This window comes from Methylobacterium sp. UNC300MFChir4.1, assembly GCF_900110155.1.
GTDB lineage: Bacteria > Pseudomonadota > Alphaproteobacteria > Rhizobiales > Beijerinckiaceae > Methylobacterium.
On the sequence record NZ_FOCS01000020.1, the window covers coordinates 1 to 108,345 of the forward strand.

Annotated in this window: 123 protein-coding genes, 1 tRNA gene and 3 pseudogenes (1 of these 127 only partly in view); 71 read left to right on the plus strand and 56 right to left on the minus strand. The window is 66.8% G+C overall.

Going from position 1 to position 108,345, the window contains the following annotated elements:
- A partial coding sequence (locus BMY19_RS22600; RefSeq protein ID WP_139215668.1) for a transposase domain-containing protein occupies positions 1-286 on the plus strand: 286 nt, incomplete at its 5' end.
- Positions 287-299: 13 nt separating this feature from the next.
- Positions 300-815, plus strand: a pseudogene (locus BMY19_RS22605) (transposase); the annotation flags it as partial.
- Between the two features lie 27 nt (positions 816-842).
- Here BMY19_RS22605 and galE read toward each other — a convergent pair.
- From galE to BMY19_RS22625, 4 genes are all read right to left on the minus strand, one after another.
- Positions 843-1,835 (minus strand): UDP-glucose 4-epimerase GalE, encoded by a 993-nt coding sequence (gene galE, locus BMY19_RS22610; RefSeq protein ID WP_100253004.1) that lies wholly within the window; start codon positions 1,833-1,835, stop codon positions 843-845.
- A gap of 542 nt (positions 1,836-2,377) precedes the next feature.
- Positions 2,378-3,304 (minus strand): NAD-dependent epimerase/dehydratase family protein, encoded by a 927-nt coding sequence (locus tag BMY19_RS22615; protein ID WP_100253005.1) that lies wholly within the window; start codon positions 3,302-3,304, stop codon positions 2,378-2,380.
- Positions 3,291-4,244 carry an NAD-dependent epimerase/dehydratase family protein gene (locus tag BMY19_RS22620; RefSeq protein ID WP_244534983.1) on the minus strand — a complete coding sequence of 318 codons (954 nt, stop codon included), beginning with the start codon at positions 4,242-4,244 and terminating at the stop codon, positions 3,291-3,293. Before BMY19_RS22620 ends, BMY19_RS22615 begins: the two co-directional genes overlap by 14 nt.
- A gap of 26 nt (positions 4,245-4,270) precedes the next feature.
- A complete protein-coding gene (locus BMY19_RS22625) occupies positions 4,271-5,530 on the minus strand; it encodes a class I SAM-dependent methyltransferase (protein ID WP_244534984.1) in 1,260 nt (419 codons plus the stop codon).
- A 256-nt stretch (positions 5,531-5,786) separates the two neighbouring features.
- Here BMY19_RS22625 and BMY19_RS22630 point away from each other — a divergent pair, with 256 nt between their 5' ends.
- Positions 5,787-6,287 (plus strand): NUDIX hydrolase, encoded by a 501-nt coding sequence (locus tag BMY19_RS22630; protein WP_100253008.1) that lies wholly within the window; start codon positions 5,787-5,789, stop codon positions 6,285-6,287.
- Between the two features lie 98 nt (positions 6,288-6,385).
- Positions 6,386-6,535, plus strand: a complete 150-nt coding sequence (locus BMY19_RS31010; protein WP_020094679.1) for a hypothetical protein — start codon at positions 6,386-6,388, stop codon at positions 6,533-6,535.
- Positions 6,536-6,590: 55 nt separating this feature from the next.
- On the opposite strand, the gene BMY19_RS22635 is transcribed toward BMY19_RS31010, so the two are convergent.
- The 5 genes from BMY19_RS22635 to BMY19_RS22655 all read right to left on the minus strand — a co-directional run bounded on the left by BMY19_RS22635 (position 6,591) and on the right by BMY19_RS22655 (position 11,186).
- Positions 6,591-7,829, minus strand: coding sequence for an HAD-IIIA family hydrolase (locus BMY19_RS22635; RefSeq protein WP_244534985.1), 1,239 nt, complete (start codon positions 7,827-7,829; stop codon positions 6,591-6,593).
- Positions 7,830-7,839: 10 nt separating this feature from the next.
- Positions 7,840-8,427: a D-sedoheptulose 7-phosphate isomerase gene (locus BMY19_RS22640; protein ID WP_100253095.1), complete on the minus strand. Its 588-nt coding sequence runs from the start codon at positions 8,425-8,427 to the stop codon at positions 7,840-7,842.
- Between the two features lie 77 nt (positions 8,428-8,504).
- Positions 8,505-9,437, minus strand: a complete 933-nt coding sequence (locus tag BMY19_RS22645; RefSeq protein WP_100253010.1) for an NAD-dependent epimerase/dehydratase family protein — start codon at positions 9,435-9,437, stop codon at positions 8,505-8,507.
- A 61-nt stretch (positions 9,438-9,498) separates the two neighbouring features.
- A complete protein-coding gene (locus tag BMY19_RS22650) occupies positions 9,499-10,500 on the minus strand; it encodes a GHMP family kinase ATP-binding protein (RefSeq protein WP_100253011.1) in 1,002 nt (333 codons plus the stop codon).
- A 233-nt stretch (positions 10,501-10,733) separates the two neighbouring features.
- Positions 10,734-11,186 carry a DUF4214 domain-containing protein gene (locus tag BMY19_RS22655; RefSeq protein ID WP_041372277.1) on the minus strand — a complete coding sequence of 151 codons (453 nt, stop codon included), beginning with the start codon at positions 11,184-11,186 and terminating at the stop codon, positions 10,734-10,736.
- 211 nt (positions 11,187-11,397) lie between these two features.
- Between BMY19_RS22655 and BMY19_RS22660 the strand changes: the two genes are divergently transcribed.
- The 4 genes from BMY19_RS22660 to BMY19_RS22675 all read left to right on the plus strand — a co-directional run bounded on the left by BMY19_RS22660 (position 11,398) and on the right by BMY19_RS22675 (position 14,426).
- Positions 11,398-12,813, plus strand: a complete 1,416-nt coding sequence (locus BMY19_RS22660) for a phosphomannomutase (protein ID WP_026605184.1) — start codon at positions 11,398-11,400, stop codon at positions 12,811-12,813.
- A 138-nt stretch (positions 12,814-12,951) separates the two neighbouring features.
- Positions 12,952-13,305 carry a hypothetical protein gene (locus BMY19_RS22665; protein ID WP_100253012.1) on the plus strand — a complete coding sequence of 118 codons (354 nt, stop codon included), beginning with the start codon at positions 12,952-12,954 and terminating at the stop codon, positions 13,303-13,305.
- A gap of 28 nt (positions 13,306-13,333) precedes the next feature.
- Entirely contained in the window at positions 13,334-14,086 is a 753-nt protein-coding gene (locus tag BMY19_RS22670; RefSeq protein ID WP_100253013.1) for an FkbM family methyltransferase, read from the plus strand.
- Between the two features lie 10 nt (positions 14,087-14,096).
- Complete coding sequence (locus BMY19_RS22675) at positions 14,097-14,426, plus strand: hypothetical protein (RefSeq protein WP_056526576.1); 330 nt, start codon at positions 14,097-14,099, stop codon at positions 14,424-14,426.
- 745 nt (positions 14,427-15,171) lie between these two features.
- Here BMY19_RS22675 and BMY19_RS30545 read toward each other — a convergent pair.
- Together BMY19_RS30545 and BMY19_RS31405 are read right to left on the minus strand one after the other, a co-directional pair.
- A complete protein-coding gene (locus tag BMY19_RS30545; protein ID WP_139215669.1) occupies positions 15,172-16,296 on the minus strand; it encodes a hypothetical protein in 1,125 nt (374 codons plus the stop codon).
- Positions 16,297-17,377: 1,081 nt separating this feature from the next.
- Complete coding sequence (locus BMY19_RS31405; RefSeq protein ID WP_244534986.1) at positions 17,378-19,102, minus strand: AAA family ATPase; 1,725 nt, start codon at positions 19,100-19,102, stop codon at positions 17,378-17,380.
- 68 nt (positions 19,103-19,170) lie between these two features.
- On the opposite strand from BMY19_RS31405, the gene BMY19_RS30550 reads away from it, so the two are divergent.
- Entirely contained in the window at positions 19,171-19,563 is a 393-nt protein-coding gene (locus BMY19_RS30550) for a hypothetical protein (RefSeq protein ID WP_139215670.1), read from the plus strand.
- A gap of 107 nt (positions 19,564-19,670) precedes the next feature.
- Here BMY19_RS30550 and BMY19_RS22690 read toward each other — a convergent pair whose 3' ends face one another.
- The gene (locus BMY19_RS22690; protein ID WP_100253014.1) at positions 19,671-20,558 is read right to left on the minus strand and encodes a hypothetical protein; all 888 of its coding nucleotides are present in this window, start codon (positions 20,556-20,558) and stop codon (positions 19,671-19,673) included.
- 688 nt (positions 20,559-21,246) lie between these two features.
- On the opposite strand from BMY19_RS22690, the gene BMY19_RS22695 reads away from it, so the two are divergent.
- Positions 21,247-22,497 carry a type II toxin-antitoxin system HipA family toxin gene (locus BMY19_RS22695; protein WP_100253015.1) on the plus strand — a complete coding sequence of 417 codons (1,251 nt, stop codon included), beginning with the start codon at positions 21,247-21,249 and terminating at the stop codon, positions 22,495-22,497.
- Between the two features lie 453 nt (positions 22,498-22,950).
- On the opposite strand, the gene BMY19_RS22700 is transcribed toward BMY19_RS22695, so the two are convergent.
- Positions 22,951-23,241: a hypothetical protein gene (locus BMY19_RS22700; RefSeq protein WP_100253016.1), complete on the minus strand. Its 291-nt coding sequence runs from the start codon at positions 23,239-23,241 to the stop codon at positions 22,951-22,953.
- Between the two features lie 205 nt (positions 23,242-23,446).
- Here BMY19_RS22700 and BMY19_RS22705 point away from each other — a divergent pair, with 205 nt between their 5' ends.
- Positions 23,447-23,722 (plus strand): hypothetical protein, encoded by a 276-nt coding sequence (locus BMY19_RS22705; protein WP_100253017.1) that lies wholly within the window; start codon positions 23,447-23,449, stop codon positions 23,720-23,722.
- A 20-nt stretch (positions 23,723-23,742) separates the two neighbouring features.
- On the opposite strand, the gene BMY19_RS22710 is transcribed toward BMY19_RS22705, so the two are convergent.
- Both BMY19_RS22710 and BMY19_RS31410 read right to left on the minus strand, forming a co-directional pair.
- Positions 23,743-23,970 carry a hypothetical protein gene (locus BMY19_RS22710; protein WP_042675635.1) on the minus strand — a complete coding sequence of 76 codons (228 nt, stop codon included), beginning with the start codon at positions 23,968-23,970 and terminating at the stop codon, positions 23,743-23,745.
- Between the two features lie 256 nt (positions 23,971-24,226).
- Positions 24,227-24,595 carry an efflux RND transporter permease subunit gene (locus BMY19_RS31410; RefSeq protein WP_244534987.1) on the minus strand — a complete coding sequence of 123 codons (369 nt, stop codon included), beginning with the start codon at positions 24,593-24,595 and terminating at the stop codon, positions 24,227-24,229.
- Positions 24,596-24,806: 211 nt separating this feature from the next.
- Here BMY19_RS31410 and BMY19_RS22720 point away from each other — a divergent pair, with 211 nt between their 5' ends.
- Positions 24,807-26,339: a sensor domain-containing diguanylate cyclase gene (locus tag BMY19_RS22720; RefSeq protein ID WP_100253019.1), complete on the plus strand. Its 1,533-nt coding sequence runs from the start codon at positions 24,807-24,809 to the stop codon at positions 26,337-26,339.
- 205 nt (positions 26,340-26,544) lie between these two features.
- Entirely contained in the window at positions 26,545-26,793 is a 249-nt protein-coding gene (locus BMY19_RS22725) for a PilZ domain-containing protein (protein WP_020094697.1), read from the plus strand.
- Between the two features lie 114 nt (positions 26,794-26,907).
- On the opposite strand, the gene BMY19_RS22730 is transcribed toward BMY19_RS22725, so the two are convergent.
- Positions 26,908-27,636 carry a GntR family transcriptional regulator gene (locus tag BMY19_RS22730; RefSeq protein ID WP_100253020.1) on the minus strand — a complete coding sequence of 243 codons (729 nt, stop codon included), beginning with the start codon at positions 27,634-27,636 and terminating at the stop codon, positions 26,908-26,910.
- A 167-nt stretch (positions 27,637-27,803) separates the two neighbouring features.
- On the opposite strand from BMY19_RS22730, the gene BMY19_RS22735 reads away from it, so the two are divergent.
- From BMY19_RS22735 to BMY19_RS22775, 9 genes are all read left to right on the plus strand, one after another.
- The gene (locus BMY19_RS22735) at positions 27,804-28,562 is read left to right on the plus strand and encodes a maleate cis-trans isomerase family protein (protein WP_100253021.1); all 759 of its coding nucleotides are present in this window, start codon (positions 27,804-27,806) and stop codon (positions 28,560-28,562) included.
- Entirely contained in the window at positions 28,559-29,659 is a 1,101-nt protein-coding gene (locus BMY19_RS22740) for an ABC transporter ATP-binding protein (RefSeq protein WP_100253022.1), read from the plus strand. The genes BMY19_RS22735 and BMY19_RS22740 overlap by 4 nt, the downstream gene beginning before the upstream one ends.
- A gap of 37 nt (positions 29,660-29,696) precedes the next feature.
- Positions 29,697-30,740 (plus strand): ABC transporter substrate-binding protein, encoded by a 1,044-nt coding sequence (locus tag BMY19_RS22745; RefSeq protein WP_100253023.1) that lies wholly within the window; start codon positions 29,697-29,699, stop codon positions 30,738-30,740.
- On the plus strand, positions 30,737-31,636 hold the full coding sequence (locus BMY19_RS22750; RefSeq protein WP_100253024.1) for an ABC transporter permease: 900 nt from the start codon (positions 30,737-30,739) through the stop codon (positions 31,634-31,636). The genes BMY19_RS22745 and BMY19_RS22750 overlap by 4 nt, the downstream gene beginning before the upstream one ends.
- A 17-nt stretch (positions 31,637-31,653) precedes the next feature.
- Positions 31,654-32,472 carry an ABC transporter permease gene (locus BMY19_RS22755; protein ID WP_100253025.1) on the plus strand — a complete coding sequence of 273 codons (819 nt, stop codon included), beginning with the start codon at positions 31,654-31,656 and terminating at the stop codon, positions 32,470-32,472.
- An 18-nt stretch (positions 32,473-32,490) separates the two neighbouring features.
- A complete protein-coding gene (locus BMY19_RS22760; RefSeq protein ID WP_100253026.1) occupies positions 32,491-33,243 on the plus strand; it encodes an aspartate/glutamate racemase family protein in 753 nt (250 codons plus the stop codon).
- The gene (locus BMY19_RS22765) at positions 33,240-34,673 is read left to right on the plus strand and encodes an amidase (protein WP_100253027.1); all 1,434 of its coding nucleotides are present in this window, start codon (positions 33,240-33,242) and stop codon (positions 34,671-34,673) included. The genes BMY19_RS22760 and BMY19_RS22765 overlap by 4 nt, the downstream gene beginning before the upstream one ends.
- Entirely contained in the window at positions 34,670-35,002 is a 333-nt protein-coding gene (locus tag BMY19_RS22770; protein ID WP_100253028.1) for a hydroxyisourate hydrolase, read from the plus strand. Before BMY19_RS22765 ends, BMY19_RS22770 begins: the two co-directional genes overlap by 4 nt.
- Positions 35,003-35,128: 126 nt before the next feature.
- A complete protein-coding gene (locus BMY19_RS22775; protein ID WP_100253029.1) occupies positions 35,129-35,575 on the plus strand; it encodes a hypothetical protein in 447 nt (148 codons plus the stop codon).
- Here the strand turns inward: BMY19_RS22775 and BMY19_RS22780 are convergent.
- Entirely contained in the window at positions 35,560-35,892 is a 333-nt protein-coding gene (locus BMY19_RS22780) for a hypothetical protein (protein ID WP_100253030.1), read from the minus strand. The genes BMY19_RS22775 and BMY19_RS22780 overlap by 16 nt on opposite strands.
- 64 nt (positions 35,893-35,956) lie before the next feature.
- Here BMY19_RS22780 and BMY19_RS22785 point away from each other — a divergent pair, with 64 nt between their 5' ends.
- The 3 genes from BMY19_RS22785 to BMY19_RS22795 all read left to right on the plus strand — a co-directional run bounded on the left by BMY19_RS22785 (position 35,957) and on the right by BMY19_RS22795 (position 37,610).
- Complete coding sequence (locus tag BMY19_RS22785; RefSeq protein ID WP_100253031.1) at positions 35,957-36,298, plus strand: hypothetical protein; 342 nt, start codon at positions 35,957-35,959, stop codon at positions 36,296-36,298.
- A 185-nt stretch (positions 36,299-36,483) separates the two neighbouring features.
- Entirely contained in the window at positions 36,484-37,332 is an 849-nt protein-coding gene (locus tag BMY19_RS22790) for a methyltransferase domain-containing protein (RefSeq protein WP_100253032.1), read from the plus strand.
- 65 nt (positions 37,333-37,397) lie between these two features.
- The gene (locus BMY19_RS22795; RefSeq protein WP_100253033.1) at positions 37,398-37,610 is read left to right on the plus strand and encodes a hypothetical protein; all 213 of its coding nucleotides are present in this window, start codon (positions 37,398-37,400) and stop codon (positions 37,608-37,610) included.
- 24 nt (positions 37,611-37,634) lie between these two features.
- Here the strand turns inward: BMY19_RS22795 and BMY19_RS22800 are convergent, their stop codons facing one another.
- From BMY19_RS22800 to BMY19_RS22820, 5 genes are all read right to left on the minus strand, one after another.
- Entirely contained in the window at positions 37,635-37,910 is a 276-nt protein-coding gene (locus BMY19_RS22800; RefSeq protein WP_053621787.1) for a hypothetical protein, read from the minus strand.
- 71 nt (positions 37,911-37,981) lie between these two features.
- Complete coding sequence (locus tag BMY19_RS22805) at positions 37,982-38,275, minus strand: hypothetical protein (protein WP_020094713.1); 294 nt, start codon at positions 38,273-38,275, stop codon at positions 37,982-37,984.
- A gap of 246 nt (positions 38,276-38,521) precedes the next feature.
- Entirely contained in the window at positions 38,522-39,259 is a 738-nt protein-coding gene (locus tag BMY19_RS22810; protein WP_100253034.1) for a sensor histidine kinase, read from the minus strand.
- Positions 39,260-39,483: 224 nt separating this feature from the next.
- A complete protein-coding gene (locus BMY19_RS22815) occupies positions 39,484-39,855 on the minus strand; it encodes a response regulator transcription factor (protein ID WP_056526640.1) in 372 nt (123 codons plus the stop codon).
- 331 nt (positions 39,856-40,186) lie between these two features.
- Positions 40,187-40,849 (minus strand): response regulator transcription factor, encoded by a 663-nt coding sequence (locus tag BMY19_RS22820; protein ID WP_056526642.1) that lies wholly within the window; start codon positions 40,847-40,849, stop codon positions 40,187-40,189.
- A gap of 329 nt (positions 40,850-41,178) precedes the next feature.
- Between BMY19_RS22820 and BMY19_RS22825 the strand changes: the two genes are divergently transcribed.
- Positions 41,179-43,725, plus strand: a complete 2,547-nt coding sequence (locus BMY19_RS22825) for an MFS transporter (protein WP_100253035.1) — start codon at positions 41,179-41,181, stop codon at positions 43,723-43,725.
- 3 nt (positions 43,726-43,728) lie between these two features.
- Here the strand turns inward: BMY19_RS22825 and BMY19_RS22830 are convergent, their stop codons facing one another.
- Positions 43,729-45,111: a mercuric reductase gene (locus tag BMY19_RS22830; RefSeq protein WP_100253036.1), complete on the minus strand. Its 1,383-nt coding sequence runs from the start codon at positions 45,109-45,111 to the stop codon at positions 43,729-43,731.
- A gap of 600 nt (positions 45,112-45,711) precedes the next feature.
- Between BMY19_RS22830 and BMY19_RS22835 the strand changes: the two genes are divergently transcribed.
- The 3 genes from BMY19_RS22835 (at position 45,712) to BMY19_RS22845 (ending at position 49,819) form a co-directional block, all read left to right on the plus strand.
- On the plus strand, positions 45,712-46,158 hold the full coding sequence (locus BMY19_RS22835; protein WP_020094719.1) for a (2Fe-2S)-binding protein: 447 nt from the start codon (positions 45,712-45,714) through the stop codon (positions 46,156-46,158).
- 11 nt (positions 46,159-46,169) lie between these two features.
- Positions 46,170-48,416, plus strand: coding sequence for a xanthine dehydrogenase family protein molybdopterin-binding subunit (locus BMY19_RS22840; protein ID WP_100253037.1), 2,247 nt, complete (start codon positions 46,170-46,172; stop codon positions 48,414-48,416).
- 152 nt (positions 48,417-48,568) lie between these two features.
- Positions 48,569-49,819 carry a sensor histidine kinase gene (locus tag BMY19_RS22845; protein ID WP_100253038.1) on the plus strand — a complete coding sequence of 417 codons (1,251 nt, stop codon included), beginning with the start codon at positions 48,569-48,571 and terminating at the stop codon, positions 49,817-49,819.
- Between the two features lie 68 nt (positions 49,820-49,887).
- Here the strand turns inward: BMY19_RS22845 and BMY19_RS22850 are convergent, their stop codons facing one another.
- On the minus strand, positions 49,888-50,703 hold the full coding sequence (locus BMY19_RS22850) for an SDR family NAD(P)-dependent oxidoreductase (protein WP_100253039.1): 816 nt from the start codon (positions 50,701-50,703) through the stop codon (positions 49,888-49,890).
- Positions 50,704-51,111: 408 nt separating this feature from the next.
- Here BMY19_RS22850 and BMY19_RS22855 point away from each other — a divergent pair, with 408 nt between their 5' ends.
- Together BMY19_RS22855 and BMY19_RS22860 are read left to right on the plus strand one after the other, a co-directional pair.
- Positions 51,112-51,366 carry a hypothetical protein gene (locus BMY19_RS22855; protein WP_020094723.1) on the plus strand — a complete coding sequence of 85 codons (255 nt, stop codon included), beginning with the start codon at positions 51,112-51,114 and terminating at the stop codon, positions 51,364-51,366.
- 32 nt (positions 51,367-51,398) lie between these two features.
- Positions 51,399-51,641 carry a hypothetical protein gene (locus tag BMY19_RS22860; protein WP_020094724.1) on the plus strand — a complete coding sequence of 81 codons (243 nt, stop codon included), beginning with the start codon at positions 51,399-51,401 and terminating at the stop codon, positions 51,639-51,641.
- On the opposite strand, the gene BMY19_RS22865 is transcribed toward BMY19_RS22860, so the two are convergent.
- Together BMY19_RS22865 and BMY19_RS22870 are read right to left on the minus strand one after the other, a co-directional pair.
- Complete coding sequence (locus BMY19_RS22865) at positions 51,638-51,868, minus strand: helix-turn-helix domain-containing protein (RefSeq protein WP_056526661.1); 231 nt, start codon at positions 51,866-51,868, stop codon at positions 51,638-51,640. The genes BMY19_RS22860 and BMY19_RS22865 overlap by 4 nt on opposite strands.
- Before the next feature lie 400 nt (positions 51,869-52,268).
- Positions 52,269-52,586 carry a hypothetical protein gene (locus BMY19_RS22870; protein ID WP_091928387.1) on the minus strand — a complete coding sequence of 106 codons (318 nt, stop codon included), beginning with the start codon at positions 52,584-52,586 and terminating at the stop codon, positions 52,269-52,271.
- Positions 52,587-53,104: 518 nt separating this feature from the next.
- Between BMY19_RS22870 and BMY19_RS22875 the strand changes: the two genes are divergently transcribed.
- The 6 genes from BMY19_RS22875 to BMY19_RS22900 all read left to right on the plus strand — a co-directional run bounded on the left by BMY19_RS22875 (position 53,105) and on the right by BMY19_RS22900 (position 56,410).
- Entirely contained in the window at positions 53,105-53,335 is a 231-nt protein-coding gene (locus BMY19_RS22875) for a hypothetical protein (protein ID WP_020094727.1), read from the plus strand.
- Positions 53,336-53,420: 85 nt separating this feature from the next.
- On the plus strand, positions 53,421-53,732 hold the full coding sequence (locus tag BMY19_RS22880; RefSeq protein ID WP_100253040.1) for a hypothetical protein: 312 nt from the start codon (positions 53,421-53,423) through the stop codon (positions 53,730-53,732).
- Positions 53,733-53,831: 99 nt separating this feature from the next.
- Positions 53,832-54,152 (plus strand): polyhydroxyalkanoic acid system family protein, encoded by a 321-nt coding sequence (locus BMY19_RS22885; protein ID WP_100253041.1) that lies wholly within the window; start codon positions 53,832-53,834, stop codon positions 54,150-54,152.
- Between the two features lie 106 nt (positions 54,153-54,258).
- On the plus strand, positions 54,259-54,468 hold the full coding sequence (locus BMY19_RS22890; protein ID WP_026605187.1) for a hypothetical protein: 210 nt from the start codon (positions 54,259-54,261) through the stop codon (positions 54,466-54,468).
- Positions 54,469-54,901: 433 nt separating this feature from the next.
- Complete coding sequence (locus BMY19_RS22895; protein ID WP_020094731.1) at positions 54,902-55,096, plus strand: hypothetical protein; 195 nt, start codon at positions 54,902-54,904, stop codon at positions 55,094-55,096.
- Between the two features lie 447 nt (positions 55,097-55,543).
- Positions 55,544-56,410, plus strand: a complete 867-nt coding sequence (locus BMY19_RS22900) for an outer membrane protein (protein WP_100253042.1) — start codon at positions 55,544-55,546, stop codon at positions 56,408-56,410.
- Positions 56,411-56,654: 244 nt separating this feature from the next.
- Here the strand turns inward: BMY19_RS22900 and BMY19_RS22905 are convergent, their stop codons facing one another.
- Positions 56,655-56,924: a GCG_CRPN prefix-to-repeats domain-containing protein gene (locus tag BMY19_RS22905; RefSeq protein ID WP_020094732.1), complete on the minus strand. Its 270-nt coding sequence runs from the start codon at positions 56,922-56,924 to the stop codon at positions 56,655-56,657.
- 854 nt (positions 56,925-57,778) lie between these two features.
- Here BMY19_RS22905 and BMY19_RS31015 point away from each other — a divergent pair.
- Positions 57,779-57,916: a hypothetical protein gene (locus BMY19_RS31015; protein ID WP_170863024.1), complete on the plus strand. Its 138-nt coding sequence runs from the start codon at positions 57,779-57,781 to the stop codon at positions 57,914-57,916.
- Positions 57,917-58,313: 397 nt separating this feature from the next.
- Here BMY19_RS31015 and BMY19_RS22910 read toward each other — a convergent pair whose 3' ends face one another.
- Entirely contained in the window at positions 58,314-58,826 is a 513-nt protein-coding gene (locus BMY19_RS22910) for a hypothetical protein (RefSeq protein ID WP_020094734.1), read from the minus strand.
- Between the two features lie 146 nt (positions 58,827-58,972).
- On the opposite strand from BMY19_RS22910, the gene BMY19_RS22915 reads away from it, so the two are divergent.
- Positions 58,973-59,485: a hypothetical protein gene (locus BMY19_RS22915; protein WP_244534988.1), complete on the plus strand. Its 513-nt coding sequence runs from the start codon at positions 58,973-58,975 to the stop codon at positions 59,483-59,485.
- A 414-nt stretch (positions 59,486-59,899) separates the two neighbouring features.
- Positions 59,900-60,112, plus strand: coding sequence for a hypothetical protein (locus tag BMY19_RS22920; protein WP_020094736.1), 213 nt, complete (start codon positions 59,900-59,902; stop codon positions 60,110-60,112).
- Between the two features lie 469 nt (positions 60,113-60,581).
- Here BMY19_RS22920 and BMY19_RS22930 read toward each other — a convergent pair whose 3' ends face one another.
- Positions 60,582-60,824: a DUF6522 family protein gene (locus tag BMY19_RS22930; RefSeq protein ID WP_042669454.1), complete on the minus strand. Its 243-nt coding sequence runs from the start codon at positions 60,822-60,824 to the stop codon at positions 60,582-60,584.
- Positions 60,825-60,840: 16 nt separating this feature from the next.
- Positions 60,841-61,026, minus strand: coding sequence for a hypothetical protein (locus BMY19_RS22935; RefSeq protein ID WP_081636512.1), 186 nt, complete (start codon positions 61,024-61,026; stop codon positions 60,841-60,843).
- Positions 61,027-61,444: 418 nt separating this feature from the next.
- On the opposite strand from BMY19_RS22935, the pseudogene BMY19_RS22945 reads away from it, so the two are divergent.
- The 3 genes and pseudogenes from BMY19_RS22945 to BMY19_RS30555 all read left to right on the plus strand — a co-directional run.
- A pseudogene (locus BMY19_RS22945) lies at positions 61,445-61,708 on the plus strand (transposase); the annotation flags it as partial.
- 126 nt (positions 61,709-61,834) lie between these two features.
- Positions 61,835-62,515 carry an adenylyl-sulfate kinase gene (cysC, locus tag BMY19_RS22950; RefSeq protein ID WP_100253045.1) on the plus strand — a complete coding sequence of 227 codons (681 nt, stop codon included), beginning with the start codon at positions 61,835-61,837 and terminating at the stop codon, positions 62,513-62,515.
- Between the two features lie 59 nt (positions 62,516-62,574).
- Positions 62,575-63,792: a hypothetical protein gene (locus BMY19_RS30555; protein ID WP_139215671.1), complete on the plus strand. Its 1,218-nt coding sequence runs from the start codon at positions 62,575-62,577 to the stop codon at positions 63,790-63,792.
- A 153-nt stretch (positions 63,793-63,945) separates the two neighbouring features.
- Here the strand turns inward: BMY19_RS30555 and BMY19_RS22955 are convergent, their stop codons facing one another.
- On the minus strand, positions 63,946-64,098 hold the full coding sequence (locus BMY19_RS22955) for a hypothetical protein (RefSeq protein WP_244534989.1): 153 nt from the start codon (positions 64,096-64,098) through the stop codon (positions 63,946-63,948).
- Positions 64,099-64,248: 150 nt separating this feature from the next.
- On the opposite strand from BMY19_RS22955, the pseudogene BMY19_RS22960 reads away from it, so the two are divergent.
- Positions 64,249-64,546, plus strand: a pseudogene (locus BMY19_RS22960) (transposase family protein); the annotation flags it as partial.
- Positions 64,547-65,201: 655 nt separating this feature from the next.
- A complete protein-coding gene (locus tag BMY19_RS22965) occupies positions 65,202-65,690 on the plus strand; it encodes a hypothetical protein (protein ID WP_244534990.1) in 489 nt (162 codons plus the stop codon).
- On the opposite strand, the gene BMY19_RS22970 is transcribed toward BMY19_RS22965, so the two are convergent.
- From BMY19_RS22970 to BMY19_RS23000, 7 genes are all read right to left on the minus strand, one after another.
- On the minus strand, positions 65,585-67,786 hold the full coding sequence (locus tag BMY19_RS22970) for an O-linked N-acetylglucosamine transferase family protein (RefSeq protein ID WP_100253046.1): 2,202 nt from the start codon (positions 67,784-67,786) through the stop codon (positions 65,585-65,587). The two genes, BMY19_RS22965 and BMY19_RS22970, sit on opposite strands and share 106 nt — an antisense overlap.
- Before the next feature lie 233 nt (positions 67,787-68,019).
- Positions 68,020-68,337, minus strand: coding sequence for an SH3 domain-containing protein (locus BMY19_RS22975; protein ID WP_100253047.1), 318 nt, complete (start codon positions 68,335-68,337; stop codon positions 68,020-68,022).
- A 19-nt stretch (positions 68,338-68,356) separates the two neighbouring features.
- Positions 68,357-68,536: a hypothetical protein gene (locus BMY19_RS30560; protein ID WP_139215672.1), complete on the minus strand. Its 180-nt coding sequence runs from the start codon at positions 68,534-68,536 to the stop codon at positions 68,357-68,359.
- A 157-nt stretch (positions 68,537-68,693) separates the two neighbouring features.
- Positions 68,694-68,769: transfer RNA gene (locus tag BMY19_RS22980), tRNA-Ile, on the minus strand.
- Between the two features lie 68 nt (positions 68,770-68,837).
- Positions 68,838-69,104 (minus strand): hypothetical protein, encoded by a 267-nt coding sequence (locus tag BMY19_RS22985; RefSeq protein ID WP_020094746.1) that lies wholly within the window; start codon positions 69,102-69,104, stop codon positions 68,838-68,840.
- Positions 69,105-69,385: 281 nt separating this feature from the next.
- Positions 69,386-69,568, minus strand: coding sequence for a hypothetical protein (locus BMY19_RS22995; RefSeq protein ID WP_100253048.1), 183 nt, complete (start codon positions 69,566-69,568; stop codon positions 69,386-69,388).
- A gap of 67 nt (positions 69,569-69,635) precedes the next feature.
- A complete protein-coding gene (locus BMY19_RS23000; RefSeq protein ID WP_170863025.1) occupies positions 69,636-70,382 on the minus strand; it encodes a transporter substrate-binding domain-containing protein in 747 nt (248 codons plus the stop codon).
- A 334-nt stretch (positions 70,383-70,716) separates the two neighbouring features.
- Here BMY19_RS23000 and BMY19_RS23005 point away from each other — a divergent pair, with 334 nt between their 5' ends.
- A complete protein-coding gene (locus BMY19_RS23005) occupies positions 70,717-71,985 on the plus strand; it encodes a tyrosine-type recombinase/integrase (RefSeq protein WP_100253050.1) in 1,269 nt (422 codons plus the stop codon).
- A gap of 313 nt (positions 71,986-72,298) precedes the next feature.
- Here BMY19_RS23005 and BMY19_RS30565 read toward each other — a convergent pair whose 3' ends face one another.
- Positions 72,299-73,759, minus strand: coding sequence for a hypothetical protein (locus BMY19_RS30565; RefSeq protein ID WP_139215673.1), 1,461 nt, complete (start codon positions 73,757-73,759; stop codon positions 72,299-72,301).
- A 375-nt stretch (positions 73,760-74,134) separates the two neighbouring features.
- On the opposite strand from BMY19_RS30565, the gene BMY19_RS23010 reads away from it, so the two are divergent.
- Together BMY19_RS23010 and BMY19_RS23015 are read left to right on the plus strand one after the other, a co-directional pair.
- Entirely contained in the window at positions 74,135-74,377 is a 243-nt protein-coding gene (locus BMY19_RS23010) for a hypothetical protein (protein WP_100253051.1), read from the plus strand.
- On the plus strand, positions 74,374-74,664 hold the full coding sequence (locus BMY19_RS23015; RefSeq protein WP_100253052.1) for a hypothetical protein: 291 nt from the start codon (positions 74,374-74,376) through the stop codon (positions 74,662-74,664). Before BMY19_RS23010 ends, BMY19_RS23015 begins: the two co-directional genes overlap by 4 nt.
- Before the next feature lie 98 nt (positions 74,665-74,762).
- On the opposite strand, the gene BMY19_RS23020 is transcribed toward BMY19_RS23015, so the two are convergent.
- On the minus strand, positions 74,763-74,966 hold the full coding sequence (locus BMY19_RS23020; RefSeq protein ID WP_139215674.1) for a hypothetical protein: 204 nt from the start codon (positions 74,964-74,966) through the stop codon (positions 74,763-74,765).
- A gap of 220 nt (positions 74,967-75,186) precedes the next feature.
- Between BMY19_RS23020 and BMY19_RS30570 the strand changes: the two genes are divergently transcribed.
- The 3 genes from BMY19_RS30570 (at position 75,187) to BMY19_RS23030 (ending at position 76,568) form a co-directional block, all read left to right on the plus strand.
- Entirely contained in the window at positions 75,187-75,393 is a 207-nt protein-coding gene (locus BMY19_RS30570; RefSeq protein ID WP_139215675.1) for a hypothetical protein, read from the plus strand.
- A gap of 352 nt (positions 75,394-75,745) precedes the next feature.
- Positions 75,746-75,958: a helix-turn-helix transcriptional regulator gene (locus BMY19_RS23025; RefSeq protein WP_100253054.1), complete on the plus strand. Its 213-nt coding sequence runs from the start codon at positions 75,746-75,748 to the stop codon at positions 75,956-75,958.
- A gap of 259 nt (positions 75,959-76,217) precedes the next feature.
- Positions 76,218-76,568 (plus strand): hypothetical protein, encoded by a 351-nt coding sequence (locus BMY19_RS23030; protein ID WP_091928497.1) that lies wholly within the window; start codon positions 76,218-76,220, stop codon positions 76,566-76,568.
- A gap of 184 nt (positions 76,569-76,752) precedes the next feature.
- On the opposite strand, the gene BMY19_RS23035 is transcribed toward BMY19_RS23030, so the two are convergent.
- Complete coding sequence (locus BMY19_RS23035; RefSeq protein WP_100253055.1) at positions 76,753-78,954, minus strand: SF1B family DNA helicase RecD2; 2,202 nt, start codon at positions 78,952-78,954, stop codon at positions 76,753-76,755.
- A 341-nt stretch (positions 78,955-79,295) separates the two neighbouring features.
- On the opposite strand from BMY19_RS23035, the gene BMY19_RS30575 reads away from it, so the two are divergent.
- The gene (locus BMY19_RS30575) at positions 79,296-79,880 is read left to right on the plus strand and encodes a hypothetical protein (RefSeq protein ID WP_139215676.1); all 585 of its coding nucleotides are present in this window, start codon (positions 79,296-79,298) and stop codon (positions 79,878-79,880) included.
- A gap of 86 nt (positions 79,881-79,966) precedes the next feature.
- Here the strand turns inward: BMY19_RS30575 and BMY19_RS23045 are convergent, their stop codons facing one another.
- Positions 79,967-80,443 (minus strand): hypothetical protein, encoded by a 477-nt coding sequence (locus BMY19_RS23045; RefSeq protein ID WP_100253057.1) that lies wholly within the window; start codon positions 80,441-80,443, stop codon positions 79,967-79,969.
- 98 nt (positions 80,444-80,541) lie between these two features.
- Here BMY19_RS23045 and BMY19_RS23050 point away from each other — a divergent pair, with 98 nt between their 5' ends.
- The gene (locus BMY19_RS23050; protein WP_139215677.1) at positions 80,542-80,886 is read left to right on the plus strand and encodes a hypothetical protein; all 345 of its coding nucleotides are present in this window, start codon (positions 80,542-80,544) and stop codon (positions 80,884-80,886) included.
- A 97-nt stretch (positions 80,887-80,983) separates the two neighbouring features.
- Here BMY19_RS23050 and BMY19_RS30580 read toward each other — a convergent pair whose 3' ends face one another.
- On the minus strand, positions 80,984-81,622 hold the full coding sequence (locus BMY19_RS30580; protein WP_139215678.1) for a hypothetical protein: 639 nt from the start codon (positions 81,620-81,622) through the stop codon (positions 80,984-80,986).
- A gap of 64 nt (positions 81,623-81,686) precedes the next feature.
- Positions 81,687-81,878, minus strand: a complete 192-nt coding sequence (locus BMY19_RS23055) for a hypothetical protein (protein ID WP_348529860.1) — start codon at positions 81,876-81,878, stop codon at positions 81,687-81,689.
- 156 nt (positions 81,879-82,034) lie between these two features.
- Here BMY19_RS23055 and BMY19_RS23060 point away from each other — a divergent pair, with 156 nt between their 5' ends.
- The 4 genes from BMY19_RS23060 (at position 82,035) to BMY19_RS23075 (ending at position 84,520) form a co-directional block, all read left to right on the plus strand.
- Positions 82,035-82,325 (plus strand): hypothetical protein, encoded by a 291-nt coding sequence (locus tag BMY19_RS23060; protein ID WP_100253060.1) that lies wholly within the window; start codon positions 82,035-82,037, stop codon positions 82,323-82,325.
- An 86-nt stretch (positions 82,326-82,411) separates the two neighbouring features.
- Positions 82,412-82,693, plus strand: a complete 282-nt coding sequence (locus BMY19_RS23065; RefSeq protein WP_100253061.1) for a hypothetical protein — start codon at positions 82,412-82,414, stop codon at positions 82,691-82,693.
- Positions 82,694-82,751: 58 nt separating this feature from the next.
- Complete coding sequence (locus BMY19_RS23070) at positions 82,752-84,035, plus strand: hypothetical protein (protein WP_100253062.1); 1,284 nt, start codon at positions 82,752-82,754, stop codon at positions 84,033-84,035.
- 77 nt (positions 84,036-84,112) lie between these two features.
- The gene (locus BMY19_RS23075; protein ID WP_100253063.1) at positions 84,113-84,520 is read left to right on the plus strand and encodes a hypothetical protein; all 408 of its coding nucleotides are present in this window, start codon (positions 84,113-84,115) and stop codon (positions 84,518-84,520) included.
- A gap of 264 nt (positions 84,521-84,784) precedes the next feature.
- On the opposite strand, the gene BMY19_RS30585 is transcribed toward BMY19_RS23075, so the two are convergent.
- A complete protein-coding gene (locus tag BMY19_RS30585; RefSeq protein ID WP_139215679.1) occupies positions 84,785-84,982 on the minus strand; it encodes a hypothetical protein in 198 nt (65 codons plus the stop codon).
- A 991-nt stretch (positions 84,983-85,973) separates the two neighbouring features.
- On the opposite strand from BMY19_RS30585, the gene BMY19_RS23095 reads away from it, so the two are divergent.
- Positions 85,974-86,336 carry a hypothetical protein gene (locus tag BMY19_RS23095; protein ID WP_210186928.1) on the plus strand — a complete coding sequence of 121 codons (363 nt, stop codon included), beginning with the start codon at positions 85,974-85,976 and terminating at the stop codon, positions 86,334-86,336.
- 250 nt (positions 86,337-86,586) lie between these two features.
- Here BMY19_RS23095 and BMY19_RS23100 read toward each other — a convergent pair whose 3' ends face one another.
- Together BMY19_RS23100 and BMY19_RS23105 are read right to left on the minus strand one after the other, a co-directional pair.
- Positions 86,587-86,817 carry a hypothetical protein gene (locus BMY19_RS23100; protein ID WP_100253067.1) on the minus strand — a complete coding sequence of 77 codons (231 nt, stop codon included), beginning with the start codon at positions 86,815-86,817 and terminating at the stop codon, positions 86,587-86,589.
- A 158-nt stretch (positions 86,818-86,975) separates the two neighbouring features.
- Positions 86,976-87,401, minus strand: coding sequence for a hypothetical protein (locus tag BMY19_RS23105; protein ID WP_100253068.1), 426 nt, complete (start codon positions 87,399-87,401; stop codon positions 86,976-86,978).
- A gap of 65 nt (positions 87,402-87,466) precedes the next feature.
- Between BMY19_RS23105 and BMY19_RS23110 the strand changes: the two genes are divergently transcribed.
- From BMY19_RS23110 to BMY19_RS23120, 3 genes are all read left to right on the plus strand, one after another.
- Positions 87,467-87,670: a hypothetical protein gene (locus tag BMY19_RS23110; RefSeq protein WP_100253069.1), complete on the plus strand. Its 204-nt coding sequence runs from the start codon at positions 87,467-87,469 to the stop codon at positions 87,668-87,670.
- Between the two features lie 433 nt (positions 87,671-88,103).
- A complete protein-coding gene (locus tag BMY19_RS23115) occupies positions 88,104-88,520 on the plus strand; it encodes a GlcG/HbpS family heme-binding protein (RefSeq protein WP_100253070.1) in 417 nt (138 codons plus the stop codon).
- Between the two features lie 146 nt (positions 88,521-88,666).
- Positions 88,667-89,215, plus strand: a complete 549-nt coding sequence (locus tag BMY19_RS23120; RefSeq protein ID WP_100253071.1) for a hypothetical protein — start codon at positions 88,667-88,669, stop codon at positions 89,213-89,215.
- 1,296 nt (positions 89,216-90,511) lie between these two features.
- On the opposite strand, the gene BMY19_RS23130 is transcribed toward BMY19_RS23120, so the two are convergent.
- From BMY19_RS23130 to BMY19_RS30590, 5 genes are all read right to left on the minus strand, one after another.
- Positions 90,512-92,770, minus strand: coding sequence for a hypothetical protein (locus tag BMY19_RS23130; protein WP_100253073.1), 2,259 nt, complete (start codon positions 92,768-92,770; stop codon positions 90,512-90,514).
- A gap of 1 nt (position 92,771) precedes the next feature.
- Positions 92,772-95,270: a transglycosylase SLT domain-containing protein gene (locus tag BMY19_RS23135; protein WP_100253074.1), complete on the minus strand. Its 2,499-nt coding sequence runs from the start codon at positions 95,268-95,270 to the stop codon at positions 92,772-92,774.
- Between the two features lie 12 nt (positions 95,271-95,282).
- Complete coding sequence (locus BMY19_RS23140; RefSeq protein ID WP_100253075.1) at positions 95,283-96,251, minus strand: hypothetical protein; 969 nt, start codon at positions 96,249-96,251, stop codon at positions 95,283-95,285.
- A 3-nt stretch (positions 96,252-96,254) separates the two neighbouring features.
- Positions 96,255-96,881 carry a GNAT family N-acetyltransferase gene (locus tag BMY19_RS23145; RefSeq protein WP_100253076.1) on the minus strand — a complete coding sequence of 209 codons (627 nt, stop codon included), beginning with the start codon at positions 96,879-96,881 and terminating at the stop codon, positions 96,255-96,257.
- Between the two features lie 295 nt (positions 96,882-97,176).
- Complete coding sequence (locus BMY19_RS30590) at positions 97,177-97,863, minus strand: hypothetical protein (RefSeq protein WP_139215680.1); 687 nt, start codon at positions 97,861-97,863, stop codon at positions 97,177-97,179.
- Between the two features lie 137 nt (positions 97,864-98,000).
- Here BMY19_RS30590 and BMY19_RS23150 point away from each other — a divergent pair, with 137 nt between their 5' ends.
- The 6 genes from BMY19_RS23150 (at position 98,001) to BMY19_RS23175 (ending at position 102,509) form a co-directional block, all read left to right on the plus strand.
- Complete coding sequence (locus BMY19_RS23150) at positions 98,001-98,201, plus strand: MerR family transcriptional regulator (protein WP_100253077.1); 201 nt, start codon at positions 98,001-98,003, stop codon at positions 98,199-98,201.
- A gap of 99 nt (positions 98,202-98,300) precedes the next feature.
- The gene (locus BMY19_RS31420; protein WP_100253078.1) at positions 98,301-98,588 is read left to right on the plus strand and encodes a hypothetical protein; all 288 of its coding nucleotides are present in this window, start codon (positions 98,301-98,303) and stop codon (positions 98,586-98,588) included.
- A gap of 318 nt (positions 98,589-98,906) precedes the next feature.
- A complete protein-coding gene (locus BMY19_RS23160) occupies positions 98,907-99,137 on the plus strand; it encodes a PC4/YdbC family ssDNA-binding protein (protein ID WP_100253079.1) in 231 nt (76 codons plus the stop codon).
- The gene (locus BMY19_RS23165) at positions 99,137-100,537 is read left to right on the plus strand and encodes a replicative DNA helicase (RefSeq protein WP_100253080.1); all 1,401 of its coding nucleotides are present in this window, start codon (positions 99,137-99,139) and stop codon (positions 100,535-100,537) included. The genes BMY19_RS23160 and BMY19_RS23165 overlap by 1 nt, the downstream gene beginning before the upstream one ends.
- A complete protein-coding gene (locus BMY19_RS23170; protein ID WP_100253081.1) occupies positions 100,534-101,442 on the plus strand; it encodes a DUF1376 domain-containing protein in 909 nt (302 codons plus the stop codon). Before BMY19_RS23165 ends, BMY19_RS23170 begins: the two co-directional genes overlap by 4 nt.
- Positions 101,443-101,492: 50 nt before the next feature.
- Complete coding sequence (locus tag BMY19_RS23175) at positions 101,493-102,509, plus strand: helix-turn-helix transcriptional regulator (protein ID WP_100253082.1); 1,017 nt, start codon at positions 101,493-101,495, stop codon at positions 102,507-102,509.
- A gap of 500 nt (positions 102,510-103,009) precedes the next feature.
- On the opposite strand, the gene BMY19_RS23180 is transcribed toward BMY19_RS23175, so the two are convergent.
- From BMY19_RS23180 to BMY19_RS23190, 3 genes are all read right to left on the minus strand, one after another.
- The gene (locus BMY19_RS23180; protein ID WP_100253083.1) at positions 103,010-103,582 is read right to left on the minus strand and encodes a hypothetical protein; all 573 of its coding nucleotides are present in this window, start codon (positions 103,580-103,582) and stop codon (positions 103,010-103,012) included.
- Between the two features lie 4 nt (positions 103,583-103,586).
- Positions 103,587-103,946, minus strand: coding sequence for a hypothetical protein (locus tag BMY19_RS23185; RefSeq protein ID WP_139215681.1), 360 nt, complete (start codon positions 103,944-103,946; stop codon positions 103,587-103,589).
- A 581-nt stretch (positions 103,947-104,527) separates the two neighbouring features.
- Positions 104,528-104,815: a hypothetical protein gene (locus tag BMY19_RS23190; RefSeq protein WP_100253085.1), complete on the minus strand. Its 288-nt coding sequence runs from the start codon at positions 104,813-104,815 to the stop codon at positions 104,528-104,530.
- Between the two features lie 928 nt (positions 104,816-105,743).
- Between BMY19_RS23190 and BMY19_RS31670 the strand changes: the two genes are divergently transcribed.
- The 4 genes from BMY19_RS31670 to BMY19_RS23220 all read left to right on the plus strand — a co-directional run bounded on the left by BMY19_RS31670 (position 105,744) and on the right by BMY19_RS23220 (position 108,116).
- Positions 105,744-105,869 (plus strand): hypothetical protein, encoded by a 126-nt coding sequence (locus BMY19_RS31670; protein ID WP_280141642.1) that lies wholly within the window; start codon positions 105,744-105,746, stop codon positions 105,867-105,869.
- Between the two features lie 268 nt (positions 105,870-106,137).
- On the plus strand, positions 106,138-106,710 hold the full coding sequence (locus BMY19_RS23205) for a Ros/MucR family transcriptional regulator (RefSeq protein ID WP_244534992.1): 573 nt from the start codon (positions 106,138-106,140) through the stop codon (positions 106,708-106,710).
- A 781-nt stretch (positions 106,711-107,491) separates the two neighbouring features.
- Entirely contained in the window at positions 107,492-107,770 is a 279-nt protein-coding gene (locus BMY19_RS23215; RefSeq protein ID WP_100253088.1) for a DUF6894 family protein, read from the plus strand.
- Between the two features lie 115 nt (positions 107,771-107,885).
- Positions 107,886-108,116, plus strand: coding sequence for a DUF6894 family protein (locus tag BMY19_RS23220; protein WP_100253089.1), 231 nt, complete (start codon positions 107,886-107,888; stop codon positions 108,114-108,116).
- Between the two features lie 79 nt (positions 108,117-108,195).
- Here the strand turns inward: BMY19_RS23220 and BMY19_RS23225 are convergent, their stop codons facing one another.
- Positions 108,196-108,345 carry the end of a thermonuclease family protein gene (locus tag BMY19_RS23225; RefSeq protein ID WP_244534993.1) on the minus strand. 567 nt of this gene lie beyond the right edge of the window, so 150 of the gene's 717 nt are visible here — the last part of the coding sequence; the start codon falls outside the window, past its right edge — the gene reads right to left on this strand; its stop codon occupies positions 108,196-108,198.

A 108,345-nucleotide genomic window follows, 5' to 3' on the forward strand; every position in this document is an offset into this window, starting at 1 on the left:
CTTCCTCGACGACGGCCGCGTCGAGATCGACAACAACACCGTCGAGCGGGCGATCCGGCCGTTGGCCCTGACGCGGAAGAACGCGCTGTTTGCCGGCTCGGACGGTGGGGCCGGGCATTGGGCTGTCGTCGCCTCGCTGGTCGAGACCTGCAAGCTGAACGGGGTCGAGCCGCAGGCCTACCTGACCGACGTCATCACCCGCATCGTCGCCGGACATCCGCAGAGCAATATCGACGACCTGCTGCCCTGGGCCTACGCCCCGCAGACCCTCAGGGCCGTGGCCTGAGAACGACGCTTACGCTGATCGCGAGCGTGTCGGACGAGAAGCTTCGCCGTCTGCCGCAGTGCTCGACAGCCAGACCGTCAAAACGATGGAGAGCGGCGGGCCGCGCGGCTACGACGTCGGCAAGAAGGTCAAAGGCCGCAAACGCCAAGCGTTGGTCGACACGGACGGGCGTGCGCTCGTCCTCGATCCGCAGCCTGCCGACGTACAGGACCGGGACGGAGCCGTTCCGGTGCTGCGCCTGTCGCGCCGAAGCTTCCCGTTCATTACCAAGGCCTTTGCCGACGCCGGCTATGCCGGCGACAAGCCAGCGAGCGCGACGATCATCGCCGTCGAGATCGTGCGCAAGCCGCCGGATCAGGTCGGCTTTGCCGTGCATCCACGCCGGTGGGTCGTTGAACGGTTCTTCGCCTGGATCAGCCGCAACCGACGCCTCTGGAAGGATCCCGAAGCGACCCTCGCCTCCGCCAGAGCCTTCCTCTACGCCGCAGCCGTCATGATCCTCGTCAGACGCCTCGCCCGATCAGCCTGACTTCTCGGACGGACTCTAAGCAGAACGCTAAATGCGGTGCAATTTGTCTAAGCAATTTTCCCAGGCTAGAGCTTGAGTAACAATAGCCTCGAGATCGTCGTGGCTGGGTTGCCAGCCCAGGCGCTCGCGGATGCGCGATGCCTCTGCTACAACAAGGGCCGGATCGCCTGGCCGGCGCGGGCATAGCTGCACCTCGAAGTCGCGACCGGAGATCCGCTTCACGACCTCGACGACCTCGAGCACCGAGTAGCCGCGCCCGTAGCCGCAGTTCAGCGTCAGGCTCTCGCCGCCGGAGCGCAGGTGGTCGAGGGCGAGGCGATGGGCCTCGGCGAGGTCCGACACCTGGATGTAGTCGCGCAGGCACGACCCGTCCGGGGTCGGGTAGTCGGTCCCGAAGACGTCGAGGCGGCTGCGCTGTCCGAGCGCCGCCTGCGTGGCCACCTTGATGAGGTGCGTGGCGTTGGGCGTCGACTGGCCGGACCGCCCCTTCGGGTCCGCGCCGGCCACGTTGAAGTAGCGTAGGACGACGTAGGAGAAGCCGTGCGCCGCGGCGGCGTCGGCAATCATCCACTCGCTCATGAGTTTCGAGCGACCGTAGGGGTTGATCGGCTTGAGCGGGAGATCCTCGGGAACCGGCGAGATGTCGGGCTCGCCGTAGACGGCCGCGGTCGAGGAGAAGATCACGTGCTTGACGCCGGCGCGCACTGCGGCCTCGATCAGCGAGCGGGTCTTCGCCGTGTTGGCCAGGTAGTAGCCCAGGGGATCGGCCACGGAATCGGGCACGACCGTTTTCGCGGCGAAGTGGGCCAGGGCGTCGATGCGGTGCTGGAGGATCGTCTGCGTCACGAGGGCCTGGTCGGCCACGTCGCCCACCACGAGCTTCACGCCCTCCGGGACCGCCCAGTCGAAGCCGGTGGAGAGATCGTCCAGGACGACGACCCCCTCATGGCCGGCGTCGAGGAGCGCCAGAACCATGTGGCTGCCGATGTAGCCGGCACCACCCGTCACCAGAACTGCCATCTTAATCTCCGCAACTGACGCATCCTACTGACCCGAAAAGTGTGCCGCGTCGAGCTTATGTTCACTGAAATTTCTGCTATTGAGCAACGTGAAGACAGCCGCAGATGCATATCGATGAAATCCACGCCGCTTCCAGCCTTAATAAGCCCCGACAATAAAAGCTGCCATAATTCAACTGACAAGAAGGACATGGTCCATTTTTTCGCCGCGAGATATCAAATTCAAGTCACAACTCGGAATCCGCGGAGAGCCATAGAATTGTTTCAAGATAAATCTCTGAATAATGAGTGCGCCCAATCATTGAAAACAATTTATGAGAGTGAGTATAAGACCATTATCGCAATTGTTGGACTAATAATCAGCAGATTAACTATGCCTGTCAATTTATAGATATACTACATCAGGGATTGTCGTGATCGATCTAGTCGCCAAATTATATCTAAATTAAGACAAGATCGATGTAGCATATTATAAATATCTTTACGAATGTGTCTGTGTAAATAATGCACTACCTGCCGGCCAACATATGAAGTTTGAACCACTTATCGCCCAATGTACTCAACCGCAACGACTTTTCGCAGACCCGTCTCAAGTTCAACGCGCGGCCGCCAGCCAGTCCGGTCGAGAAAGCGCCTTGAGTCAAGCACTTTGAAGGCCGCGCCCTGGAACGAGCCGGGCGGGCTCACAATGGGCACGGACCAGTCCAGGGCGGCCAAGGCGGCCCGCGCCACCGCCTCGACGGTGACGGGCGTGTTGGCGGCGCAGTTGAGGATCTCGTTGTCGAACGCCCGGTCGGCCGCCAGGATCGCGTCGATCTGGTCGTCGACGTACAGCACCTCGCGGACGGTCTGCGGGTTGCCCCAGACCTCGAACTGCGCAGCGCCCGCCGCCTTCTCCCGCACGGCCCGGTCGAGCAGGGCACCGACGAAGTGGCTGCGGTCGGAGGCCTTGTTGTCGTGCGGCCCGTACAGGGTCGCCAGCACGCAGTGCAGGAAGGTCAGCCCGTACTGGTGCGCGTAGGCCGCCGAGCCCGTCGCCAGGACCTGCTTGGCGAGCCCGTAGCCGATCACCGACGGGTGCGTCGGCCCCTGCCCGAACCGCACCTCGGGCAGCGGCTCCGCCGATTCCGGATAAGTACAGGACGAGCCCGTGGAGACGAGCTTGGCCTGCGGCTGGAACAGGCGCCACGCCTCGAGGACGTTCAGGTGGACCCGGGCGTTGATCGCCAGGAGCTCGCCCTGGATGTCGTACTGCACCGCTCCGGTGCGCTGGCGGGTCACTACGTGGAAGATCCGGCCGGCCGGGGGCGCAGTGCGCAGCGCCCGCTCGACGTTCGCCCAGTCGGAGAGGTCGCCCGCCGCCCGACCGATCTCGACGACCTCGCGGCCCTCGGCCCGGAGCCGCGGGACGAGGTTGCGCCCGAGGAAGCCGTTCGCCCCGATGACGATGTCGCGCTCAGGCCCCGGCATGGTGCGCCCCGTCGCGATAGGCCTCGCGATACCAGGCGATCGTCGGCCGCAGCCCGTCCGCGAGGCCCGTAAAGGTCGACATCCCAAAGCGCTCGCGCAGCCGCCGGTTGGTCGAGCGGCGGGCGAGCACGCCGTGAGTTGCCGTGTCGGGGGCTTGCACAGGCCGGTCCTCCCCGGCCACCTCCAGGATGGTTCGGGCGAGGTCGAGCAGGGTCGTGGTCTCGCCACGGCAGAGGTTGAGCGCGTCGCTCGTCTCCCGCATCTCCAGGGAGCGGGCGAACACGTCGACGACGTCGCCGACGTAGATGAAGTCGCGCTCGACCAGCGGGTTGCCCTTGATCTCGAAGCGCTCACCCGGTGCGAGCGCGCGCATCACGAAGGCCGGCAGGACGTGCGCTTTGCGCGGATCCGTCGAGTCGTGGGGACCGTAGGGGTTGCTCAGGCGGAAGCTGATCGTGTGGATCCCGTAGCGCTCGGCGTGGAGGTCGGCGATCACCTCCGACCAGCGCTTCGACCAGGCGTAGAAGGCCTCGTTCCGGTTGGGCGGCGCGTTGAGGTCGACAGCCTGCGCGTCGTCGAGGGGATCGAGGGCCGCCGGGTAGACCGCGACGCTCGAGGCCGCGCGCACCTCGCGGATGCCCTTCGTCAGGCAGAACCGGTAGAGGCGGTTGGCGATCTCGGCGTTGCCGGTCAGCAGGTCACTCTGCGCCGTCTCGAACTTGTCGGCGTCGTAGCGCTGCGCGGCGACGTTGACGACGATGGCGTCGGCAGGAACCGACAGCGCCTCCAGGGCATCGAAGCGCGCGGCCTCATGCGCCCCCGGCACCGCGCGGCCGGAGGGGCTGACCGCGATCAGCCGCGGCACGCGGTCGGCGAGATGCGCGACGAGGTTGCGGCCGACGAACCCGGTCGCACCGACGACGACGACGGTCTCGGGCAAGGAGGATCGGGACACGGCAGCCACGCTCAGACCGCCTTCGGCAGGTCGGCGGCGGTGATCACCTTGAGTTCCGGCACCGGAACGATGAAGGCGCCGCCGTTCTCGAGGTAGCGGCGCTCGCGCGCCAGGAACTCGTCGATGAAGTTCCAGGCGAGCACTAGGTAGGCGTCGGGCGCGGGCACGCTGCCCTCCTCGACGATCGGGATGCGGGCGCCGGGGATCAGCCGGCCGAACTTCAGCGGATTCTTCTCGGCCGCGTATTGGACCAGACGCGGGCCGATGCCGAACGCATTGAGCAGCGTCGCGCCCTTGGCCGGGGCACCGTAGGCGTGGACCGTCTTCCCCTCGGCGTGCATGCGCTCCAGCAGATCGAGCAGCGCCGCCTGCAGGCGCCGGACGTTCTCGGCGAAGCCGACATAGGTCTCGAACTTGCCGTAGCCGCGGGCCTCCTCGTCGGCGCGCATGCGCTTGACCGCGTCGCTGACCGGGTGGGCGCCGGGGAAGCCGACATGCGCCTCGAGGGAGCCGCCGTGGACCGGCACCACGCTGACGTCGAAGACCTCCAGGCCGTGGCGCGCGAACAGCTGCTCCAGGGAGCGGAGCGTGTAGTAGCACAGATGCTCGTGGTAGATCTGATCGAAGGCGGTGTTCTCGATCATGCCGCCCAGGTAGATCGCCTGCACGACGAAGACGCCGTCCGGCTTGAGCAGCGTGACGATGCCTTTCACGACGCTGTGCAGCTCCTCCAGGTGGAAGAAGACGCCGGCGGCGGTGATCAGGCTCGCCGGCCCGTCCTGCGTGCGGATGATCTCGGCGGTCTCCGCGTTGAAGAAGCGATTCAGCGTCGGCACGTTGGCGGCGCGGGCGAGTTCCACGACGTTGGAGGCGGGCTCGACGCCGCAGCGGCGCAGGCCGAAGGGCTCGTACTGCCGCAGCCACGTGCCGTCGTTGCTGCCGATGTCGACGACGAGGTCCTGCGGCCCTAGGCCGTACCGCTCCACGAGCCGGGCCGCCGTCTGGCGGAAATGCTCCACCAGCGTCTTCGTCGTGCCCGAGACGTAGGGGTAGTCGCTGAACATGCTCTCCTTCGGGATCGTGTGATCGATCTGGACGAGCGTGCAGTCGTGGCAGAAGCCGGCGCGCAGGGGGAAATGCGGCTCGCGGCGGTCCGCGAGATCAGGCGGGATCAGGCGGTTGCAGTGCGGCTGATCGGTCAGGTCGAGGAACAGCTCGACATCGCGTCCATCGCAGACGCGGCATGCCATGGCGAGTTTCGTTCCCGTCATCCTACGACCTGTGACATCCGCGGCGCGACGCTCTACGACCCCGAGAGGCTTATCGGGTGGGCGAGGGCAGCGCAACGCGCGGCCGCAGCGCGATCGAAGTCAGAGCCGAAAGACGAGACAGTTTTGCCATCGCGCATATCGCTCAGCCGCGAAGATCCACAATGACCGCCGCGGATATCCGGAAGCACAAGCCCCGAGCCCGAATAAAGCGATGATCTCGACACCGAGTTGGACAGTCCGCCAATCCCACCACGTCATGAAGGATCGCTGGCTCGGTCTCCGTGCCGACGACTGCGTGACGCCGTCGGGTCACATCGTCGATCCCTATTACGTGCTCGAGACGCCGGACATCGCCCTCGTGCTGGGCATCGACGCGGCCGATCACGTCATCCTCGTACGCCAGTACCGTCACGCCTATGGGGGCCCGAGCCTGGAGCTTCCGGGCGGGGCCATCGACCCCGCCGACCCCGACATCCTCGCGGCCGCCGAGCGCGAGATTCGTGAGGAGACCGGCTACATCTTCGCCGATGCCGAGCGCGTGGTCACCCTGAACGCGGATCCGGCCCGCTACGCCAACCGCATGCATCTCGTCCGCGCGCGCGTGACTGCGGCCGGGCCGGCGCAGCCGGATCCCGGCGAGGACATCGCCGTCGTGCGCGTCCCGCGAGCCGAGGCCTTACAGCTCGCCCAGTCGGGCGCCATCGTCGGAGCCGTGCACGCCGCCATGCTCCTGATCGGCCTGTCCGGCACGCGATGATGGCCGTCACCGGATTGTGGATCGTGCGATCGAACCGCTGACAAGACCCGCGCGTTCCGCCAATACGATTAATCATCGGTTAAAGAGCGGATTCAAGCGTGCCCGATTACGACATCCAGATCGTCGCTCCGCGAGATCGGAAAGCCGCGGACGCGGAGCGCGAGACTCCGCCCAAGCGCAAGCTCGACTGGGATCGCGCCATGCGCGAGGCCGCGGAAGCGGAACTCTCGATCCAGTCGCACGACTGAGCGTGCCGGACGACGAAGCGCGCCCGGCGAGGGCCCGCACTTCCCGGGGCCCTTCCTACCCCGTCAGCGCGACCTCTCGCAGGAAGGCGAGCAGGTCGTCCGACCTGAAGTGATGCACGGCGAGCCCCGCCGCACGGCCGGCGGCGAGATCCGTCTCGTGATCGCCGACCAGGAAGCTGCGCGCGCGGTCGATGTCCCAATGGGCCATCAGGTCGAGGATCATGCCGGGCTCGGGCTTTCGCCATCCGTGGACCGCCCTGTAGGCCTCGACCGTCCCGTCCGGATGATAGGGGCAGTAGCGGAGATCATCGATATGCGCGCCGGCCTCGCGCAGGTCGTCCCGCATCCACGCGGTCAGACGGGCGACGTCGGCCTCGGTGTAGAAGCCGCGGGCGACCCCCGCCTGGTTCGTGACGACGAACACGAAGTAGCCGGCCTCATTCAGCGCGCGGACGGCGTCGCGCGCGCCCACCATCCACTGGAACCGGTCCACGGAACCGACATACCCGTGGTCGTGATTGAGAACGCCGTCCCGATCGAGGAAAGCGGCGGGCCTCTTCCGACGGGCCGGGATCTCTTCCTGGGCGCGGGCGTAACTGTCGGGCACGCCGATATCGAGGAAGTAGCCGTCGTAGGCCACGCCCACCACACGGCCCTCGGCGACGAGAGCGGGCAGGACGTCCCGTTCCAGTGAGCAGGCCGGTGGCAGGCCGGTGAGTGCATCGCGCCGCACCAGGTAGACGCCGGCATTGACGAGACCGGGACCCGGCTCAGGTGGCCGCTCGAGGAAGGCGGCGACCCGGATGCCGTCGAGGAGCGCGACGCCGTAGCGCGCGGCGTCCGGCACCCGACGGAGCGACAGGACCATCGCCGCCTCGGGATGACGCGCCGCCAAGGCCGGCAAGGACAGCAGGTTCACGTCGAACCACGAGTCGCCGTTCAGCAGGAGAAAGGTCTCGTCCGCATCGGGAAGGGCGTGCACGACGGCGCCGCCGGTCCCGGCCTGCTCCGGCTCGACCGAGACCCGCAGCGTCATGCGGAAGCGTCGCGCGACCGGGTTGTCGGCGGCGTAGGCGCGGATCTTCTCGCTGTGGAACGAGGCCAGCAGCACGATGTCGGTGAAGCCGTGGCGGCCGAGCTCGAACAGCAGGACGTCCAGGAACGGCTCCCCGGCCACGGGCAGCAGCGGCTTGGGCATCGCCGAGGTCAGCGCGCCCAGGCGCGTGCCGAAGCCGCCGCACAGGATCATGGCTTGCCGGACGGGGTTGCCGCCGTTCCGCTCTGGCTCAGTCACAGGCCGTCCCTCACCCTGCCGTCCCGCGCGGGAACAGGCTTTCCTCGACGAGGCCGCAGACGATGTGGGCGGCGGTGATGTGAACCTGCTGGATCAACGGCGTGGCGTCCGTCGGCGCGTGCAGGCAGACATCCGCCCGCTCGGGCATCGCTCCGCCCGTCGCGCCCGTGAAGGCGACGACCCGCAGACCCAGGCCGCGTGCCGCGTCCATCGCCTTCAGCACGCTCGACGACCGCCCCGACGTGGAGAGGGCGAGCAGGACATCGCCCGGCCGCCCGAGGGCCAGCACCTGCCGCTCGAACACGTGCTCGTAGCCGTAATCGTTGCCGATCGCGGTGATCACCGAGGTGTCGGTGGTCAGCGCCACCGCCGCAGCCGGCGGCCGATCGTAGTTGAGCCGCGAGACGAACTCGCCCGCGATGTGCTGCGCGTCGCCGGCACTGCCGCCATTGCCGATCGTCAGGAGCTTGCCGCCGCCGCGGAGGGACGCTGTCACGAGATCGGCGGTCTCGGCGAGGGTCGCGTGGAAGCGGGAGTCGTCGAGAGCGGTCTGGAAAATGTCGCGGGTCTTCGTGAGAAAGTCGACGATCGCGCTCATGATCACCTCGGTCCGTTCCCGCGCTGGCCTGTCGGGCCGCCCGGCGCGGCGTTCGCTGCAGGCTCCGCCCATCCCGATCAGACGTTGGCGAACCGCGAGTTACGGATCATCCGGAAGCCCTTGATCAGCTCCTTGATGCCCCGGTCGAGGTCGAAATCGGGGAACCAGCCGGTCGCCTCCAGCTTCTCGTTGGACACGATGTAGTCGCGCTTGTCCGGGTCCTCGCCGATCGGGGCCTCGACGTAGACGAAGTTCGGAACGTGCGTCTTGATGCGCTCGCAGAGCTCCAGCTTCGACAGGTTGGCGCTTGACAGGCCGAGATTGTACGCCTCGCCGCGCATCCGGTCGAAATTGTCCATCGCGTGGATGAAGCCTTTGGCGACGTCGCGGATGTGGATGTAGTTGCGCTTGAAGTGGCCCTCGAAGACGAGGAGCGCCCGGTCGGTCACGGCCCGGTGGGTGAAGTCGTTGACGAGGAGGTCGAGCCGCATGCGCGGCGCCATGCCGAACACCGTCGCCAGCCGCAGGCTGACGCCGCGGCCGCTGTCGAGCACGGCCTTCTCGGCCTCAACCTTGGTCGTGCCGTAGAGCGAGATCGGCCGCAGGGGCGATTCCTCGGTGCAGAACTTGCCGGCCTCGCCAACGCCGTAGCCCGAGTTGGTCGTCGGGTAGACGATCCTCTGGTCGCCGCCCGCGCGCTGCGCCAGCGCCACCACGGCGTCGCGGTTGAGCGTCGTGGCGCCGATCGCGTCCTCCTTGCACAGGGGCGCGCCGACCAGGGCCGCGAGGGGGATGAGCACGTCGTGCTTCGGGATCAGCTCGTCCAGGATGCGCGTGTCGCGCGCGTCGCCCTTGATCGGCTCGAACGTGTCGTACTGGCAGGCCGAGAACAGGTCCGGGGCGCCGGACTTGAAAGTGTCGAGCACCGTCACCTGATGCCCGCGCTCCAGAAGCATCGGCACCAGGATCGTCCCGATGTAACCCGCGCCGCCGGTGATCAGAATTCGCATCGTTGCCTCTCGTCGCGATGGGTCCGCGGCCCGGCTGCGGCCGGGCCGCGGCTGACGCCGCTCAGCGCGTCTGGCGATAGATCAGGGTGGACCCGTCGACGTCGATGCCGATCGGAACGACGGACAGCGGCGCGACCCGCTCGATCAGGGCCGGAAGCCGATCGGGATCGATCAGAGCGAGGAAGAAGCCGCCCCCGCCCGCGCCGCACAGCTTCGCCCCGAAAGCCCCCGACGCGGTGATCGCTTCGAACAGATCGTCGAGCACCGCGTTCGAGACCTCACGCGACAAGGTCCGCTTGATGCGCCACGAGGCGGAGAGCATCTCGCCGAGCTGCGCGAGCCAGCCGCTCGTCCCCGCTTCGAGCAGAGAGACGCATTCCTCGACGAGGCGGTAGAGTTCGGACAATTCCTTGTCGATCGCGCGCGCGCGCGTCACGGCGATCTGCGCGGCGACCGTCGTCGTCGCGCGCCGCGCGATGCCCGTATGGACTAGCACCATCGACGCATTGAGTTGCTGAATGGCGGCAGAACTCATCTGAACGGGCGAGATCCGTATGGCGGAGCCACTGAAATCGAACCGGTTGATCCCGCCGAAGGCGGCGTGGAGCTGGTCCTGCACGCCGACGTTCTCGCGCAGGATCTCGCGCTCGACGTGTATCGCCTTCTTGGCGAGTTCGATCTTCGTAGGTTTCTGATTTTGAATCGCGTATATCGTTCTCAGAAATCCCACGGTGAACGCTGAGGACGAACCGAGACCGCTACCTGCCGCAGGCAAATCGGAGATGATGCTCATATCGAGCCGTCGATTGACGTCGAAATATTTGAGCACCTCCCGCACCACCGGATGCTCGATCTCGTCGATGTGCCCGCAGTGCTCGACGCGGGAATAGCTCAATCTATAATTATAATCCTGACACCCTATCAAATCCAGCGCGGCTATGATGATGTATTTATCAATAGCGGCGCCGACGACCGCTCCAGGCGCCCGCTCAAAATATTCCGGGTAATCTGTACCGCCGCCGAACAAGCTTATTCGAAGCGGCGTCCGAGTCACGGTCAGCATGAAGGTATTCCGCCGCTCCTATCCGCCCAGGCAGATCTCAGACGCACAGCCCCCACGCGAAAGGCGACAGCGCTCGATTCATCAACCCATATCTCGACTCTATCAACACATTCTTGTGCGCGGGAAACATATTTTAGCGCTCTATCGAATACAGCCTCGCGACGCCTCATATTGCTACAAACATCCAAATCACATGTATTGACCTACACACAACAAATATAGGCAGCGCTGGATTAATTTAGCGACGCACGGAATTCCTCCGAACTGATGACAGTCCCCAGAAGTTGCCTCCGCGAGATCTTTCCCGCATTCAGCTGGGCAGACCAGTGCCGCAGCGCATCGTCCTCCGCGTCCCGTCCCAGAACGATACGGTACAGATCCATCACGAACGGCATGGTGTGCTTCCCCGACTGCTGCTGATCGAAGGCACCGGATTGGATGTACTCGACAAGCAGCAGCGAACGGCTTCGCCCGCGCGGCGAACTTGTGATCACGTCGCAGATCGCGCGGCTCAATTGAGGGGGCCATTCGTCGAGGTTCTGTCGCAGAAAGGAGGCCACGTTCCCGATCGCCTCAATCTCATCGACCGCCACGAGGTGCCCCAGTCGCCGCGTTTCGGCGACACGCTCCGACAAGGCAATCGTCAAACTGACCACGTTCGAGAGATCGAGACCCTGCGAATGCATCCTGACCACAGCCGACACTTGGAGGTGAGCTCGTAGGACTCAATGCTGGAATCATGGTTAAGAGAGGGTAAACGGTATTGTGCAGAGGCGCGTGCGGCGCCTTCGTGAGGATCCCGTGCGCGAGCCCGGCTCCCGTCGCGGACGTTGTGATGCACGGCGTTTCGCGGCATCAGTGATCGATCCCAACTCAATCGACACTGACGGAACCGCCGTGAGCAGCCTGAGATTCGGTACGAGTGGCTTGAGAGGCCTGGTGACGGACCTCGTCGGAGGGCCGGCCTACGCCTATGCCAGCGCGTTCTTCCGCTCCATGTCGGGCGAAGCCCCCCGGGCAGTCGTGATCGGACGAGACCTGCGCGACAGTAGCCCGAGCATCGCCGCGACGGTGGCGGATGCCGCTGCGGCAACGGGCTTCACGGCGATCGAATGCGGCGCCCTCCCGACACCGGCCCTCGCCCTCGAGGCGATGCGACGCGGCGCCTGGGCAGTCATGATCACGGGAAGCCACATCCCGGAGGATCGCAACGGACTCAAATTCTACCGGCCCGACGGAGAGATCACGAAGGCGGACGAGGCGGCAATCTTGGCCGCTCTGGACCGCCGCGCACACGCCGGCGTGTCGGCGGAACGGACCCCTGCCACACCCGAACCCCGCGCCCTGGCCCGCTACCAGCACCGCTATATCGACGCATTCCCGTCCGAGATGCTGGCTGGCCTGCGCATCGCGGTCTACCAGCAGAGTTCCGTCGCCCGCGATCTCCTGGCCGATCTGCTCACCGGCTTCGGCGCACAAGTCACGACGATCGGCCGGTCCGAGACTTTCGTGCCCATCGACACCGAGGCACATCGGCCCGAGGATATCGCGTTCATCCGTGACGCGATGGCCTCGGGCGATTTCGACGCGCTCGTGACCACCGATGGCGACGCCGACCGGCCTCTCATCGCCGATGAGGCGGGCCGGATCGTGCGTGGCGACGTGCTCGGCCTGATTACGGCACGCTTCCTCGGGGCCGACGCGGTCGTGGTGCCCGTGACGGCCGGTTCGGCGCTGGAGCGTTCCGGCGGCTTCAAGCAGGTCCTGCGCACGAGAGTGGGCTCGCCCTACGTCATCGCCGGCATGGAACAAGTGCGGCGCTCCGGTGCGGCCATCGTGGCGGGCTTCGAGGCGAATGGCGGCTTCCTGCTCGGCTCGGACATCACACGCGACGGCAGAACCCTCCCGGCCCTGCCGACGCGCGATGCCATGCTGCCGATCCTGGCGACACTGGCCGCGACGCGCGCGGCCGGCACCTCGCTGGCCGACCTCGTGACCTCCCTCGATGCGGGGGAGATGGCGAGCGACCGGCTCCCCAACACGCCGTCCGAACGGAGCAGCGCCTTCCTGGGCCGCTTGCGCGAGGAGGCCTTCCGGGTGTCGTTCCTCCGACCGATCGGAGCGCCGGAATCCATCGACGAGCAGGATGGGATCCGGATCGAGCTGGACGGCGGGCGGACGATCCACTTCCGGGCTTCCGGCAACGCGCCGGAGTTGCGCTGCTACGCTGAGGCCAAGTCGGTGACCGAGGCTCAGAATCTCGTGCGATGGGGCCTCGCGACAGCCGCCACCGCCATGGCCGAAGCGATCTAGAGAACAGGGATTGCCGTGCCATCTCGATAACCGGTCCACCTCGATGGCTGTGATCACGTAAGGCCGCCGTCGCTTGACGCCGAGGTGTCACCAACCGCGTTACGAACCCGTCCCCTCCCGGGCCTGTTGAGCTACCGAATGCCGAAGAATCTCGCTCACGACATTGACACGAAGTTCATTCGCCAGATCCAGCAGCAACAGATCGAACTGTCGCTGCTGCGGGCCGAACGCGACCGCGCCGTGCGCGACCGCGATCTGGCCCAGGCGCAGGCCGAAGGCCATACGAAGCTAATCGACGCCTTGTTGGAGAGCCTTCGTCCCTACGGGTTCAGCCGTAAAGGGTTCCAGTCCGCTATTCGTAGGGCGGCCCAGACCATCCCCGATCACGGCGTTGATTCGGTTCAGCACACGGTCCTGTTCGACGGCTCAAATCGGATCCTACAGACGCGGCACGGCGCCTCGATCCGCCCGTTCCAGACCCAACCCCATTGATCCCAAGTAACAGGTTGAGCAGAGAGCCATGGATGTCGAGCTCCTGACGGTGTTCAATGCACTGGTCAATCTCAGGGACAATCTGGAAGCGCCGCCGCATATCGTGAGCTCGGAGCTCGATTTCCTCTCATTTGCGGCGAAGAGAGCGCCCCTTTCCAACGCGCAGCTTCTACAGGATCTGTGGGCGCTGTACGAATTGAATGAGAAGCGGAACGGATATTTCGTCGAATTTGGCGCCTGCGATGGTATAAGCCTGAGCAACACCCTTCTTCTCGAGAAGACCTATGGCTGGCAGGGCGCTCTCGCCGAGCCTGCACGCGCTTGGCATGCGGCATTGTATGATAACCGAAACTGCTACATCTCTGACAAGTGTGTTCACAAGACCAATGGCATCGAAGTCTTGTTCAATGAGGTTGATATCGGCGAGCTGTCTGGGATGGATCAATTCGCAGCAAGCGATTTTCATTCCCAATTTCGTCAAGATAGGCGACAGTACCCAGTCCAGACAATCTCGCTGGACCGTTTTCTCTCGGAGGCGCGGGCGCCGAAGCAGATCGACTACATGAGCATCGATGTGGAGGGCGGCGAGTTCGACGTCCTGGAGAGCTTCGATTTTACAAGCTACGACATCGCACTAATCAGCGTCGAACACAACTTCTCCGACAGCCGCGATAAGATATATGGCCTTCTGACCGGACTCGGCTATCGCCGACGATTCCGGCAACTCTCTCTGTTCGATGATTGGTACGTCCGACCTGATCTGGTCGCGGTATCAACCTAACGGAGCCGGCATGTCAGCACAGACCGCGATCGAGATCCTCGACTCGATGTTCGACCTTTTCAAGCAGATGGGCAGCGGGATCGCACTCGACTTGCACTGGCTCGAGATCGCCCAGCGCCTTCACCGTGTACGCGCCGAAGCGACTTGGTCGGGCGATTTGGATTTTGTCGCCACCAAGCTGAAGGCTCAAGCTGCCTATTATGCCACGACCTACAGGCAGCCCGACGGGTCCGAGCATATGCAGCGACTCAACGCCGAGAGACTCGAGGAGGTTGTTAAATGCTACTCGATCCTACGCGCGCATCTCGAACAACAAATTCCATTAGCTCAGCATGTCTGAAACGTGCAATTTAAATCGAGAATTGAGATCGCTCCTAAGTCGATCAAAGCCGTCGAAATTAGGATGGGAGAATACGTTTAGCGCGAGCCGGCATAACAATATAAATGCGCGCCAAATTTAAAGAAGGTCTATCAATATGACATATTTTTGCGCAGGCGATTTCGGCAAATTGATCGTTAGTCATAAGTATTCCAAATTTTCCCGCCCTGTCGATCAAAATTGCATGACCATCTGGTGCGTGGTTCGAACCCAGTCAATATTACATCGCTCATAAAATTGACATCAGCTCGGTGGCTGGAACGCTGCCTGCCTGGCGGACTATTCGGCGGAGTAGGCAGGCTTGCGCATGAGCTCGCGGTAGAGCAGTTGAAAAATTAGCCCTCTCTGTCACCAAATACGGCGCCGCGAGGTTGCAGACCGACGCGGAGCGATCTTTGGTCGATGGTCCGACCAGAACTATGTACATCACCTGCGCGAATCTCAGCACGCGCGAGGACGATGCAATCGAATCTGAATAGTGCAGCATCGCTCGCCGACTACAGTGCATCTTCCAACGCACAGTCCATGGCTTGCCCGAGCGAGTGCTTGAGCTTCGGCCTAACGCGAAGCTGCAAGCATTGCAGTTTATCACAGCCAGGACGATCTGGCCGCAACCATCCGGGTTTTCTCCCGCCGCTACAGCCGCATATCTGGCGTGGTCAGACCCGTTATCGAAGCGCATTCCACATAGATTCTGAAATCAAACTCAGAAGTGGCTCGGGGAAGGATGCCTAGCGTGGTCGACATTTCTGGCCTCTCCTGATCGAGCCGCCTCAGCTTGGATGTATCCAAGGACCGTCTTTAGTCCAGCGGGCAGGCCCGGAGTGATTGCCTCCCACAACGCGGATCTTTCGGCGGCATCAAGGTTCATGTCGGCAATTAGAAGAAGCTCACCGCTCTCTGCACATGGCTCAACGGCGACGATCCTACCATCGGTCAGCGCATCGATCCCGATCGCGATAGCGTTGAGGGCGTCATCAACCTTAGCTCGGGCCTCCGCCATGATCCCTTCTCTTTCGGCTGCCATCCCAGCAACGAACCGAGTGATCTTCTCCTCCGCGATTTCCAGCCGTCGCTCGCGGGCATCCAGAACTGCCCGCTCTTCGGCGAGATCCTGCGCCGCTATGGCCTTGGCCTCGTCGCGAGCCGCATCTACCAGTCGGCCGTAACGCTTCGGATCGAGGTGCTTGGCGGGCTGATCGATCTTGCGCGTGCCGCGACAAAGCGCACGATCTAGGGTCTCCGCGGCGTGAACTGCCCAAGAGGTCTGAAGCGCGCCGAACGCGGTTGGGTCGTTAGGATGTAGAGCACGGTGCACCTCGAGTGCGGCCGTCACCGACACGATGGTGACATCTTCTTTGAACCGATTTAGTTTTGCGGTACGGGTTGGCGCGGCCACGATGTCCACGACCCCGCCGCCCTTCTCATCGAGATCCTGCCGCCAGGCCACGACGCAGGGCCTCCCCCCGCCAAGTGCTCGCTGGACCCAGTCCACAGCTTGGTGAGCCAACTGAACGTTCCGCGTATTTTGGGGATCGTGCAACTCGCCCGCTTCAGTGATCCAGCCTGGGCTGACGCTCACGAGGATATGCAGGCCGATCGGCGCGCGTCCATATAGTCGGGCACCGGTTGATTTGAGGAAGCCTTCGAGCGCCGTTGAGAGATCCAGCGGATTCTCCGCATAGTCCGATCCCGAGCGGTTGAGCGGCGTTCGAGCCGGGTCCACACGCTCCTTGCTGCTGGGATCAAGCCGCAGACCGTGCGACGCGATGCGAGCTAGCTCGCTGCGGTCTCTGATACGTTCGACACGGACACATGTGAAATGTGTCATGGTTCGCGCCCCCTGGCCTGTTCGTTTCTCTAGCTTGGCCAGGTGCGACGAAAATCGCGATGGTCCTGATGAGTCGTAACCTCAAGGGTCGGCGTCGGACCTCGTTCATGAGCACCTCATGCTTGGAGGGATCGCTCCTGGGCAACATCTCCTGTCCGATGCGAAGCGGAAAAATTTTATCCGTAGCCCGAGCGAGTTCAGGGATAGGTTCAGGACCCACTAGGGGACCTAGTTGAGCGCCATGCCCGAGATCACGCCGATCTAAATTTTTCGCTTCCGATTTTCATCGCCGTCAGCGCCTATCCTCCCGGCATACCGCGAGGTCCTAACCATGGCTGCCGGAACCTTCAATTTGAAGCGCTTCTTCGTTGCGAAGGCAGCGGCGTTGCAGGAGGCGTCCCGCATTCTGAGTCCACGCGGAGAGGGCGCCCAAGCTTCGATCCCCATCCTTGGCGACACCATTGGATATGCCGCTGATCTCGACGCGCGGGTTCATGAGGCTCGGACCGTGACCACGAATGGCGTCGTCAAGCGATTGCCGGCCCACATGAAGGTCGCAACTGTCGACATCGGCCCGGCGCTCGACGCCAGCACGGGAGGCGAACTATCGCCATCCACGATTCGCGCCTCGATCCTGGCACAATACGGGGAAGCCGCCCGTGCGGCGATCCTCCACCGTGATGGGCCAGAACCTATCGTCGTAGTCATGCTCGAACCTGAGGATCAACAGTTCCGTGCACGCCGAGCGTTCGATCCCTTGTGGCGTGAGACTTCCGTAAAGGTCGGCGTTTCCGGCAGCGCAGTTTCGCAGGCTGGCGACGTCGGGGAAAAAGTGTCTCGATGGAGGATCCGAGAGGGCTCAAACGAATCTGAAGAAGAAATCTCGATATCAGTTACAATCGTTAATGATGAAGAAAGTTCACCAGAAATATCTAAGAGTCACAATCTCGTTGATTGCGCAAGCAATTCAAAACCTATTCAACACGGTAGAATGCATGATCATTTCAGAGTCACGGCTCATGCGGGCGACAGAATAGCACCGGAGAGCGATATACCCTCTCCGGCAATCGATCCTGTTAATCTACTGTCGCACAGCGAGAGTTTCGCGCGCATTGACAACAGCCTCGACCAAGCGAATCAGTCGCCTGACCGAGCCGCCTCGCCAGGATCGTCGAAGCAACGCGATCTCCTCGCCGTCGAGCGGCGCAATGAAGGCGGGAGCGAGCCCGTGATCGGCCGCGATTCCTACCAGGACCGGTTCGAGCAGAGCATCGAGATCTGCGTGGCTCGGGGCCGGCATTTCCAACACGCGCAGGCGATCAAGCAAAGGGGCGGGCAAGTTGCCGATCTCATTACCAGTGGCCAGCCACGAGACACGGCTGATATCAGTCTCCGTCTGGAAACAAGGGTCTTGGTAGGTTCGGGCAGTCTCCGGTTCGAGCATCGAAAGCAGGGCATCCCAGAGCCTACCGTGATCCGAACGGGTCGCGGATTTCTCCAATTCATCGATCTGCATCAAGGGGTTGGCACTACCGGTCCGAGCTACCGCCATGATCGGATGCGCCGGTTCCGATGTCGCCCAACGGCGGTCGAGGCCGCCCAGCGATGCGCCGGCGTCGCGCGTCGCATCGACTCGCCACAACCCCAGCCCGAGATGGAAGGCAATCCTGGCGATGAGGCGGGTCTTGCCGGCTCCCGGCGGGCCGATCAGCAGGGTCGGCCGGAACGTGGTGTACTCACGTCCGATCAGGTCGGTCAGAAGCCTGTCGATCGTAACCTGAGCGTAAGGAAATTCGAAGACGAGCCGCGTGCGCACGACTGCGAGATCCGGCACGGCGACCAGCGGGAGCGCCTTGCCGATGACGTGCTCGTAGCCGCGGGCGATGGAGCGGCCGCGGTCGCTCCCGGTCTCCTGGATCGCCGGAACGACGAGGACGTGGCCTTTGGGCACTTCCGCGGGTGGGGCATCGGCATCCGGCAGCTGTGGCGTGGTCTCGACGGCCGCCGCCTTTTCGCGCCGGCGCGTCTCGTTTTGAACGAGTTGAGCCTCGATCCTCTTCCATCTGCGACGCTCACGTGTCGCCGCGCTGTCTGCGACCGGCCGTGTCAAGATCTCCCCGACGGGCACGAGCGCGTGGACGAGGGCCACGTCTCCGTCGAAGGCATCATCATCGGCGCCACAGGCCAGGGTCGCAGCAGCAGCGATGGCGCTGCTCGTCTTCTCGGAGAATGTCAGAAGCGCGTCCGTGAGCGCGTCGTGCCAAGCTGCCTGCAGCGCAACAGCAAGATCGGTCGCGCCGGTAACGTCCGACTCGGCACCCTGCCCGGTGACGCGTCCGATAGTGAGGCGCGTTTGCGCCTCGGCCAGGGCCGCGAGCCCTTTCCGGAGGTCGAGAACCGCTTCGCGTTCCAGCCACAGGGGCTGGGCCAAGCGCGCCGCAGCTCTGCGATCATCGCCGGCGCAGGACAACAGCGTCGCGACATCGGCCAACGCCCGCGCCACCGGCTGATCGTGCTCCACGGCCCACACGTCGAGGAACCGGATCAGAGCGGATCGTCGGGCTATCCATCGACGGTCACGCCACAAGCCGCCTTCCGAAGTGGCCGCCCCGATCCAGGCGGAGACCAGCGCCTCGGCATCGGGGGCGAGGGTGGTGATCTCGAGGGCGAGCTCGGAGCAAGCAGAAGCCACACGCAGATCCTGAGTGAGGCAGGCGCGCAGGCGGCGCGGAAGCATCGGTTCGAGCAGGCGACGTGCCGCCTCGGAGTCGATCTGCAGGGCAGGCGGGGTCGAAGAGAATGCCATCGGCTTCCTCCCCTTCAGTGGGCGACGCCGGCGCGGTCGGAACCGCGGCGCGGAACGGAGCACCAAGCATGGGCGAGGCAGAGCACCTCGAGATCAGCCCGGCGTCGAGCGCGCCGCCCGAGTACGTGCACGAGCAGATCGATGCAGGAGGCGTCACCTCGTACGGCGCAGAGGCAGATCGCCGACATCGCCGGATCGAGGCGCCCAGGAAAGGCGATGGCCTCGGCGAGGACGTTGAGGGCGATATGGATCGCAGCCGCCGGATCGCCCCGGCAAGCAGCGGACCAGTCGGGGGACGGCAGGGGCTGCGTGGCATTCAGGGCAGCGGACAGGCGGCACTGCGCCGCCATATCGAGCGCCTCAGGGGCGAGGACGCGCCACCAGGACAGCGGCAGCGAGAGTTTGGCCGCGTCAGTTGTGCCGGAGAGATGGGCATCGGGGTCACGAGCGAGTGTCATTGAGACAGACCTGGAGAGCGCGACGGCGCGCAGGCGCACGGTGCGGGATTGATGGAGAGCGAGATGGACGCATCAGGTCGCGGCCGCGACCTGATGCCAGCGTGGTGCGGTCAGGGTGCGAGCGGCCCGGGCGGGTGCAGGTGTTTGACGTTCTCAGGACCGGCGAGGCTCGCCAACGCCATCGTCAGAAGGTCCGGCACAGCCGCGCGCAATCGGGCTTGAAGCGCCGCCGTGACAGTCTCGAGCGCGGCCAAGACCGGGGTCGCGAACAGCTGATCTATGGCCGGTCCGCTCACCGTAAGGTCATCGCCGTACCCGGCCCGTCCATAGACGTCGATCAGCACTGCGCGGATTTGCGCGACCTCATAGCCGAGTGAAGCTAGAAACGAGCGGCCCTGGACCTGCGCGCACCGCAGCACCCATTCGACTTGGTGTATTTTCCTAGCCTCATTTTTTCCGGATCCTCTTTTGACTTCGGCGATGATGGCTCGGCTTTCTTTTCGGTCGACGACGATCAGGTCGAGGAATACCGACTGCGCGACGGCACCCGCGAGTTCGATCGAGGTCTGGTTGAGCTGGGCGACGCTGCTGGCGCGGACGAGTTCCTGGGTCGGAACCGTGATCGGCATCGCGACGTTGCGCAGCACGATGTAGCGCCCGCTTCGCTCGAGCACGTCAGTGATGGCCGCCTCGATGAGGCCCCCGTGCCTCTTCACCATGGAGGCCAGCACGGAGCCGAGCTGCGACAAGCCGGGTCCGAGCAGGGGATCGGGTACGAAGGTCGCCCGGAATGCGCCGTCAAGTGCTGCCTCGGCCGCGGTCATCAGTTCGGGTGCGCAGATTTGCGGGATCGCGGGCTGGACTTGGCCGCAGCCAAGGGCCGCAGCACTCCCGAGGGGGACGGTGATCCGGCTGGTCGGCGCGGAGCTCGGCTGCCCACGTGCGGCCAACCGCTGTCGGCCGCCGCGCTGGGCGGCAGGATGGGGAACGATCGTCATGGATTTTTTCCGTCCAGGAGACGCCAACTCGCTCGCCCCTCACCGAATGGCGGGGCGACGGGCGGCTTCGTTTCCGCGGCCTCAGGCCTGCGGCGACGAGGGCGTCAGATTGCGGGATAGCGAGGGGAGGCTGAGGCACGGCGTATCGCGTGCCAGCGCACCTTCAGGCGATCAGGCGGGTTGCCGGGACGGGGAGTGGTACTGCCCGGATTTCATGCATCGGGACAGTTTCGTCGGCGCGATAACGCCGGTAGTGAAGGTCGCAGCCATAGTCTGTATCTCCTTGGGATACGGATCGTGGTCAGGCCGGCGCTCGGTGCTGCTAACACCGGTGCCGGCCGCTCCCTGCTAAAGAGCGGCGCGGCGTGTGCGTGTGGTCTGCCAGGGACGAACTTGGCGTGGATCGGCATCTTTGAGAAGGCCGCAGATGCGGCAATATGATCTTGAGGAAGTCCTTCCTGTCGCGATCGTTAACGGAAGCCTGGCACCCTTTTCCTTGTTGCGGGTGAGCGCTTCACATCGCATGATCGCCTGACCGCCAAGTGGCCGATTGTCGCCAGCAGATTCTTGCTCGGTGCGCTGATCTCGCCGATCCGCACAGATCAACGTGGCGACATTTGCCTGTGTGCTCACATCAGAGACACAGCGGATGCCATGCTGGATCGCCGCGGGATCATTGTGAGCGAGTATGTGGCGAACCTCTAAGTACAACCGCATTGAGGAAATGCACGTGTTCCGGTCAGGGCCGAGCGGCTATGTGCCCATCGGCCTCTTGGTTTTCGAAGGTGGCTCCTCACGGCGGATCGGTCGTTTTGCCTATAGCTCCGACTATCTAGCTTCGGAAGGACGCAGGCCGATTGACCCCATTGGCCTGCCGCTCGGAAACAAATGGCGGCCTGCGTCCTTGGGAGAGGTCCATCTGGCCTTTCACGATGCAGGCCCCGACGGCTGGGGCAAAGGAATCCTGACACAGGTATTTCCAGAACTGGAACTCGGCATGCCGGAATTTCTGGCTCTGGGCGGCCTGTCGCGGACTGGCGATCTGGCCTTCGGCTCAACGCCAGAGGCTCCCGAGAGGTGGACACCCAGGATGGACCCAGCGCTTGAGCGCGCTCAAAGCGAGGACGATCTCGAAGATGCGCTCATGGCAGCAGAGAAATACGAGGAAGGCGAAGTGTCGGCGAGCCAGCTCGCGCAGCTACTCATCCACAGTTCGGATATTGGGGGAGCTCGACCAAAGGCGCGTGTTCGGATTTCAGAAAAAGAATGGATAGCCAAGTTTTCCGCGTGGGACGACAGGTTCGACAATCCCAGGGCTGAAGCGGTTTGCCTCGATTTCGCCGAGGCAGCAGGCCTTCAAGTCCCGGAGCGGGAGCTTCGTGTCGTAAACGACAGGCCGGTTCTCTTGGTGTCACGTTTTGACCGATCCTCGGCTGGAGCGTGTTTGTCTTGCCTCAGCGCCGGAACTTTGCTGGGCGAGCCAGCTTATGGTTATGCGACAAGCAAGACCTATTTGGACATCGCATCAGCCGCGCGCCGTATCGGTGTTCACGCGCCGGAACGCGAGATTTTTCGCAGGCTCCTGGTCAATACCTATCTCCGGAACACAGACGATCATTTGCGCAACCACGCTTTCATCAACGATGGGACCGGCTGGAATCTTTCACCGGTGTTCGATGTTGTCCCGCATCCGTCGGGCACCAAGCATGTCTGCGCCCCGGCTCCCGGTATCAGCTGGGAATGCAACCCGTGCACCGCATTCGCGGCCTACACAAAATTTGGCCTCTCCGCTGCCGAAGCCAGTTCCATTCTCGATGAGGTTCATGAAGCCACCTCGCGCATCCCAGCTTTTTTCGACGCCCGAGGCGTGTCGCGACGGGATCGAGAAATACTCTTGGCATGCTTCGGCTCGCTACCCAGGACCGCCGCGTCACAATGAAGGTCCGCGCCATCAAATGGCGCCACGCCCGTGACAAGATGGAACAGCGAAGCAAAAATTTGCATACTTCGAGAGATATACTCGAAATGCAAATTGGATACGGCATGAAGGATCTGGACTCCCCTAAAACTCCCATCAAAACTTATGCCGCCAAACAACACAAGGACTTCGAACACGCCGCAATAGCTTCACAAAGCCATAAGCTGGCTTTTCGATCCGAGGCAATATAATTATGAAGATATTTTTGCAGCGGCGAGGCATTGCATGCGAGCTGAGCAATACAAAAATTAACGATTGCGATCCAGGATGCTTATATTCGAAAACTAAAACATCACATCATGTGCGCCAAAAATTAGTTTTGCGCGGCCCGTAAGTTCAGCTGAGCCTTGAATGGTAGAGTATGCGCAAGGCGTCGAACACGCTGGTTGTGCCGGTGTTCGTGATCTCTTCAAATCAAGCGGCTCGCGTGTCGGCGACGTCCCGTCCGTGGGCCTGATCCATGATCTCCCCGATCCGCTCGCCGACGGCGACGGCGATCTCCACCGAGGCCGCCCCTTCCGAACCCTGCCGGCAGATCCGGGTCAGGACGTCGGTCACGCGCTGCTCCATGACGCCGAGGATCGCGGCGCCCGCCTGGGGCTGGGCACCTCGCAGGACCGCCGCGAGGTCGCAATAGGCGTCGTGAAGAAGCTGCAGCGTGAGCCGATCGACAGCCTGTTCATCCTCCGCCGACAAGGCCCGCATCACGCCCCTCTCAACGTCCCGCACCCGACGCCACCGACAGCCTTGCCCCGATGGGTTAACAAGGCGTGAAGAACGCCGTCGGTCGGCAGGAATTGGCTAACCACCCCGCCAAACGGCGAGGACGACCCCTGACGCGACCGGGATGGAACTTGGCGGGCGGTCGGCGTGTCAACTCCGCAGGATCCCTCAGCGCGAGAGCTTTTCAATGCGCCCCCTAATCGCCACGCTCACCGCCGCGAGCCTCGGTCTGGCCGCGGCCGCCGTGACACCCGCCCTGGCCCAGGTGCAGCAGAACAACCCCAACGCCGCCAACCAATCCATGGAGAACAGCGGTCAGGTCCGCGCTCTGCGACAGGAGCAGACGACCCAGAGCAATACGCTGCGGATGGACATCCAGAGGAACCAGGCCGCGACGCCCGCTCCGAACACCGGGCCGAACGCCATAGGCCCGACCGGGGGCACCGGCGTCATCGGCCGCTGAGAGGGGCGAGCGGCGCCGGCCTACACGTCCGGCAGGGGCCGTCCCTTCACGACCACCCGCGGCCACCGCTCCAGGCCGATCGGCATAAGCACGGCGATCTGCGGCGGCACCGCGGTGCCGCCGAGCAGGCTCTCGAGGGAGATCCGGCAGGCCTCCTCGATCTCGCCGCGCGTGCGCGCACCGGAGGTCTTGATGTCGGCGATCAGGAGCGCCGCGATCTCGTGGGCAAAGGCGTCGCCGTCCAACATGCCGGACTCCCGCTCCGTGTCAGCTCAGCATAGTCGCCTGAGCATCGTCCCGGCATCAGCACAGAATTGCGTATCCACATACCGATTGCGGATACTTTGTCGCGTCCACGGGTCGGCCGCCGCGCGCCCCCGCGCTTTGGAACCGTATCCCGGAGGGGGCCGGGACCACTCGAAGGGCGGTGAAGGTCAGCGACGGTGGTATCGATCGCCGGCAGCAGCACCAGGGTGAGCGGGGTCGCGGCGATCAGGACCCCGATCACCGCGGTGGCGAGCGGCCGCCGCACCTCCGCGCGGGTGCTGGTCGAGAACGCCATAGCCGGAAGTTCAGTGCCGTAAGGTGAGCCGTCATGATCACAGGCCGCAGCGGCTTCGCGGCGGCGTGGATGGCGGCCTCCCGGACACCGGAGTTGGACGCCTCCAGATCGAAGAGGTCGCTCGCGAGCACGACGCCGTTCAGGATCGCGATGCCGAAGGGCGTTATGAAACCTGTCGCCGTCGGAACCGACAACGGCTCGACGCGCAGAGCCAGCGCCGGGTTGAGGCCGGGGAAGTGCAGCGAGGTCTTCCGCCGCGTCGACCGCGCGGAGGCCTCGCGCCGGACCGCCGGCCATGGCTTGAGTCTCATAGCGGCAGTCGCCGACATCCCCGGCGCGCCCGTGACGCGGCATTTCCCGCCGACCGGCGCGGACCCGGAAGGCCGCGCGGCGCGATCAACGAGGTGTCTCGGATCGTGGACAGAGACGCCGGGATGTAAGACCGGCCCGACCGCCGCGAAAGCGGCGGTTAAGGCTCGGCGTGCCAGAGCGTGGCAACGAAGCGCCGTCCGCGGGGGGCCGATGAACGTCTGGCGACGCGTCGCCCCGTGGCTCGGCTCGGCCCGCACCTGGATCGTCCTCGGGATCCTGGCCCCGCTGGGCATGGTCGTGATGTCCGGTCTCATGCTGGCCGACCTGCGCCGCGACGCCTGGACAAGCGCGGAGCAGACCTCCTGGAACCTCCTGCAGGTCCTCGAGCGCGACATCGCGCGCAACATCGAGATGTACGATCTCTCGATCCACGCGGCGGTCGACAACCTGAAGGTGCCGGGCTTGACCGAGGCCGACCCGCACCTGCGCCAGCTCATCCTGTTCGACCGCGCCGCGACCGCCCGCGACATGGGCGTGATGCTGATCCTGGACGAGCGGGGCGACGCCGTCGGCGACATCGCAGCCGTGCCGCCGCGCCCGGGCAACTACGCGGACCGCGAGTACTTCCAGGTCCACCGGGCAAGCAACGGGCTCGGCCTCCATGTCGGGCGCCCGATCGTGTCGCGGCTCAACGGGGAGCGGATGCTCCCGTTCAGCCGCCGCATCGACCGGCCCGACGGCAGCTTCGGCGGCGTAGTCCTGGGCACCGTGAAGCTGTCCTACTTCACGCACCTGTTCAGCGAGATCGATCTTGGACCGGGCGGGGCCATCAACCTGTACCTGACCGACGGTACCCGCCTGATGCGCTACCCCTACGTGGAGGCGGATCTCGGGGCGAATATCGGGCAGACCGCGATCTTCAAACGGTTCCTGCGCGAGGGCCGCGGCAACTTCGTCAGCACCTCCGTGCGCGACGGCGTCGAGCGGAACTACACGTTCACGCGGATCGGAAATCTGCCGCTGATCCTGAACGTCGCCCTGTCCACCAAGGACGTGGAGGCGGAGTGGGCCGCGAAGGCGACGATCATCGGCGGCATCGTGCTGGCGCTGTGCGGCCTCACGATCGCGCTGTCGCTCCTCTTCGGGCGGGAGCTGCGTCGCCGCGAGGCGCTGCGGGCCGAGATGGCGGCGCTGTCGCGCACCGACGCCCTGACCGGCCTGCCGAACCGCCGCTGCTTCGAGGACGCCCTCCGGCGGAATCTGGACGCGGCCCGGCGCGACGGTCAGCCCCTGTCGCTGCTCATCGTCGACGCGGACCATTTCAAGCGCTTCAACGACCGCTACGGGCACCCGGTGGGCGACCAGATCCTGCGGGGCTTGGCCCGCTGCCTCGCGGCGTGCGTGCACCGCCCCCAGGATCTCGTCAGCCGCATCGGCGGCGAGGAGTTCACCCTGCTCCTGCCCGAGACGGACGAGGCCGGCGCCCTGCGCGTCGCCAACACGGTCCACGCCGAGGTGGCCAAGCTGACCGTCCCGTCGGCGGGGATCGGGGCCGGCGCCGTGACGGTGAGCATCGGGCTCGCGGCCGTCCGGCCGGGCGCCGACCGGAGCGCGCCGCTGCCGGATCCCTACCGCTTCGCGGACGGTGCCCTGTACGAGGCCAAGAACGGCGGTCGCAACCAGACCCGCAGCGTCGCGCCGCCGCCCCCGCGGGGTGCCCTGCAGCTCGTGCGGACGTCCTGACCGGCGCGCCGCCGCGCTTTCACGGAGCGCTTTGACGGAATCGACACGAACGCCGTGGTCTCCTGGGCGCGATGGCGGACGGACCGGATCGGGCCCGACGGCGTCGCGCCGGGACGGGGCGGGCGGGATCGATCATCCGTGCCCCGGGCCGGCGGAGCGCGCGCGGATCCGGAGGGATCCGGCCCGCAACCATAGGGTAACGAGGATGGACGACAGACGCGCCGCGCCCCGCAGACGGACCCTGCTTGAGGGCCATATCGAACTCGCCGGCGGCGGCGTGATCGACTGCACGATCCGCAACATGTCGGACGGGGGCGCCCGCTTGAAGGTCGTCAGCGTGATCGGCGTGCCCGACGCGTTCGTGCTGGCCTACGGGGTCGGCGGTCAGCGCCGGCCGGCGCGGGTCACGTGGCGCCAGGAGACCGAGCTCGGGGTCGCGTTCGGCGACGCCTGACGGGCGGCGGCCGAGGCTTCCACGCCCACCCGTGTTGAGGGGCGGATCGGATGGGCGTGGAAGGCCAGCGTCCGGCTGGTGACCCACCGATGCGACGACAGGGTTAACGCTTCGTTACCGCGCCGCGGGGTCCGCGCGCCGGGCCTGGAGCGTCTCGGCGATCACCACGCCGGTCCGCAGCACGTGGCGATGGGCGACGGCCCCGGCCGCGGCGGCGTCCCGCGCGGCGAGCGCCTCGAACAGGTCCCGGTGCTCGCGGGCCGATTCCTCCCAGCGGCTGCCGCTGGAGAGCGCGCGCAGGCGCGCCCACTGGGCTCGGGCCTGGAGCGCCGCGTGGGCCTCCGCCAGCGGACGGTTCCGGGCGGCCTCGACGATCGTCCGGTGGATCTCCTGGTTCAGGGCGAAATAGGCGTCGAGCACTTGGTCCCGGTGCATCCGGTCGAGCTGCGCCTGCTTGCCGCGCAGCGCGTCCATCAGGGTTTCGGAGATCCGCGGCGCCGCGAGTTCCGCGGTCAGCCGCTCGATCCCGGCGAGCGCCTCGAACAGTTCGAGGATCTCCTCCGGCGTCCAGTCCGGGACGCGGGCGCTGCGGTTCTGGTGCAGCTCGACCAGCCCCTCCGCGGCCAGGAGCTTGAGCGCTTCCCGCAACGGTGTCCGGCTGACCCCGAGGGCCACAGAGAGGTCCGTCTCCACGAGGGACGCGCCGGCCGGCAGCACGCCGCGCACGATCATGTCCCTGAGCCGGCCCGCCGCCTGCTCGTGCAGCCCGGTCCGCGGCACCTGCGCGGCCGGGACGACCGGCGCCTTGCGGGGCCGGCCCCGGCGGCGTGCGACGACGTCCATCGATCCTCCCGTTCTCCCGCGCCAGCCTAGCGCGTCCGGCCGCCCGATCGATGACCCATTTTTCGGCCGCTTGCGCTGCCATATCATGCATTTGCGCAAATTGCATGCAGCATGCAGAAAATGCCTTGTCGCCCGCCCAGGCCTGTCGGATGCTTCATGTATCGAGGATGGATGCGATGGAACGAGCGAACGGCACTACGCGTCTGGGCATGCTGACGCCCTCGTCGAACAGCGTCCTCGAGCCGGCCACGGCGCATCTCCTGGCCGGCGTCGCGGGCGTGAGCGCCCACTTCGCCCGCTTCCGCGTGACGGAGATCGGCCTGTCGACGGCGGCCCTGGACCAGTTCGACCCCGAGCCGATCCTGGCGGCGGCCGAACTGCTCGCCGATGCCCGCGTCGCCGCGATCCTGTGGAACGGGACCTCCGGCGCGTGGCTCGGCTTCGACGCGGACGAGCGCCTGAGCGCCGCGATCACCGACCGGACCGGGTGCCCGGCCTCCACCGCCGCGCTCGCCTTCCGCGACCTGTTCCGCGCCCGGGATTTCCGGCGGATCGGCCTCGTCACGCCCTATACCGGCGACGTGCAGCGCCGGATCCGGGACAACTGGGGCGCGGCCGGCTTCGACTGCGCCGCCGAGCGCCACCTCGGCCTGTCGGAGAACTTCGCCTTCGCCGAGACCGGCCCGGAGGCCATCGCCGGCATGGTCCGGGCGGTGGCGGCCGAGGGCGTCGACGCGGTGGCGATCGTGTGCACGAACCTCGCGGGCGCCGCGCTCGCCCCGGCCCTGGAGGCGGAACTCGGCGTGCCGGTGATCGATTCGGTGGCCGTCACCCTGTGGAAGGGCCTGGAGCTGGCGGGCTGCCCGACGGCGCATCTCGCCGCGCACGGCCGCGCCTTCGCGGCGGGCGGGGCGAGCCGCCCGTGAGTGCCGGGACCACCCTGATCCTCGACGGGATCACCCAGCGCTACGGGTCGGCGCTCGCCGTCGACACCGTGACCCTCGACATCAGGGGCGGGGAGCTCGTCGCCCTGCTCGGGCCCTCGGGCTGCGGCAAGACCACCCTGCTGCGCGCGGTGGCAGGCTTCCTGAAGCCCACGGAGGGGCGCGTCATCATCGGCGGCCAAGCGGTCGATCACCTGCCGCCGAACCGACGCACCGTCGGCATCGTGTTCCAGAACTACGCCCTGTTCCCGCACATGAGCGTCGCCGACAACGTCGCCTACGGCCTCGCGGCCCGGGGTGTCGGGCGGACCGAGCAGAGGGCGCGGGTCGCCGAGATGCTGGCGCTCGTGCGGCTGGAGCACCTCGCCGGGCGCTTCCCGCGGGAGATGTCGGGCGGCCAGCAGCAGCGGGTGGCGCTGGCCCGGGCGCTGGCCGTGCGCCCCTCGATCCTGCTCCTCGACGAGCCCTTCGCGGCCCTCGACAAGAACCTGCGCCTCGACATGCAGATCGAGATCAAGCGCATCCAGCGCAGCGCCGGCACCACCACGCTGATCGTCACGCACGACCAGGAGGAGGCCCTGTCGATGGCCGACCGGGTCGCCGTGCTCAATGCCGGGCGCCTGGAGCAGTTCGCCCCCCCGACCGACGTCTACGACCGCCCCGAGACGCTGTTCGTCAACACCTTCGTGGGCACGGCCAACGTCCTGCACGGGCGGCTCGCGACGGAGCCGGGCGGCGCCCGCGTGGTGGCCCTGGAGGCGGGCGGACTGCTCCCCGCCGCCACGTCCCTGCCGGACGGGACCCGGGTCGCCGCCTGCCTGCGGCCCGAGCACGTCGGCTTCGCGGAGGAGGGACCGGGGGCCGGGGCAGGGGTCGCCGACGGCCTCGACGGCGCGGTCGAGGTCGGCCTGCCGCTGGGCGCCACCCTGGTCCACGAGATCCGGCTCGACGGCGGCGCCCACCTGAAGACCGCCGAGCCGCGCGCGGCGGGCGCCCGGCCCCGGCCCCCCGGCACCCGCGTGCGCCTGCGCCCGACAGCACCCGAGCGGGTCGGCGTCTTTCCCGATCCCCGACACTGAGGCCGAGCCGCCCGATACCGAGCCAGGAGAACCGACCATGCCCCTGCACCGCCGCAGCCTCCTCGCCGGCGCCCTGACCCTCGGCGCCGCGCAGGCCTTCCCGGGCCTGTCCCACGCCCAGGCGCGCAAGCTCGTCTTCGCGACCTTCACGGGCAGCTGGGAGGAGGCGCACCGGGCCGTGCTGGTGCCGGCCTTCCGCAAGAGCTCGGGCGGCGACGTGATCCTCGATCCGATGCTCTCGGTCGACCAGATCGCCAAGGTCCAGGCGGCCCGCGCCAACCCGCCGATCGACGTGATGCTGCACGATCCGGGCCCCGCCCTCACGGCCATCGCCCAGGACCTCGTCGAGCCCTACCCGGTGGCCCAGTCCGCCCATTACAGCGACCTGATCGCGGACGCGCAGGAGCCGATGGGCCCGGCGCCGTTCTTCCAGATCGTCGGGCTGACCTACAACCCCGAGAAGGTGAAGACCCCGCCGACCTCCTGGGCGGACCTGTGGAAGCCCGAATTCAAGGGCCGGGTCGGCATCACCAACCTCAACTCGACGCTGGGCACCGGCTTCCTCGTGGAGATCGCCCGGATGCACGGCGGCTCGGAGACCGACGTCGAGCCGGGCTTCAAGGCGCTGGAGGCGCTCAAGCCGAACCTCGCCGCCGTCGCAGCCAACCCGGGCGCCCTGGCGGCCCTCTACCAGCAGGAGCAGGTCGACATCGGGCCGGGCAATTTCAACGCGATCCAGATCCTGAAGGCCCGGGGCGTGCCGGTGGAGTTCGCGGCGCCGAAGGAAGGCATCATCGCCTTCAAGACGACGATCCACATCGTCAAGAACACGCCGTCGAAGGAGCTGGCCTTCAAGCTGATCGAGGCCGCGCTGTCGCCGGAGGTGCAGGCCAAGCTGATGCAGAGCCCCTACCTGATCGTGCCGACCAACCGGAAGGTCGCCATCGAGGGCGAGGTCGCGAAGGTCCTGGCGAAGGACGCGGACGAGCTGAAGCGCAAGTCGGTGTTCCAGGACTGGGCCGCGATCAACCGCGGCCGGCCGGCCTGGATCGAGCGCTTCAACCGCGAGATCCGGGTGTGAGCGCCGGCCCGGCCACGGCGGGCCCGGTCGCGGCGCCCCTCCGCCCGGGCCGCGCCTGGACGGCGGCCTACGACATTCGCCTCGCGCTGCCGCTCGGGGCGTTCTTCCTCGTCTTCTTCCTGGCGCCGCTGGCGCTGCTGCTGCTCGTGAGCTTCTACGCCGATCCGGCCATGACCCGGTTCGGCCTCGACCAGTACGCCCGGTTCCTGCTCGACCCGTTCTCCCTGCGGGTGCTCGGCGCGACCCTGTGGCTCGGCGTCGAGGTCACGGTGCTGACCCTCCTGCTCGGCCTGCCGCTGGCGCTGCTCCTGACCTGGGCGCCCGGCCGGCTGCGCGGCCTGCTGACCCTGATCGTGCTGCTGCCGCTGCTCACGAGCGTGGTGGTGCGGACCTTCGCGTGGATCGTGATCCTCGGGCGCCAGGGCATCGTCAACGCCGCGCTCCTCGGTCTCGGCCTCACCGACGCGCCCCTGAAGCTGCTCTACACCGAGGGCGGCCTCGTCCTGGCGCTGGCGCAGGTGCAGCTGCCGCTGATGGTCCTGCCCCTGGTCACCGCCCTGTCGCGGATCGACCCGAACCTCGCCGACGCCTCGGCGGCGCTCGGGGCGGGGGCGTGGCGCACCTTCCTCCGGGTGACGCTGCCGCTCTGCCTGCCCGGCATCGTGGCGGGCTGCCTGCTGACCTTCGCGGCGGCGATCACCGCCTTCATCACCCAGTCGCTGATCGGCGGCGGGCAGATGCTGTTCATGCCCATGTACCTGTACCAGCAGGCCTCCTCGCTCAACAACTGGCCGTTCGCGGCGGCGATCGCGATCGTCTTCCTCGTGGCGGTGCTCGCCTGCGTCACGCTCCTCAACCTCGCGGGCCGCCTGTCGGGCGGCCGCGCGCGCGCCTGAAGCCACCGGGAGTCACCATGCGGACGAGCCTGCGGCGCGATCTCGACTGGTTCAGCTTCCACGGCGCGGTGCTTCTGCTGGCCGGGCTCTGCCTCGTCCTGCTGGCGGCGCCCACCGTGATCGTCGTGGTGGTGTCGTTCACCAGCGGCTTCTCCCTGCGCTTCCCGCCGCCGGGCTACTCGCTGCGCTGGTACGCGGCGCTCGCGGAGGCCGAGCAGCTCCGGGCCGCCGCCTGGAACAGCCTCGTGGTGGCGGGCTGGACGACCCTGCTGTCGGTGGTTCTGGGCACCGCCGCGGCGCTCGCCATCGCCCGGTCGCGGCGGCTCTCCGCGCGGCTCCTCGACAGCCTGTTCCTGTCGCCGCTGGTCCTGCCGGCCCTGGCCTTCGGGCTCGCGGCGCTGATGCTGTTCAGCCTCGCCGGCATCCCGGTCTCGCCGCTGACCCTCGTCCTCGGCCACACCGTGGTCTGCGTGCCCTACGTGGTCCGCACCACCGTCGCGGCCCTGTCGCAGATGGATCCGGTGCTCCTCGAGAGCTCGACCTCGCTCGGCGCCTCGCGCCTCTACACGTTCCGCCGGGTGACCCTGCCGCTGATCCGGCCCGGGATCCTGGCCGGCGGCTTCATCGCTTTCATGGCCAGCTTCGACAACGTCCCGGTCTCGCTGTTCCTGCGCGACGCCGCCACCGACATGCTGCCGATCCGCATGTGGCAGGACCTGGAGGGCCGCCTCGACGTCACGGTGGCGGCGGCCTCCAGCCTGCTGATCCTCGTGACCGTGGTGCTCGCCGCCGTGATGGAGCGCGCCGCCGGCCTGTCCCGCCGGATGGCGGGCTGAAGCGCCCGGAGCCCTCGCATGCGCATCCTGCTCCTCAACCCCAACACCTCGGCGGCGATGACCGCGCGCATGGCGCGGGCCGCCGAGGCGGCGCTCGCCCCCGACGCGCATATCACCGCGCTCACCGCCACGTCCGGCTTGCCCTACATCGCGAGCCGGGCCGAGGCGCAGCTCGCCGGCGCGGCCGTGCTGGAGACGCTCGCCGCCCACCATTCCGGCCACGACGCCGCGGTGATCGCCGCCTACGGCGATCCCGGTCTGGTCGCCGCGCGGGAGCTGTTCGACCTGCCGGTGGTCGGCATGGCCGAGGCCGCGATGCTGACCGCCTGCCAGCTCGGGGCGCGGTTCGCGGTCGTCACCTTCGCGCCCGCCCTGCTACCTTGGTACGAGGACGCGGTGGCGCTGGCCGGGCTGTCGGCGCGCTGCGCCGGCCTCCACGCGGTGCGCCGGCCGTTCCAGGCCGTGACCGAGGTGCAGGACGAGCTGCGGCCCGAGATCCTGGCCCTGGCCGAGCGGGCGGTGGGGGAGGGGGCCGACGTCGTGATCCTGGCCGGCGCGCCGCTCGCCGGCCTCGCCACGACCCTGCGGGACGCGGTGCCGGTGCCGCTCGTCGACCCGCTGGCGGCAGCCCTGGGCCAGGCGCAGGCCCTGGTGCGGCTCGGGACGCGGCCGCCGCGGGCCGGCCGCTTCGCCCGGCCGCCCGCGAAGCCGGCCACCGGCCTCGCCGGGCCGCTCGCCCGCTGGATCGCCCATCGCGAGGAGGAGTCATGACCCGGATCGACGCGGACGGCCCGCTCTGGACCCTCTCGGCCGCCGCCCTCGGCCGCCGCTACGCCGCCGGGACGGCGAGCCCGGTCGCGGCTGCCCGCGCCTGCCTGGAGCGGGCCGAGGCCGTGAACCCCGCGCTCAACGCCCTCGTCGCCGTCGATCCCGAGGGCGCGGAGCGCGCCGCCGTGGCGAGCGCGGCGCGCTGGCGGGCGGGACGGCCGCTCGGGCCCCTCGACGGCGTGCCGCTGACCGTCAAGGATAGCCTGAACGTCGCCGGGTTCGCGACCGGCTGGGGCAGCCGGCTCTACGCGGGGGAGGGGGCCGGGCAGGCCGTCGACCGCGACGAGACACCGGTGGCGCGCCTGCGCGCGGCCGGGGCGGTGATCCTGGGCAAGACCAACGTCCCCGAGCTGACCGTCCAGGGCTACACCGGCAACCCGGTCCACGGCGTCACCCGGAATCCGTGGGATCCGGCGCTGACGCCGGGGGGCTCCAGCGGCGGCGCCGTCGCGGCCGTGGCGGCCGGGATCGGGCCCCTGGCCCTCGGGACCGACGCGGGCGGCTCGATCCGCCGCCCCGCCTCCCATACCGGCCTCGTCGGCCTGAAGCCGACGGCCGGCCGGGTGCCGCGGACAGGGGGCCTGCCGCCGATCATGCTCGACCTCGAGGTGGTCGGGCCGATGGCGCGCACCGTCGAGGACCTCGCGGCGGCGATGCGGATCCTCGGGGCGGCCGACCCGGATGCCGTCGCGCCGCACGGCTTCGGCCCGTTCGGGAGCGCCGCGGTGCCGGCGCGCCCGCTGCGGATCCTCCACGTCCCGGCCTTCGGCACGGCCCCGGTCGATCCCGACATCGCCGACAGCGTCGCCGAGGCGGCCGGGTGCCTCGCCGGCCTCGGCCACCGGGTCGAGATCGGCCGCTTCGACGCGGCGACGGCCATCACGGAGGCGTGGTCGGTCCTCGGCCAGGCGGGCATCGCGTGGCTGATGCGCGCGCATCCCGGCCGGCGCGACGATCTGGGTCCCGACATCCGCGCTCTGGCGGAGGCGGGAGCGGCCCTCTCGGCGGCCGACCTGTTCGAGGTGCAGCGGATGGCGCTGGCGCTGCGCCGGGACCTCGCCGCCCTGTTCGCCGACCACGACCTCCTCATGACCCCCGCGGCCGCGGCGCTGCCCTGGCCGGCGGAGGACACCCATCCGCCGCGCATCGCCGGGGTGCCGGTGGGCCCCCGCGGCTCGGCGACCTTCACGGGCTTCGTCAACGCCGCCGGCTGCCCGGGGATCGCGATCCCGTGCCGACCTTCGGGCGCCGGGCTGCCGATCGGGTTCCAGCTCGTGGCGCCCTGGGGCGGCGACGAGACCCTGGTCGCGACGGCGGCCGCCTACGAGGCGGCCCATCCCTGGCGGATGGTCTGGGAGGACGGGACCCCGTGACCGGCCTGTCGCTCCACGCCGTCGACGCCGCCACGGGCCGGCCGGCCGAGGGGATGCGCGTGCGCGTCCTGCGCCCTGGGGGAAAGCGGCGGGTGATCGCCGAGGGCCGCCTCGGGGCGGACGGGACCCTCGACCATCCGGTCGTGCGGACGCGGCTCGCCGCCGGCCTCTACGAGGTCGTGTTCGTCATCGGGGACTTCGTCGGGGCCGCGGGGGAGGGGTTCCTGGAGGAGGCCGCGATCCGCTTCCGGATCGACGACCCCGACCGCCACTGCCACCTGCCGCTGAAATTCACCGCCTTCGGGGTGGCGCTGTTCCGTGGCTGTTGAGCCGCACGCGCCGCCTTCGGACCCGGCCCGCGACGGCGCGGCCCGGCCGCCCTCTCCCGCGAGGTGACCGGAGCCTCCGGAGAGCCTAGACTCGCCCCCGATCGCGGCGCGCGCAGGAGGAAGCCGATGCGGGTTCAGGCGATGACGATCCCGGCCGCGGCCGGGCCCGCGACGCGCGGCACCCCACGGGCGCGCCTGCTGCTCGCCGCGCTGACGATCCTCGCGCTTCCGCTGGCCTTCGTCGCGGCCGCGCGGATCCCCGCGGCGCCCGTCGATCCCGACCTCGTGCGGGTGATCCGCTTCATGGCACTGCTCAAGGGCGGCTTCGCCCTGGCGGCGCTGGCCGGCTGCTTCTGGCGTCTCGGCCAGCCCGCCGGGTGGCGGAGCGCCGTCTACGTGGCCGGACCGCCGCTCATGGCGCTTGGGGCGGGCGGCCTGTGGTCCCTGCGCGATCCCGGGCTGGCGGCGCTCGGCCTGCATCTCGGCCTGTTCGCGGTCCTGGCGGCGGCGCTGACCGACCGCGAGGCCCTGCCCGACCGGCTCCGCGCCGCGCGTCGTCAGATCGTCTCGTAGGCGAACAGGACCGAGATCAGAGTCAGGCCGGTCAGCCCGATGACGAAGCAGATGTCGGCGCAGCGCTCCAGGGTGACCGAGAGATCGCCGCCGTCGTCCAGGCGGATCGACAGGTAGGACGCGATCGCGCTGACCAGGAACAGGATCGCCGTCAGGGCGGCGGCCTCGTCGACGTGGCTCGGCCCGATCCAGCCCTCGGCGATCTTCACGAGGCCGATCAGCGTGGTGCAGACGCCGACCATCGTGCCGGCATTGGGGAGGATGTGGCGCGACAGGCTATCCTCGCCGGACCCGGTGCCCTTCCGCCTTTCGGCCATGCGCTCCTCGTACAGCTCCGCTCCGGCCGATGCCCCCCTGATACCGCGCCCGTGGAGGTTCGTCATGAAGCGCCCACTCACCACCAACTTCTCCGCACCGCCGCCGGAGCGTGCCCACCCGCCCGAGCCGGCGCCCGCGGCGGCCTCGTGGCGCGACGTCGCCCCGTTCGCGGCCGCCCTGATCGCCACCTTGGAGGCGATCGAGGCCGGGCAGAAGGCCGGGCCGGCGATGCGGGCGCACCGCTCCGCCATGCGCCGCCAGGGCGAGGCGGCCGCCGCGCTCGGCGGATCCGAGGCGCTGGAGGCCGTGCTCGACCAAGTCGCGGACGCCGACGCGGCCCGGGCCGAGCGGCGCCTCGCGCTCGTGCGCGAGGCCTGGGTGGGTCTGCCCGGGGGAGGGGCGTGAGGCGTCCTGCCGGCTCGCCGAATCGGGCTGGCGGCAGATCCGGGACGCAGTGCGCCGTTGGGGCAGCGCGCCGACGCGCCACGATCCGAATTCGGGCCGCCGCGTAAAGATTTGATACAGGATCTCGGATAAATTCGGGGCTGGCCACACCGCGTCAGCTCGAGATCGCTCGTCGGGAATTTGTGATGGACGACCAGGACAAGCAATTTATCACGCAGCAGATCCTCGACGTCGGCCGCCAGCTCTATGCCGCCCTCGACAGCAAGATCATGACGGCTCACGCGCAGCAGCTGGCGCAGATGCAAGATGTCCGGCGCCTCGCCGTGATTCAGCTCGCGCCGAAGAACGATTTCTGCCTCGTGACGGATCATCCGATCGCCTACGAGAGCAACGATCACACGGTTCCGCGCGGAACTAAGGATGACAATACGCGCAATCAGCGGTTCTGCCACGCGATCGAGAGCCATTTCGGCCGAAAGGTCAGGGCCCTGGACCTCGGCTGCGCGGGGGGCGGCCTCGTCTTCGATTTCCTCATCCGGGGCAACGCGGCATTCGGAATCGAGGGGAGCGATTACTCCCTTCGCGCGCAGCGCGCCGAGTGGTCCATCATCCCGGACTATCTGAAGACCTGCGATATTACCAAGCCGTTCGCTCTGATGGATCAGAGGTCAGGGACGAAAGCGAAATTTGACGTCATCACGATGTGGGAGGTCCTCGAGCACATCGAGGAATCGCTGCTTCCTCAGCTGTTCGCGAACGTGAAATCCCATTTGGCGGACGGCGGTCTTTTCGTGGGCTCCGCCGCGACATACGACGATGTCGCCAACGGCGTGAGCTACCATCCGACGGTCAAGCCGGAGACGTGGTGGCGCGAGCTTGTCCGGCAGCACGGGCTGGAATTTGTCCCGATGACCATGTTTCAGTTCAAGGATTTCTGCCGAGGCTCCGGCAACGAGAACGCGTTTTACGACGCCGATTTCAGCAAGAATCCCGAGCTCGGCTTCCACTTCGTGATGAAGCACCGCTCCGCTTGAGGCGGGGCTTCCGAGCTCGACCGGTCGGGCGCCGCAGGCTTGAGCGGTCCGCCCGCGCGCCCCACATGGACGGGAGCGACAGCGCGGGGCCGACCATGTACGACCTCATCCACACCCTCCGCCTCTGGCTCTGGCGCCGCCGAGTGCGGGCCGTGGCGCGGGAGTGCCGGGTGTCCGGGACCAGCGACGGCGACTGGATCGCCGCCACCGTCGCGGCCTCCGCGACGAGTTCGGGTCCGGGCGCGCCGGTCTCGTACGTGAGCGGCACCGGCCTGTAGCGGATCCCGCTCGGCCGGGCGCGGTCAGCCTTCCGGAGACGGCTCGGCGGCGGCGGCACCCGGCTCGGGCGCCGGGCCGGTGTCGAGGGTGCCGCTGTGGACCAGGGCGCCGGCCCAGGCGCCCGCGATGATCCGGACCTGCTCGATGGCCTCGGCGCGGGTGAAGGGCCTGTCACCACCTCCCGAACGGCCCTCGTCCCAGTAGACGTAGCCGGTGCGCCGGCCGCCGGCATCCTCGACGCAGGCGGCGTTCTCGAGGACGCAGATCCGGAGCGGGAGCTTGAGACCGAGTGTGGGCATAGGGCCCATATAGGGCGCCGATCCCGCGGGAAGTCGGCGCGCCCGCCGCGTGACGGTCGGTCTCAGGTGTCTCAGGTGGGTTTCGCCGCGTCGAGCGCCTGCTCCAGGTGCGTCACGACCTCGTCGCCCTTGGGCGGCGGCTCGGCCTCCTCGACCCGTCGGGCGACTTCCATGACGAGGTAGGTCACCGACGGCGGCCAAGCCACGCCGTTATCCAGGAGCATCCGGGCGGCGCTTACCAGCATCCGGAACTGGTCCGGCGGGATCGTGGTCCCGGCCTCGTGCTGCGCGAGGATGTGATCGGCGATCGCGGCCGCAAGGCCGGCAACTTCGGCCATCTTGTTGGGCGGATCACCAGCCGTCATGTCAGGTCGCGCTCCGTCTGCGAAAGCACGGTGCGGAGCATCCGTCGCCTCTTCGGGGTCTCAGGCCGACACGGTTCCACAAGCAACCCTGGCGAGCAAGCCGTGTGGCCGCGGCTCGCCTGCGTAGCCGTGGACGCCGCCGATTTCGGCGGCCTGCGCGCGCGGTCCGGGCGTTTCGCGGCCTGCGGTACCGGGACGGCGGACCTGCTCCGCGGCGGCGGTGCCGTCGGGATCGTCCCAGGGCGTCTACGCGGATGCCGGACGGTGGCGGGGCGCGGTCACGCCGAAGACCGAGCCTCGGTCGCGCCGGGATCGCACGGCGACCGGGTGATCGAGCGCCGCGGCGGTTTGCCGGACGATATGAAGGCCGAGCCCGAGACCGGCCCCGTCCCGGCGTCCGGCGCGGTCGAAGGCGTCGAAGATGCCCGCCAGCCGTTCGGGCGCGATGCCGGGACCGCCGTCGTGCACTTCGATCGCCACGCGCCCCTGCCGGCGGCGGCATCCGACGACGACGCGGCCGCCCGGGCCCGCATACTTCACGGCGTTCCCGACGAGGTTGCGCAGGATGGTCGTCAGCATGGCGACCTCGCTCGTGACCGTCAGCGCCGTGGCGCAGACCCGGACACGCACCCCGACCGCGTCGGCGTAGGGTGCCCATTCGGCCGCCACCGCCTCCAAGAGCGGGGCGACCGCGACGGGACCGAGCCGGGGCGCCACGCTGCCGGCCTGGGAGGAGCGGGCCAGATCGTCGAGCTCGCGGCCGAGCCGCACCAGCGCGTCGCTGGCGAGGCCGAGCCGGGCCGCGGCCCGGGGACCGACGCCCTCCGAGACCGCGCGGTCGATGGCCATGAGGGCCACCTGCAGGGGTTGCTTCAGGTCGTGTCCGGCCACGGCGAGCAGCCGGGCCATGGCGCTGCGGGCGGTCTCCGCGCGCAGCAGGGCCTCGTCGGGCGCCGCACCCGGGCTCGCCATCGTCAGTCCCATCCCCGCCTCCTCGTCCGGCCCGCCGACGGCGCGCCGCTTCCATGGCGCGACCTTGGACCGTGGCCGTTCGCGCCGGAATCATACGGAGGTTTGATGTCCTAACCGGACCGGCCTCGGATCGGCGTGCCAGCGGCGCACGCGCGCGATGCCGGTCCGGAGCCGGCCGGCGATCCCGTCACGGATGGAAAGGCCCTGGAGTCAGGCACTGGAGTCAGGCCCTGGCGTCAGGCCCCGATCGTCTCTTCCAGGCAGCGGATCAGTTCGTCGGCCACGAGCGGCTTGCGCAGGAGATCGCGGGCGCCGCCGGCGAGCGCCCGGCGCCGGAGTGCGTCGTCGGTCAGCGCGGTCATCATGATGACCGGCAGGGCAGGGCGCTGCTCCCGGACGCGGTCCTGCAATTCGATGCCGCTGATCCCTGGCATGTTCACGTCCGTCAGCAGGCACGACACGTCGCTGCCGGCCATCGCGGCCAGGAAGGCCTCGCCCGAGTTGAAGGCCCGCGCGTCGTAGCCCAACGCCTCGAGGAAGCTGGACGTCGCGTCCAGAACCGCCTCGTCGTCGTCCACGACCGCGACCGCTTTCTTCCCGACCGGCACGAATCTCCCTCCGGAGCCTCTCGAAGGCGCATCGATCCCACCTCTGTGGGCCGGCGGCGGCTCCGACGAAATTATACGATGGTTTGATGCGCGCGACGGACTCACATCCCGATGAACCGAGTCCTGCCACAGCAACGCAGGACCTGGGGCGTCGCGACGCGACCCGGTAGACATGGATTTCACAAGTTGAGGCAGGACTTCTTCGCCGATCCCCGATCCGATCGCCGCGACGAATCTGTCCAGTGCGGGTGCCAACGCGGCGATGTCCGGCATCGTTCCGCGCCGATCGGCCCGGGACGGGTCTGCGGGAGAGACGGGGAGATGGTCCGGCTCAGACGGCCGCCCGGGCCTTGAGCAGCTCGGTCTTGCGCACGAGGTCGGCCACGGAGCCGGCCGCCATCTTCCGCATGACGTTGCCCCGGTGGATCTTGACCGTGATCTCGCTGATGCCGAGGGCGTGGGCGATCTGCTTGTTGAGCAGCCCCTTGACGACCTGTGCCATCACCTCGGCCTCCCGCGCCGTCAGGGTCGCGGCCAGCGCCTCGAGCTCGGCGACCCCCGCGCTCGAGGCCCGCCGGGTCCTGTCTCGCTCGATCGCGACCGCGATGGCGTCGAGCATGTCCTGATCGCGGAACGGCTTGGTCAGGAAATCGAGCGCGCCCGCCTTCATGGCCTGGACGGTCATGGGGATGTCGCCGTGGCCGGTCATGAAGATGATCGGCATGCGGTTGCCCATCGCGGCGAGCTTCGCCTGCAGGTCGAGGCCGCTGGATCCCGGCAGCCGCACATCGAGGATCAGGCAGCCCGGGCGGTCCGGCAGCGTCGCCGCGAGGAGGTCGCGCGTCGCGCCGTAGGCGAGGGTGTCGAGCCCGACGGAGTGCAGAAGGTCCTGCAGACCTTCGCGGACGCCCTCGTCGTCCTCGACGATGACCACCAGCGGTGAGGCCGTGTCGGCGCCGGGCTTCGCCGCGCCACCCCGGACGTTGCCTGACATCGTGATCGACGAGTCCCCGCGCGCCTCTGACAGGCTGCCCGCACGGGCAGTGCTTACAGGTTGTATCCGCGCCCGATCAAGCCGACCCTTTTGTGGACGGCGCGGACCGCCGGCACGGGTCGCCGGCACGGGTCGCCCCGAATGGCCGCTCGCCGGACCGCTCCCGACCCGCCTATCGACTCGCGGCCAAGCTTGTGGCTATGAGCGGTTGCACTGTCCCCGGGACTGGCTCAACCTCCGGCGAGGTCAGCGCCTTCCGGCCCAGGATTCGCGGCCGCCCGCCTCCTCCGGCCGCGCCCGTCCGACAGGCTGTGCAGCGAGGCGCGGAGATGAGTGCGGTGGGCGACGCGCGTCCCAGGCAGACGACGGCGCGGGTCCTCCTCGCGAGCCTGATCGGCACGACGGTCGAGTTCTACGACTTCTACATCTACGCCACGGCGGCGAGCCTGATCTTCGGGCCGCTGTTCTTCCCGGCGGCGCTGCAATCGGCGGAGCTGATCAGCGCCTACGCGAGCTTCGGCCTCGCCTTCGTGGCCCGGCCGATCGGCGGCGCGGTCTTCGGGCATTTCGGCGACCGGATCGGGCGCAAGGCGACGCTGGTCGCCTCGCTCCTGCTGATGGGGCTCACGACCTCGGCCATCGGGCTGCTGCCCACCTTCGCGCTGGCCGGCTGGCTCGCCCCCGTCCTGCTCTGCCTCCTCCGGTTCGGGCAGGGCCTGGCGCTCGGCGGCGAGTGGAGCGGGGCCGCCCTGCTGGCGCTGGAGAACGCCCCGCCGGGCTGGCGCGCCCGCTACGCGATGTTCGCGCCGCTCGGGGCGCCCCTCGGCTTCTTCGTGGCCAACGGCCTGTTCCTCGTCCTGACCCTGACCCTCAGCGCGGAGCAGTTCGCGGACTGGGGCTGGCGGGTGCCCTTCCTGCTCAGCGTGCCCCTGGTCTGGCTCGGGCTCTGGGTCCGCACCAATCTCGGCGAGACCGAGGAGTTCGCCGCCGCCGTGAAGGACGCGCAGCCCCCGCGCGTCCCCCTCGTCGCCCTGATGCGCGACCATGCCGGGCAGGTCGTCGCCGGGATGTTCGGCGTCGTCGCGTGCTTCTCCCTGTTCTGGACCGCCACCGCCTTCGCGCTCGGCTACGGCACGACGACGCTGGGCTACTCCCGGGCCTCGTTCCTGACGGTCGAGCTCGGCGCGATCCTGTTCATGGCCGCCGCCATCGTCGTCGCGAGCTGGCTGTCGGACCGGCTCGACCCGGCCCGGGTGCTGATCGTCGGCTGCGCCGGGACCATCGTGTCGGGGATCCTGCTGGCGCCGATGCTCGGCAGCGGCTCCCTCGCGACCATCTTCGCCTTCCTGGCCTTCGCCCTGTGGGTGATGGGCTTCGTCAACGGGCCGCTCGGCGCGTGGCTGCCGAGCCTGTTCCCGCCGCAGGTGCGCTACACGGGAACCTCCGTGGCGTTCAACGTCGGCGGCATCATCGGCGGCGCCTTCTCGCCGATGATCGCCCAGGCGCTGGCCGCGCAGAGCGGCCTGACCGCGGTCGGCTTCTACCTCGCGCTGACCGGCGGGATCAGCCTCATCGCCTTCGACACGAGCGCCCGGCGGCGGGCGCTGGACGCGCTCGCCCGGAGCGAGCGCCGCTACCGCGCGCTGTTCGAGCAGAGCCACGTCGCGCTGTGCGAGGTCGATCTCTCCGAGGCGCAGGCCCACCTCGCCGAGGCGCGGGCCGCCGGCGCCCTCGGGCCCGACCTCCGCGGGCAGGCCGACGCCGCGCTCGTCGCCGCGCTCGTCGCCGAATGCGCCCGGCGGATCGCGCTGGTCGACGTCAACGACGCGACGGTGCGGCTCCTCGGCTGCGGCTCCCGCGAGGCGGTGCTCGGCTCGATGAGCCGCTTCCTCCCGCCGGGCAACGACCTCGTCCTGCCGCTCCTGCAGCGGATCGACCGGGCGGGCGGCCGCTTCGAGGCCCAGGGCCGCCTGATCCGCGCCGACGGGCGGGAGGTGACCGCGATCCTCGTCGTGGCGCTGCCGGACGACGAGGCGGCCCTCGACCGGGTTGCCTGCGCGATGATCGACGTGACCGAGCGGGAGCGCGCCAAGGAGGCCCTGCTCGCGGCCCAGGCCGAGCTCGCCCGCGCGGGCCGGGTCTCGACCGTCGGGGCGATCTCCGCCTCCATCGCCCACGAGGTCAACCAGCCGATCGGCGCCATGGTGATGAGCGCCGAGGCCTGCCTGCGCTGGCTGCGGCGCGAGACGCCGGACCTCGAGGCGGCCGCGCGGGCGGCCGAGCGCGCCGTCCGCGACGGCATGCGGGCGAGCCGGATCGTGCAGCGGACGCGCGAGCAGCTCCGCCGCGACCGCAGCCAGCCCGAGATCCTCGACCTGGGCTCCCTCCTGGCGGAGGTCGCGACCCTCCTCGACCGGGAGATCCTGGCGGCCGGGGCGACGGTGCGGACGGTGATCGCCGCGACCGAGGCGCGCGTCCTGGCCGACCGCGTCGAGCTGCAGCAGGTCGTGGTCAATCTCGTGACGAACGGCCTGCACGCCGTGCGCGACCTGCCCGAGCCCCGCCGCGCGCTGCGGATCGCGCTGACCGCCCCCGCGCCGGGCCGGCTGCGGATCGCGGTCGTCGACAGCGGCACCGGCATCGATCCGGAGCAGTTGCCCAGGCTGTTCAGCCCGTTCTTCACTACGAAGCGCGACGGGATGGGCATCGGCCTCGCGATCTGCCGGACCATCGTCGAGTCCCATGGCGGCACGCTGACCGGCGGGAACAACGACGGGCCGGGCGCGACCTTCGCGGTCGAGCTGCCGGCGGCCGAGCCGGGCGGGGCGGGCGGCGCCGCGGCCGAGCCCGCCGCCGTCGCCGGCGCCGCCGGCTGAGCCTCAGCGGGCGGGGACGGCCGCGAACAGGCTGTTCAGCCCCTCCGCGGTGGTCGGGTGGGCGAGGATCGCGTCGCGCAACGCCGTGTAGGGCAGGCCGGCGAGCATGGCGACCTGGACCGCGGCCATGACCTCGCCGGCCTCCGCGCCGAGCATCGTGAAGCCGAGGATGCGGTCGTCCGGGCCGATGACGGCCTTCATGAACCCCTCGGTCTGCCCGGTCGTCCGCGTGCGCAGCACGGCCGCCATCGGCAGCCGCGCCACCCGGACGGCGTGACCGTCGGCCCGCGCCTCCGTCTCGGTCGACCCGACCCGCGCCAGCGGCGGGTCGGTGAATAGGCAGGACGGCATCAACCGGCCCGCGGTCGAGCGCGGGATCCCCGCCAGCGTGTCGCGGATCACGCGGAAATCGTCCGCGGAGGCGTGGGTGAAGGCCGGGCTGCCCGCGCACTCGCCGATGGCCCAGACGCCCGGCGCGCTCGTCCGGAGGTGGTCGTCGACCTCGATGACGCCCCGCTCGGTGAGCGCCACGCCCGCGCGGTCGAGACCGATCTCGTCGGTGTTCGGCGCGCGCCCCGCCGCGACGAGGATGTGGCTCGCGGCGATGACCGCCTCACCGGCGCCGCCGCGCACGGTGATCTCCACGGCCTCGCCCGAGCGGCCGCGCACGCGCACCACCTCCGTGCCGGTGCGGATCGCCAGCCCCTCGGCCTCGAGGAGCTGCGCGAGGGCGGACGCCACGTCCGGATCCTCGCGGCCCGCGATCCGGGGCCCGTGCTCGATCACCGTCACCGCGCTGCCGAACCGGCGGTAGGCCTGGGCCAGTTCGAGGCCCACGTAGCCGCCGCCGAGGACGACGAGGTGGGCGGGCACGGCGTCGAGTTCGAGCGCCTCGATATGGGTGAGCGGCCCGGCCTCGCGCAGGCCCGGGACGTCCGGGATGGTCGCGCGGGTGCCGAGATTCAGGAAGATCTGCTCGGCCGTCAGCGCGCGCGAGCCGCCCGCGTTCAGCGCGACCGTGAGCGCTCTGGGGCCCGTGAAGCGGGCCGTTCCCATGACGAGCTCCGCGCCGCTCTCGCGGTAGCGGTCGAGGTGCATGTCGATGAGGTCGCGGACCATCGCCCGCTTGCGCGCGACCACCCGGCCCATATCCACCGCGACCGGTCCGGTCTCGATGCCGTACCGGTCGGCCCGCCGGGCGCGGTGGGCGATCTCGGCGCTCCAGATCTCGTTCTTGCTCGGCAGGCAGTTGGTGTTGGGGCAGGAGCCCCCGATCCAGCGGCGCTCGATCACCGCGACCCTCTGGCCGGCCTTGGCGAGGTGCCACGCCAGGAACTTGCCGCCCTCGCCGCTGCCGATCACGAGGGCATCGTAGTGGTCGTCCATGGTATTTCCTCCGCGATCCCGAGATCTGCGGAACACGTAGAGACCTCACGACCGGACGGATATCATGCGTCGGTATGATAGACCGGTCCCGACCGCCCGGCGCGCAGGTTTCGTGCGCATCGAGTCTCGGATGATCCGACCGAAACCTCGGCCTGACCGAGCCGGATCGGCCCGCCACGGCAGCTCCGTCCATCGCTGACGGGCGATCGCCCGTTCCGGTCGGCGCCTCTGCAGGCCCGCCTGCCGCAATCCCGCGCCCTCCGCTTCGAAGGCTCGGATCCCTGAACACGCGGGTTCGCCGCGGCCGCGGCCCGGGCGCGTGACCGGCCGCCCGAGCCCCCCGCGAAGCTTTCAGGGCCGAGACCCGGGGCGCTGGACTGTCCTTGGCCGGCCCTGATCCCGGGGGCGGGCCGCGGAGGGGCACCGTTTCGGGTGACGACCCCTAACCTTCGTATGATTCCGCGCGACCGGGGGCGGCGGTACCTCTCGCGACACGGCACACGATCCGGACCGCGCCTTCGCCCGTCCCCGAAGACACGTCGCCCGGCCGGTTCGCACGCCGAGACACGTCGCGGCGTCCCCATCCCACGAGGTCGAACGATGGTCCAGCTCACGATCAATGCGCGTCGCTACACGGTGGACGCGGAACCGGACACGCCGCTGCTGTTCGTCCTGCGCGACAGCCTCGGGCTGACCGGCACGAAGTACGGCTGCGGCATCGGGCAGTGCGGCGCCTGCACGGTGCTGCTCGATGGCGCGGCGACCCGCTCCTGCCAGATCCCCCTGGAGAGCGTCGGCGACCAAGCCATCACGACGATCGAGGCGATCGAGCAGGACCCGGTCGGTGCCCGGGTCGTGGCCGCCTGGGTCGGCATCGAGGTGCCCCAGTGCGGCTACTGCCAGTCCGGTCAGGTCATGGCCGCTACGAGCCTGCTCAAGCAGACCCCGAAGCCGACCGAGGCCGACATCGCCGGCGCCATGACCAACCTGTGCCGGTGCGGAACCTACAACGCCATCGCCGCCGCCGTGCGGCAGGCCGCGGCCTGAGGAGGCGCACGATGACCGACCTCACGCCCCTCCGCCGCGCCGACCGTCGCGAGCCGGTCCGCAACCTCTCCCGCCGCGGCTTCCTGGGGGCCGCCTCGGGCGCGCTGTTCCTCGGAATCGGCCTCCGGCTCGCGCCGGCCGCCGCCCAGACCCGCGCCGAAGGCCCGGCGGCCGTCGCGCCGAAACCCGGGACCCGCGTGACGGCCTTCCTGGAGATCCGCCCCGACGACACCGTGCGCCTGCTCAGCCCCTTCGTGGAGGGCGGCCAGGGCATCAACACCGGCCTCGCCCAGACGATCGGCGAGGAGCTCGACCTCGACCCGGCGCGCTTCGCGGTGGAATGCGCCCCGCCCGGTCCCGACTACGCGGTCGTCAACGGCCTGCGGATGACCGGCGGATCCTTCTCCACCCGCTCCAGCTTCGAGGCCATGCGCCGCCTCGGCGCCACCGCTCGCGAGATGCTCCTGCGGGCGGCGGCCGCCGAGCTCGCCGTGCCGCAGGCCAGCCTGACCACCGAGAACGGGCGCGTGATCCACGCCGCCTCCGGCCGGAGCCTCGGCTACGGCGCGCTGGCCGCCGCGGCGCTGGCGCTGCAGCCGCGGGACGACGTCGCCCTGAAGGATCCGAAGGATTTCCGCTGGATCGGCAAGCCGGTGGCGCGCCTCGACATGCGCGACAAGTCCACCGGCCGGGCCGTCTACAGCATCGATATCCGGCTCGACGGCATGGTCCACGCCGCGATCCGGCACGCGCCGCATCTCGGCACCGAGCCGGAGGCGATCGCCAACGCCGCGGAGGTCCGGGCGATGCCGGGCGTCCAGGCGGTCGAGCGCCTGCCGGGCGCGGTGGCGGTGGTGGCCGACACGTGGTGGCGGGCCCGCAGGGCCGTCGAGGCCCTGCAGGTGACCTGGACCCGGCCGGCGCCCGACGGCGTCGCCACCGTCTCGGCGGGCTTCTCCTCGGCGGCGATGCTGGCGGCCCTCCGGGACGCGGCCGGCCCCGGCGTTCCGGCCGAGCAGGCGGGCGACCCGGACGCCGCCTTCGCGGGCGCGGCCAAGGTGGTGGAGGCGGCGTACGACGCCCCCTACCTCGCCCACGCGCAGCTCGAGCCGCCCTCGGCGGTGGCGCGCTTCGCCCCCGACGGCAGCCTCGACCTCTGGGTGCCGAACCAGATGCCGGAGCTGTTCCAGCAGGTCGCCGCCAAGACGGCCGGGCTGCAGCCGGATCAGGTCCGGATCCACTCGCCGATGCTCGGCGGCTTCTTCGGGCGCCACTTCCACTACGGGCCGGCGAGCCCGTTCCCGCAGGCGATCCTGCTCGCCAAGGCGGCGGGCAAGCCGGTGCGGGTTCTGTGGTCGCGGGAGGAGGAGTTCGGCATGGACGCCGTCCGCCCCCTGAGCTTCGCCCGGTTCAGGGCGGCGCTCGGTCCGGACGGGATGCCGGTGGCGCTGGAGACCACCGCGGTGGGGGAGGGCCCGATCGGGCGCTGGTTCGGCGCGCTGTTCAAGGGGCCGGTGGATTCCTCGGTGGTGGAGGGCCTCGACCGGAAGCCCTACGCGATCCCGAACCGGCGGCTCACCTACGTGAAGGTGCCGCACCCGGTGACGATCGCGTTCTGGCGCTCGGTCGGGCACTCGATGAACGATTACTTCTACGAGAGCTTCCTCGACGAGATCGCGCAGGCCGGCGGCCAGGACCCGTTCGCCCTCCGGATGACGCTCCTGAGGGACAGCGCCCGCCACCGCACCCTGCTGCAGGCGGTGGCCGACCTCGCGGGCGGCTGGACGCGCGGGCCGTTCCGGGCACAGGACGGCACGCGGCGGGCGCGGGGCGTGTCGATGGCCTCGCCGTTCGGGTCGGAGACGGCGACGATCGCCGAGGTTTCGCTCGAGAACGGCGAGGCCCGGGTGCACGATCTCTGGATCGCCATCGATCCGGGCCGCGTGGTCAACCCGGCGATCGTGAAGCGCCAGGTCGAGAGCGCGGCGGCGCTCGGCCTCTCGTCGACGCTGCTGGAGCAGGTCGTCTACGAGAACGGGGAGCGGCAGGCCCGGAACTTCGACGCCTACCCGATCCTCGACCGGGAGCGGATGCCGCGGGTGCACGTGGCGATCGTCGAGAGCGGGGCGCCGATGGGCGGCATCGGCGAGCCCGGCCTGCCCGGCGTGCCGCCGGCGGTGGTCAACGCGGTCGCGGCGCTGACCGGCCGACGCCTGCGCAGCCTGCCCCTGGCCAAGGAGACCCTCTCGGGGACCTGACGCCGATCGATGACCCCGGGCGATAACCCAGGGCGACGCCCCGCGGGTCAGCCCCCGAAAGTCCCGCGTCCCGACTGGAAGCGGGATTTTCGGATGCCGTATAGCGGGGGCGCGGCGGGCCTGAATCGGGGCCGGCCCCGGGAACCGCCGACATGAGCAACGGTCTGACGCCGACGGCCGACCGGATCGTCGTGGCCAGCGAGGCCGACTGGAACGACGCGTGGTACCTCGTCTGCATGAAGGTCTCGACGATCGGCTTCGTCGTCGTCGATGCCCGCGAGCGGGTCGCCACCCTCGACGCGCTGCGGGCGGCCGGAATCACCGACATCGCCGCCCACCTCGACGCCCATCCGGACGTGGCCGACCGCCTGCGGCACGGGATGGTCATCCTCGACGTCAACGAGGCGGCGGTGCGGATGTTCGGCGCGGGCGGCCGCGCGGACATGATCGGGCAGCGCACGCAGCGCTTCTTCGACCCGCTCTGCACCGCCCAGGTCAATTCCGCCCGGGCCTTCGCGGCGGGCGCGACCTCGTTCCAGCAGCAGGCGCACAGCGTCCGGCTCGACGGATCGCGCTTCGAGACGCTGTTCTGCGTGGTCCCGCGTGCGGACGGCGCCACCTCCGGCCTGTGGCTCGCCTCCTTCGTGGACATCACCGAGCACGTCGCGCGGCAGATGTCGCTGGAGGTGCTGCGCGACGAGCTGGCCCACGTCTCCCGGATCTCGACGCTGGGCGAGCTGTCGGCGTCGATCGCGCACGAGCTCGGGCAGCCCCTGTCGTCGATCGGCATGACCGCCGGGGCGATGCTGCGCCTGCTCGATCGCGCGGACCTCGACCGCGACCTGCTCCGGCGGCAATGCCAGCGCATCGTCGATCAGGTCACGCGGGCCGGGGACATCATCGATCGCACCCGCCGCATGGCCGCCAAGCGGGACAGCGTCCGCGCGCCCGTCGCCGTGGCGGAGGTCCTGGCCGAGGCCGCGCGGTTCGTGGCGCACGACCTGAACCGCACCGAGATCAGGCTCACCGTCGCCCCGGCGGCCGCGGCCGCGCAGGTCCTCGCGGACCGGATCCAGCTGCAGCAGGTCTTCGTCAACCTGCTGATGAACGCCATCCAGATCCATCGGCAGGCGCGGACCCCCGGGCCCGAGATCGCGGTCGAGACCGTCTGCCGGGACGGGTCGATCACGGTCGACGTCGTCGATAACGGGCCGGGCCTCGATCCCGTCACCGTCGACCGGCTGTTCGACGGCTTCTTCACGACGCGGGCCGAGGGGCTCGGCCTCGGTCTCCGGATCTGCCGGACCATCGTGGCGGCCCATGGCGGCTCGATCGACGCGAGGCCCCGCGACGGGGCGCCGGGCGCCCGCTTCTCGGTGTGCCTGCCGCTCGCCCGGTCCTGACCGGGCGGCCGCGGGAAGCGGGCAGGGAGCGGGCAGGGTCGCCCCGGCCGGGACGCCCCCCGAGGGCCTCAGGCGGCGTCGGCGCGCGCGGTCCGGTACCGGCTCGCCGGCGTCGCCGCGCCGAGCTGGGCAGCGAGTTCGAGGCGCGCGGCGTCCAGCGCGGACCAGGCCGCACCGTTCTCCAGGGGTGGGATCGTGACGACCTCGCCGGCATCGAACCCCGCGAGCGCGGCCGCGACCAGGTCGGACGGCGTCATGACGATGCTGGCCGGGAGGTTCCGGTGGCCGCCGACGCCGGCCACGGTCCAGAACTCGGTGGCCGTCGCGCCGGGCAGGACCGCCTGGATCCGGACGCCCCTGGGGGCGAGTTCGTGCTGCAGCGCCTGCGTGAAGGCGAGAACGTAGGCCTTGCTCGCCCCGTAGACGCCGTTGAGCAGTTCGGGATTGAGGGCGACGGTCGAGGCGACGTTGATGATCGCCCCGTGCCCCCGCGCGACGAAGGCCGGCGCCGCCGCGTAGGCGAGGCGCGTCACGGCCGTGACGTTCACGCCGATCATGCGCTCCATCTCGTCCGGATCCGCCTGGAGCAGCGGGGCCGCCGAGCCGAAGCCGGCGTTGTTGACCAGGAGGGTGATCGCCGGGTCGCTCCGCAGCCGGTCCTCGACGCGCCGGAGACCGGCACGGTCGTTGACGTCCGCCGCGAGCGCCTCGACGGTGCGGCCCGAGGCGCCGCGCACCGTCTCGGCGACCGCCTCCAGGCGATCCGCGTTCCGGGCGGTCAGGATGAGATCGTGGCCGCGCGCGGCGAGCTGTTCGGCATAGATCGCACCGATCCCGCCCGAAGCGCCGGTGATCAGAGCAGTTCCCTTGGTACGTTCCGTCATGACAACTCTCCGTCTGTGCTGCTGAATGACGGAAAGCGTAGCGATCGCGACGGAGGCTTACATTTATACGGATGCGGGGCGACGCCATACCTTGGTATGACCCGGCCGGCATGCCCAAAGGCCGTCGGGCAGGCGCGGGGAAGCCGGTGCGGCGCCGGCCCGCTGACGGAATCGGCGCCCGAGATCCGCCGCGCGTCGATCCGGGAGAGGTGCACCCGCGGCCTCGCCATGCTAGAACGAAAGCGGAACAGATCATACGGGCGGGCCGGGCACAATCTGCGGGAGAGATTTTTCTTCCGGCCCCGTGGACGCGTGTGGATACGGCTCGAAAACTCCTGTCGTGGCGCGCCCTTGGGCGGCCCGTGCGGTCTGTGGAGAACCTGTGACGAACCGGGGTGCAGGACGACGATGGCGATGAGGACGGCGTTCGTGGTGCAGCCCTTCGAGCTGCACCGGAAGCGGCTGCGGCCGGCCCGGCAGGAGCCTGCGCAGACCGAGAGCGGGGCGGTGAAGAAGGCCGAGAACATGGCCAGGCGGATGCCGGGCGCGGCGGCGCTGAAGGTGGTAGCCGACGACGAGACCGGCGAGCTGGAGGGCGTCACGATCCTCGGCCAGTGGGGCGAGATCCCCGACGATTTCGCCGAGAGCCTGCAGGGCGCCTAGGCCACAGATCACCAGCGGGGCGGGAGAGCGCCATGTCGGCGGTTCGGCGGGTCGGGAACTTCCTCCAGGTGCAGGACGGCGACGGCTGCCGGCACCTGCTGCGCGTGACGAGCGTCCAGGCGCTGAGCGACACGGACCTGATGCGCAACGAGACGTTCATCACCGCGGCGGGGCGGACGATCCGGGTGACGCAGCCGCTCGACGAGATCGTGGACCTCGTGGCGCCGGGCGAGCGGACGGCGCCGGGGCCGCAGGAGGAGCCGTGGCCGTTCTAGCCGCGGGAGATCATCCCGCGCGCCATCTGCAGCAGCAAGCGGCGGTCCGACAGGGTGAGCGCGTGCCAGACGCGCAGCAAATCCCCCGTCATGTCGATCGCGGCGAGCGCCTCGGATTCGTCGAGGAAAGCGTCTTCGGGCACGCCGAGGGCGTGCGCGATCTGCCGGAGCATCGATCTCTTGTCGTTCGGCCCGAACTTTCCACCCTCGAATTCCGGATCCGCCAAATCAATCTCCGACGGACGCGCGGCGGCGTCGCTTTAAATCTACAGTATCTTTATAACGTGAGAGTGCGAACACCGCATCGATGAATCGGAAATAAATTTTACCGGTACGTTGATACCAATTACTTGGTCGCCGATAATTATCTTAGATTGAAAGCAGAACCTGAATTAGACACAGCGATCGAAATTTGATGGCCCGCAACAGATTTGCTCGGCATCTGAATTGAACGCGGCGCGGGATCATCTCTCCCCGGCGACAGGCGGTCCCGGGCCGCGGGTCAACGGTGCGATGGTCCCGTGCCTGCGCGCCGCCGCCCGCCGCGTTGCGGGCGGTGGGACGGTCCACTTGTCCCGCCCCGATCCGGCACGGGGCGGGACGGATCCTCAGGACGGGGTCCGGCGATCAGCTGCCGCCGCTGCCATCCCCGCTCCCCTTGCCGACCTGGGGTACGCCGCGCTCCGGCTGGCCGGCATTCCCGCCGGCGGCCGAATCCGTCGTGATGGTCGTCGCCCCCGTCCCGGTGGGCGCGACGACGGCGGTGCTGCCCGGACCGCTGTTCTGGCTGCCGCCGGGAACGACGACGGTTCCGGCCGGGGTGCCCGGCGTCACCGGCTGCGCTGGTCCGGGTTGCCGAATCGGTGCGGGACCGGTGCTGGTCTGCGCCGAACCGGGCGACGCCGCGACCAGCGCGAAGATGGCGAAGAGGGCATGACGCATCATGTGCTCCTTGGCATCTCGGCCCTGACAGTGCCTCACGCACGGGCCTCCGTGCCCGAACGCGGGAGCGCGGACCCGGTTTCCGATACCCGTCGTCGTCGTGCGCCGCCGATCGTCGTGCCCGGCCGCGCCCGGCGCGCAGAGTCTCGCCCGGGAGCGGCGCGCCAACCCTCCGGATCGGCGCACGAAAAGGCCCCGCGCGGCGCTGCCGGCGGGGCCGAAGGTGGGTCTGCCTTGGGAGGATGCAGAGGCAGATGCTTAGCCGGCGTTGCGCCGCCGCAGCACCGGCGACACGACATGCCGGCCCCGCAGGGACCGCCGGTCACGGCGGCGTCAGGCTTGCATGCCGAGCCGGCCCCACCCCGTGCGGTGGACGGCCGGGACCGCGGCGCGGCGCCGAAGGTCCGGCCATCCTTGGATAACCATGTCGACCGCCGGCTTGTGGACGCCGCGGCAGCGTCGTCGACAGCGTCATCGACAGCGTCCTGCTGCTGTGGTGCTGATCGGCGGCGAGGAGTCCCATGAAGCACATCATCGTTCTGGCCATCGCGGCCACGGCCCTGACGGCCTGCAACGCGGCGAACCGGCCCGGCCGCGGCGAGCTCTTCATGAGCGAGGCCGACGTCGCCGCGAAGGACGACGCGATCTGCCGGGGCTACGGCGCCGAGCCGGGAACGCCGGAATACGTGCAGTGTCGGGGAACCCAGGACCAGCGGCGCGACGCGGCCCAGGCGCCCCGCCGCAGCGGCTGAGTGCGGCGGCCGCGAGGGCGCGGCCTCCGGGACCAACGCCCCGCTCGCGCGTTGTCCGCGCGGACCGCTTTCCCTGGAGCGCGTGATGCTCGCCCGATCCGCCCTGATCTTCATCGTCCTGACATCGGGGGCCCAGGCCGCCGCCTTCGACGACCTGAAAGGCTATCTGGCGTCCTGCCTGCGGTTCGAGATGGCCGGCGCCCCGGCGGAACGCGGCGGGCCGCTGTCGTCCAAGGTCCGCCGCGCCCTGGAGCGATGCTCCGACGACGTCGCGCGCCTCGACCGGGCGGACGGGCGCCGGCTGCGCGGTGACGGTGGGATCAGCCCGTCGACCAAGGAGGTCATCCGGAGCGTCGTGAGCGGCGGGGCCGGCGGCGTCCGCACGGTCCGGTACTGACCGCCGGCGGTTCGCCCGGCGCGTCGATCGGGTGGCGCCGATCACCGGGCGTTAACCTTCCGGCCGCACCTCACGGGGCTTGCCCGCGAGGAGATTCCGATGCCGAAGCGCCTGACGATCACCGTCCCGCACGACCTCGGGACAGCCGAGGTTCGCCGCCGCATCGACCTGCACATGGACTGGGCTTTCCGTCGCCTGGAGGCGGAGAAGATCCGCGTCGAGGCCGAGGACTGGCTGGGTAATCGCCGCTCCTTCTCGGGCAGCGGCTACGGGCAGTCGGCGCGCGTCGCCATCCAGGTGGCGGATGACGCGCTGGAGGTCGAGGCGCTGGTGCACTGGATGGCCAGCCTGTTCGCGCCCGTCATCGAGTCGGTCGGGCGCCACTACGTCGGGCGCCTCCTGTCCGACGAGGCCGCCTGACGCGCGCGGCCCGGGGCGGCGATCGGTCCGGGGTGCCCGCGGGGCGGTTGTGGCCCGGTCGTGCCGGGGCTAAACGCGCCGGCTCGATGGCGGCGCAGGGGCCCGGATGAGCGATGACGTGGCGGCCCTGCTCCTCGCGCTCGCGACCGAGAACGCCGAGCTGCGCCAGCAGCTCGCCACCGCGCAGGACATGCTGATGGAGACCGCCATCGACGCCGGCCATCTCCACGCCCGCATCGAGGCGCTCCAGGCCGAGCGCGACGCGTGGCAGGCGGAGGCCGAGCGCCTGGCGCGCCGGCCCCCGCGTTCCCTGTGAGCGCTCGCAGCACCCGGCGCGCCGAACCTGCGGGCGGGTGAGACCGAGGCCGCCGGCGCGACCGGGGAGGGCGCGCTCGGGCCCCCGGAGCGCATCGGCGAGAGCCCGGGCGGGGGCGGACTCACGCCGTTCCTCACGCCTTCCCGGGTTGCGGGCGGGGCACGCGCACGTCGACCGTCTGGCCGGTGAGGGGATTGAGGATCAGCATGGCGGCGGTCTCCGGTGTGTGTGACGGTAGAACGCCGTCCGCGGGCGCCGGGATCACGCTGCGGCGTGCCGTGGCGCACAGGCGGCGACGAGGTCGCCGAGCCCGGATCCGTGCCGGAAACGGCCTCCGGCGAGGCCCGCGAAGCTCGCCACGGTTGGGATGCCGCCTTACCTCAGGGCCTGGCGCCCTGGCGGCCGCCAGGGGCAGAACGCCTGGAGGATCGATATGGCCATCGATAGATCCGGTGAGCGTGCCGCGCTCGATACCGAGGTAGAGGATACCCAGGACACCATCGCGAAGCTTCGCGAGGCTGCCGACGGAACGCCGCCCGGACACAGTTCGCGCGTGGCGCTGAAGAAGGCCGAGGAGAAGCTGGCCGAACTGGTCAAGCACATCACCCGGCGCGACCGGACGGGTTAGCGCGGCCGCGGACGCGGGGACCACCGGACAGGTCCCCGCGCGCCGTCCGCCGGCTCGGTGTCACCCCGCCGGCGCCGAAGCGCCGGCTCTCGATCCCATGTTACCGCCGGACGGATCCGGCGCGGGCGGCGCCAGGGTCGTCCGCGGCGCACCCACAGTGATGACGAACCCTCCCCGCTCAGGCGGCCGGCAGCGCCGCCCGCAGGACTGTCGGCGCGTCGCCCCCTGGCCGCCCGCGCGGCCTCGCCGCGGACCGATGCACGCGCCTCGGGCGCAGGCCCTGAGCATACCGCCAGAACTTCAACAGTATTTAACAGCTCCGCCTGGAGTTAATCGGCCGTTTACTATGTTTTCTCCGACGTCGCGAGCCTGTGTGTCCGTAAAACTACAGCTATTCTGCTCAGAGCTTGGTAGTCTTATCACCAGATCGAAACCCGGATCGCCCTGATGACCAAGCTCCTCGCCTCCCTGACCGCCTTCACTGCGCTGACCGCCGCGGCGTCCGCCGCCGACCTTCCGCGCCGCGCCGCGCCGCCGCCGGTGTTCACGCCGGTGCCGGTGTTCACCTGGACCGGCTTCTACATCGGTGTGAACGCCGGCTACGGCTTCGACGCCAACAGCCGCAACACCACCAGCTACGCCCTGCCCGGCGGCTCGCTGATCAACTCCCCCGGCACCGCCGGCGTCGTCAGCGTCAACAACCGCAACAACAACGACGGCTTCTCGGGCGGCGCCCAGATCGGCTACAACTACCAGTTCACCCCGGGCTCCGGCGTCGTGATCGGCTTCGAGGCTGACGCCCAGTACGTCGACTTCGCCCGCCGCGCCAACGCCACCCAGAACTACACCTTCCGCGGCGCCCCCGGCATCGCCTTCGCCAACCCGCCCGCCTTCGTCGCCACCAGCGGCAACGGCCTGGACTACTTCGGCACCGTGCGCGGCCGCCTCGGCTACGCCTTCGACCGCACCCTCGTGTACGGCACCGGCGGCTTCGCCTACGGCTCGGGCCAGGACGACCAGAACTTCTCCGGCAACCGCTTCCGCGACAGCTTCCGCACCGGCTGGGCCGCCGGCGGCGGCGTCGAGTACGCCCTGCCCACCGACTCGTTCCTGAACTTCTTCCGCTCCTCGGCCGTCACGCTGAAGGTCGAAGGCCTGTACGTCAGCCTCGACCGCCAGAAGAACTCGGCCGGCGGCGTGTTCTACGGCAACCTCCTGCCCCCGAACGGCACCGCCTACCTCAACGGCGCCGCTGCCAAGACCGAGTTCGCCGTCGTCCGCGCCGGCCTGAACTACAAGTTCGGCTCCTACTGAGATCGGGTCGCGCCGCTCCCGGCCTCCGTGCCGGGAGACGCGGCGGCGGGCGAGGGGGGAAGGTCCGCCTCATCGCCCTCCGCCGCCGAAGAGCAGCCTTCCGGTTGGCCTTCGCATCCCCAGCCCGATCAAACTGGCCGCGAGGTCGGCAACACCCTGGGAGCGCACGCTCCCAGGGTGTTCCTGCGTTCCGTCACGGTGCGCCACGGCGGTCAGCCGATCGCCCCGAACAGCGGGAGCGCCGCTACCAGTACCGGTTTGGCCAGCAGCGCCGCCCGCCGCGACCGAGGTGGAAGCCGCGCGGACAGGCCCGACCGACATAGCCGCCCCACTGGCCGCCGGCGCGGCACCCGCCATAAGGGCCGCGATGGCCATAGGGCCCGCAGCCGCCGTAGACGTGCTGGATCAGCCCGTCCTGCGCGGCGGGGAGCGGAGAACCCGCGACGGGCAGCGCCGAGGCCGGCGCGGCGATGCCGACGGCGAGCAGTGCCGCGGCGGCGAGGGACTTGAGCATCAACCGATCTCCAGGTCTTGGCTGAGCCGATCTCCGTCGGCACCGCTCGAATACCTGATCCCGGCTGAAGGCCGGGTGTCACGGACCGTCTCGATTGCCCGCATCGCTGGAGCTTTTCTTTAAGCGCTGCCTCGATACTGGCGCTCTACCCGCCCAAGATTCCGCCTCGACCAAGACGACGGTGTCCGCCGTACCTGTGGCCCGGATCACCCGCTCACGTCGGGAGAGCCGTCGCCGATCCGTCGCTCTGCTGCGAGGCGGTATGCTGCTGGCTGCCGGTCTGCCAGATCCAGTTGCCCGCGATGGACCCCGCGAGACGCGTTCCACGACGACGAGCGCGATCACCAGGGGCTGCAAGGTCGCATTTTTCCACTTCCCCGGATCCGTCCACACGGTCTCCCATTCGGCTTGCGGCGAGCGGTCCGCGTGCCGGCCTGGATCGGCCCGCGCCCGTCTCTCCAGAGTCAATCCGCCGAACGGCGCGACGGGTCCGAGGCGTTGCGGCCGCAACGCGGCCATTCGTCGGCCATCCGGCACATTTAGCTCTCGGAGAGCGCGGTTGAAATGCCCGAATGTCTCAGCTGCGATTGTGCGGCGGCTCAACTGCCGCGCGTTGGGGTCCGATGCAGAGGATGAGAACTCGGCATCTCGAACAGGCGGCGGCGCGCACGTCGACGACCCGCACTCCGCTCGCCTGCGGGCCGAGGATCTGCAGCCCAATCGTTGCAAGGGTCGATCTTATTCCCGACACCTTCATGCATGCGCCGCATATCTGGCGTGAGGCATGTGGCATACCAAGAAGTTGCGTGCAGTGCGATATACCTTCTCACGCACCGCACAAAAGGACGCCGCCGATGACCCTCCTCACTGCTCTTGCCCTTCTCCCCTTCGCCGCCATCGCCAACTTCGCCTTCGTGGTGGCGCTGGCCAATCACTTCGACGCCGACAAGCCGGCCACGGGCTTCACCGGCCCGGTTCCGACGCTGGCCTGAGCCAAGTCGGGGCCCTTTCACGCAGCCTCGGTGGAGGTCCCCCGGATCTCAGGTGGGCAGAAAGGTGAACCTCTAAGCCTCATTCGGCGCCCCATTCAGGCGCAGCCAAGGCGAATTCCTGGGGCAACTATCTCGGCGTGGTCGCGCTCGTTTCCCGTGTCCTAGCGTGGACTTGGACCCACCACGTCTTACCGCGGAGGTAGGTGTCGGTCATTCCGGCACCGTCCTCGTCGAAGCATCCCACCACTGACGCACGGCACGTTGGTCGAACACCTACGATGACTGCGCGCCGAACGGCTGTCGAGCATCAGCGTTTCGCCCGGCCGCAGCCGGGCGGATTCAGTGCCGTTCGGTGAAGCCGAATACGCGCACCAAATCGGCGGCGCTGCCCAACTGCTCACGCTGCACTGCCCCCTCCCTGCTCCTTCAGCCTAGCTTCGTCGAGATCGGCCAATGCCTGCCGGCCAGCGTCGGTGATTCGGACTGCGCGCGACTCGCGCGGCGCCATCTCAGCCCAGCCGCAGCTCACCAGACGCGGGATGAGCGTGTCACCGTTCCATGGGATGAGCTTCACGTATGCGAGCTCGAGGAGCGGCACGAAGAACGGGCCGCGGTCAATGCGCTGAAGCAGTTGCACGTGCTCGTCTTGGATAACCACGAAGGTCTCACCAGCCACCACGGACGGGACTATGGCCGCCGTTGAGATGGTGGAGGGCCGATCCGGATCGTCGGCGACCTCCCGAGCTTGGCCGGGGTGAATGCCAGAGCTAGCGCCGGTGAGGACCGCGACCTCCACCTGTGCCCAGATGGCACGCACCTCCGGTGTCAGGCTGTCCCACGAGTCGAACTCGCGTGGCCGGGCGTATGCGAAGCGCGCGTAGTAGGCGGTGCGGCCGGGATCTGAGGTCATCGTCAACCTCCACAATGCAAGCCTGCGCAACTGAGTTGGTGGACGGAGTGACTGGCACCGCTTGCAGCGGTCGCATCAGTGCTCCGCCGCACCTCGGAAGCCCGTAGCGAGGCGTAGGCCGAATACTCAAGTGAGGGAGTATTCCAATGAGCACAATCGATCTCTACCGATCCAATTCGCGCATTTTTACGCGCTTTATGGGATCGTGTGTGTTCGTCGCAGTGGCCCTTTGGCTGGCTCTGACTCAGCCTAATGTCGGCACTGATACCATAATTCCTGGAAGCTTCCGGGATTATGAGATGCGCGTTGGCGTAGTGATCTTCGGCCTTGGCGCACTTGTGTGGGGCCTGAAGCTGTTCCAGCCCAACGTGGTCGTCTCCATTGGTCCTCAAGGGATTCATGACCGACGCCTCTCGACGGATTGGATCCCGTGGAAGACGATCCGCGCCATCAAGCCTCTGCAATTCTGGATGAGCAGCTACTACCGGCTGGAGATTGATCCCGAAGCTGCTGCGCGGATTCATTGGACGAGAAGGGCTCGCTTTACATCTTGGCTGAACATCATGTTCGGGCATTGCTACTGGATCAGCGGTGCCGAACTCATCGGCGGCTTCCCTGCATTGGCGGAAGCGATCGGACGTAGTCGGCCGGACCGCTGAGGAGAGGCGAACCCGCGTGTCCTTGGAAAACTTGCATCCAGACATCTGGAACGCTCCAGCGCAGTTGGCCGTGCCCGATGGCGCATAGCCCGCACACTGGTACGAGCGAACTCTTCTCGTGTCTTAGGTTCGTCAGTAAGAAGGAACCTCATATCCGACCAAACCAAAGGGACGAAGCTCGAAGAGCTCACGTCGGATCGCCCTCGCCTCAACCCGCAGGGGCACGGCAGCGGCTCCGTCAGCGGTGAGCATAGCACAGGCATCAACGGAGGCGCCAAGCAGGACTAGCCCAACAAGACAGTAGGATGAGGGCTGCTTAGAATGGACCGCTGACAGAACGGCAAATTGAACACATTAGAAAAGTAATTCAAATACCGAATACGTGCTTTGATGCCCAATAAGGAGATCAGAGCCATGACAATCACCACCACTATAAATGCCATCGGACTGGTGAAGGCGACGGAGATGATCCAGTCGGCAAGGGCGGAAGCTGCGATCGAGCACAAAGCGGGGCTGCATACCGTCTCAATGCCGGCGCCTCCGCCGGACGACGCAGGCATCCAAAGGCAAAAGAATGACCCGAAACTTCTCGCATCGCAGGAGCGTGTGGTGGACATCACCGTCTGAGTCGGGAAGGCCTGCGCCGCTTCTAATCTGCGGCTGGAAAATTCTCTCCTCCACAACAAACGGGCGACGACCGATTGATTGGCTGATGAGGCTCTCGCCGTACTCGCCGATCGCTATGAGGGCGGCGCCATCAACAACACGCGCGTGGCAATCCGGAAGGTGCGGGGCACCCGTTGCGGGTACGAGATCTCTTTTGATCTGGAGGTCGTCACACTCGGCGAGAACTACGACCGCGAGCCGATCACTACCTGTGTCGTGAAATGGCAGACGGACGGCACCTCCGCGGTAGCCGTCGCGGCTAGCAAGGAGCGTCCGAGCGCTCGATTAGTTTACCACTTCGGCGCAATGCCCAACCGAAATGACCCTCCGGTTTTTTCAGGGGCTCGATGGTCACCGAGTAGGGGTGCGGTACGTCAGCTGTCATGGCCGAGCTATGCAGTGCCGAAGGGCCGGCTGCAACTGCAAGGCCTTACCACATCTCTTCGTAAATGAGGGGGCCGCCTCCATGGAAGGTGCCTCTCCAGCCTCGGTTCAGCAGGCGGACGGTCACACGTGTCTGGCCCGTGCCGCTGTCATCGTCGATCTTGATCCGGGCATCGACGTGTCCCTGCCGCTCCATGCGCTTCAGGTAATCGGCATCCACACCGAGGCGTGGGGCCAACTCACACGGATCAACGACCCAGTCGCCTTGCTGGCCGAGGGTGTGCCTCATGGGCAGGTTGTGCCGCTCACCCGATCACTAGCCGGATCAGCAGGCACGCCACGGCTGCACCCGAAAGCGCGATGCCGAGCAGGTATGGGCTGGGAAGCTGATCGCCGCTGTTGACGTCTACGCCAAGTCGGTGAGTCAACTTGTTGGCAGCCGCTCCGCTTGCAGAACTGGTGTTCACGTCCGGATAGGTGTGCGCGCTCATGGGCGTCTCCTGCCAGTAGGAGATACAACTCGCCGTGCCTCCGGTTGGTGCGGCCGCAGTTACCAGACATGCTCAGCCACGAGCTGTCCGCTCTGATCGAACGTGCCCTGCCACCCACCGTCGTAGTGATGAACAGTGACGCGCGCGCCCCTCGCGTCCGCCCAGCTTCCGGGGACGATCAAGACCCTGGCGTTTCCCTCGATGACGGAACGCTTCAGCGTCGTTGCGCTCACGCCGATACGCTGCGCCACATGCCCGGGATTAACGATCCAGCTACTGGGAAAATCGAGATTAAGCCTCATCGGAGAAGGCCTCCACCCAGACATCCGAGCGCGTTCTAGCGCTAAGGATTATCGCTTTCCTCATGCGAATGACGGAAGGCCGTATATGAAGCGCATTGCACCCGTGTTGCGTCCGTGACCTGACCCGCGAGTTGCAGGCCAAGCTCAGCCGCTCCCGCGATCAGCCCCTCGTCTTCCTCGCCTATCCTGGAAAGGTCGAGCCGACTAACAACAGCTCCGAGCGGCTCCTGCGTCCGGTTGTCGTCCAGCGGAAAGCGACCAACGGCTATCGCGACATGTGGCCAGCTGAGGGCGAGGCCGCCATCCGCACCGTTGTCGACACCGCGCGCCTGAGCGGTGCCAATCCATTCGGCTTCATCCTCAAAACCGTCGGCGCCTGACCCCTGCCATCAAAGGCCTGGGCAATTACCCTCCGCCGCTACGAAGCGCATCAACGTGACGTTGTAGCAACACAACCGATCACGATTTTGTGTATCCATACCTGGGGGACAACTTAGGAGCGAAGCATGAACCGATCACGAGGCCCAACGTCGGATCGGAACCTGACTTGGCAGCACCTGCAGCCACGGGAGCAACGATGGAAGGCTCTTGGTCAGCGACCAGTCATTGCTTGGCTTACTGGCCTTTCAGGCGCAGGGAAATCAACGATTGCAAACGTCGTGGATCAAGCCCTGACCGCTTCAGGACGCGCAACAATGGTGCTGGACGGCGATAATCTACGTCATGGATTGAATAGTGACTTGGGATTTACCGACCGCGACAGAGCCGAGAACGTCCGCCGTGTGGCCGAAACAGCAAAACTGGTAGCTGATGCTGGTCTTGTAACAATTGTCTCGCTTATATCCCCCTTCTCAGCGGAACGGAAGGCCGCAAGGGCTATCGCAGGAGACGTCGCATTTATTGAAGTTTTTATAGATACGCCTCTACCAATTTGTGAGGAACGAGATCCAAAAGGATTATATTTTCGGGCGCGCGCCGGCACAATCCCGAATTTTACCGGCATCACAGCGCCCTATGAAGAGCCGACGAAGCCTGACTTAACGCTCGCAACCGTGGGTCAGTCCATTGCCGATACAGCACGGCCACTAATCGACAAGCTCTTACAGCTGAGCGCAGTATCAGAACAGCCACTTTATGATCAGATTTTGCCTAAAAATCCGGAGCTAATACGCAACATCGAACTATGACTCAAAATTTTATAATACATATCGGCCCGCATAAAACGGGAACCACATCGATCCAAAATATGCTCTACGCGCGCTCTTTGCAGAGTGGCGCAAGTTTTGTTTACCCCTTCGCTCATGCCAATCAGACGGGGCAGCACGAGTTTGCTCGGACAGCGTCTGACCCTGATCATTCCAAACTTGGCAGCCTGCTGGAGATTCTTTCGGGCCTTGAGAAAACCTGTGTTCTCTCGAGTGAAGAGCTTAGCTTTCTTCCAGTCGCCTCGTTGCAAAAGATCCGCGCGGTTCTTCCATCTGCCGAATTTACTATTGTTTATTACCAGAGGAATATCTTGTCTCTTCTTCCTTCATGGTGGCAAGAATTAATTAAACATGGCGGAGTCGAAGATTTTACCAGGTTCATTCAAGATGCAATTGCGCTTCCTGGCAGACTACATCTACTGGTTCCAGATTTATTGTTGAGTAACTGGGCATCTGTTTTTGGAAGAAACGCGATTAAGATTTTCTTGTACGATCAAATTCCTGATGTGGCACAGCAGTTCGCCTCCGATTTACTCGGCTTGACGAGTCCCCCTGGCGAGCGAACAGACAACAACAAATCTTTCGAATACATCGAATGTGAGATGATCCGTCAGTGGAATGCATATGGTTTCGTTGGCATAGATGCAATCCAGGCACAAGAATCTAAATTCTTACGTACGTTAGTGGCGGAGAGAGCAGATAGATTCATGGAAAATATGACTATAGGTTATGATATAGAGGAATTTCTCAGCATAGAGAGCACCTTAATAGCTCGGTGGGGAGATCGAATCGAGGGTTTCACTGGCGGCAGATTGTTTGCTCTACGGGAGCAAACGTACTCGTATATCAATTCAGATTTTTGGACCGCCAATCCCGACCTTGTTTCTGCCATGTGCGCTTTTGCTGAAGTCACAGCTCGCCGAAAAAGCCAAAGTTCGGTAACATCACCGATCCTATGTGATCTTAGATCGTGCGAGAGGGATATGGACGCCTGGAACCAAATCGAAATTATTTTGGCTGCGGCGCGCCAGAGGGAACAGTTGCTTGAACGTCAATTGGCTAACGAGACAGAGCGGTCACATGCGTTAGAAATCGTCATATCGACACTGGTCTCCAGCATTACATGGCGCGGACTCAATCGATCTAAATTCAAGAAAATTTTGACTGATGTAGCTAAGTCGACGCCCTGCAACGGAGCGACTGCACACCGTCATGAAGTTTATCTATATCAAGCTCAAAAGCTTTTAAATGATCGTTAATTGTTGCTTTCCATGTCTTCAATTGTTATCCAGATCAAATCAAGCCTGTCAGACCACGGGCCATTGCCTACCGCGACCTTCTAATCGCCGCCGAGGAATGGCGCGCAGCCGGGATTAGGCTGAGCGGCGCTATCGCGGATCCGCGGCAGCACATCATAGCAGGCCGTCCGACGTCGGCGCGGTCAGCGTCTTCCAGGCGCGGGTCATCAGCTTCGAGAAGGCCAGCGCGGCAGCTAAAGCCTGCGCCTCGGACGGGAAGGTCCAGTCCGATTCGTTCACCGTCATGTGGGAGGCGTCGAGCAGCACCCAAGTCTAGAGGTGGCGGCCGGCTACGCGGATTTCGAAGTGCATGGCTGGCTCGGTACGGTATGATCTTCCTTCGGCTTTGCGGTTCTCCCGCACTTTGCGTGGAACGGTCGCGGTGACGAGGATGGCACCGGGTGGTTCACCAAGCGTTTGATCCTGCCCTCATCCCTGCCGGGCTGTACCATCGGGCGCGTCATCCGGACCGACGGTCGTCTTCGCGCAAGTGCGGCGTGCGCACGGGCAGTGTCCAACCTGTGATACGACCAGCTCTGTCGTTCACAGCCGCTATGAACCCCGTCCGGCCGATCTGCCGAGCATCGGGCAGCCCAGGATGCTGCGCCTACGCGTCCGACGCTTCTATTGCTGCGAGATTGCCTGCCGCCGTCGTACCTTCGCTGAGTCACGCCCCCAGCTGATGCCGCCGCGAGCACGCTTGGCGCGCCGGCTGACCGTTACCGGTTTTCGCTCAGAAGTTGCCGCATATTGGCCATTGAGATCGTCATACAACCTCCCCGTTCTTCGAACCCGAGGGCGACACGTCGGGCCGCCTATCGCGGAAGGGTGCGCTCGTGAACCTCATCTTCCTCGTTCTGTCGGCCTTCGTAGGCGCAGGACTTTCGATTGTGGCTATATGGCCGTCGCTGGGAGCGATTTCGATTTTTGTGGCACCGGTCGGGGCAGCCGTAGCATGTGTTGTAAGCGCTGCCTTGTTGTTCGCTCTGCGGCGCTCATCATCATCGAGCAGCCGCACATCTTCTGTCACCCCTATGCAGAGCCTCAAACCGCAACAGCAACCTGCCACTAGTGCTACGAACGATGATCAGGCTGAGCTGAAGCGTTCGGCCTGATCCATCCTTCCTCTGATTCTTTGTAGTCAGAGACGCACAAGTCTGGGGGGCCGCCGGTCGGGGAGTTCGCGGCTTGGGTCAGCCGAATCGCCTGACGAGGCTCGGCTTTCCGAACGTCGTCCACACTGCTCCACTACGATCTCGCGCGGCTCGGCGGCTGGTTGAAGCGCGCGGGCGCCTGAGCTTGTTCCGTTTTCGTTCGCGAGCGGGGGGGCCACCAGAATGGGGCACCTGGGGGATGCAGGGCCTAGTCGGGTGTACGTCGACTGCGCCACCTGCAAGCGCTCGGGCCGCTATACCGTGGTCAGCCTGATCGGTCGCTACGGGGCCGACATCTCGACGCTCGACCTGCTCCGGCACCTGACGGCCTCGTGCCGCTATCAGTGCGCGCCCGGGGCGCCGCCCACGCGGAAGTACGAGCACCTGTGTCTGGCCGCGATCACGCTGCCGCCGGCCGCCAAGCAGATCCCGCCCGTGCCGCCGGGTGTGCCCTACACGGTCGAGATCTGGCGAGAGACCGGCGGCAATGTCGAGCTGCACCTCGCGACGATCTACCCGCTGTCGATGGCCGAGGCGGCGTTCGATGTAGCCTGCCTGGAATGGCCGACGCACGAGGTCATCCTTCGGGACCGCGCGGGTCACCGTGAGGCGGGAGAGGCCACCGCGCTGGGCGCTGTCTCGGCGCACCAAAGCCGCCACATCTCGCTAAGGGCCAGACCGACCTCCCTGGCATGGCCGGCGTGATCCATGTGGGGGCTGGCGACCAAGCGCTCGCGCAGGCCGCTGCGCAATTTGAGAAGTTCGTCCGGATCGCCGGCGAGACGGCAGGCGATGGCGACATAGCTGTCGACATCGCGGGCGATGAGATCCGGCAGCCCTAGGATCCCGAGAATGGCGGCGCCCACCCGCGAGATTGTCTGGGGTCCGGCAAGCGTCACTACAGGGACGCCCATGTAAAGAGTGTCGAATGTCGTGACGTTGCCGTTGAAGGGGAACGCATCCAGCGCGATGTCGACACTGCCGTGCATCGCATAGCGATTGGCAGCATTGCGGGGCGCGAAGTCGACGCGGTCGAGTGGCAGGCCGCAGGTCGCGAGACGTGCTTCCACTGGCCCGCGCGTCCTTGGATCGTCGATATCGGTTACGATCAGCTTCAGCCGGGCGTTGGGCACCGCTGCTAGGATCGCGGCCCAGGCCTTGATTGCGGCATCGGTCATCTTCTCGAAGCGGTTGAAGCAGCCGAAGGTGACGTGCCGGTTTCTTGTGACGGGCGCTGTCTCGGCGACATCCGGCGCCGGTAGGAACGGCCGGTAGCAGGTGCCAGTGCCAGGCATCCGCCAGAGAACCTCGGAATGCAGGTGCTCGGTCTCGCCGATCGGATCATAGACAGCGTCGGTAAGGCGGTAGTCTATGGCGGCCAGCCCCGTGGTGACTGGCAGTCCGATCCAAGTCACCTGAACTGGCGCAGGCTTGCGCGCGAAGACCATTAAGCGGTTGCCGCCGCTATGGCCGGCTAGGTCTATGAGGATGTCGGTGCGATCGGCCTCGATGAGGTCCGCCACGGCCTCGTCGTCGAGAACATCGATTCGGCGCCAAGAGTCGAAACGGGCCTTCAGCGTCTCCGTCACCGCGTCTTCGCGACTGGTGTTGCTATAAGCGAGGAGGTCAAAGCGTTCCCGATCGGCATAGTGGAGGAAGGGTTCGAGGAACCGCACCACCGGGTGATCGCGAAAATCCGCCGAGACGAAGCCAATGCGCAGGCGCCGATCCAGATGGCGATCATTGGCGAAGGGCCGGATGCGCAGCAGCGCGTCAGCATGGCAGCGGCCGTAGGTCTTAGCCTTCTCCGAGAAGCTTTCCACCGAACTATGCTCGGCAAAGAGCTGCGCATGTGCAAGGTTGCAAAGCGCGAAAGCGGCGGCGGGATTGATTTCTAGCGCCTTCTCCAAATTGGCGATCGCCTCTTCGGTGCGCCCAAGGCGGTGTAGCACCGCGCCGAGATTGTTGTGAAACTCGGCTGAGCCGGGAACCCGAGCGATCAGATCGCGCCAACAGTCAGCGGCGTCCTGCTGGCGCCCAGTGTCCTGATACACGATGGCGAGATTGGCGCGGGTGTCATCCAAGGCAGGGGCGAGTTCGAGCGCCTTCTCGAAGGCCGAGCCAGCAGCGACCAGGTTGCCGATTGCCTGGAAGGCGAGGCCGAGATCGGCGAAGTACGTGGCGTTGCCGCTGTCGCAATAGATCGCAATGGTGATCAAATCGATGGCGTGCTGTGCACGCCCGGTGCGCAAGGCGGTGAGCCCGGCAAGATGCACCGCGTCACCATTATCTTTGTCGATAGAGATTAAGAGTTCGAGGAGACACTCGGCGTCCTCGAGCCGCCCAGCGGCGAAGGCGAGGCGAGCGTTCGCGCCGAGCACCTTAACCAGCGGCTGGCAGTGCTCGGACACGATCTGGGGTGAGAAGCCGTGCACCAGAAAGTGATCGAGGATGCTACGGGCGTCTGTCACCCGGTCGCAGGCGAGCAGCGCCCCGATTAGTGCCACCCAGCGAGAGGCCTGCTCAGGTGCCGAGCGAAGCGCCGCGGTGTGATGAAGGACCGCACGGGCATGATCGCTCAAGAGCGTGGCGATGAGGCCAAGATTGTAATGCGCCGCTGCGTGTCCCGGATCGAGATCAAGGCATCGTCTGTAATGCTGATCGGCTTCGTGCAGGCGCCCGGCGGCATGATGGGCGGTGGCCATATTGAGAATGGGTCCCACCAAAGCCTTCGGCTCCCGCAGGGGCTCGCCCCGGCTCATCGCAAGTCCTTCCGACGTCACGGCACCATCGGTCGACATGCTTAATGACGTGTAAACTACATTAAGGCTTCTATCGCGGAGCGCCACCGGGTAATGTTCCGGTGTAGCTCGCTGACCGCGAGGCCGTCAGCTCCTCAAACTCGCCTACTCGGCGTCGAGCTCCTGTTGGACCTGCTCTGCCCGTTGCTGACGGGTCGCGTGCTGCGCTACGGGCGTGAGCAGCCGGCCGAGAGCGGCTGGAATGAGCTCAGGCACTCGGAAACCCCGCGTTGCTATTCGCTGACGTCCGGATCCAGGCTCCCGCCTCGCCGGACCGGCGGCGCCCCGGGATACACGAACCGCCGCGAAACCCAGCCCTCGACCCTCCGGTAACGGACGAACACCCAGTTGCCATTGCGCTCGCCAGTCGGGACGATGCCGCGCCCGTCGGGTGGAATCACGCCTACGATCCGCGCGTCCGAGGTTGGAAACTCGCGGACGTTCAGCACGTCGTTCGGCGCGGTGTCGATAACGCGCAGCGTCGCCTGCGCATATGCACCGCTCGCTCCGGTGACGGCTGCGAAGAGGCCGGCGAGGAGTAGGCGCCTCATCTCAGGCGGCCCTTCGACATCAAGATTCGGCGTTCTCTGCGGCGAGCCGCATCGCTCGCAGCTTTGCCGTCCGCTCGTCGAACGCTTGTCGCTCTGCCTCAACCTCCGCCCAGACCTCGTTGGCTTGGTTGTGCCTCTCTGCAGCCTTCGCCGCCTTAGTCTCCCGATAGCCTTGAACGTGGCTGGGGTTCTCGGACATCGACGCTCCTCTCAACCTACAGGCGAAAAACCTAGGGCGCGTTTCGCCTACGTCAGTAGCCGAAAGGCTCTCGGTTGCGGTGGATGTCGCCTTCCGGAGCCGCAATCCGGGCCCCTCGCCGATCTCCTTAATGAAGGTCACGCCAGCTGCTCTGACATGGTGGGCCCGGCAGGACTCGAACCTGCAACCAGACCGTTATGAGCGGTCGGCTCTAACCATTGAGCTACAGCCCCCTAGGCCCGGATAGCCGTTGCGGCTTAGCATGCGCAACTCGGGCCGCTGCCACGAAGCAGGGATGGGGTCAGTGCCGCACGGTCGGCACGACGCCCGCGAAAGATGCCATGCCGTCCGCTTCGACCGTCGCGGTGAAGGCCTCGTAAGCCTCACGGTCCGTCGTGAAGGTCTCCTGCCAAGCGGTGCAGCCGCCAGACGACAGATCGATCACCACTAACTGCCAGGGGTCCTGCGTGTCGGCGTAGCGGTAGATCTCGACGTCGACGATCGCACCATCGCGACTGAAAGAGCCCGACAGCGGAGAGTGCTCGAATTCTCGGTCCTCATCGTCCACTGACCGCTTCCATTCGCTCTACGGCCTTGCCCACGGCCTCACGCAAGGCAGTCGGCCAAGCCACATCATGGTCGTGGAGAAATTGGGCGGCGCTGATGAGGGCCTTAAGCCTCTCCGGACGGGCGGACTCCTCCGCCTCAGACTGCAGGAACTGCTCTGCCAACGCCGTCGCGAGCCGAAGGATTTCTTGGATCTCATCGGGCTGGGCGTCAGTGTCGCTCACTTCAGGTAGCCCTTCGCCTTCAGGTGCTCGGTAAGGGATTCGCCTATGGCGTCGTGCATCACGGCTTTTTTGCCTCAGCTTTGGCGGCGTCCCGTTCAAGGCGCGCGGCCTTCAGGCGTGCGGTGTTCTGGTCCGCCGCACTGACTGCCGGCTCATCAAAGGCCTTGCTGCCAAACCGGTCCTGCATCTTCGCAAAAGCTGCCTCAGCCTGAATACGCTCTTTGCTGTGGTTGTCTGCCATACGGCAATCCTCAATTCGCTCCCTCTCGAACGTCGCGCTACCACACGCGACGCGACCGGAGCACCAGTTAATGCGCGACCGCGTCGTCGCGGAAGCCGCGGGCGTCGAAGATCCGCCGGACGATACCGGTGCGCTTCGCCTCGTCCAGCCACGCCGTAACGCAGGCGAGGGCGGCGGGGCGCCCCTTAGGCACGGCGACGGCGACCTGCGTCTGCTGGAAGCCGCCCGCGACGATCCGGGAACCTGGAACCTGCAGGACCACCGGCCGCAGCGTGTCGCGCGAGAGGGCAATGGCGTCCGCCTGCCCGGCGCGCATGCGCGCGACCGCCTCGGCCACGGACGGGACGGGGAGGGGTTGCGTCCGGGTCAGCGTGCGGGCGGAGGCGCGGAACGTCGTCGTGCCGTCGATCGCCACGACCCGGAGACCCGGCCGATCCACCTGCGCCACGTCGGTGATGCCCGACCCGACGCTGACCAGATAGGTGCTCTCCAGGTCGTAGTAGCCCGGCCCGAAATCGATCACCTGCCGCCGGGCCACGTCGACCGGCATGAAGCTGACATCGATCGCCGCGGCCTCGAGGGCGGCGGCCGCGGCGCCCGAGTTCGGGAACAGGGTGACGGCCAGCGGCAGGCCGACCAGCCGGGCGAGATCCGCGCTCAGATCGGCTGTCACGCCGTCGAGCGCTCCGTCGGCGGCACGGCTGACGAAGATTAGGCCAGCGGACGGCGCCTCAACGAGACCGACTCGGAGCATACCGGTCGGAGCGAGTTCCGCTTTCACGGAGGCATCCTGCACGGGGCTAGCTATCGTCATACCGGCGAGAGGAGCAGAAGCGAGCAGAGAAGTGACGCGCTTTGGGATCGCAGCGGTGACACCTTGGTGACACCGACCATCCCAAGATCAGGGCTGACGCCTGCTAAGCCATTGATAATATTGGCGCACCCGACACGATTCGAAGGTGTGACCTTTGCCTTCGGAGGATTACCCTCTTGTGTTTCCTGGTGATTGCCCAGGATAGCTTGTCGCTACCAAGCCACTGTTGCGCAACGAATTTTCATAGGTCCGAGGCGCTCCCGTGATTACCTGGGATTGACCCGGATTGCTTCCGCGTGCTTCCGCAGTGCTTCCGCAGCGCCGGATGGCAGGCATGGCGAAAATCACAAAGCGCACGGTCGACGCGGCCGAACCGCGAGGCCGGGACTACTTCCTGTGGTGCGATGAGCTGCCGGGCTTCGGCCTGCGCGTGTTCGCCTCCGGCCGCCGCAGCTACCTTGTGCAGTACCGAGCGGGCGGTCGATCCCGGCGCGTCACGATCGGGCTACACGGCGCCCTGACGGCCGAGGAAGCCCGACGCGAGGCCAAGGGGCTGCTGGGTCAGGTAGCGAAGGGTGAGGATCCGGCGGCGGAGCGCGCCTCCCGTCGGGGCTCCATGACGGTCGCCGAGTTGTGCGAGGCCTATCTCGCCGCGGCCGACAAGGGCCTGATCATGGGGAAGAGCGGCCAAGCCAAGAAGGCCTCGACCCTATACGTCGACAAGGGCCGGATCGAGCGGCACATCAAGCCGCTCCTGGGGCGTCGCTTGGTTGCCGAACTGACCGCACCGGACGTCCAGCGCTTCGTGCGCGACGTCCAGGCCGGCAAGACCGCTGGCGTGGTCAAGACGGGCTTCCGAGGCAAGGCGGTGGTCGAGGGCGGCCCCGGCACCGCGGCGCGCACCGTAGGGCTGTTGGGCGGGATCCTGAGCTACGCGGTCAGCGAGCAGATCATCGGCGCCAACCCGGCCGCCGGCGTGAAACGACCAGCCGACAAGAAACGCAAGCGCCGGCTCACGCCTGAGGAGTACGGTTCACTCGGCCAAGCGCTTCTTAAGGTGGAAGAGGGTAGGGCGGAACGCTGGCAGGCCGTGGCCGGTGTCCGGCTGCTGGCGCTGACCGGATGTCGGCTCAGCGAGATTGTGAAGCTGCGCTGGTCCGAGGTCGACCGGTCAGAGCCATGCCTGCGGCTGGAGGAGACCAAGGAGGGTGCCTCCGTTCGACCGATCAGCCAAGCCGTTCTGCTGATCCTCGATGGTCTCCCGCGTGTTCCCGGCTCGACCTATGTCCTGCCAGCCGCACGAGGAGGGCAGGGGCCCTTCGCCAGCCTCGATGATGCCCTGGAGCGCATCGTGAGCAAGGCAGGGCTGGAGGGCGTCTCGGCGCACACCCTCCGACATTCGTTCGCTTCCACCGCTGGCGACCTCGGCTACAGCGACTCCACGATCGGCGCGATGTTGGGCCATGCCGGGCACGGCGTCACGTCGCGGTACATCCACCATCTCGACACGGTGCTGATCGCCGCAGCGGACCGTGTTGCCATGCAAATCGTTAGAGCGATGAGTAAGACGGAGAACTCCAGAACCGAAAGCCACACGAGCTAATTGCAAACTAGGCTTGCCTTCTGATTTGTAAGCAGCAAGATGCAAATCAGATTAATTATATGTTTCCGTGCCCCAAAAATGCCATCAAGCGCTGGCGGCTCATCAAAAAATGAAGAATTTACGACCAATTTACGAACTAGTAGCCTTTGATTTCAATCATTACAACTCCATATCGCATCTCACGAGCATAGAAGCAACACCTAACTACTTTAAAATAGCCATTGAACAGATCGTTGACTCCTGCTCGTGAAATGCAGAGAGCGCGCCGACAACAATGCAACGTGGCATTATAATCGCTGCGGTTTAGAGCACATCATTTGTTAGTTTTGCCCACTGTGACTTGCCCGTCCCATGCCGTAGCCTTGAAGAGCCCTTCCTTCGAAGTAGACTCCCATTTATGCGCCCAATCCGGGGTATTTATTATAACTTGATCCTTTATTTCCGAGCAGTTTTTCCTCCGAACGTCAATTTTTACTTGTGTCACATTTAAATTTGCATCGGCAGGAAATGCCACGGAAGCATTAGATTGCCCGATAATCGTTATCGGACTCAGCGGAAGATCGGACATAGCCTCGGTTCTCGGCTCCGTTACTTTATATGAGCCTGATATTTGTAAATTTCCATGCCCTCCGCCCGGACAGTTGCAGACGGTTGGCCCAAAAGGCGGGATCCTTATACATTGCTTGTCCCGGCCACGCATACTCCCTGACCCCGTCGCAACTGTGCCGCCAACTGTACAGTTCTGGTTCGATCCGCCAACATTGCTGGTATCGACCCAAGCTGCCGAACAGGAAATCTCTTGCGATCCTGGAGGTAGATCGAACCGAACGGTTGCTGATGTCGTCTGCTCACAGCCCATGGCAGTATAACCAGATCGCGCGTTAAAGCTGTGACTGACCAAAGGCGATGTCGTTCGGTTGGCAGAGTAGCTAACTTGAACATCATAAAGCTCGGCACCAGCGAGAGCGTTGGCGTGGAATTTTGCTTCCTGTGATTTTTTCCAACTTATTGGCCAGATGCCGGAATTTTTCCCAAACTGAACAATTATGTCAACCGGGAACGTGGGCCGAGGACTGCAAGCATTGCTATTAAAACCAATTTTCTTTTTAACTTCGTCGGGAAGCTGAACTTTAATGCGATCCTGTTGAGCAGAAATTGACTGCTCTGGAATCTGCATTCCAGCAACTACTATCCGAGGCGACTTAGAATCGATACTCGGATCCACAAAATGAAATCCAAGAATCTCGATATCATTAGGATTCTGTGACGGATCGGTTGTAAGATCTCGAACGGTCATTCCATAGAATATCGGATAACGTTCGCCTAATGGAATGCGGTCAAGCAATTGATTGGCAGCTCCCTGCGTTTTATATATCGCGTCCTGTATGTTGGATGACGTCATCTCACGCATTTTATCAACATCAGTGAGACTGTTAGCAATTGATGAAAACGTATCTCGCTCCGTGGCACTTATTTGCTGAAATGTTTTTCCCAAAGAAGCTCCATATGCGGTCGTCAATTGCTGGATTAAACTTGTTAATATCCCGGCGAGCACCATTTGCTGTTGACCCAAGGCGCTATTTCCGTGATCAATCAGAGAATGCCCCGAGTTCTCAAAATCCTTTTCGACAGATCTAAGCCCGTCGATAAAATCTCCGACAGTACCGGCAGCAAGCAGCGCGGCGCCTGCTTGGCTTTGCGCCCTTGTTGCCGTTTGCACCGAGAAACCAAGGGCAACGATACTCAACAGCGCGATCTTTGTAGAAGCACGCATTTGACCTCCCAGCCGATAAAGGGCGCCGCTGCCAACGATGGGCGCCGTATTGATTCGGCGAGCGATCTCACTCCGCCCTGCAGGTTAAATCAAGCTATTTAAGTGTCATATCAGACATCCGCCACAACCGTTAGCCTCGCGTATTCAAGCCTAGCTGACGGATGCAGCAAACTCCCGGAATGATGAGCATCGAGCAGTAGAACCAGCGTAATAATGAACGCTCTTAGATGCCGAAGGGGATGCCGTCGTAGCTATCAAGAGAGAACTTGAAACCCGGCGCAACGATGGCTCGAGCGTATTGAATGCCGACCTGTGGCGCCTGGCCGCGAGCCGCGGACTCGTCGAGGATGGCGACTCGCGGTAGCCCGACGCGCGATGCCTTCCGAACCGAAAGCCCCGATAAGCGGCCGTCACCTCGAGGCCCTGCGCGCCGTCGCCGAGAACCCTGGCGGCCTGAGGCACGATGCCTACCCGACCGTCATGCCGGTCCTGCAGGAGCTCGGGTACGTCGAGGATCGGCCGACCCGCGGGCGGACCAGTCGGCGCGCATGGCACCTGACCGCAGGCGGACGCGAGCTGCTCGCATCCCTCGGGATCCGCGAGAGCGCCGAGCCGTGACCTTCGCGTGGCGCCGCACGTTCCTGGGCACGCACCACGACTTCGTGGCCGAGGAGGCTGGTCAGCACGTCGGCCGGATCAAGCGGATGGACGGGGGCCCGCAGAACGGCACGTGGACGTGGAGTTGTACCGGCTGCCAGCGTGGGCATGAGGCCGAGGGCGTCCGACCGCTGAACGGCATGGCCGACACCCGGGACGAGGCGATCGAGGCGCTGGCCGCCGCGTGGGCGCGGGCCAAGGCATGGAGCGCGCGGACCGGGCTTCCGTTGGCGCCGGGCGCATCCTGATCGTCAGCCGCGCCCCCCGGGCCGCGAACTCCCAGACCGGCGGCCCCGGGTCTGACCGGGCTTAGTCCGGTAGCCGGAGAGGCAACCTAGCGCAGCGCTTACTCGTCGTCCCACCTCATGGCATCCAGCCTGATAGACGCGACCTCCATTCCAGTCCCGTCCACGTCGATCACGAGTGCGATCTCGGCGCCACGCTGGGCGATCTCTGCCTCTGCGAGCCGCTTGGCCGCAGCTCGATCCTCAAGGCCTTCGGCCTCCCCGATGACAGCGCCGTCTCTGCGAAATTCAACACGGTAGGTCATGGCCTCACATGCCATGGGCGGATGTTAGGTTCAAAGCACTCGGTTTGGTCGCGCCAGGAGGCAGGAGGCCGGGAAAGCGGGGCTAGGCGGCAGGAACGCTTCGGTCCGAGCCGACAGAGCTATGCGACGCGCTGATCAGCCGATATGCATCATGGTCTACCGAGCACCTGAAGGCGAAGGGCTACCTGACGTGACCGGTGCAGATGCAGAGCCTACGAAGATGTCCGAGGTTCTGCGTCTGGCGAACGCGCTCGCCGAACAGATGCTCGGTTCGCAGGTCATGGGGCGCGCGCTTCCACCCCATCAACTCACAGCACTTGTGCGAGCTGCCCGCTTTCTTTCGGACAACAACGTATCTTGGCCACCACTGGTACAGGAGGTTGTGCGAGTTGCCACCGAGAAGATCGAGGCGGCGCGAAAGGCTTAGGTCCGAGCTTCGCTGCGGATCTTTGCAGTCACGGGAGCCAGCCCTCACGTCGCGCCGGGGTCAGATACTGGCACGGCGAGGCGTGCTCGGATAGGTGCTCGATCTGGTCGCGCCAGGAGGCGACGGCGGGTGGAAGGTCTGACATGCCGGCGAGGTACGGCCGAATGGTTCTCGCTCCGCTAACCATTCGCTCGGCCCCGCCCCGATCTGATCAAGAGGCGGGGGAGCGTCCGATCTCACCAGCGTGTGAGCCGAGCCGATACGCAACTTGGCTCGGAGGCAGGATGGCCGGCGGCGGTTACCAAGCTATCCTCACTGATGCCCGGGCTGACAATCGATACACTGGCGGGCGATGTACAAGCTCCCACCTGGCAGCCTCTACCGGCTCCGCACGCTCGCTCAGACCGGCGCCCGTTTCTATCAGGTGAGCGGCTACATGCGCCGCATGGAGGTGCTTGGCTTGATTGAAGCGACCGGACGGACGGATCCGGGTTCGAAGACCGTCGAATACCGCATCACCGATGCCGGCCGAGCTGAGCTCGAAGAGCGGCACGGCCTGTCCTAGCCCAGCTTGTTCGACGGCAGCAGAGAGCATCGGAGCCTCGGACGAAAAAGCCCGCGCCGGCGGACCGGGCGGGCTTCTTAGGCTCGGCACCGACAAGGGAGTAATCCCGCCAAACCTGAAACTAGAGTGGGTTAGGGGCAGGGAAAGACAAGCCCCCTAACGGTAGTGACGCTGGAAGCGAGGACCCGACGCCCGCCCAGGCAAATCGAACTACCCATCTTTGAAAGCGTTCACGCTCCGCAACAACGGAGAGCACGACATGAAGGTGATCTCAGCGACCGTCCTTGGCCTGGCGCTACTCAGCGGAACCGCTCCGGCCTTCGCACAGCCATACGGCGGGCGCGACTACGGCTACGATCGCGGCGACTACGGACCCCGCGACCGAGGCTACGGAGATCGGGGCTATGGCGACCGCGACCGCCGCGACTACGATCGGGACTATGACCGAGGCTCGCGGGGCGGGCGTGGCGACTACGCGTTCAACGAGGAGGAGTACCTGCGCTGCAATCCGGACGTGCGCCGGGCGGTCATAGGCCGAGCGATCAAGTCCGGTCTGGAACACTACCGCAAGGTCGGGATGGCTGAAGGCCGTAAGCTGACCTGCAATTAGAGCGCATCTGGAAGGCAGAATGTGAAAAAGCCCCGCGCGGCAGTGCCGGCGGGGCTGAAGGTGTGGAGTCTCGCTGACGGGATAGCAGCGCGTCGGGCGCAGCGACATCACCCGTTCGGGGGAGGCTATCGAGCATGAAAAGATTCGCCTCGGCCAAGCTGGGCGGTTCGAGCTCGTCCGAGCTTCAAGGGCCCTGCGACAGCCACTCCTGCAGCTTCGTCCAACGAGGCTTCATCGTGCCGCCGCGGACCGCGACGCCCACAGCCTTCCGCTGCCCGAGGAGCACCACCAGCCGCTTCCCACGGGTAACGCCCGTGTAGAGGAGATTGCGTGCGAGCATGGTCCAGTGCTGCATGGCCATCGGGATCACCACCGCCGGATATTCCGAGCCCTGCGATTTGTGGATGGTGGTGGCGTAGGCCGGCACCAGCGTGTCGAGCTCGCCGTAGGGATAGACCACCTCCCGGCCCTCGAAATCGACGATCACCGCGCCCTCGTCCGGGTCGATCCGCGCGACGGTGCCGAGGTCGCCGTTGAACACCTCCCGGTCGTAGTCGTTCTGGCTCTCCATGACTCGATCGCCGGGCGAGAAGCGCCAGCCGAACCGCTCCACCGAGACCGGCGGGTTCGGGTTCAGCACCGCCTGGAGTTCGTGGTTGAGGTTGCGCGCGCCCAGCACGCCGCGTTGCATCGGGGTGAGCACCTGGACGTCGCGGACCGGATCGAGGCCGAACCGGGCCGGGATCCGCCTTGTCACCACCTCGATCAGCGTCTGCACCGCCGGCTCGGGCGCGTCGATCTCGATGACGTGGAAGTCGCTCTCGGCGCCGCGCGGGGCCGGCTCGGGCATTTTCCCGGCATTGATCCGGTGGGCGTTGACCACGATCCGGCTCTCGGCCGCCTGCCGGAACACCTCGGTGAGCCGCGCCACCGGCACCGCGCCGGAGGCGATCACGTCGGCCAGCACTTGGCCGGGCCCGACCGAGGGCAGCTGATCGACGTCGCCGACCAGCAGCAGGCCCGCGTGCTCCGGGACCGCCTTGGTCAGCGCGTTCATCAGCGGCACGTCGACCATCGAGGTCTCGTCGATCACCAGCAGGTCGCAGGGGAGGGGGTTCTCCTCGTTGCGCGAGAAGCCGCCGTGCTTGGGATCGATCTCCAGCAGGCGGTGGAGGGTCTTGGCCTCCAGCCCCGTCTGCTCGCTCATCCGCTTGGCGGCCCGGCCGGTCGGGGCGGCGAGCAGCACCCGAACCCCCTTGGCCCGCAGGACCCGCAGGATCGTGTCGAGGGTCGAGGTCTTGCCCACGCCCGGGCCGCCGGTCACCACCGCGAGCTTGGCGCCGAGCACGAGCCGCACGGCCGCCTCCTGCGACGGCGAGAGCGTCTTGCCGGTCTTCTCCGCCACCCAGGGCAGGGCCCGGGCAAGGTCGATCTCCGGCCAAGGCGGGGTTCCCTGCGCGCGGCGCCTGAGCCGCTCGGCGATGGCGCGCTCGGCGGCGTGCAGGCCAGCGAGGAAGATGCAGGCCTTATCGCCGACGATGTCCTGGACGACCTCGCCAATCTCCAGCACGTCGAGGAGTGCCGAGCGGATCAGCGGCGCCTCCACCCCGAGGAGGTCGACCGCCAGCGCAACGAGATCCGCAACCGGCAGGGCGCAGTGGCCGGCATCGGTGGCGGTCTGCAGCGCGAAGGAGATTCCTGCCCGCAGGCGCTGCGGCGCCTCCTTGGTCAGGCCGAGCTTCATCGCGATGGCATCGGCGGTTTTGAAGCCGATGCCCCGGATGTCCCTGGCAAGACGGTAGGGATCCTCGGTCATGACCGCGATGGCCTCGTGGCCGTAGGTCTTGAAGATGCGCACCGCCCGGGCGGTCCCGACGCCATGGGCGTGCAGGAACAGCATGATCTCGCGCACGGCCTTCTGCTCGGCCCAGCCGGCGACGATCCGGGCGGCGCGCTTCGGCCCGATTCCCTCCACCTCGGTGAGCCGGCCGGGCTCGGCCTCGATGATCTCGAAGGTGCCTTCCCCGAAGGCCGCCACGATGCGCTTGGCCATGGCGGGGCCGATGCCGCGCATGTGGCCGGAGGCGAGGTACTTCTCGATGCCCTCGACGCCGGTGGGCGGCGTCACCTTGAGGGTGTCGGCCTTGAACTGCAGGCCGTGCTGACGGTCTGTGTGCCAAATGCCGGTCGCGGTGATCCACTCGCCGGCACTGAGCGCGGGTGCGTGTCCGATCACCGGCACGAGGTCGCGCTTGCCGCGTGCTTGGACCTTGAGCACGCAGAAACCGGTCTCCGGGCTGTGGAATGTGACGCGCTCGATCGTGCCAGCGAGAGCCTCGACAGGCTGAGCGCGTTCGAACTGCTGTGGTCGCCCACGCTCGGTCATGGAATGCGTTCAGAGAGATCGCCTAGGCAGCCAAACTGAGACGATAGCGTCACCGTAATGAACGAACCATGCCGATACGAATCAGGCATGGAGACCTGCGGATGAAGGCCTGCGTTGTATGCAGCGAGCCCTTCGAGGCGAAGCAGGCACATCAACGGTACTGTTCCGGAAATTGCAAAAATCGCGCTTATCGGAATGGGCTTGCGATACCTGCGCCTATCGATACAAGGCCTACCCGCAAAGCCAAATGCCCCAATTGTCAGAAGACATATAGAACAATTCACACTACAAAACTGTATTGCTCAAATAAATGCAAAATTAAATTTGGCGGTATTCTAAGAATGGGCCGCAGCTTAGAGAAGCGCGCGGCCGAGGGAACCTTTGAGCCGCATCGAAGCCGACGCTGGCGTCAGGCGTACAGCTCAGAAGAAATCGCTGCTTTGCGGGCCGATCCACGATGTATGCTTCCAAACCGGAACCTGCGCTCGCAATGGAAGAAATGCCACGAGCTTGGCATCCCGCGCGACCACGATCTGCGGGTGGTTTACGAGCGGCCTCCAGAGGTCAGTGCCCGTGCTCGCGCTCGCATGAAGCAAAATCCTGAACAGCTCAGGGTGTACTGGCGACGCAGCAACTTCCGCCGCAGCGTCCGCAAAGACCCGGAAGGGGTTCTGGATGAGCTACGCTGCCTCGCGCGCGGCCACCAGCATGCCGAAGACATCATCCTCGAAGGCTTCGCCACCGTCCTCCGCCTCGCCGTCCCAGCAGCCGAGGCGTTCAAAATTGCGAAGGCCGAGGTCAACCGCACATCGGCCCAGCCCTTCAAAGAGCAGTCGTTCAACCCCGATATCGATTACGCGGCTCGTGAGACCGGACGCCAGGTCGCACGGGCCTCCGACATCAGGGCTGCACGAGGGGAGGGGTGATATCGTTACCGCCTGCTCGGCCCTGCCGCGACGGGTTCTCTGGCAAACCGCGCGCTGCAATGATGTGGTTGCCTGGCGGACCGATGTTAGAGCTGATCTTCGACCTCCGTGAAAAACCCCTGCGCACCCGCAACCCAAGCTTCCAGCCCAGCGTCGCCATCCTCCTGATGATCGCCAAACCACACCTCGGCGGCCTCGTTGTGCGACATCTGCCCGTCAGGATCGAGAGCGTCCTTCACAGCTCGCCAGAGGTCGTTGACCCCGTGGTCGAACAGGTTGAGATCGATTTTGTCTAGCTCCTTCAGTTCCGCGAACGTGGCCTTATCGGCGGCCCAGTCGCGACCTCGCTGAATAGCTCCGGCGTCCCGCTCCTCAAAATGCTGCGCCTTTGACGCCCGCAGGCGCTCGATAGCCGTCTGCATGTTCTGACCCTTCCGATGGTTGAACGTGGCTAGGGCTGTCTCGAAGGCCGGGCGAGCGATGTCGCTCCAATTGAGAGCGTCCCCCGCCTCGGTCATGCGAGCTTTCAGCTCGTCGCTCACGTAGATGCTGACGCGGGCCATGGCTTACCTGTGTGTGCGCACAAATGCAGTTATATGCGCATAATGAGGCGGCGCAAGGATAAATGCGCATATTATGCGCATAGACGCAGGAGGGCGGTTTGAGTGAGTCGGTCTGGCCCGGCGGCGGGATGCGAAAGGCGACCAAGGAAATCTTGGACATCGCCAAAAATGCCGTGTTCGTCGGCGGCGTCGAGTACCTGGCCGACAAGACCGGATCCAGGTTCTTGTGGTGGGTCTATGCCGCCCTGTTCGGTGTGCTGCTGCTGTACGTGAACAGCTACACGCAGGGCCCGGCGGTGGCGGGCTGGATCGTGCAGCGGTGGCGATGGGGGCAGCGGCCCGCAAAGGTGGCCGGCTGGACCCTGACGATCCTGTTCCTGTTCGCCTTCATCGTGACGACGGATCAGGCCATCAACGCGGTCGCGAGGGCCCAGGCCAGATAGGGGCTTACCGCCTGTTCGCCCTGGCATGGTCAAAACAATCGAGGCCAGGCAAGCCGTGATGATAGGGCCGCCCGGCCGATCTCACGCCGTAAATTAGTCACCAATATAGCCGGAGACTTGTTTCACCAGACGGAACGAAGGCGATATTAACCCTAAGAAAAACGTTGCCCCACTTAATGTAACGAGATGCTGTCGCTTCATATGTATACGGCAATGCAGGTGATCTAACGTAGAACAGGCTCAACAGCACGGACAATCCACCATCTATCGCTGTGATGTTCCAATCAACTCTGTGCCCCTGCCCTGATCTAAAGCCTGTCGGTTTGATGTCTTTCAATGGTGATGAACGAAAATAGACCCAAGGGTATTCCTGTAGATCTGGCGGGCAATCTGCGAAGGTCACGCCCTGCGCGATTGGACCGCCACGATCGCCAGTTAGGTGAGATAGCATCTTGCTTGGGTGAAAAGAAACGTGAGGCCTCGCCACGAGTTGATCGTCGCCGTCAAGCGCGCTGCCATCCTCTGATATTCTGCGAATTTTGAAATTGCGATCAGAAGTTCCGACAGAGACGGACTTATCTTTTTGAAGGCCAATCCAAAACAGACGTTTTTCTGCGGCCCCATCGAAATAGTTAATGTTTAGAACGGAAGCCTCCGGAAGAGGATCCTCTTTCCAATCAATCAGGCGGCGATCCGGCCAAAGAACCACGCGGCGGGTAAGAAGACAATCAATCACCGCTTCCGCTCTCGAAACTGGATCCCGGCGCCGCCGTTCTCATGAATGAACTCCGGTCCAGTAGTCATTGCTCTGCCCGCAGGCGCACGCCAGGGCGCCCGTGGTTCAGAAATTCGACACCGGCAGCCTCAAGCGCGGACTGGACGGCCCGCACCGTGTCGAGGCCGCTGGTCAGCACGTTGGCGCCTTTCCCCTCCATCGACCGGATGGTGTTGGCGCTGACGCCGGACCGCTCCGCGAGGGTGACTTGATCCATCGCAACGAGGCTCCGAGCTGCGCGGAGCTGATTGCCGGTCGATAACATCACACCCTCGGTTGTTTTTATACCCATTGCCCTGTTGGCTACAACAAGGCATGGGTATTATACCAAGTCCATAGGCGGTAGCAACCGCCCCAAAGTGGACTGCACCCGATGTCCCACCGAACCGTCTCCTGGAACCGCATCTCCCGCTCGCTGCACGACAGCCGGCCCGCCATCCCCGCCGGCATGCTCGGCGCCCGCGCCCTAGTGCAACTCGGCGCTCGCACCCGCCCCCTCGTCGTCGCCGGCCGCTACGACCGCGCCGCCATCATGGCCGCCGCCTGCAAGGCCGCCTCCGGCATTCAGGAGCGCTGCGGTGTCTCCCGTGCCGAGGCGATGTCCTCCGCCCTCAAGGCCACCTGGCAGGTCGCCAAGGCCGCCCACCGCGCCGCTGCACACTGATCCCATAGCCGCGCCGGCCTGACCGGCGCCCAAACCCCTTCGCCACCACCGACCCACCGCCACGAGCCCTCACCGGAGCCCGAACGATGACGCACGTCCGCATCCCCGATTTCTCGCAGCCCGTCCCGGTCCGAAGCAGCAGTTCCCGCACAGGCCGTCGCCGGCTCTCGGCCGATGGCCGCTACCTCAACCTGCCCAACGAGCCCGTGCCCGGCGGTATCGAGCCCTGGCAGGCCGTGACGCCTGTCCGGCCGGACACGGCCCACAGCCGTAGCCTGCGCTTCCTCGACATGGCCGGCGAACTGCTGGCCGCCATCGCAATCATCGGCGGCGGCATGGTCCTGACTGGCCTCGCCTCGCTCCTCTGACCCGATCCGCACCCCGAGCGGGCCGGTCGCCCGCTCCCTCACCCCCGAGGATCCCGCGATGCCCTTCCGCATGTCCCTCAAGAAGCTGATCCGCCGCGATCCCGTCGACGGCCTGCGCGAGCGCGCTGCCGAGCTGAGCGCGGACCTCGCCCGCGTGTCTCACCATCTTGCGCCGGAGGCCGTGGTGCCCGGCCCCCCTGCTGCTCAACACATCCGATCGCCTAGTACAGCATCTCCATCGATCGAGCCCTCACCGGTGTTCGTCGCCATCGCCGACGCCACCAGGGCTGCCGCAGTCGATGCCCTGTCCGATGCGCGAGTATCGCTCGAGCTACGCCGCGCTGTCGAGGTTCATCGAGACGCGACCATCGCCATGTTGCTTTGTCCCGACGAGAGCAACGAGGCCAATGACCCGCTGTGTGCTGCCGTGGAGGCAAGCGGCGCCAACCTCCGCAGCGTGCCCGCGCGGTCGCTTGCCGATGTCCGATGCAAGCTGGCGCTCTTGCTGCCCGAGATCCTGCCGGACGTGAACGGCAGTACCCCGACCGCCTTCTTGCAGAACATCCGTGAGGACATCGATCGGCTATCGATCGCCGCGCCCGATACTTCTTACCCAGCCCCCACCGCTGACAGTCAGACGGAATTGCCCGAGGCGATCATCCAGGGCTGGGCGGCATGGGGCGCTACCCTCGGCGCGTGCAACGATGAGGGGGAAGGTAGCGACGCCTACAATCGGGCGTGCGAGCGCCGGAACGACCTTCTCGAAACCGCCGAGTCGCTGCCAGCGACGATGGAGAACATTCAGGCCAAGGCTCTCGCCCGCCTCTGGTTGGACTGGGCTGAAGATGAGCGCCCAGGCCAGCCGCGCGAGACCTTCAGGTTCGCCGGGAGGTTGGCCTACGATGTGAACGCCGCGATCATGGGGCAACCGGTGGCAGCATCTCCGCCCCGTCCGTCAGGATCAGACGTCATCAGCCTCGTCGGCATGCTCGATCTCGCGTCCGCCTCACTGGAGGATTTGCAGGCGCTCCGTGATGTCGCCGACCTCGTGGGTGGCGTGGCCTACGCCACGGTGTGGACGGACCGGTGCAGGGCCCATGGTCCTGCCGCTGAACACAACGCCGCCGGCAAGCTGATGCAGTGGCTCGGTGAGGCCCTGACCGACGTGGAGACCGCGGCCGAGAAGGAAGCATCTCGCCGCGTGCCGGACAACCGGAACGACCGCGAGACCCGCCTGTCGATGCTGGCCGCGGGCATCATCGACAACGGCGACCCCGAAAGCATCGAAGAACTCGCCTGCGAACTGCTCGCCCACGCCAAGGTCGAGCGAGGCGAGGGCTGATCGCCCCTCTCCGTAGCTGTGCGTACCGCCCTGGCAGACCCCGCCGGGCCTTCCTCATCACCCGAGATCAGAACACCATGGGCGACGTGCTCCAATTCACCCCGCGTCCGAAACGAATCGCTTCCGAGCACATGCCGTCGCTCGCTGGAGCCGATCTACGTGCCAGCCTGGAGGAGGCGGCTCAGACCGCCCTGGACGCAGCGGACCGCATCATCGCCGTACTCGACCGCATGGACGGAGACACGGACCGCGAGGACGGCGCCCACGCTGAGCCCTCGCTGGCCGCTCCCGAGAATACCGCCGGCTCGCAGGTCGTCTACATGCGCGTCGGGGACCGGGATCGCGAGCAGGAGGCAGCAGAGACCGCGCTGCCGGAGATCTCGGTCAATCCGCAGCCGGTGGCCGAAATCCTACCCTGGCGCGGTCGCGGCAACGTCATCGCGGCGGCCGGCTCATTTCTCGTCGACCTGCTGGAGCGGGCCTGATGCCGACCGCAATCCAGATCCGGTCGGCGCCCGAGAGGCGCCTGTCGTGGCCGGATACCGCCCGCCTGCTGATCCTGGTGGCGCGGGTGCGCATTCTGGACCTCCGAATGCATACCGTAATTCGACATGGCTCCGGCTTCGCCGACGACCGGCTACTGCACCTGATGCGGCGGTGGCTGGCGCAGCACGAGGCGATCAGCTCCCTGCTGCCGGGCGTGGCGGAGCCCCGGCACGTCGCAGAGGTACGAGCAATCCTGCGAGGTCCTAATTCTCGTCCCGAGCCTGAAGATCGTCGCGCTTTGTGAGCAGATCATCGAGGTGCCGCCGATAGATTTCGATGCTCGCTCGTTCGCGGTTCGCGCCTTCCGTCGACAGATTTGGATTGCCGAGAGCCTGGATCGAGATCCGAACGCTTTCCTGTAAAACGGCGATCTCGCGGTCGACCTTTTCAAGTTCGGTCATTATCGCCCCAACGCTGACCCAGCCGTGCCGCTGACTCGCTGAGGATTATAGCAGCTGCGAACCCTCCCGCAGACCTCCTTATTGGCGTACCTTGTGACGAACGGGGGCAGGGGTACGCCAATGACCGAGCGGCGAGAACTGTACCGAAGCCCGAACGGAGATACGTGGTATCTCGGACGCGAACCCCAGAGCGGCCGAGCCTTTATCATCCATCAGCCGAATGCTCCTTCTGGCGGTCGGCTGTCTCACATCGAGTTGGGTGCCTTCCTGCGAGGAAGTGCCGGGGGACCGGAGCATCAGGCTTTGCTGCGTCTGATCGGGACACTCGTGGACGTCCCGCCGTATGGAGATCGCGCTTGAAGCTACGCCGCCGGTGAGCGCGACGTTGCAGGCAGTGCCGCGGCCCTTAATCCTCTGCCAGGAAGCGTAGGTCGTCCCGCAACGTCAGAAGCGCGCAGAGGCGCCCCCCGATTAGATCGAGACCGGCGTGCTCACGATCTATGGCCTCCGGCGTGATGTTGGGGTCCGCTATCGCGAGCCTCGAATGACGGACGCGGGCCCGCAGCAAGGCGATGTCGCGCTCAACGCTCTCAAGCTCGGTCACAGGCCCCTCAACGTTGACTCAACAGTGCCGCCCGGCCGACACGGACCGTTCCGGCGACATCAGTATGACAAGCCTTACCATCGATCCGCATTTTTCAGCACCATCGCAGGGCTGCCGAGGGGTAGCGGTCGACTTCGGCCGAAGCGACCCCCGCGGGAATTCTCGCGGGCGGTAGGTTTGGCCGAGCCATGCGGTGACGGTCTGCGGCCGGTCGTTATGACGAACGGAAGCGGAGCTTCTACACCGAGCCTGTCTTGGAGGCCCTGGCACTATAAGGACTATCTTTGTCGCCTCCGGAAGCGCAGGGTTCTGGTATCACCGCATCGGCTCAAACAGGCTTCGGTGGCTGAGGGTCTGTACCCCCGCCTGCAACGGACAGGCGAATTCATGGCCAAGCTTCTTAAATTCCCTACACAACCGCGTTCGCATCACGCCGGACGGATCTATCAGGTCAACAAATTTGCCAAGAACGGCGGCATTTTGACATCACAATCCATTACGGCTCGCAACGACACTGATGCTAAACGAATAGCCCGGGGCCTGCGCGACGAGCATCGCACCGAAGTCTGGTCGACCAACCGCTTCGTCGCGCAATTCGGACCACTGAGCATCCCGGTTGCGACTTGGATCAAGGCGCTGGAAAAACGGCAGACGATTGACCTGTGGAAGCTGAGCCCAAAAACCAATACAGTGCCACTCCCAATCAAGGGCACCGACTCAAGAGCCGTGAAGAATATCGATTGTGACTGAGATGGTAATTGAAATCTGAGGCGGCTGATATGGCAGATCACAGCCGCCCGTTGATATGCCCTGTAATGCGAAAGCTGATCATCATGATCGCCCGCATGTCTCAGTCCCCTGGGCTTCGGGACCATGAGCAGTTGATTGATCTACTTATGGACCTCGAAGCTGAAGCCATAGCGAGGATGCTCCTGGGTGGACTCTGGAGGCTATCAGAGCCACGCGGTTGAAGCTGCGCATCGAGAGCCTGATACCGAGATTACCGAGTATCCGCGGACAATGAGCGGGGCTGGATAGCCATTTGATTGGCCAGTCTGGTGATCTCATCAAGCGCGATGCGGATATGATCCACCTGCGCGAATATCGCGGCCGCGTCGAGCTTCGCAGCGGCGTCAGAGGACCACCATATCCCGTCGTCGACGAGGCGGATGAGGTCATTAAAGCGCTGATTTTGCAGCGCTAAGGCATCAATCGCGTCCTGACTGGTCACGGTGTTACCTCCCACTTCTGCCGGTGACTATACGCCTTCAGGAGCAGGCGCGGGAGAATATCTCGGCACGAGCTATCTGCTGTAACGACCAATGCGTCGACAGACATGCGATCCCCTAAACTTATAGCCAAGCCTACACCATTGGTCTCTACCAATCTTCACGCGCAGGGGTCACTGAACAGGTCGCCGAGCGCCTTCCGCTGGAACAGCGTGCGCCAGCGCCGCCGCTGATGTTCTGGCCGGTCATGGATCATGTGGCATCGCTGGCAGAAGGCCGCGAGGTTGGCGTCCGCGTTGTTCGAGGTGTCGTGGTCCCGATGGGCTGCGGCTAGGATCACCCGGGTCCGGCGGGCACGGCCGAGGATGTCAGCTTCCGCGGCGATCCGGATCCGACGGCCCCAGCCATCGCGCCACCGGCCGGCATCCGCGTCCCACCATCGGCCGTCGCCGAGGTGGTAGACCACCCGCCCGTGCGGCCGCCCGCAGCTCTCGCAGCAGCCCTTCGCCCGGCCGAACCGGATCACGGCCGAGAGCTGCGCCCAGTCGATGGGATAGAAGAAGCGATGCTCGGGCCGGATCGGCATGGTGGTGGCACTCTGCCACCGGTTGGGGCGAAAGCGTAGCGGCAGAAGGCTGCTACGAATGGCATATGGACCTGTCCGACCTTGAGTTCTGGGCTTTCCTCGCGGTGGCGATCCCAGGCCTGCTCCTGCCGGTCATCATCGTTTGGTGGAAGGGCCGACCCATCGTCCTGATCGCCCTGCTCAGCCTCGTGTTCTGGCCTGGCGCGCTGATCCTAGCGTTTCGACTGCAACGTCGGCCGGCCGAATTGAAGCTGAAAGCCGAGGAATAGGTTAGCCGGGCCATGGTGTGGGAGCGCACCTAAGCGGATCTGCCGGCCTGACTTATGCAGCTGCCGCGGCCCTGACCGGTTGCGTGCTGCGCCGCAAGTCCCTAGTTTGGCACTGCGGGACAGCGATGGCGTCGCCGTCCCGCAGCCTTTCTTGGGCGTTTCCTCCCTAGACTTCAGGCCGCTCCTTGTGGGCGGCTTTTTCTTGTCCGGGGCGCGGTTCGTAGCTGAATGCCACTAATAGCACAAGCACAATTGTGCGCCACCAGCTTACAGGTAGCGTTTTCTTGCAGATCTTGAGCTAGAATATATCTGGATCCTCGCCACCCCTGGGATCGGGTCGGCCAGCACGGCCAACCCTACGATCCGCAGGAGGAGTCAGCGTTCCGGGGCGGGTAGTTCAGGGCTTCAAACGCCCGTAATCCGACGGTGTCCCATGCATCAACGTAACTGCCTTGATGCGTCCGACGTGCGCATCCTCATGGCTGCGGGTCGCGCAGAGGCTGAACGGCGCGGCCTTCCGGTGGCGTTCGCGATTGTCGATGAGGCAGGCGTACTACTCGCCCTTGAACGCCTCGACGGCGCGCGGCTTCACACGCCGGAGGCAGCTTGGTTGAAGGCTCGGACGGCCGCGATCACGCGCACGTCGACCCAGGACCTACAGGGGGCGGTACAGGCGAACGCGGCGCTTCTGGCTTTTCCAGATCGCCTACCTCTGACGGGTGGAGTGCCGCTGCTGGTCGGCGACGAGATCGTGGGCGGCGTCGGTTCGTCCGGTGGCGAGCCCGAGGACGATCTAGCCGTGTGTCACGCCGTGTACGAGGCGCTCCGACGGCTGCCCCTCCCTGGCTGAGCAATGGTATGTGCGGCCGGGCAGGTGGAGCGTCGCTCGGAAGCTGCAAACCGGTGTGAGCCTTCTGGCAGCGTCAGCTGCAAGCCCAGGCTCTGCGGAAAGCGTGACGCCTCGACAGCTGTGCTCGCCATCGTCATCTTGAGCATATGCCTGACCATCGAGGCCAGACCTACGACCCGCAGGAGCCCTCACCACGGGGCGGCTGGTTCCGCCTGGAGGAGAGGCCGTACCCCGAGCGGCTGGACCGGGCGTTTCGGGTGGCGGCGGCGGCGCTCGGCGTCATGGCAGCGGCCACCCTTCTGGGCGTGATCCTAATCTATGCGACCAAGCCGCTGAACGACGGCGCGGGGTATGCCTGGCTGGCTGCCACGCCCGTGATGGCAGGAGGCCTCATCTATGGGGCCGTCCGCGCCATCGGCATGCTTGCCGTCGGCGTCTACGGCACCGTCCGTGATGGGTCCGAGTTCGTGGTCGACTGGCGCGCCGTGCGCCATGACCTGCCGCTGCGCCGGACCTGGATCGTCGTCATCGAGGGCGCGCTGCTGCTGGCCGCCGGCGGTGTCTCGCTCTGGGGCCTGCTGCTGTTCGTCCGGCAGGGCGAGGCATTCGGCCTTGCCGTGCTCGTCGTCGTGCAGCTCATGACGTACTGGCCGCTGATCCGCCGGAGGATCGCTGCGGGCCGGACGCGGGGTTAGTATCCCGCACCCAGCGGCGCCAGGACACGCCCCGCCGAACTGCCGGCCGACACGGCATAGTCCGGAGGCGGCAGGACCAGCCGCGGTGCCCCGCCCTCAAACGACCGCCGAGCCGATGCCGCGCCGAGACCGCCCATGATCGCCCGCGTGCCGACCTTCGCCCCGTAAGTGCCAGCCGCCGCGCCGAGGCCTCCTACCTTGAACGCGATCGCGCCCGCGATAAGGTCGACCGCCTTCGCCACCGCCTTCTGTGCCGCCTCGGCACCCGCACCCGTGCGCATCGTCCCGTCCGGCCGGATCGTGCTGGCCAGCGCCGTCGAGAACCGCCGGAAGTGCCCCCGCTCCTCCGGCGAGAACAGCGTGGAGGCCACCCCCTTGCCCGCGCCGTCGGTGAAGTCCCGCAGGGCGCCGACCGTCTTGGCCGCCGACTGCCCCTGATCCATGAGCCGCTGCACGGCCGCCTGCCGCAGGCCTGCCCATTCCGCGCTATCAGCCCCGAGGAAGGCCTTGGCCGCCAGCGTCTCGTTGGCTGCCCCGGGCTTGGCACCGAGCGCCCCCGAGCCGCCGAAGATACTGCGGGCGACGCTGTTCGGGTCGAAGCCCGTGCGCTCCAGGTCGCTCGCCCAGGTCGGGACCGGCATCCGCGCGCTCTCGGCCTGCTGCACGGCCCCACGGAGGCGGCCGAGACCGTTCCGCTGCCCCTCCGTCAGGAACGGCAGGAGCGTGCGCCCCTCGCCCCGCAGCAGGTAGTCCAGCCGCTGGCCGAGATCCCGGCCTTCGCCGCCAAGATGCCGGGCGATGAGCCCCCGCTGCACGGCCGCCCACGGCTCGCTCTCGGCGCCGACGGCATCGCGGAGCCGCGCGAGGGTTTGCGCCTGGCCGCCGGTCACGCGCCCGCTGCCTGGGCTCCCGAACAGCATGGCCGCGACTTCGTTCGGGCTCGCATCCCGCTCCACGATGCGCCGCAGGTTCGCGCCGGCCGTGTCGCCCTGCCCGCGAGGCTTGAAGGTCTGCTGGTACTCCCGGAACAGCCCGCGCGCCCGCTGCATCGCCTCCAGGGGAGCCGTGTCGCCGATGGGTAGCGAGTCGCTGGCCGCGCGGGCGGTGGCACCATCGAATGGGATCGCGTCGGGCGCCGCCCGCGACGCGCCTACGCCGTCACCGGGCCCGCGCGATAGCACGGCGGCCTCATAGGCGTCGGCGCCCGTATCGTGCTCCCCCCGGAAGAGACGCTGCGCCGCGTCGTCGAGATGGCCGGGATCCATGTCTCGGGGATGCACCCCGACCGAGGCGAGATCATCGACCACCTGTTGCCGGAAGGGGGCGACCCGCTCGGCATAGGCGGCATTCTCGTCCGCAAGATCGCCAGCGGCCCGGCGCGCACCGATGCCAGCCTCCTCGCCCATCCGCACGGCGGGCCGTCCGCCAGTGCGCTCGGCCTGGATCGCGTTGCGCGCCCAGTCCGCCACGTCTCGCGCGGAGGCGGCGCCATCCATGCCCGGCGGTAGGAAGCCCTCTTCGGCAAGCCGAACCCTGATTTGGTCCCAGGACGGCGCCCCGTTGCGGGCGAGCGTCCCCTGCCCGGGGATGTAGGTGCGGTGGAAATCCGCTGCGCGCGCCTCGGCATCGAGCGGCACGCCGCCCTCGCGGGCGAGGAACCGCGTCAGCGTCTCGGGCTCTGCCGTGCGCGTAGCAGCCCCGCCAGCGGCGGACGGCGCCGCGAACCCGGGGAAAGCCGTCTCCGGCCACGTCTGCAGCCCTGCCGCCCGCCTGCTGGCCGAACAGCCCGACCGACATCGCGTCCTGCGCATGGTTGTCGAGTTCGGCGATGATCCGATCCACAGCCCGGCGGTCGGTCGGGTTCTGCCCCGTCGTGCCGCGGTAGGCGACGAGGCGCTTGCGCACCTGGTCGAGCTGCTGGAGCGACGGCCCCTCGCCTGGCTGAAGGTTGAACAGGCCAGGCAGCGCATCAAGGTCGCTGATCGCCCGCGTCGCGGCCGGCGTCAGAACCGGGTTGAGCGGCACGTCGGCTCCGAGACGATCGCGTACCCGAGACCCGAGGCGGTCGAGCGCGCCCGGCGCGAACGTCCCGGGGATTTGCGCCACCTCGTCATAGGCAGCCCGGTATCCGGCTCTCCCTTGCGCCGCAGCGTCTCGCACCCCCTGCGCGGCAGCGCTGGCCCCGTCGAGCGCATCGGTCCCACCGCGCTCGCGCACGGCCCGCAGGGCGTCATCTAAGCCGCGCTGCGCCACGCTGGCTCGTTCGGCCTCGGCCTGCGCCGCCTGCCGCGCCCGGTCCGCGACGGCCTCGTAAGCCGCCTGAGGGTTCTCGATCCGGTCGAACGACCCTGCGGCCATGCCCTGAAAGCGGTCTCGCGCGCCCGCGAGGGCATCGGCCTGCCGCGTGCCGAACTCCTCGCCGATCGCCTGCGCCCGGGGACCGGACTGACCGGCCAGCGCCCGCCCTTCCTCCGCGAGGGCTCGAGGATCCTGCGTCGCCTGCCCCCGAGACAGCGGCAGGCCGAACTCGGCCGCCTGCGCCTCCCGCAGCGCCGCCGGGGTCTCGCCCTTGGCCGCGAACGTGGTCTCGATGTGCTGGGCCAACTCCGGCGGCAGCCTGTCGGCGTCGAGCCCGGCGTTGATGAGCACCGCCCGGGCCCGCGGCGTGAACCCGGTTTCGGTCGCCACCGCCCCGCGCCCGAACCGGGCCAGGATCGGCTCCAGGGCCTTGCTCGTCGCGGCGATGACGGGAGGCGCCACCTTCTCGACGATGGGGCCGAGGATCGCCCCGCCGGCGGCGCCATAGCCCGCGCCTTCCAGGGTCTTGACCGGATCGTGGCTACCGATCGCGGCGGCGGCCCCGCCGTAGCCCGCGCCGGTCAGGCCGTAGCGCGTCGCCCGCGCCGCGATGTTGGCGCCCTCCGCGACGGGCAGGCCGGGCATGAGGGGTGTCGCCGCGACGGCGCCGACCAGTTCGCTCGCGACGGCCGTCTTCGGGTTCTGCCGCTCGTAGGCGCCCTGCAGGTCCCGGAACCGATCGTAGTTCTCGGCGAAGGTGCGCTTGCCATCGCCGTAGCCTGAGATGCCCGGGACACCTGCGCCTTCGAGCATTCCGAGGCCGGTCGCGACCCCCGCGGCCGCGTTCCCTGCGATGTTCAGGCTGGCACCCTGACCGGCCCCGAACAGCGCTGCCAGCGCCGTGTTGCCCGCCGACGGCTTGCCGATCAACTCCTCATCCGCGGTTCGCCGCATGCCGCCATACAGCGCATCGGCCGCCTTCTGGTCCTGCGCGATGGACGGACCGCCCGTACCGGAAGCATCGACCCGCGGCGCGGCCTCGGCACGGGACATCGGTGGCGCGACGTCGAACCGATCCGCGAAGGAGGCGGGGGCTTGCCGCGAGGCCTTGAAGGAGGCGAACTCGGCCGGGTCGAACGCGTCGGCCACCGGGACGGCGGCCGGAGCGGGCCCAGCGTCCCGAGCGCCGCCCGAGGCCGCCAGTCCCGACTTGAACGCGGCGAACTCAGCGGGATCGAACGCGACACCACCCGCCATGTCAGTACCCTTCTGAATGAAGCTGCTGATAGGCCTGCGCCTTGCTCATCCCGGAGCCGACGAGCTGACCGAACCGGTCGGCCGCCGAGGCCGCGCCGGGGCGGTTTGAAGGCGACGGTGGCGGGAGGGCCGCCGTACCGGAGCGATTGCCACCGTCGACGCCCTGCCGCGCGCCGGCCGCTGCCGCAGCACCACCGCCAGGCCGGTAATAGGTGCCCTCGCGGATCTGGTTCGCCCGGTCCGCATTCTGCTGCATCCGCAGCGTCGCGGCGTCGATCGCCCGCTGGTAGACCTTCACCCGCAGCGGGTGCGGAAGGCTTGAGGAGCCCGCCACGTCGAGCAGGATCTTCCGCTCGCCCTCGGTCGGGTTGCCACCGAAGATGGATTTCAGGTTCGTGAGCGCGTTCGTGGTGACGAGGTTGTCGAGTTCCTGTGTCGCCTGCCCGCGCTCCTGGCCGAAGGCGCTCATCAGGTCGCCGCGCTGCTTCGCAAAGGGGCCGCCGTAGGCCTGCTCCGACAGCTTCTTGGCCTGCTCCAGCAGTCCGATCGACGACTGCGCCGAGATCGCCGCGTTGTCGGCGTCCTGGATCGCCTTCTTCTCGGTCACGGACATGTCGCGGTCCGCGCCCACCTTGCCGGTGGCCACGTAGGAGCGCCATGCGGGCGAGTTCTCCTCGAGGCCAAGACTGGGCGCCGCCTTCCGGCGAGCCTCGATCGCCGCCGAGATCTTCGACGCCTCGTCTTCCCCCCTGTCCGTGGTCGGTGCCGTGAACACCGGCTGGCGGGTGACCGGATCGAACACCGTCGTGCCGGCCGGGACGTTCGTCAGCTTCGTGTCGTCGGCCCGCGGCGCCACATAGAACGGCGTCCGCTCGCCCGGCGCGAACACGGCCTGCCCAGGGCTGGCGGTGAACGGCGTGAGCGGCTTCCGCAACTCGTTCTTGAAGTCGATTAGCGAGCCGGTGAAGCCCTGGTTCCGGGCGACCATGTACTGCTTCACGTCGTCGGGAAGGCGGGTCTGCTGGATCTCGTTGTCGAGCAGGGTCTTCACGACGCTGGCGCCGGCATCCGAGAGCCCCGGGAGTGCCGCCACCCGCATCAGGATCGCGATGCGCTGCTGCGACCCCGGAGGCGCCGCGCTGACCGCCTGCGCAGCCCCGGCCGGCACTCCAGCCTGCGCAAGATGCTGCGGGGCCTGCGCCGAGACCTGAGCCCGCGCGTCCGGCGAGATGGCTCCTGCCTCTGTCGGAGCGGCCGGGGCCGCGGGCGGCGCCGAGGGATCGCCCGGCAGGGTCATGACACGCCCGCCCGGAGCCCCACCGCCAAGGGCCGAGACCGGAAGCGGCCCGGCGGTCGACGTGCGGCTGCTAGGGTCCGACGACGGCAGGGCCTGCGGTGCTCCACCGCCTGGACCAGGCGGGATCACGAACCCCGCATCCTGCGCGGTCGGCGCCGGCATGTCGGCACGCGGATCGAGGCTGGCCGTCTGTTGGGGCACCATACCCATGCGGCGCTCAAGTGCCTGCGTCTGGCCCTCATCGTCCGCGAAAGCGACGGGCTGCTGCGGCGGGCGAGGCTGGGCCTGGGGCACCCGATCCGGGTTGAAGCCGGACGCCGCAGGCGGCAAGCCTGGGCTGGCGGAAGCCTGCCGAGATGGGGAAGCGCCGCCCCCGCCGAACGACCGGGCAAAATCGTTCATCACCTGCCCGGCCGATTTCGGCGAGCCGTCGCGACCGAAGAACACGTTCCGGTTGGCGGCAACCGCCCTGGGGTCGGCGTAGCTGGCCGCGGGCGCGTCCGGGTTCTGCATCGCGCCGGCGATGAGCCGCGGGCCGCCGCTCGAGCCGAGGAAGTGCAGCGCGTACCGTGTGGCATCGTTCACCGGCAGGCCAGCCCTACCCAGGATCGCCTCGTTGTCAGCCGTGTGCGCCCTGGTCGCCGCGATCATCTGCTGCGGGTCGATGCGACCGTCCTGTCCATTGCCGACCGGCGTCAGGTTCAGCTCGGGGTGCTGGCGAGCGGTGGCGTTCCACGTCGACGGGATGAACTGGCCGAGCCCGCGCGCGCCGGACGTGGAGGCCTGCGCGTTCGTGTTGAAGTTGCTCTCGCGGCGGAACAGGCCAGTCAGGTAATCGCCCTGCGGCCCGCTCCCGACATCCAGGAACGACGGCACAGCCCCCGAGCGCGGGGCGCCCGCTGCCGAACCATCAACGGGAGCGCCTTGCGGACCGGCGACGCCGAACCCACCGCTACCGCCGTAGAGGGCAGCGAGCGCGCCGACCTCCTGCGAGGTCTGCTTCTGCTGGGCCTGCGCCTGGCCCAGGGCGAGGAGCTTGAGCCCCGTCGTCGGATCGCCAGCATCGAACGCCGTTTTCGCTGCACCCGTGAGGTTGCCGCTCTGGAATTGGTCACCCAGCGCCGCCAGAGCATTGCGCTGAAGGCCCTCGTCGTAGGCCTTCCCGATGCCGGCGACGCCCGTGTAGAATTCCCCGAAGCTCATCCGCTGCGCTCCTCAGAACCGGGGGATCGGCGAGTAGCCGAAGAGGTTGGCAAGCCCGCTGCCCGCCCGCCCCATGAGGCTGGTAGGGCTCGCGCCGCCCGAGAAGACGTTCCCCAGCGAGGAGATGCCACCCGCGCCGCCCAGGCCGCCGGCCGCGAGGTTCGCGACGCCGAACAGGGCGCCGAGGGCATTGCCGCTCGCCTGCGTCTGCCCCTGCGCCTCACGATCGTTCGAGTTGACCAGTGCGTTCGTCGTGCTGTTCGTCAGCCCCGCAATGCCCTGGCCGATGCCCTGCTGCACGCCCGCCGCCTGCCCGAGCGTGCCGGACAGAGCCGCGCCGCGCCCGGTAGCCAGCCCCGCGGAGGCATTGCCGTACCCCTGCGAGGCGTTCGCCAACGCGCCAAGCGCGCCGGCCTGCCCTTGCACGCCCTGACCGTAGGCCTGCGCGCCCTGGCCGAGGCGGTTCACGAACTGCCCGTAGGCCTGATCGGCCAGGCCGGTCGCGGTGTTCAAGATCCCGGCGGTCGCGTTGCCCCCGGCGAGCCCGCCGCGCGAGGCCGCCGAGCGCTGTACCGCGCCCAGCGCCTGGTTCATGCTGAACTGGTAGCCCGGATCCGTCTGAAAGGCGGCGGTCGCCCGGGCCTGTCCGCCCGTCCCGTTCGCGCCGATCGCGTCGTTGTAGAGGTCGAACGCGCCCTTCCCGGCACTGGCCATCGGTTCGTAGAGCGACTGCAACGCGCCGAGCGTGCTCCGCGTGTCCGCGTACCCGCTGGTGAGCGCGTTGCCTGCCTGATCGTAGCCGCGATCCAGCACCTGGAGGCTGCCAGCTTGCCCCGGGGCGCCCAGCAGGTACTGGAGCGCGCTCTGCCCGGAATTCATCAGGGCGCTGCCGCCCTGCTGCTGTCCGGTCGCGAGGGCGTACTGATTTCGCCGGTTCGCCGTCGAATAGGCGTCGCCGGTCAGAGCGTCGAAGATTCCCATGGCTCAGTGCACCTTCAGGGAGTGGACAGGCCCGAGATCGCGATCCGGGGGCGGGGAGGGGGCGTGCGGCAGCCAGGGGCAGGTGCGAGCCGTCATCACCCAGACGGCTGCATCAACGCCGTCGCCGAGCGCATCGCGGGCCGTGCCTTCGTGGCGGAAGCCTGCGCGGCGCAGCAGCTCGGCAAGGTCGGTGCGCTCGACCGGGACCCGTGCCACCGCCCGCCGCAGGCCGAGCATCCCGAAGGCCCAGTGCGACACAGCGCGGAGCACGGCACGGGACATGGCGCCCCGCATCCCGACCACGATGAGCTCGGCCTCATCGGGCGGCCGAGGCGCTGAGAGCACGAACAGCACGCCTTGCTCTGTGTCTTCGCGCCAGCAGCGCACCCACACCGGCACTGAGCCGAGCTCGCGACCGGTCCCGCTTCGGATCCATTGCAGGACGGCCACGAAGCTGTCGGTCACGGAATAGAATGTCCGGGCCGAGACCTCGCCCCTCACGCCGCCGTCGAGCTGGCGGGCAATGGCATCCTGCGCCCAGAGGGGGTTCACCAAGGCCGGATCGGTCGGCGCGTCGGCGGCGAGGGCCAGGACCTCGCCGAGGTCGGGGCCTTCGGTCTCATCCGCCATCACGCGGCGACCTTCATGGCGCCGGCTGGGGCCGAGGGCGGCGGATCAGGCTGATCCGATGACCGCGCATTGAGCAAAGCCCGCAGCTCGCGTCGCAAGAATTCCGAGACCGTTGTGCGGTCACGCTCAGCCGCCGCCACGATGGCAGTCTGCAACTCCGGCTCGCACTTGACCTTCAGGAGAGTGTGAAATCGCGCCGGACGCATGTCGTTCTACTCCATTGCTTCCCGAGCAACCGAATAGAACACGCCAGGGTCCAAACGTGACCCCACCTTGTTTGGAAAGATATGGCTCCTTACGGCTTCGGAGTTCTCCGCGCCCGATCCCGGGGGTTAACTTCGTCCATGATGTCTTCAAGCGATCGAGCCGGGCGGTCGAGCGGCGTAGGGGAGCTTGCATCAATCGATGTCGTGCCGTCGCCCGACCAATAATCTACAATGACTTCTCCGAAATCCTCCATTGCCCTGCATTCTTCCCAAATAGAGTCCGAAAGCATGACATCAGAAGCAATGGAATACCCAATTGCTGCTGGAGGCTTCTCATATATATTTTTCGGAGGTTCGCTCATCTTTCCGATGTAACCCTCTGGCGGCGGCGGCAAATCGTCCCCGGTCCAGAATGTTATTCCTGAGATATAATCAAACGCGCTCTTGATGGCAGCTCTAGTCTCTATCTCATTGAGATTTGCGCGCTTTGAAACATTTCTTACGGCCCTGATAGTTTTTGAAATAGTCCTGAAAAGCTCCTGCGTCGCCTTGTCGGAAGCCATTTCCTCAATAAGAGGGATAACAGTTGCCGATAGCTGAAGCCTGTATTCGACTTCTTCGGCAATCGATCGCTGATTTTGTTCCGCACTCTGCTGAATTTGTTCGCGAAGCTTGTCATTTACACGAAAAGCGACCCCATGTCGCTTCACCTCCGAGGCAGGCTTTGGTGGGCGCCCCATGCGCTTTTTGGGTGCCGATTTGGCATCGTCGGTCATGTGTGGCCCCGTTGTGACCACATATCGTTACGCGAGACGTGCAGAAAAGACTAGACCTTGCGTTCAAGGTCCCCTACTTTCCGTTTCTGTAGCCCGTGCACGAAAGTCGGCGCCCGCTACGGCGATGGAGGCCCGCCATGGACCAGGAAGAGTTGAAGCGCCTGCTGCTCAAGACGACGGCCGATGTGAAGCAGACCGCTGCAGCGATCGGGTTCAGCGAGAAGACTGTCCGGAAAGGCATCCGGGACGAGACGATCCCGTGCGTGAAGTTCGGACCGCGCAAGTACCGCGTTCCCACGACCTGGATCGCCGAGAAATTGGGCGCTGTCGCCGCCTGAGCCTGCAATCGACGGGGCTTCCCCCCGCTGTCCGCCCCCTCTCACCACGCCGGCTGCCGCTCGCTTACGCCGGCGCATCCGCAACATCGGGATCCAGACATGACTGAGATCGCGCTTGCTCCGGGACAAAGCTGCTCAGCCCAGCCGGTCTCGTCGCGCCTGCTCCGCCGCTCCGAAGCGGCGCATCACATCAGCGAGAAGCACTTTCCTTGTTCGCCGAGGACACTGGCGAAGCTCGCTGTCGTCGGGGGCTCGCCTCCGTTCCGGAAGGCTGGGCGGATCCCGCTCTACGCGGTTTCCGATCTCGACGAGTGGGCGAGGAGAAAGCTCGGGCCCAGGGTCTCGTCGACAGCCGAACTGCGGCAAGCCACGAGCCGGGCCGCTTAACGAAACCGCCGGCCCCGAAAATCAGGACCGGCGGCGGATGTCATGCGGTACTTCAGCACCACCGCATTTAAGGCATCCGGCGTTCCGCGCCAAGCTTTTTCGGACCGGCACCCATTCAGAAGGTGCCAGTATGTTGAACAACACCGATCGCTCCTCTGCCCGACGGCGCCCCCGCTCCGTCCCGACTTGCTCTCCCGAACTTCCTTCTGTCGAGGACCTGCGCACGCGGGTCGTTCTCGGACGCGTCCGTAGTCCGGAGCTGGCAGCGGTGATCGCGAGCTTGGCCTATCCCGTTCATGAGGATTGGAGGACTCGCGCATGAGCGAACCTCGCACCATCGCCGTCCTGAAGAAGAACAACACCGAAGAGCTGCGCGTCCGGCTCACTGAGACCGGGGGCTGCGTCCTGGTGGACCTCAGGGTGTTCACCCCGACTATGCGGTCCGAGGGGGAGCCGCGGCCGACCCGGAACGGCATCTGCCTCATCCGCACCAGGCTTCCTGAGCTGATCGAAGCGCTTCAGGCGGCCGAGCGGGCAGGGGGGCAGTGATGGAAACTGGCATTACCTCACCCCCCAACGCCGTTGAGGCCGAGAAGGCCCTGCTCGGCGCAATCCTGCACAGCCCGGGCGCCATCGATCGCGTCCGGCACATCGTCGAACCCGACGACTTCTTCGAGGAGGTCAACGGTTGGCTCTACGAGGCCATGTGTGCCCGGCGCGATGCCGGGGACCATATCGACATCCGCCTCGTGATGACGGTGCTCGGCAACCGCGATCTCGGCAGTGTCACCGTGGGCCAGTACCTCGCCCGACTCGGCGCCGAGGCGACGACGATCGTCAACGCACCGCACTACGCGAAAGCCGTCCGCGAAGCTTCGCGGATGCGCCGGCTGCTCGAGACTGCCACGGCAGCCCAGGCTGCCATGAGCACCGGCGCCGTCACAGACCCGTCGGGCTATGCCGCTCAGATGATCGAGGATCTGGACGAGCTCGCATCCGGAGGCGTTGCCGAGCACATGCGTCGGATCTCGATCGGTCGCAGCGCGGCCAACGTGATCGAGCGGGTTCAGCAGGCCCGAGCTGGCCACGTCCGCTTCGGCGCCCCGTTTGGCCTGCCGTCGCTCGACAAGGCCACGCTCGGGATGCGCGAGAACCAGCTCGTGATCCTCGCGGGCCGCCCCGGCATGGGCAAAACCACCGCTGGCATCCACTTCTCGATCGCCTCGGCTCGGTCCGGCTGCGGGGTAATCTTCATCTCGCTGGAGATGGATGCGGGTGAACTGTCCGAACGGGCCCTGGCGGCCTGCGCCTACGATCCGCGCGCCAACGACGTGCTGACCTACCGCGCCATTGCCCAGGGCCGCGAGATCTCCGACGCTGGCCTGATGCGGCTCGTGGAGGCGCAGCGAATCCTCGACCGGCTGCCGCTGGAGATAGAGCAGCAGCCAGGCCTCACCGTAGCTCAGATCGCCGCCCGGGTGCGCCAGTACCGCCTCAAGCTGGAGCGGGCAGGGGGCTTTCTCGGACTCGTCGTCATCGACCACATCGGCCTGATTCGCCCGTCCAAGCGCTACGCCGGCAACCGGGTCCAGGAACTGACGGAGATCACTGGCAGCCTGAAGGGCCTAGCGAAGGAGCTGGGCGCGCCCGTACTGGCCCTCTCGCAGCTCAACAGGACCGTCGAGAACCGCGACGACAAGCGGCCCAAGCTGGCGGACCTCCGCGATTCGGGTTCGGTCGAGCAAGACGCAGACGTTGTGATCGCCCTATTCCGAGAGGCCTACTACCTCGAGCATCAGGTCCAGCGCTCCGACGAGGAGGAGGACCGTCTCGCACGCTGCCAGAACGAGCTCGAGATCGAGATCCTGAAGCAGCGGTCAGGTCCGACGACGCGGGTGACCTGCTTCTGCGACGTCGCCTGCAACATGCTTGCCGAGGTGGCGCGATGAGCCAGTTTCCGACCATGCCGGTCGGCGTCGACCGGCACATAGCCGACACGGCGCACATGACCAACGAGGAGGCGGGAGCATACTTCCGCCTGCAGGTTTTCGCATGGCGGTCGCCCGGTTGCTGCCTCCCTGACGACGACATTCGGCTGGCCCGGATGCTCGGCACCACGCCCAAGCGTTGGGCCACTTTGAAGCCAATCGTACTGGCCAATTGGACCTTAATTGAGGGCAATTGGCGCAACGATCAGGTCGCTCGCGAGCATCAATTCGTCAGCGAAAAAGTTGAGCGGAAACGCGCTGCTGGGAAGCTCGGCGGTCGGCCTAAGCCATTGGAATTACAGGATGCAGGTGAAGCATTAGGTTCTGAAATTGAAAAGCAAACAGAAAGCGAAACGAAAGCAGCTAAAGCTAAAGCTACATATACCCCTATAGTCCCCACGGGGGACGAGCCCGAAGGCTTCCCGAAGTTCAAGGCCGTGTACCCGAAGCGGAACGTCGCGTTCCCGACGACGCTGGCCCGAAAACGATGGCGGGAGGCTTGCCGACGAGGCGCCAGCCCGGATGAGATCATCGCAGGAGCCACGGCCTACGCCGCCGAGCAGAGGCGCATCGGCAAGGTTGGCACTGAGTTCGTGAAGACCGCCGATGCGTGGCTGAACCAGCAGCGCTGGCGGGACTACGCGCCGGGCGCCACCGACCCACCTGCGCCACCGGCGGCGCCTGTCCCCGACGAGACCTGGCGGGAGCGAGTGCGCCGATGGAAGGCCACCGGCGGTCACTGGCCCTGGAAGGGTAGCGATCCACCCGACAGCCCGAAGACGGGCGTCCCGAGGCACATCCTCGACGAGTGCGGGATCGGCTCCCCGAGCGGCCGCCCCGAGCTCAGACTGGCCGGAGTTGCCTGATGACGACCTCCACCGCAGCCGTTCGAGGCGTACCGACCGGAGCCCCGCGCATGACCGCCTGCCTCGAGACTTTCGCGAAGGTGCGGGCGCTCCACGATGGCACCGCCAATCCGGGCGAGAAGGCATCGGCCGCCGCCAGGATGAAGACGCTCGCGGCCAAGGCCGGGATGACGGTCGACGAAGCGGTGTCCAAGTTGGACACGCCGCCGGTGACGATTGTCGCAAGCCGCACGGTCGACATGGGGAGCTTCTTCGACACCCCGTACCTCCGCGAGCAGCTGGCCGAGCGCGAACGCGAGCGCGTCGCCCGCTGGCGCGAGGTCCTGGACGAGTACGGCACCGAGGAAGCGGTGTTCGAGCCCGGCCCGATAGAGAGCGCCCTGGACGAGGCCGCCGCCCGGTTCGGTCCTGACCCCGGCTGGGACGCCTACCCGCTGAGCGAGGTCCCGGCCCCGATCGTGGCGACTGTCGAGGCGGCTTGGCCGATGCCGACGACCGTCCGAGAGGCATGGATCGAGTTCGCGTTCTGGGACAAGCTATCGCACGACCGCGAGGCGTGCGGGACGGCCTGCGGGGACCAGTCGCCTCCGTCGCAGATCCGCTGCCGCCTCTTGGAGCGGGTGTTGGATGAGGCTCCGGCGTTGTCGATGAACGACTTGCGCGCCCGCGTGTCATGGTTCGAGCACCTGGACAGCCGGGATGCGCGGGAGCACGGGGGCCGGCTCGCCACGCTCCGCGCCGACATCGAGCGCATGGGCCAGCGGATCCGTGAGCAGAATTCTGAGACCGTCCAATCAGGACAGGATCAGGGCCACCTGCGGCCCGCACCTCATTCGTCAGCGTCATCAGGCACATTGACCGCGAACCCACCTGATCGCCTCGCACCCGTCCAATCTGGACACCGCGAAGGGCGCAACACTTCGAGCCCCTCTTTCCACCGCACGAGCGCCGACAAGCGCCGCGACGTGCTCGCTCTCCTCGGCCAGGGCTTCACCGATCGCGAGATTGCCCGTCGTGCCGGAGTGTCCCCGACCACCGTCGGCACCATCAGGAGGCAGCAGACGTGAGCCGCCCTCACATCGCTCAAGAGCAGGTCTCGGCCGCATCTATCCTCGCTCTGCTGCAAGCCATAGAGCGTCACGGGCCCGACGCTCCGGCCGCCATTGCTTTTCGGACAGCCCTCGCGCGCAAGGGGCGGGAAGCGCACGCGGTCGGCGGCCCGCAGGTTCTGGACGAGCTGCAGCGTGAGATCGCGACTGCGGATCCACCCCGTGCCGAGCACCGCGCCGCCGCTCTGGCAGCCGCATGGTCCGGCCTCACAGGAGGCGCCCGATGCCCCCTCGCGAGCACGCCGCCTTCGCTGCCGGCATCGAGACCGCACGTCTATTCGGCGTCTACTTTAGAAGATCGGCGACCATCGCCCCCTCGCGCACGCGCGCGCATGTGGCCTCCGATTATTCCCTCGCGAGCGCGTTAGGGCGTGACATAATTCGCCCAACGGCACGGCTCAGCCGGTTCTAAGCCCTTGCCTGGTCATCTCAATCCCGGCTTTGAATTCGGCTCGAAATCAAACCGGTGGGCGTTTTGGATCCGATGCGTCCTGCCACCGCTGCAGCACCTCTGACATACCCGTCAGTGAACGCGCATCGGCCCGACGGCATGCATCAATCCTCTGCCGATAGGTCCGGTCCCACATCCCCCATGGCCGCGGCGGCAAGGGTTCCATCATGTTCCCCGAGCCGCCGAGCCGGATCCGAAGCTTCTGCGCCTTGCGGATCGCGCGATGGTGCGGCGCCTCCCGCTGCGATGGGTACGTGATCCCGGAGCATCGCCGACAGACGAACGGGTAGAGGATCGCAGCTCGCCGCTTGCAGCACGGGCACAGGAACCAGGCCCGCCGCCCGCCAAGCCGCTGTGGAGTGTAGACGAGCCCCACGAACGCCATGCGATCGCCGAACGAGATCAGCACCTCGTCGCAGTCCGCCTGCATGGTCGCCGTGACCTCGCAGACGATCTGCCCGGCATAGCGCTTCGTCAGCACCGCGGACGTGCCCGGCCTGAGCGACCCCGATCGCTTCAGCGTCCGCACGTCGACCTCGGGTAATCCCTCCGGCGTGGCGTAGCGCGAGATTGCCGGCATGGGATCAGCCTCGCCCGGCCCGCAGCTCGGCAACCCGGGAAGCGACCGGCGGCCAGATCGACAAGTCCGCCGCGAACCGCGCCTCGTCTACCTCGCCCGCCTCCGTCGAGTAGTGTTGGCGGAACGTCGCCCAGAACCGTTCCGCCGGCACGCGCTCCAGCAGGTCCCCGATGCCAGCGACTGCGAGGAAGGACCGCACGTCGGCCGGCGAGCACGCCAAGATACCAACCAGGGCGCTGTGCAGTCGCCCTTCGGCTTCCGACGCTACCCCGCTGCTGTGCCCCATTCCGGCCCTCCGAGCGGCCTGCGATACCCTTTTGATTTCCCGCCGCCGTTCCGAAATCTTGTGCGAACGTTCCGCCATGATCGCCTCCGATCAACTGCTCCGCATTGCTCTCAACGGCTGACGCCTCGTGCGCTCACTGCTGCCCAATCCCCGCCGTGGCCTTACCCCCGTCCGTCAGCCTCACCGCGGATCCTGGCCCACAATGAGCTATCCGCTCGACAAGCCCACGCCGCTCCAGCAGGGCGAACACCCGGGAGGGGTTGCCGCCCTCACCGTCTCGCGGGGCCGATCTGATCTGATTGGGAGCTCGTCGCGCAGCTTGCTCCGCGAGGGCCGCTTGCCTCTGTCGCTCCTCTGCGCGTGCCGCCAATCGGGTCTCTGCAAGCATTACCCCGGCCTCGTACTCATGATGGCCCAGGGCCACGAGCCGCCGGCATCCTTCGAGCTGGGATCGGATCAGCTGTTCCTCAGGATCGATCGGAGGTGCGCGCACCGGGCGTCTCTGGGGCGAGACAGCCGAGATAACCTCTGCGGCCGACCGCCAGCCGGGACCGCGCTCGCGATCCATCGCCTGCAACGCCGCCAGCACAGCACGTTGCTGCCTGCCGAGTCCCCGGCTCATGGCGCATCCGTAAGTGTCGGATTTCGACGATAGAGCATCACATGACCTGCATCGTCACTGACCCATCGTCCGGGTCGACCCCTTCGACGCACGGCCCGGAAACCCCCATCTGGATCAGGACCTCAAGCCCTCGGTTGCAGGCCGCTGCCAGCCTAACGCTGTCGTCGCTCGGCAGAACGCCCATCAGCTCCAGCATGGTCGCGCCGATGGCGGCCTCACGGGCACCTGGTTTGAGCCCCAGCGCCCCGACCCGTTCGCGCATGAAGGCATCGACCGCGTTCTCTGCGATGACGCGCGCTGCGGTCTCGGCGTCGAATCCCTGCATGATTACACCCCCAGAAACTTCGCGCTGCGCTCGCTCGGCCAAGCGTGCAGGTAGTGCCCTGCTTACTCACCACCGAGATGCGCCGCCGACCCTGCGGAGGGCGGCGCCGACTCGCGTACTCCTGGCTGCCCCAACCGGCCCCAGGCGTCGTGATACTCCGGTAGAGTGTAGGCTTTCGGCTGAAGCCAGTAAGACACCTTGCCCGCCGTGTTGACGCCGCGGTGCGCCCCGTCCCTCACCTCGTCCAGTGTCAGGACGTAGCAAGTCGGAGTTGCCGTGTTCGCTTCGACCGTGACGACCCACCATTGCGAGCGGAGAGTGCGCAGGCTCCCGCCCAGCGGAACCGGCGCTTTCTTGGACAGCGCTTTGGACTGGATGGGCCACACGACTCGCTCATCGGCGCTTGCCGCGTAGAGATCGGCGCCTCGGGCGTTCCGCACGGTCGGCATCACGTGCCAACCCCGGCGCGATAGCTCGCGGGCCACATGGTAGAGGCCGGCGTTCCCAGTAAGATGGGCTGCTGCCATTACAGGAACCCGCTCCCCGTGTGCACCTTGAAGGTTTTCGCCCACTAGTTGCTCAGCAATCGCCAACGCGACATCATCATCGCTAGGCGCTACATAGCGCATGTCGCTCCGGCCCTCAGGCCGAACGGCATTGGGCCGAACCACGTTATCACGGGATCCGGTCCACATTCGTGGCCATTTGCAATCAGACAGCCGAGTTCATCGTCACCGCACTGTCGCTTGCGCCGCCGGTCATCCGCGGTAACCGAGCCGCCGGCCGGTTCATGTCAGGCGTAGAAGCCGAGGCCGAAGCTGCCGCTGATCGAACCGTACCCCTGTGTGGCTGCGCCCGTGCCCGGCTGCACGGGCATCGGGCGCATCGCGATCTGCACGGGTGAGGTCTCGAGCTCGGCAACGGCACGATGAGGATGCCGGACGGGTCGATCCGGTCAATCACCCGCAGCGGCCTGGAAATCCCGGACGCGCCGACGGGCGGCATCGGTGCTGCCGTCAACGGCCGCGGCGGCATCGGTGCGCACGTCGAATAGTCCGGCCTCCGGCGCAGCGGCCTCAGGGCGACGGCGCTGCGGGTGCGCGGCCGCGGGGGTATTTCGGCAGACCTCGGCGTCAGCGAGCCCGGCGCCAAGGAAGACCTGAGCGACTGGACCTGAGGGCATGGACTTCCCTCAGACATACTCAGCAATTGACCCTGAGACCGGTGGATATCCAACGTTCTCCGCTGCCCCAGCATAGATACGCCTTGACTAGGCATCGATGTTGCTGCGTGGATCTCAGCCACATACGCAGGAGGCTTCATTGAACGACATTACATCAACCTCGGCTCCGGATCAGAGCAGCCTAATCGAGCTCACGGCCGATATCGTGTCCGCTTACGTCTCGAAGAACTCTGTGCCTACGTCCGAAATGCCGGCGCTTCTGTCCGCAATCCATAGCGCGCTGAACGGGTTGAGCAGCCCTGCTACCCCGGCTGAGTCTAAGGTCGACCGTGCCACTCCGAGCCAGGTCCGGAAGTCGATCACGCACGACGCGCTGATCAGCTTCGAAGACGGCCGACCGTACAAGACCCTGAAGCGGCATCTGAAGGGAGTGGGCCTCACCCCGGACGAGTACCGGGCGAAGTGGGGCCTGCCGGTCGACTACCCGATGACCGCCCCAAGCTACTCCGAGATGCGCTCGGCGCTGGCGAAGAATGCCGGCCTCGGCAACCTGCGCCGGAACGCGGCCGCAAAGGCTGCCGTCGCTGACGAGACGGTTGCGGAGGCGCCCAAGGCCCGGGGCCGAAAGAAGGCGGCCGAGCCAGTGGCCGCAGCGGCTGAGAAGCCTGCTCGCGGCCGCAAGACGAAGAAGGCTGCTGTCGCCGCGGAGTGAGGCTGCCTGGCGGGGGAGCGGTAGGGAACCGCCGACCCGCCCGCGGGTCTACCTCGCATCCCTGAGCAATCACCTCGAACCGCCCGGCTCCGGCCGCGGCGGTTTTTTCGCGCCCTCTGGCCCGCCGCTTGCGACGGTCCGGCATTCCTCCCAGGGATCCACTTAGCCCCGCCGGCACCGCCGAGCGGGGCTTTTTCATGCGGCGGAGGTCGCATCACATCCTCGCGCGCACACCCCGCGGAGACATGCCGGTAACCATTCTGGCGCACTGCTGCGCTGCAACAGCGAGTGCCATGATGCCCAGTCGGCAACCCACCTTGCCCCGCCCCCTGACGGCGGCACCCTCTAGCCTGGAAACGACGATCCTCGCAGATCGAACCTTGGGTTCCGGGGGATGGGATGCGCGTGCAGCTATGACTCGTGCGACCGAAGCAGCAGTCTGCCAACGCAGTGCGCCTGCGATGCGCTTGGCCGCATAGCCCTGGCGGACAGCTTCCCTCGCTGATCTGAGCTCGCCCGGTCAGCCGGCGCGGGCTTTTTCGTGCCTCGCACCCCCCGAACGGGTGATGTCGCTGCGCCCGACGCGCTGCTATCCCGTCAGCGAGACTCCACACCTTCAGCCCCGCCGGCACTGCCGCGCGGGGCTTTTTCATCGGCTCGCGCTGACCCAGGTGAGTGTGGACAAGGCGCCATTGTGCGAGGGTAGACCATCGCTAGCAGATTGCCTCGGGCGCTGGCGGCCGAGAGTGACGTGCGCTCCCGCCCACCAGCGGGGACTGGCATGTCACGCCTCTTTTTTGATTTTCACGATGGGCAGGCGTTCCTGCGCGATCCTATAGGCTTTGAATGCAGGGATCGTGAAGTGATAAGGAATGAGGCTGTGCGAGCTTTGTCGCTTATGGCCAAAGAAATCATTCCCGAGAAGGGCGAAACCCAAGCCTTTACGGTCATTGTTCGCAATGCCGCCAACGCAACTGTCTACACAGCGACCGTATCGTTCGCTGGCCTCTGGCTGGGAGAGCTCCCAATCCCTCCCGGCGAACAGGACCCGTTCGATTGAACCGGCGATCGGTGCCCCGCTGATCGCCCAGCCAAGTTGCGTCCCGGCAACAATCAGCGAACCGTCTGTGGCGCCTCGGGTTTGAGCCACCGGGGCCCTGACTTCGGAGGCGTGAGTGTCGCGCTACTTCATCAGCACAGCCAACGGCCACGTGGTCGAGGACGACGAGGGCGTAGAGCTATCAAGCCGCGGGGCACTGCGCGCCATGCTCGGGAGGACGTTGACGGCGATCCTCCACGACGAATGCGCGATCAACGGGGCGACCGAGTGCAGCGCCCGAGCCTACGACGAAGATGGCAAGCTCGTGATGCAGGCGCGGGCCAGCATCGACATCGCGGATCAGTAGGCACTCGGCTCACACGCGGGTGAGATCGGACGTTCCCCCGCCCCCTGAGCAGATCGGGGCGGGGCCGACTCTCACTGGATCACCCCCGCGCCGCCCGCCAGCCCGCCGCCTTCGCCTCGTCCTCGCTGCAGAACATGCGCTCGCCGGAGCTCGTGGTGATGACGGTCCGGTCGTAGTCACGGGTCCCGGGCAGATGATAGATCTTGTCGCCCTTGTGCGAGATGTTGCC

Coding starts and splice junctions, on each gene's coding strand:
- BMY19_RS22700 (WP_100253016.1), bottom strand. CDS start 23,241: ATGCGGGCCTTGTCGGCGGAGGATGAACAGGCTGTCGATCGGCTCACG.
- BMY19_RS31015 (WP_170863024.1), top strand. CDS start 57,779: ATGACCCTCCTCACTGCTCTTGCCCTTCTCCCCTTCGCCGCCATCGCC.
- BMY19_RS22795 (WP_100253033.1), top strand. CDS start 37,398: ATGGACGGGAGCGACAGCGCGGGGCCGACCATGTACGACCTCATCCAC.
- BMY19_RS22640 (WP_100253095.1), bottom strand. CDS start 8,427: ATGAGCGCGATCGTCGACTTTCTCACGAAGACCCGCGACATTTTCCAG.
- BMY19_RS22695 (WP_100253015.1), top strand. CDS start 21,247: ATGTGGCGAACCTCTAAGTACAACCGCATTGAGGAAATGCACGTGTTC.
- BMY19_RS23190 (WP_100253085.1), bottom strand. CDS start 104,815: ATGCAGGGATTCGACGCCGAGACCGCAGCGCGCGTCATCGCAGAGAAC.
- BMY19_RS30570 (WP_139215675.1), top strand. CDS start 75,187: ATGTCCGAGGTTCTGCGTCTGGCGAACGCGCTCGCCGAACAGATGCTC.
- BMY19_RS22895 (WP_020094731.1), top strand. CDS start 54,902: ATGGCCATCGATAGATCCGGTGAGCGTGCCGCGCTCGATACCGAGGTA.
- BMY19_RS23160 (WP_100253079.1), top strand. CDS start 98,907: ATGAGCGAACCTCGCACCATCGCCGTCCTGAAGAAGAACAACACCGAA.
- BMY19_RS22675 (WP_056526576.1), top strand. CDS start 14,097: ATGTCAGCACAGACCGCGATCGAGATCCTCGACTCGATGTTCGACCTT.
- BMY19_RS23170 (WP_100253081.1), top strand. CDS start 100,534: ATGAGCCAGTTTCCGACCATGCCGGTCGGCGTCGACCGGCACATAGCC.
- BMY19_RS30575 (WP_139215676.1), top strand. CDS start 79,296: ATGGGCCGCAGCTTAGAGAAGCGCGCGGCCGAGGGAACCTTTGAGCCG.
- BMY19_RS23045 (WP_100253057.1), bottom strand. CDS start 80,443: ATGGCCCGCGTCAGCATCTACGTGAGCGACGAGCTGAAAGCTCGCATG.
- BMY19_RS23055 (WP_348529860.1), bottom strand. CDS start 81,878: ATGGATCAAGTCACCCTCGCGGAGCGGTCCGGCGTCAGCGCCAACACC.
- BMY19_RS23150 (WP_100253077.1), top strand. CDS start 98,001: ATGGACCAGGAAGAGTTGAAGCGCCTGCTGCTCAAGACGACGGCCGAT.
- BMY19_RS22910 (WP_020094734.1), bottom strand. CDS start 58,826: ATGACCTCAGATCCCGGCCGCACCGCCTACTACGCGCGCTTCGCATAC.
- BMY19_RS23070 (WP_100253062.1), top strand. CDS start 82,752: ATGCCCTTCCGCATGTCCCTCAAGAAGCTGATCCGCCGCGATCCCGTC.
- BMY19_RS30565 (WP_139215673.1), bottom strand. CDS start 73,759: ATGCGTGCTTCTACAAAGATCGCGCTGTTGAGTATCGTTGCCCTTGGT.
- BMY19_RS30555 (WP_139215671.1), top strand. CDS start 62,575: ATGCTCTACGCGCGCTCTTTGCAGAGTGGCGCAAGTTTTGTTTACCCC.
- BMY19_RS22860 (WP_020094724.1), top strand. CDS start 51,399: ATGTCGGCGGTTCGGCGGGTCGGGAACTTCCTCCAGGTGCAGGACGGC.
- BMY19_RS23145 (WP_100253076.1), bottom strand. CDS start 96,881: ATGGCGGATGAGACCGAAGGCCCCGACCTCGGCGAGGTCCTGGCCCTC.
- BMY19_RS30550 (WP_139215670.1), top strand. CDS start 19,171: ATGGGCGAGGCAGAGCACCTCGAGATCAGCCCGGCGTCGAGCGCGCCG.
- BMY19_RS22615 (WP_100253005.1), bottom strand. CDS start 3,304: ATGCCGGGGCCTGAGCGCGACATCGTCATCGGGGCGAACGGCTTCCTC.
- BMY19_RS22690 (WP_100253014.1), bottom strand. CDS start 20,558: ATGACGATCGTTCCCCATCCTGCCGCCCAGCGCGGCGGCCGACAGCGG.
- BMY19_RS23005 (WP_100253050.1), top strand. CDS start 70,717: ATGGCGAAAATCACAAAGCGCACGGTCGACGCGGCCGAACCGCGAGGC.
- BMY19_RS23185 (WP_139215681.1), bottom strand. CDS start 103,946: ATGGCGGAACGTTCGCACAAGATTTCGGAACGGCGGCGGGAAATCAAA.
- BMY19_RS22790 (WP_100253032.1), top strand. CDS start 36,484: ATGGACGACCAGGACAAGCAATTTATCACGCAGCAGATCCTCGACGTC.
- BMY19_RS30560 (WP_139215672.1), bottom strand. CDS start 68,536: ATGTCCGAGAACCCCAGCCACGTTCAAGGCTATCGGGAGACTAAGGCG.
- BMY19_RS23130 (WP_100253073.1), bottom strand. CDS start 92,770: ATGGCGGGTGGTGTCGCGTTCGATCCCGCTGAGTTCGCCGCGTTCAAG.
- BMY19_RS22835 (WP_020094719.1), top strand. CDS start 45,712: ATGGTCCAGCTCACGATCAATGCGCGTCGCTACACGGTGGACGCGGAA.
- BMY19_RS22830 (WP_100253036.1), bottom strand. CDS start 45,111: ATGGACGACCACTACGATGCCCTCGTGATCGGCAGCGGCGAGGGCGGC.
- BMY19_RS22855 (WP_020094723.1), top strand. CDS start 51,112: ATGGCGATGAGGACGGCGTTCGTGGTGCAGCCCTTCGAGCTGCACCGG.
- BMY19_RS22920 (WP_020094736.1), top strand. CDS start 59,900: ATGACAATCACCACCACTATAAATGCCATCGGACTGGTGAAGGCGACG.
- BMY19_RS22845 (WP_100253038.1), top strand. CDS start 48,569: ATGAGCAACGGTCTGACGCCGACGGCCGACCGGATCGTCGTGGCCAGC.
- BMY19_RS22905 (WP_020094732.1), bottom strand. CDS start 56,924: ATGCTCAAGTCCCTCGCCGCCGCGGCACTGCTCGCCGTCGGCATCGCC.
- BMY19_RS23110 (WP_100253069.1), top strand. CDS start 87,467: ATGGACCTGTCCGACCTTGAGTTCTGGGCTTTCCTCGCGGTGGCGATC.
- BMY19_RS22850 (WP_100253039.1), bottom strand. CDS start 50,703: ATGACGGAACGTACCAAGGGAACTGCTCTGATCACCGGCGCTTCGGGC.
- BMY19_RS31670 (WP_280141642.1), top strand. CDS start 105,744: ATGAGGATGCCGGACGGGTCGATCCGGTCAATCACCCGCAGCGGCCTG.
- BMY19_RS23065 (WP_100253061.1), top strand. CDS start 82,412: ATGACGCACGTCCGCATCCCCGATTTCTCGCAGCCCGTCCCGGTCCGA.
- BMY19_RS30545 (WP_139215669.1), bottom strand. CDS start 16,296: ATGACACATTTCACATGTGTCCGTGTCGAACGTATCAGAGACCGCAGC.
- BMY19_RS22915 (WP_244534988.1), top strand. CDS start 58,973: ATGAGCACAATCGATCTCTACCGATCCAATTCGCGCATTTTTACGCGC.
- BMY19_RS22630 (WP_100253008.1), top strand. CDS start 5,787: ATGAAGGATCGCTGGCTCGGTCTCCGTGCCGACGACTGCGTGACGCCG.
- BMY19_RS22825 (WP_100253035.1), top strand. CDS start 41,179: ATGAGTGCGGTGGGCGACGCGCGTCCCAGGCAGACGACGGCGCGGGTC.
- BMY19_RS22880 (WP_100253040.1), top strand. CDS start 53,421: ATGCTCGCCCGATCCGCCCTGATCTTCATCGTCCTGACATCGGGGGCC.
- BMY19_RS22935 (WP_081636512.1), bottom strand. CDS start 61,026: ATGAGCGCGCACACCTATCCGGACGTGAACACCAGTTCTGCAAGCGGA.
- BMY19_RS22930 (WP_042669454.1), bottom strand. CDS start 60,824: ATGAGGCACACCCTCGGCCAGCAAGGCGACTGGGTCGTTGATCCGTGT.
- BMY19_RS22730 (WP_100253020.1), bottom strand. CDS start 27,636: ATGGACGTCGTCGCACGCCGCCGGGGCCGGCCCCGCAAGGCGCCGGTC.
- BMY19_RS23165 (WP_100253080.1), top strand. CDS start 99,137: ATGGAAACTGGCATTACCTCACCCCCCAACGCCGTTGAGGCCGAGAAG.
- BMY19_RS22705 (WP_100253017.1), top strand. CDS start 23,447: ATGCGCCCCCTAATCGCCACGCTCACCGCCGCGAGCCTCGGTCTGGCC.
- BMY19_RS22710 (WP_042675635.1), bottom strand. CDS start 23,970: ATGTTGGACGGCGACGCCTTTGCCCACGAGATCGCGGCGCTCCTGATC.
- BMY19_RS22970 (WP_100253046.1), bottom strand. CDS start 67,786: ATGTCGACCGATGGTGCCGTGACGTCGGAAGGACTTGCGATGAGCCGG.
- BMY19_RS23215 (WP_100253088.1), top strand. CDS start 107,492: ATGTCACGCCTCTTTTTTGATTTTCACGATGGGCAGGCGTTCCTGCGC.
- cysC (WP_100253045.1), top strand. CDS start 61,835: ATGAACCGATCACGAGGCCCAACGTCGGATCGGAACCTGACTTGGCAG.
- BMY19_RS23020 (WP_139215674.1), bottom strand. CDS start 74,966: ATGACCTACCGTGTTGAATTTCGCAGAGACGGCGCTGTCATCGGGGAG.
- BMY19_RS22885 (WP_100253041.1), top strand. CDS start 53,832: ATGCCGAAGCGCCTGACGATCACCGTCCCGCACGACCTCGGGACAGCC.
- BMY19_RS22765 (WP_100253027.1), top strand. CDS start 33,240: ATGACCCGGATCGACGCGGACGGCCCGCTCTGGACCCTCTCGGCCGCC.
- BMY19_RS23105 (WP_100253068.1), bottom strand. CDS start 87,401: ATGCCGATCCGGCCCGAGCATCGCTTCTTCTATCCCATCGACTGGGCG.
- BMY19_RS22840 (WP_100253037.1), top strand. CDS start 46,170: ATGACCGACCTCACGCCCCTCCGCCGCGCCGACCGTCGCGAGCCGGTC.
- BMY19_RS22785 (WP_100253031.1), top strand. CDS start 35,957: ATGAAGCGCCCACTCACCACCAACTTCTCCGCACCGCCGCCGGAGCGT.
- BMY19_RS30585 (WP_139215679.1), bottom strand. CDS start 84,982: ATGACCGAACTTGAAAAGGTCGACCGCGAGATCGCCGTTTTACAGGAA.
- BMY19_RS22650 (WP_100253011.1), bottom strand. CDS start 10,500: ATGCTGACCGTGACTCGGACGCCGCTTCGAATAAGCTTGTTCGGCGGC.
- BMY19_RS22670 (WP_100253013.1), top strand. CDS start 13,334: ATGGATGTCGAGCTCCTGACGGTGTTCAATGCACTGGTCAATCTCAGG.
- BMY19_RS22870 (WP_091928387.1), bottom strand. CDS start 52,586: ATGATGCGTCATGCCCTCTTCGCCATCTTCGCGCTGGTCGCGGCGTCG.
- BMY19_RS22890 (WP_026605187.1), top strand. CDS start 54,259: ATGAGCGATGACGTGGCGGCCCTGCTCCTCGCGCTCGCGACCGAGAAC.
- BMY19_RS22725 (WP_020094697.1), top strand. CDS start 26,545: ATGGACGACAGACGCGCCGCGCCCCGCAGACGGACCCTGCTTGAGGGC.
- BMY19_RS23115 (WP_100253070.1), top strand. CDS start 88,104: ATGCATCAACGTAACTGCCTTGATGCGTCCGACGTGCGCATCCTCATG.
- BMY19_RS23000 (WP_170863025.1), bottom strand. CDS start 70,382: ATGACGATAGCTAGCCCCGTGCAGGATGCCTCCGTGAAAGCGGAACTC.
- BMY19_RS22810 (WP_100253034.1), bottom strand. CDS start 39,259: ATGGGACTGACGATGGCGAGCCCGGGTGCGGCGCCCGACGAGGCCCTG.
- BMY19_RS22645 (WP_100253010.1), bottom strand. CDS start 9,437: ATGCGAATTCTGATCACCGGCGGCGCGGGTTACATCGGGACGATCCTG.
- BMY19_RS31410 (WP_244534987.1), bottom strand. CDS start 24,595: ATGAGACTCAAGCCATGGCCGGCGGTCCGGCGCGAGGCCTCCGCGCGG.
- BMY19_RS30590 (WP_139215680.1), bottom strand. CDS start 97,863: ATGACCGACGATGCCAAATCGGCACCCAAAAAGCGCATGGGGCGCCCA.
- BMY19_RS22720 (WP_100253019.1), top strand. CDS start 24,807: ATGAACGTCTGGCGACGCGTCGCCCCGTGGCTCGGCTCGGCCCGCACC.
- BMY19_RS22735 (WP_100253021.1), top strand. CDS start 27,804: ATGGATGCGATGGAACGAGCGAACGGCACTACGCGTCTGGGCATGCTG.
- BMY19_RS22975 (WP_100253047.1), bottom strand. CDS start 68,337: ATGAGGCGCCTACTCCTCGCCGGCCTCTTCGCAGCCGTCACCGGAGCG.
- BMY19_RS22625 (WP_244534984.1), bottom strand. CDS start 5,530: ATGACGGGAACGAAACTCGCCATGGCATGCCGCGTCTGCGATGGACGC.
- BMY19_RS22805 (WP_020094713.1), bottom strand. CDS start 38,275: ATGACGGCTGGTGATCCGCCCAACAAGATGGCCGAAGTTGCCGGCCTT.
- BMY19_RS31420 (WP_100253078.1), top strand. CDS start 98,301: ATGACTGAGATCGCGCTTGCTCCGGGACAAAGCTGCTCAGCCCAGCCG.
- BMY19_RS22760 (WP_100253026.1), top strand. CDS start 32,491: ATGCGCATCCTGCTCCTCAACCCCAACACCTCGGCGGCGATGACCGCG.
- BMY19_RS23120 (WP_100253071.1), top strand. CDS start 88,667: ATGCCTGACCATCGAGGCCAGACCTACGACCCGCAGGAGCCCTCACCA.
- BMY19_RS23025 (WP_100253054.1), top strand. CDS start 75,746: ATGTACAAGCTCCCACCTGGCAGCCTCTACCGGCTCCGCACGCTCGCT.
- BMY19_RS22875 (WP_020094727.1), top strand. CDS start 53,105: ATGAAGCACATCATCGTTCTGGCCATCGCGGCCACGGCCCTGACGGCC.
- BMY19_RS22820 (WP_056526642.1), bottom strand. CDS start 40,849: ATGTCAGGCAACGTCCGGGGTGGCGCGGCGAAGCCCGGCGCCGACACG.
- BMY19_RS22665 (WP_100253012.1), top strand. CDS start 12,952: ATGCCGAAGAATCTCGCTCACGACATTGACACGAAGTTCATTCGCCAG.
- BMY19_RS23010 (WP_100253051.1), top strand. CDS start 74,135: ATGCCTTCCGAACCGAAAGCCCCGATAAGCGGCCGTCACCTCGAGGCC.
- BMY19_RS22655 (WP_041372277.1), bottom strand. CDS start 11,186: ATGCATTCGCAGGGTCTCGATCTCTCGAACGTGGTCAGTTTGACGATT.
- BMY19_RS23035 (WP_100253055.1), bottom strand. CDS start 78,954: ATGACCGAGCGTGGGCGACCACAGCAGTTCGAACGCGCTCAGCCTGTC.
- BMY19_RS23180 (WP_100253083.1), bottom strand. CDS start 103,582: ATGCCGGCAATCTCGCGCTACGCCACGCCGGAGGGATTACCCGAGGTC.
- BMY19_RS22780 (WP_100253030.1), bottom strand. CDS start 35,892: ATGGCCGAAAGGCGGAAGGGCACCGGGTCCGGCGAGGATAGCCTGTCG.
- BMY19_RS22800 (WP_053621787.1), bottom strand. CDS start 37,910: ATGCCCACACTCGGTCTCAAGCTCCCGCTCCGGATCTGCGTCCTCGAG.
- BMY19_RS22995 (WP_100253048.1), bottom strand. CDS start 69,568: ATGGCAGACAACCACAGCAAAGAGCGTATTCAGGCTGAGGCAGCTTTT.
- BMY19_RS22775 (WP_100253029.1), top strand. CDS start 35,129: ATGCGGGTTCAGGCGATGACGATCCCGGCCGCGGCCGGGCCCGCGACG.
- BMY19_RS22900 (WP_100253042.1), top strand. CDS start 55,544: ATGACCAAGCTCCTCGCCTCCCTGACCGCCTTCACTGCGCTGACCGCC.
- BMY19_RS23095 (WP_210186928.1), top strand. CDS start 85,974: ATGGCCAAGCTTCTTAAATTCCCTACACAACCGCGTTCGCATCACGCC.
- BMY19_RS22745 (WP_100253023.1), top strand. CDS start 29,697: ATGCCCCTGCACCGCCGCAGCCTCCTCGCCGGCGCCCTGACCCTCGGC.
- BMY19_RS23135 (WP_100253074.1), bottom strand. CDS start 95,270: ATGAGCTTCGGGGAATTCTACACGGGCGTCGCCGGCATCGGGAAGGCC.
- BMY19_RS23060 (WP_100253060.1), top strand. CDS start 82,035: ATGTCCCACCGAACCGTCTCCTGGAACCGCATCTCCCGCTCGCTGCAC.
- BMY19_RS22755 (WP_100253025.1), top strand. CDS start 31,654: ATGCGGACGAGCCTGCGGCGCGATCTCGACTGGTTCAGCTTCCACGGC.
- galE (WP_100253004.1), bottom strand. CDS start 1,835: ATGGCAGTTCTGGTGACGGGTGGTGCCGGCTACATCGGCAGCCACATG.
- BMY19_RS23175 (WP_100253082.1), top strand. CDS start 101,493: ATGACCGCCTGCCTCGAGACTTTCGCGAAGGTGCGGGCGCTCCACGAT.
- BMY19_RS23030 (WP_091928497.1), top strand. CDS start 76,218: ATGAAGGTGATCTCAGCGACCGTCCTTGGCCTGGCGCTACTCAGCGGA.
- BMY19_RS31405 (WP_244534986.1), bottom strand. CDS start 19,102: ATGGCATTCTCTTCGACCCCGCCTGCCCTGCAGATCGACTCCGAGGCG.
- BMY19_RS23075 (WP_100253063.1), top strand. CDS start 84,113: ATGGGCGACGTGCTCCAATTCACCCCGCGTCCGAAACGAATCGCTTCC.
- BMY19_RS23140 (WP_100253075.1), bottom strand. CDS start 96,251: ATGGGAATCTTCGACGCTCTGACCGGCGACGCCTATTCGACGGCGAAC.